This window comes from Rhizobium sp. BK060 (assembly GCF_014193145.1).
Lineage (GTDB): Bacteria > Pseudomonadota > Alphaproteobacteria > Rhizobiales > Rhizobiaceae > Rhizobium.
Window position 1 is genome coordinate 1 of record NZ_JACHYW010000005.1, and the last position, 113,670, is coordinate 113,670.

The following is a 113,670-nucleotide window of genomic DNA, read 5'->3' on the forward strand; positions in this document are numbered from 1 at the left end:
TCCATCCTATCGGGGAACAACCACCTGCTCTTCAAGAGCGTGACCACTTCTGGCCATCAGGGGCGACTCGCTCCCGCGATTACCCCATGTGTGAAATCTCTAGCGCGACCGTCTTGGTCGCGCAGTTCAGTGCGTTCTGACGGGATCGGCTCGAATTTGCTTTTCTCTTGGACTGGGAGGCGTCGGAGGCAGTCCTGAAGGGTTGTATGAGGGCTTTTGGACCTGAAGTCTGTGCTGTTGCCCCTCAAGCGGTTATAGCTCGTAAAAGCGCTTTTGCGCCGATCATATTGATCATCCGTTTGATGTTGTAGGCCAGCACGTGTAGCGCCATCTCCGTTCGGACGTTTTTCAGCCTGCGCATCTGGAAATGGGTCGAGCCCATCCACGCCTTGATGGTGCCGAACGGATGCTCGACCGTGCATCGTCGGGTACGCATGAGGTTCGGATTCTCTTCCATTCGGGAATACATGGCCTCGATCAGATGCTCATGTTCCCAACGGGTGACCCGACGCTCTTTGCCTGTTGTGCATTGGACGTTGAGATGGCATGACGGGCAATCGTTGCGCCAGTAGCGGCGCAACATCAGGCCCTTTTCCTCCGTTGTATACCTGTACGCTAGCGCCTTTCCGGCGGGGCAGATGTACGTATCGGCGCTGGCGTCGTAAACGAAGTCAGCCTTTACGAACATGCCCTTCTTGCGGTTGTTGGAAGTCTCCGGTCTTGGCACGGTCGCAGTGATCCCTGCCTCATGGCAGCGCAGCAGTTCAGCTCCGTTGAAGTAACCGCGATCGGCTATTGCATCTAACTTATCGGCTTCCAGAACCTCCTTGGCGGCGCTGGCCATCGGAGCCAGTTGAGATCGATCATTCCCGACATTGGTGACCTCGTGTGTAACGATCAGGTGGGTATCGACGTCAACGGCCGTCTGTACGTTGTAGCCCACCAGGCCCGTGCCTTTGCCATATGTCGCCATGGATCGCGCGTCTGGATCGGTCACGGAAATCTGGCCGTCGGGTACATCCTCCAGCGCTTCTGCTATTCCTTCCAGTCTTTGGACTTCCTGTCGAACACGAGCAAGCTTCTCCGTCAGCCGTGTGACCTTGCGCAGCTTTGCCTCCGATTGCTCCAGGGCATCGGCTCTGCTCATCTCCTCCAGATATCGCGATGCGCTTACTTCGAGATGCTTTATCCGCAGCTCGACCTTGCCGGGCGTGAAGTTGCGATCCCTGTTGTTGACGGCTTTGAACTTGCTCCCATCGATCGCGACACTGCCGCCACTCAACACGCCGATCTGGCGGCACAGCTCGACGAATCTGGCGCAGGTCTTGCGGATTGGCTGGCCATTGTCTTTCCGGAAATCAGCTATGGTTTTGTGATCCGGAACCAGCCGCCCGGTCAGCCACATCGCTTCAACATTGCGCCCGGCCTCACGTTCTAGCCGTCGACTAGAGGGGATGCGGTTCAAGTACCCGTAAATGAAGAGCTTCAGCAACACCGAGGGGTGGTAACAGGGGCGACCAGTTTGGGCGGGCGACATGCGACCAAAGCCAGCGCCCACCAAATCCAATGCGTCAACGAATGCGTCGATCACTCGAACGGGATGATCTTCATCGATCCAATCGTCAAGTCGATCTGGAAATAGCGTAACCTGATCACGACTGGTCCCCTCGATATAGCCTGACATTGCCACCTCCGATCGACGAAGATGATTCTATATCAGAATCAAGTTTTTACACAGCCTCGGCCCAATGCGGACTCCCTCGTCGCTGAGGTGAGATCATCGGCTGTGGTGATGCCCGCGCAAAGAGGTCACGTCAAATAAGGCATTATATCCACCCCGTCCCCCGGAAAAACGGTGATGTGCGGGTGGTCTTCGAACAGTCGTGCAGCGGCATCAGCGCTCTCCGCTTCGACCACCAAGTAGCCGCAGAACGAATTCACCGCGTTGACGACGCCCTCCTTGGTCATGCGTGTCGTCTTGTCCACCATTCCGCCAGGATCAAGGATGGACGAAGCATTTCTTTCTTCCCACGCCGACCACTCTTTTATGCCGACGGCGTCGACTGCATCCTGCTCGGCTTTGGGCAGGTTTCGAAAGGCCGCCAGGTCCTCGGGCTTCATGGTGTAAACGGCAAGAAAGCGGGGCATCAGCACATCCTCCATTCATCTTAAAGGTTGCCAATTTATACGTCACGCTTCGGAAGTCACCCGCCGGCAAATAGGCGCGGGACGTGGAACGGCGGCTTTTGGGCGCATAGTTTGTTGCTGGTCCAAGACTTGCCGTCTAGGTGCGAGCGAAACATGGCTCAGTCGACCTTTTTAGCGAGCGCGACGGGAAGTGTCTCATGGTTGCATATATGCTAATCTAAATAGCCGTTGAGGGCTTGACGGGTGGTGGGGCGACAATGAAGCAAAGGCTTTCTGTCATCATGGCCTCTGACGTGGTCGGCTACAGTCGACTGATGGGGATCGACGAGAAGGGCACACTTTCGGCTCTAAAGTTGCACCGACACGAACTTTGGGACGTGAAAATCGCATCGTATCAGGGCCGTACAATCAAGCTTGTTGGCGATGGGATGCTGACCGAGTTTCAGACTGCTGAAGAGGCGGTTCTATGCGCGTTCGAGATACAATTGGAGATGCGAAAACGCAATGCGCAGGTCCCCGCTGATCGAAGGATAGAATTTCGGATCGGGATAAACATCGGCGACCTCCTCTTTGAGGACGACGATGTCTATGGCGATGGCGTCAATGTGGCAGCACGCATCGAAAACATCGCGAGACCGGGGGGCATAGCGATATCCGCATCGGTGCGTGACACTTTGGGCAAGCGCCTGGGCATTCGCTTCGAAGATGCAGGCGAGCACGCGCTGAAGAACATTGGGCGGCCAATTCGCATCTTCAACATTATTGTCGACGAGAGTGGAGAAGCGTCGAGTCCCGAGCGCACGTCGACATTTGAGCCGAGAGTGCAGTCAGTCGGAACATACCGTGGGCGGGAGTTTTCGCCGAATAGAACACTGCTGTACGTTTCGAACTTCTCCAATTTGAGTGGCGATCCGGACCAGGAATATTTCGCGGCTGGAATAACAGAAGATGTCGTTGCCGGTTTGGCACGGTTCTCCAGGTTGACTGTCGTCGTTCAACGACCGCCCTTAGAACCGGCGCACGCCGAGCCGATGCCGTACTACATGCTGGACGGCAGTGTGAGATGGCTTGGTAATCGTGTCAGAGTGAACGCCAACTTGACCAATGTTGCCGGAGAACAAATCTGGGCGGAGAAATACGACTTCGACCTTGTCGACATCTTTCACATCCAAGACGAGTTATCCTGTTCCATACCGGCTGCTCTGAGCGTCAAGATCGAAGAGGCAGAGCGGCAGCGTGTCTTGAGCAAGCCCGTGACGTCGCTGAAGGCGTATGATCTTTACCTGCGAGGCAGGCATCTTCATCAGGGCTCGAACCCGGACGAGGTCCGACTTGCGAAGGCGATGTATCTTGCCGCAATCGAAGATGATCCGGAGTACTCACGGCCATATATTGGGTTGGCCTGGATCGAGCTAAGAAAGCTGAAATGGAACGAAATCGTCGAGATCGACACCGCCCTTGCGACCGCGTCGGCCCTGCTAAGCAAGGCCCTGAAGCTTAATCCAATCGATGCGGATACCCATTGGGCTCTTGGCGTTGTCCATCTTTGGAGGGGGGAAGCTGAACGAGCCGTAGCCTGCTATGAGCGTGCTCGAGAACTAGCACCCAACAACTGTGACCTCCTCGCAGAATATTGTGATGCTCTTGGTTACCTTGGACGCTTGGAAGATGCCATCAGGATCGGGGAACTCGCCGTTCGGCTCAATCCGAGCCGCCCCGACTGGTACCTTTGGGATATCGCCGCAGCCAAATTTCTTTCGGGGAAATATTCCGAGGCGCTATCCCTTCTGGAGAAAATGGCCGAGCCTGGACCTGCCTACCGCCTGCTTGCAGCGACCTATGCCCAACTGGGGAGGCTGGAGGAAGCGCGCCATGCCGCCAGCGAACTCCTGAAGGTCAATCCTGACTTCTCGATAAAACGGTACAGCTCCCGTGCTCCCTATCTCGATAAGACACTCATGGCCAAATACATCGAAGGTCTGCGACTCGCGGGTCTGCCGGAGTAGATGGACGAGTTGCCGAGCCCCTACCGCAGGCGCTTCTGGCAGCTTCAGCGAGAAGTCGAAATTTGGAAAGCGCAAGGAACGCGGGCAATATCAAATGATCGCTCCCGTCAAACCCGGACCCACGGGTACCAATGTCAACGACTTCCGGGCAATCCTCGTTCGTTAAATCTCACTGCAGATGAGTTGCTTCTTTGATGCTTTGCCTGTGGCAAACGGTCGCGCGAACCGATCGCGCTGGACAGGCATATGACGAGATGCTTGCATGCCCTCGCCTGAGGGGCGATGTGGGGACATCATCATGGACATCAGAAATCTCCTTGCGAGTTGGCGAGGGGCGTACGAAGGTGTTGACGCTGATCGCAAGCGACCAATCCAGCCTGTTCAGTTCCCTCTTCATCTCAACCTGCCCGCGGCACCAGTATCGATGACCGGAAAACCCGCCACCGAAAGGAATGCATGGATGACGCAAGGAAGCTTTGGCTTTCCGCCTGCGGATCTTCGAGGACGCGCTTTGGGTGAGATTCATGCCCGGCCCTATGCGCTTGTTCAGGCGCCACGCGTCATATTCCAGCTCGCTTTTTTGACGGAAAGCGCCGGGGATAACGACCATGAGATGCTCGCCGACCTATCCCGCTCCAGCGGCGTTGCACCGCCTGCCCGCGAAACCAGCCATCATGCGATAAGTTGGGGGCAGGGAACGCTGCGCTGGGAGCGGCACACCGAGTTCTCAACATACTTTTGGGACTGTCCATCGCCCGAGAGGTTTGGCGCGCCGATAGCCGTTCATCCCTTCGGAGACAGTTTTTCGCCGCCGGGGCCCTTCATATCAGGGATCCGTCTGGAGATCCGGCCCGATACATCGGATACAGCGCAGGAGATTGCCGTCTTCGATCCGACCAGCCTGTGCCGAAGCGAGCTGAGAAACGGCCAGGCGACGATCCTGACCGATTTCCGCCAAGACGGTGACGGATTGACGAAGTTTTTGGTGATCGATCGCGGCATGTCCGACAGTGCGCGCGGCGCGCTGGTCCAGCGCCTTCTCGATATCGAGACCTATCGGACGCTCGCAATGATGGGCCTGCCGCTTGCGCAGTCGCTCTCGCCCGAAATACGTCAGATCGAATCCGGCCTGACCGCGATTACACAGCGGATGAAGTTGCACGCCCGCGACGAGGCGGATCAGATGCTGTCCGAGATTACGCGCCTTGCAGCGGAGCTCGAGGCGAATGCGGCGCTCAGCCTCTACCGGTTCGGAGCCAGCCGTGCCTACTACGAGATCGTCCAGGAGCGCATTCGCGCGCTCGCCGAAACCGCGATACCTGGCAGCGAGACGCTCGGTTCTTTCCTGGAACGGCGACTGGCACCGGCCATGCGCACCTGTCAGTCGGTCGAGGAGCGTCAGGCGAATCTTTCGCGCAAGCTGGCCCGGGCCACCGCGCTGTTACGAAGCTGGATCGACGTCGAACTCGAGCGTATCAATACGACGGTGCTGAACTCGATGGATCGCCGGGCACAGCTGCAGCTGCGCCTGCAGCAGACGGTCGAAGGCCTGTCGGTGGCGGCAATCTCCTACTATGTCGTCGGGCTCTTCGGTTACCTGGCAAAAGGCGCGCACAATGTCGGCCTCGAAGTGTCGCCCGAGACGCTGACCGGCCTGTCTGTTCCGATCGTCGTTGCTGGTATGTGGCTCGTCGTGCGAAGCATCAGGCGTAGACATGCGGAAGAGGACAAGCATTGAATTTCGGCGTCGTGCAGATGCCGCAACGTCTACCAAGGCATAACCGGGGCTGCGGCAAGGCAAACGCATTCGCTGATTGCGAGGGCGGCGATGTCGTGCCAACGGGCCTCAGGGCGACCAATCCGGCTTCAGATCTCAGCTGTCGAGCACTCGTAGAAAACCGCGCCGGTTTCAGCATCGACGCCCCTCAGGCTTACGTCGTAGCCCCAGAGGCGGCGAATGTGGCTCAGCGTGGCATCGCGTGTGCCTTCTTCCAGTAGGATGCCGTTCTTTACATTGTGCTGCAGCCGAAGCTGCCGATCACCAAGCAGGTCGACATCGATAACTTGGATATCGGGCTGTCTGGCGCCGACGTCGTAACTGTGGGCAAGCGCCGAGCGGACCTTGGAATAGCCGCGCTCGTTATGGATTGCAGATACTTCGCAATAGTTGTCGGTGGAGCGATCGGAGAGCAGAAACAGGCGGAACTTACGGATCATTGCCGGGCTGAGATATTGCAGCATGAAGGACTCGTCCCGGTGGTTTGCCCAGGCGTCGAGCAGCGTCCCCTGCCAATCGCCATTGCCGGCAAACGACGGAAACCAGTCGCGATCTTCCTGCGTCGGTTCCATGCACATGCGCTCGATGTCCTGCATCATCGCGAACCCCAAGGCGTAGGGGTTTATGCCAGGAAAGCGCGGGTCATCGAAAGCGGGCTGAAATACGACGTTGGAGTGGCTTTTCAGCAATTCCAGCATCGCCCCCTCGCTGATCCGGCCCTGATCGAAGAGGCGGTTGATGATCGTGTAGTGCACGAAGGTCGCACAGCCCTCGTTCATCACCTTGGTTTGGCGCTGCGGATAGAAATATTGCGCAATGACGCGAACGATCCGGAGAAGCTCGCGCTGCCAGGGATCGAGGATGAGGCTATGCTTTTCCAGGAAATAGAGCAGGTTCTCTTCTGGAAGATTGAGAACCTTCTTGCGTTCGGATGCGTCGCGTTCGGCATCTTCCGGGTCGCGGCTTTCGGTTGCCAGCGGCAGCGTACGCCACAAATCGCTGTAGGTCTGCTCTTCGTATTCCAGTCGCTCCCGGGCGCGCTCTCTGACCTTTTCGGAAGAAAGGCGGGGCGGGCGACGGTAGCGGAATACGCCCTGATCCATCAAGGCGTGCGCTGAATCGAGGATCGCCTCCACTGCGCTCAACCCGTGCCGTTCTTCGCACTTGGCAATGTATTTCTTCGCGAAGTCCATGTAGCTCAGAATGGCGCCAGCGTCGGTCCATTGGCGGAAAAGATAGTTATTCTTGAAAAAATGGTTGTGGCCGAAGGCGGCATGCGCGGTCACGAGCGCCTGCATTGCCATGGTATTTTCTTCCATGAGATAGGTGATGCAGGGATTGGAGTTAATGACCAGCTCGTAGGCGAGGCCGCGCTGTCCCTTGCGATAGAGGTGATCTTCGAAAATGAAGCGCTTGCCGAAGGACCAGTGCTGGTACATCAGGGGCATGCCCACCGAGGAGTAGGCATCCAGCATCTGCTCGGAGGAAATGATCTCCAGCTGGTTGGGATAGACGTCCAATCCCATCTCATCGAGCGCAATCGTCTCGATGGCATCGTAGGCGCGCGAAAGAGTCGCAAAATTCCAATCGGAACCATCAAACAGCAGGCCTGAACTTGAGCGTCTCGCCATTTGGTCGTCCTTACTTGCGCGTACGCATGGCAGGCTGTCGGGTAAAGAGCTTGCGGAACACGGGATAGATATCTGCGGGTCGGGAGATCCGCGTCATCTGGAAATTGGGCACTTCCCCGTCGACCGTGCGATAGGCGCGCCACAGCGATGTGCCGTTGTCGGTCGTTCCAAAGATTTCCGTTTCGCGCTCGTCGATGATCTCGACATAGGCATAATACTGGCAAAGACGCATCAAATGGTCGCGAAGCAGTGCCGCACAGCGTTCGGAATCGCCGCTGATGTTATCGCCATCGGAGGCCTGCGCGGCGTAAATGTTCCACAAATGTGCCGGATAGCGCTCCTCGATCACACGAAGCATTTCCTCAAGTGCGGTGGAAACGACCGTCCCGCCGCTCTGTTTGCTGTAGAAGAACGTCTCCTCATCGACCTCGCGCGCTTCGTCGGTATGGCGAATGAAGACGATATCGATCCGCTCGTAACGGCGGGTCAGGAAGAGGTGCAGCAGGACGAAGAAGCGTTTTGCAAGATCCTTTTCCCGCTCGCCCATGGATGCCGACACATCCATCAGGCAGAACATCACGGCGCTGGCATTGGGAAGCGGCTGGCGCTCGAAGCGGTTGAAGCGAATGTCGACCGGATCGACATAGGAAATGCGCCGACGTCTGCGCTCCATCTGCTCCAGTTCCTCGCGCAGCGCCTGTAGGCGCCGTCGGTTTGCAGTGGATAACGCCTTCTCGGCTTCCAGGGCGGCGATCTCGTCCGCAAGCGCTTTCACCGCGGCTTCGCTCGGCCGCTGCAAGGCCATGCGGCGGCCGAAGCTGTTGCGCATGGTGCGCCCGACATTGATGTTGGTGGGTGTTCCGGCTGTGCTGAAGCCGACGCGGTGTGGCTTGTAGGTCACCGTTTCCTTGAGATTCAGCTTGACCATATCAGGCAGCTCAAGGTCCTCGAAGAAAAGATCGAGAACCTCGTCGCGGGATAGAATGAACTGAAAGTCATCCTCACTCTCGCCACGGCCAGCGCCGCGGCCGCTGCCGCCACCACCGCTTTGCGGTCGCGACAGCTTGTCACCCGCCATGTATTCCTTGTTGCCGGGCAGAATATACTCGCGCTCACCGCTGTCGGAGGCGGGCTGAAAGGTCGGCTCGCCTGCGCCACGCTTCGGCATCGGGACGCCATGGGCGGCGTCCACGTCGGCAATCTTGTCGGACTTGACCTGTTCCTTGATGGCCCGCTTGAGTTCCTCGCGGGCACGCTTCAGGAAACGCTGCCGGTTGCCGAGGCTCTTGTCCTTCGGGTTGAGCCGGCGGTCGATGAAATTCGGCATCTGCCAATCTCCCGGTTCGGCATCGTCAACCGGCTTTGTTGACCCTCATGTACCAATCGACGAGCCGCCGGACCTGGCGAACCGTGTAGCCACGCTGCGTCATGCGCTGGACGAATTCGGCGTGCTGTTTCTCTGTCGAGCTGTCCTTCTTGGAGCCGAAACTAATGACCGGCAGGAGATCTTCGACCTGACCGAACATGCGCTTCTCGATGACTTCGCGAAGTTTTTCATAGCTCGTCCAGGAGGGATTGCGCCCATGGTTCTTGGCGCGCGCGCGCAACGTGAATTTCACGACCTCGTTGCGGAAGTCCTTGGGATTGGCAATGCCCGCCGGCTTCTCGATCTGCGACAGCTCGCTATCGAGTATCTCCCTGTTGAGGATTTGTCCGGTATCGTAGTCCTTGAAGTCCTGGTCTTCCAGCCATGCATCGGCGTAGGCGATATAGCGGTCGAACAGGTTCTGCCCATATTCGCTATAGGATTCCAGGTAGGCTTTCTGGATTTCATGGCCGATGAATTCGGCGTAACGCGCAGCAAGCTCGGACTTGATGAAATCAAGGTAGCGCGCCTCGGTTTCCTTCGGAAACTGTTCGCGTCGGATCGCCTGCTCCATGATATACATCAGGTGTACGGGGTCGGCTGCCACCTCCTTGGTGTCGTAATTGAAGGTTTCAGAGAGAACCTTGAAGGCAAAGCGCGTACTGATACCGGTCATGCCTTCGTCAACACCGGCGGCGTCACGATACTCCTGTACGGACTTGGCCTTGGGATCGGTGTCTTTCAGGTTCTCGCCGTCATAAACGCGCATCTTGGTGTAAAGCGGTGAGTTCTCATGGACGTGGAGCCGTGTTGCAACCGTGAAGCGGCTGAGATTTTCGAGCACCTCGGGGGCACATGGGCTCTTTGCCAATTCGCTCTCGCGCAGCAGCTTCTCGTAGATTTGCCGCTCCTCGGTGACCCGCAGGCAATAGGGCACTTTGACCACGAGGATGCGGTCGAGGAACGCCTCGTTGTTTTTGTTGTTCTTGAAGTGCAGCCACTCGGACTCGTTGGAGTGAGCAACGACGATGCCCTGGAAGGGGAAGGCGCCAAAGTTCTCGGTGCCGTTATAGCTGCCTTCCTGCGTCGCAGTCAGCAGCGGGTGCAGCACCTTGATAGGCGCCTTGAACATTTCGACGAACTCGAGAAGTCCTTGCGTGGTTCTGTTCAGTCCGCCGCTATAGGAGTAGGCGTCCGGATCGGCCTGGCTGAAGTTTTCCAGCTGGCGGATATCGACCTTGCCGACGAGCGCAGACACATCCTGGTTGTTCTCATCACCCGGTTCGGTCTTGGCGATTGCGATCTGCCGCAGGCGGGAAGGCGTCAGCTTGACGACACTGAACTTCGAGATGTCGCCGCCGATCTCGTCGAGCCGTTTCGTTGCCCAGGGCGAGATCAGGCCCGTGAGCCTGCGTCGTGCAATCCCGTACTTGTCTTCCAACAGCCCTGCCATCCGTTCAGGATGGAAGAGGCCGAGAGGAGACTCGAAGATGGGACTGATTTTGCCGTTAACGGCCAAGGTGTAGATCGGGCGCTGCTCCATCAGCCTCTTGAGGCGCTCGGCAAGCGATGATTTGCCGCCGCCGACCGGCCCAAGCAGATAGAGGATTTGCTTTCGTTCCTCGAGCCCCTGAGCGGCATATCTGAAGTAGCCGACGATCCGCTCGATCGTATCTTCCATTCCGTAGAAATCAGCGAAGGATGGGTAGATCTTGACAGTGCGGTTGGCGAAAATCCTGCCAAGCCGCTCATCTACGCTGGTATCGATCAGGGTCGGCTCGCCGATTGCTTCGACCATTCGCTCCTGTGCTGTCGCATACAGGCTTTTATCATCGCGGCAGGCCAGCAGATATTCCTGTAGGCTCAATTCTTCTTGCGCGGCGCTTGTGTAAATTTCCGAGAAAAGATCGAAGACGTCGCTTTCACCTTTTTGCATGATGCTCTCCCGCGGCCGGCTGGTTGAAACGGGATGGCTGCCCTGTCGGCGCGCCCACTGAGAAAACGGCAGAACCTAGTATTCGTTCCTTCAAATACTTAGAGGAATTCGAAATTGGCTTGGGAAGGCCATAGAGCATCTTTATCGTCTCCATTCTTGCGCTCGATCGCGACTCAAATGTTGAGCAGTGCTGATTGCTAATATGGCACGAAAGACGTGCAATAACCATGGCTAAGGTAATCACGCTATTGGTAGGAATGGCGTAATTTCGGTTGATACAACGCTACGCCGGCGAACAAAGTTACACCTTTGGCTGGTCGCATTGTATTGGACGGTGGCCTTAGAACCCCTGCCGTTCCTACCAAAGAAGAGTGTGGGGACCGTGCGGTCCGCGTCAGCCCCCGGGCATTCAACTGATGCCGCCGAGGCAGACGTATTTAATCTCCATAAATTCTTCGATGCCGTATTTTGAGCCCTCTCGCCCCAGGCCGGAGAGCTTGACGCCGCCAAATGGCGCTTCTGCCGTCGAGATCAGCCCGGTGTTGACGCCGACCATGCCGTATTCGAGGGCCTCGGCCACCCGGAAGACGCGGGCAAGATCCTTGGCATAAAAGTAGGAGGCCAGGCCAAACTCGGTGTCGTTGGCCTGCGCGATCACGTCGGCCTCATCCTTGAAGCGGAAGAGCGGCGCCACCGGGCCGAAGGTCTCCTCGCGGGCAACGACCATCTCTTTCGTGACGTTGGCGAGCACCGTCGCCTCATAGAAAGTGCCGCCGAGGGCATGGCGCTTTCCTCCCTGAACGACGCTCGCCCCCTTGGCAAGTGCATCGGCAACGTGCTCCTCGACTTTTTCCAGAGCCGGCTGATCGATCAGCGGCCCGAGAATGACACCCTCGTCGAAGCCGTTGCCGGTCTTCAGCCTGCCGACGGCGGTCGCAAGCTTCTCGGCAAAGGCATCGTAGACGCCGTCCTGCACGTAGAGCCGGTTGGCGCACACGCAGGTCTGGCCGTTGTTGCGGAACTTGGCGATCAGCGCGCCCTCGACCGCCGCATCGAGATCGGCGTCGTCGAAGACGATGAAGGGGGCATTGCCACCGAGTTCCAGCCCAAGCTTCTTGATCGTCGCAGCGCTCTGCTTGTAAAGCTCGGCGCCTATCTCGGTGGAACCGGTGAAGGTCAACTTGCGGACGGTCGGGTTGGCGGTCATCTCGGCGCCAATCTCGCGTGCCGAACCGGTGATGACAGAAAACAGCCCTTTCGGCAGCCCGGCGCGTTCGGCGAGCACGGCAATCGCAATGGCCGAGAACGGCGTCTGGCTGGCCGGCTTTAGCACCATGGCGCAGCCGGCGGCAAAGGCCGGCCCCGCCTTGCGGGTAATCATCGCATTCGGGAAATTCCAGGGGGTGATCGCCGTGACTACCCCGATCGGCTGTTTCATCACCATGATGCGCTTATCGGGCTGGTGACCGGGAACCAGATCGCCATAGACGCGCCGGCCTTCCTCTGCGAACCATTCAATGAAGCTTGCACCATAGACGATCTCACCGGTCGCTTCGGCAAGCGGCTTGCCCTGTTCGAGCGTCAGGATGCGGCCGAGGTCATCCTTGTTCTCGATCATCAGCTCGAACCATTTGCGAAGAATGCCCGAACGCTCCTTGGCGGTGCGCGCTGCCCAGCCCTTTTGGGCAATGCGTGCGGCCTCGATCGCGGCTTTCGTTTCGGCTGCTCCAAGTTTCGGTACGCGGCCGATGATTTCGCCTGTTGCGGGGTTGTTGACTTCGATCGCATTCGACGGATCGGCCTCGATCCATTTGTCGCCAATGAGGGCTGCCTGACGAAAGAGTGTCGAGTCCTTGAGGTCCATCTTATCCATCCCATCCAGAAACTGCGTTGGTCCCGCTTTCTGCGGCCGCGTCGGTAAAGCCTTTACGGCAATGTCGGCATCTTTTCTGTCGTGTCAAACTCATCCACTTAAAAATGGTCGCAGCATGCAGATGCGCGGCTGGGCCCACGGCAATGTCAACGCCTTTGACAGCCTAAATGCAGGCGCATGATTTTCGGGAACCTTTCCGATCGAGCGCCATCTATAACCATCGCAAGGAGATGACCATGTCGCACATTCGAACCGATCGGGCAGAAGCACTCGATACGCTCGCCGATGTCGAGCTGGCGCGTCGCGCGGTTGCACGTGATCGCCACGCATTTCGTGCAATCATGACGTCTCACAATCAGCGGCTTTTTAGGCTCGCAAGAAGCATCGTTCGCAACGACAGCGAAGCCGAAGATGTTGTTCAGGAAGCCTATGTGCTGGGATTTGCACACCTCGATCGCTTCCGGGGAGAGTCGTCGCTGGCGACCTGGCTATCACGCATTGTGATCAACGAGGCACTCGGGCGTCTGCGAAAAAAACGGCGGACGACGGGCTTGGTGAGTTCGATGGAGCAAAGCGGTGGAGCGACGATCGTCCAGTTTCCTGTCGACAACCCCAGTGGCGATCCGGAGCGGACGATGGCGCAGCGACAAATCTTGCAGCTGGTCGAGCAGGCAACCGATGCGCTTCCCGATATCTATCGAACCGTCTTTGTCGCCCGAGTCATCGAGGGGCTGAGCATGGAGGAGACGGCTGCGCTGCTTGGCCTACGGACCGAGACCGTCAAGACCCGGTTGCATCGCGCCAGACGCCTGGTGCGGGAGCGCCTCGACGAGCAGATCGGTCCCGTGCTCCTTTCCGCATTTCCCTTTGCCGGTCGCCGTTGCGAGCGTCTGACGGCCGCCGTGATGAGCCGTCTCGGCTTTCCCGATTAATCGCGGGAACCTAATCGTTAGGCCGGCATCCAATGTTCGTTCCAGAAAACAACGCCCAGCCTCGCCGGCTCGGGCCAAGGAGGTTCCATGCATACCCGACAGATGACAACCTTGACCGCGCTTTGCCTGCTCGCAATTGCGCCATCGGCATGGGCCGCGGACAAACCGACGGACCCGCAGATCGCTCACATCGCCTATACAGCCGGTGTCATCGACGTAGAGGCAGCAAAACTTGCGATCTCGAAATCCAAGAACAAGGACGTTGTTGCCTTCGCTGAGGACATGGTGCGAGACCATGAGGCCGTGAATACGCAGGCTCTCGCATTGGTCAAGAAGCTCAAGGTTACGCCTGAGGACAACGCTACGAGCAAGGCGCTGGCCAAGGCTGCGACCGATGAGCGGGCGAAACTCGCCAAGCTCAACGGCGCGGGCTTCGACAAGGCCTACGTCGCCAACGAAGTCGCCTACCATAAGCAGGTCAACGGCGCGCTCGAGACGCTGTTGATCCCCTCGGCGAGCAATGTCGAGCTCAAGGAACTGCTCGAAACCGGTCTGAAAATCTTCCAGGGCCACCAGCAGCACGCCGAGCACGTTGCTGCCAACCTCAAATAGGAGATTTCGACATGCTGCGACGGCATCTGTGGATCGCTGCGGTATCTGCGTTGACAACAGGTGTCGTTCCGGCGCGGGCAGAAACGGTCACGGTGACAATCGAAAAGATGAAGTTTTTGCCCGCCGAGATTAGCGCAAGGCCAGGCGACACCATTGAATGGATCAACAAGGACATTCTAGCCCATACGGCGACCATGAAGGGAGACTGGGAGGTGGTCATTCCTCCCGGCAAATCGGGACGAGTGGTGCTGAAGGCAACCGCCCCGGTCGACTACTACTGTCGCTTTCATCCGAACATGAAGGGTCGGATCTCGATGCCGGCACAATAGTGGGGTAAGGGCAGCGCTGCGTCCACGGAGAGACTCTCCACTGTCATGTCCGCCGCCGCCCGATAAACCGTCTTCGCTCGGCGCTCGCGCTGCCCTATACAGCTGTCATGTATTCGCTGGAACGAACCACATCCTTTGAGCAGATCGTGAAAAAGAGCCGGTTTCTGGCGATCGGCGTACCGATCGCCAGTGAGCTCGAAGCGAAGGAGGCGCTTGCAGCGCACTCCCAGGCCGATGCAAACCACAACTGCTGGGCTTGGCGTGTTGGTCATACGTACCGCTTCAGCGATGACGGCGAGCCAAGTGGAACAGCCGGAAAACCCATACTGCAGGCGATTGACGGTCAATCGCTGGACAAGGTCATGGTTATCGTGACGCGCTGGTTTGGCGGCGTTCTTCTTGGCACCGGCGGATTGATCCGCGCCTATGGCGGCACGGCCGCCGCCTGCCTCCGGGCCGGCGAGCTCGTCGAGCTCGTTCCAACGTTGCAAGGAACGATCCGCGCCGGGTTCTCCGACCTTGCCATCCTCAAGGCAAGGCTCACCGCCTTCGAGGGCGTGCAGGTCCTGAGCGAGGCATTCTCTGGCGCGGGTGCGGAGATCACTGCCAGCTTTCCCGAAGCAAAGTCAGAGGAAATTGCCCGGCTGATCGCCGATACGACAAGCGGACGCAGCGCGCTCGCCCTAAAGCAATAGACGGGCGCGAGAGTTAACGCCAGCCGAGGGCAGGGGCTACGTGCTTCAGGATCGCTTCGATCACATGGGCGTTGTAGTCGACGCCAAGCTGATTGGGGACGGTCAGCAGCAGGGTATCGGCTTCGGCAATCGCTTGGTCTTCGGCGAGCTGTTTGACCAGCGCTTCCGGTTCGGCCGCGTAGGAGCGGCCAAAGATGGCCTTGGTGTTTTCGTCGATATAGCCGATCGAATCCTGTTCCTTGCCGCCGCGACCGAAATAGGCGCGGTCGCGATCGTCGACGAGCGCGAAGATGCTGCGGCTGACCGATACGCGTGGCGTGCGACTATGGCCGGCTTCTTTCCATGCCTCGCGGTACGCACGGATCTGCGCCGCCTGCTGGACGTGGAAGGGTTCGCCCGTTTCGTCATCCTTCAACGTCGAACTTTGCAGATTCATGCCGAGCTTGGCTGCCCAGACGGCGGTTGCGTTGGATCCGGCACCCCACCAGATGCGGTCGCGCAATCCTTCCGAATAGGGCTCAAGGCGCAGCAGGCCGGGTGGGTTTGGGAACATCGGACGCGGGTTCGGTTGGGCAAAGCCTTCACCTTTCAGCGCTTCCAGGAACACTTCGGCATGGCCACGGCCCATATCGGCATCTGTCGAGCCGTCCTGCGGTTGGTAGCCGAAATAGCGCCAGCCATCGATGACCTGCTCGGGCGAACCGCGGCTGATGCCGAGTTGCAGACGCCCGCCTGCGATCAGATCCGCGGCTCCGGCGTCCTCAGCCATATAAAGCGGGTTTTCGTAGCGCATGTCGATGACCGCGGTACCGATTTCGATGGTCTTCGTCTTGGCACCGACTGCCGCCAGCAAGGGGAAGGGGGAGGCAAGCTGCCGAGCAAAATGGTGGACGCGGAAATAGGCACCATCCGCTCCAAGTTCTTCGGCGGCAACGGCGAGGTCGATCGATTGGAGCAGCGCGTCGCCTGCGGAGCGGGTCTGCGACTGGGGCGAAGGCGTCCAGTGGCCGAAGGAGAGAAAACCGATTTTCTTCATGATTTTGCCCGTTGGATATCACGGTTTGCCGTGGGATTTGCGATTGGTTTAACATGGGAAGCGGCATCTGCCATGAAAAGACGACTGAACGCTCTGTTCACTCTTTGAGGTTGGCATCGCCAAATGAAGGGCCTTCCCGCAATTTCATTGTGGCGGAGCGACCGGTCTTGCGAATGGCAGAAAGAGCAGTGCGCAGCCTGTCAGTACGGCGACGATCAGCCAAGCCTCGTTGATCGCCTGGACGCTTGCTGCCGTCTGCACCAGCGGATCCAGCGCGGCGACGGTGTCGGGACTGAAGGTGCCTGCACTGCCGGTGATCGTGCCGGTTGGAGCCCCGACAAACGCTGCCGTGGCTGCGTCGCCGGCTCGCAGTTGATCCCATAGCCTCTGCCCAAGCGGCTCCGACCTCGTGTAGATGATCGTATCGATCATTGCGATGCCGATCGCCCCGCCAAGATTGCGCATCAGATTGAAGAGCCCGCTTGCATCAGGCACCTGCGCCGGCGGCAAGGTTCCGAGCGCGAGGCGGGTCGGTGGCAGCAGACAGAACATGATCGCTGCGCCGCGCACGACCTGGGGCCAGAACATGGCGTCGTAGTCGGAGCGTGGATCCTGAAATGCGCTCATCCCCAATCCGATTGCGAACAATACGAAGCCTGCGGCCGAAAGCAGGCGCGGATCCGTTCGCTTTTCCAGCGCAACGGCGATCGGCGCGACGATCAGCTGCGTGATACCCGTAACCAGCATCGTCGTCCCGATTTCCAGGGCGTTGTGCCCCCTGATGAAGGCAAGGAAAACCGGCATGAGATAGACCGAGCCGAAGAGCCCGATCCCCAGCACGAAACTGAGGGCCGAACCGATCAGGAAATTCCGGTCGTGGAAATGACGCAGGTCGACGATCGGGCGTGTCCTGCGCAGCGACCGCGATGCAAACGCGGCCCCACAGACCAGGCTTACCACCAGCAGGCTCAGAACATAAGGCGAGATCCAGCCGCTCGTCGGCGCTTCCTTCAGTCCCAACTCGAGGCTCGTCAGTGCCAACGCCATCATCATAAGCGACAGACTATCGAGATTTCGAAGTTCGGAGGTGTCGCCCTTTTGCGGCGGCAAGAACCGCCACGCCACGAGCGCCGAGACGATCCCGGGGATGATATTGATGAGGAACAGCCAGTGCCACGAGTAGGTCGACGTCAGCCAGCCGCCGATGATCGGGCCGACAGTTGGGGCCAGAACCGCCAGTACGCCCGCAATTGTTGTGGCGATTGCCTGCCGCTCGTTTGGAAAGAGGATGAAAACAGCCGAAAACACCGCGGGAATCAACGTGCCGCCGGAGAAGCCCTGAAGCGCCCGCCAGGCAACCAACTCGCTGAAGTCGCTGCTTGCCGCACAGCCGGCAGAAGCGACGACAAACAGGCCGATGGAGGCGACGAATAACCATCGCATCGTCAAGACGCGCGTCAGCAAGCCGGTCAACGGTATCGCGACCACCTCCGCGATGAGGTAGATGGTCTGGATCCAGCTCATCTGGTCTGGATCGATATTGATGGCCTGCTGGATCGTTGGCAGGGATGTGGCGACGACCTGCACGTCCAGGATCGCCATGAACATACCGACGCACATCGCAATAAAGCCGACCCAAATCACCGCTGAAGGCGAACGAGAGGAGGCCGGCTCAAGGTGTTGCGACATGCGGTTGCCTTGCGATCAGGGGTATTTGAGGCGACCCGCGGGCCTTCATTCAGGGTGGTGGAAAAAGGCTTCCAAGCGATAGCCATCCGGATCGATGACGAATGCTGCATAATAGAAGGACGCGTACTCGGGACGTATGCCGGGTTCGCCATTATCCGTCCCGCCATTGGCTATACCTTTTGCGTGAAAGCCTCTGACACCTTCCTCGCTGTCGGCAACAAAACAGAAGTGCAATCCCGACTCCATATCGGGGGCAACCGGGCGCTCCGCGAGCTTTATCCAAAGCTGGGGTTGTTCGCCGCCATATCCCAGCCACTTGTCACTCGTTGAAAGCCTCGCATAGCCCAAAGGCTCAAGTGCTGCATCGTAGAATTTGCGGGCGCGCTCAAGATCGGACACGCCGATAGAAACATGATGGAACATCATTCCTCCTTCTAGGCGCGGCAGTCATTCTCATTCGAGCCGCTGCCGATGGCTGCTCGCAGACTGTACAGCGTGATATCTGTAAAGCAAATGACTGCTCCCGATTGTCGGTCCTGGCACCGACTTGATCTATCGAGGACGCGGCCAAGGGTGTTGAACTGGGCTAGCCAGGGCGCAACGACCGAGGCCCACCGCTTCGCGTCATCTGCAAAGCGGCGGGCCTCGGGCCGGTTGAAGGGATGTTGGCATTTCCGCGTTTGCCCCCAGCTGCGATACGCGGAACGGTACTCGGTACTAGTTTGCCGCAACCCTTCGAGCGAGAGCCATTACGTAGTCATCGGCGATATCGGCCAAGGTCAGGGCAACCTCCGATTCCTTCCAACCGGCAGCAACGGCTCGCTGCACGAAAGCCCGAAAGGCCTGTGCAAGGACTTCCTCGCGCTCGACGACGCGGTAAGGATCATTCGCAGGATATCGAGGATTGCTGATCTGGATCGTAGGATTGGTCGGTTCCATGACATGCCCCTGAATGTTGCTTCATTGACGAAGGGGAGCGCATTTGCTGTGCGTTCCGTCTGACTGACTGCACTGCGATTATGCTTCTTTATTAAGGGCTTACGGGACGCCTGTCGTTAGCTGCGCATCCAGAAACTTGCAGCAGCGTCCATTTCTGCTGCCTTTGGTCGTGCCCCAGCCGCTTTCGCCATGATTGATTTTGGCACACGGATGGGCGTGACGCGGGCGATCAGAGTGGTCGAACGGGTGGGGGCTATCAGCCGTCGGCATCCTGCCGACGGCCGCTTTAACGCGACCGGAATGGCAGCACTCAGGCGCGGCGGGTGTGCCCGAGTGTTTTCAGCCACGTGTCGAAGGATTGGGCGCTCTCGGCCTCGGACTCGGGCTCGACCGAGTGCCCGAGATAAGAGGGCATGGCCACGTGCCTCGCCTCGCGCGGGCTGTAGCCGAATTCCTTGCTGAAGGCGCGGCTGAAATGCGCGGCCGAGGAAAAACCTGCTGCAAAGGCGATATCGACGATCTGTTGCCGGTTGGAGGTATCACTCAAAGCGGCGTGTGCGGACAAAAGCCGGCGTCGCTGAATATAGTGATGCACGCCGCCGTCCGGTTCGAAAGCCTGATAGAGCCGCGTGCGCGAGACGCCCAATTCCCGGCACAAACGGTCGGTTGTCAGGTCGGACGACATCAAATTGTGCTGGACGAAGTGGTAGACGCGCTCCTTCAGCGGCAGATTGTTGTGCGGCTCTGGCGATGAGGGGTGTGCTGACGACGACGAAACCCAGGTCAGGATCATGTCACGGATGGTCTGGACGACATGCGGAAGATCAACCTCCGCCAGCTGCGCGAGCTTCGCCTCCACGCCGTCCAGATAGTCGATCAGGAGCTTGGCACGCGTTCCGGAAAGCGCGATGTTGTTCTTGATCTCGGTGGAGGCGGGATGGAGCAGTTCCCGAGGCAGATACAGGGACAGGGTTTGGGTGTCCGTCGATCGACCGCGAAAGGGATGCCCCAAACTGCGCAACTCGACCTTTCCAGGTTCGCCCTCGGAAACGTGTCCACCGACTTCCGTCCATGTCCGGCCGCTGCGCAATACCGAAATATGCCAGTGATCGATAGGGCTTGACCTCACCTTGGCTTCCGAACGCATGTAGCTATGGGCGGGGGTGTTTTGCTGCACGATGAGCATGCCGCCGAGGTTCCAGGCCGCGTGGTCGGCCGCAAAGCCCATGGGAGAACCATCCGGGCGCCTGATATCGACAAGCGGCGCGACGTAAGACTGCCAGCCGGCAAATTGCTGTTGCAGTTCGAGGTCGCGCGTGGAAAACCGCAACGGCTTCAATGCTGGTGGCGGTGCGGGCTGCTCTTCTTGTGGTTTTGTCTCGCGAGGAAAGCGACGACGTTCCATCTGCACAGCCCTGCCGTCGTCACCGACGCCGGCATCGGATGGTGCGGGGGAGGAGCGAGATCGTTCATCTGGCAATTCGGCCTCCATTATCGATCAGGCGAGCGCTGCCCTTTCTTTTCACTCAGTGGTACGCCGTCAGGTCATCCTTAGATCCACGCCCGGGTGGAGTTTCTTGAGGTTGGGCAGCGACTTCGTCTGCCACGAAATCTGTGATGACCCCAGCACGGTCAAATGAATATCCGGGCGGTTGCGCGCTTCGATCGTCAGTTTGGCGAGCAGGTTTATGCCGGAGGAATTGAGGAACTCCAGGCCCGTCAGGTCCAAAGTGGTTTTGCCGCCCCCATTTTCGAGCGCCTTCATCGCGAGTGCTTGGACAGGCGCATACGCGTCAGGTCCCGACAGACGCATTGTCCCATCAAAATAGATGGTGCTGCCTTCGGACCAGACGCGGTAGGCTTCTTCTCTAATTTCCATGGCGCACCTCCTGCCGTTTCATGCCGGAATTGCCATCGCGGCATATGTTTCAAGCCTTGTTCGTTCGCGAGGGTTGTCCTCCTCGAAGAGCCAGGCAAACTGCACCTCGTAGTCGCTCATCAAGGTCAGCAGACCCAAGCCGGACGCATCGCCGGTCGCGGTCGTGGCATTTGACTCGATCTGCCTGATAAGCAGATCGCCGGGATCGCCGCTCGTTACCTTCCCGAGCAGTTGCTTGAATCTGTCGGCCGTCTCGCTGTCGACAAAATTGGACACCCTGAGTCGAAAATAATCCGGTTGTGCACGTGCTTCTACCACGACTTCTCCACGAACGCGAAACCTAATGGCGTTCTCGATCAGTTCGTTTGCGAGGTAACCGATGTCCTGCTTGAGCTGATTGTAGATCCGCTTCGATGGACGAAACCTTGGCGCCATCATCTCGGCGATGAAGTCGGACGTCATGCCGGAATGCTTCCAGGCGAGATCAAGCGGACCGTCAAACAACCGAAGCCGGAACGCGTGAGTAGTATCGGGGGAGGTGAGGTGTTTCTGTCCAAAGAGCGTGACGGTCATGTCATCACCTATGCCGCATCACAACCAGCGTGATGTCATCATGTATTTTCTGCGTTCCGATATAGGCCATCAGCCCTTCGATGATACCGTCCTTTACCTCTTCGGCGGTTTGGCCGTGCAGGCGCCGTGCGCTCTGACAAAGCCGATCGATGCCGAACAGCTCGCCCCGTGTATTTTCGGCTTCCGTGATACCGTCCGTATGAAGCACGATCAGGTCGCCTTTCTCGAAGGATATCTCGCGAGTATCAACAAAAGGCGAGATATCGGATTCAAGTCCAACCGGCAGGCCGAGGTCACCGGTATCTATGCGCTCGACCTCGCCTGTCTGGCGAATGACAATGAGGTCCTCATGTTGTCCAGAGATCGTGAGGCGCTCACCATCGTAGTCAAGAAAAGACAAGCTGAGATGCTTATTGGTCCTCGTCCGCTCGATATTCTTGAAGATCGCTCGGTTCAGGTGTGCAAGGAATTTCGATGGGTCGGTTTCTCCCGCCTCGAGCAAGGCGCGGGCGACCGATTGCACCATCAGCATCAGAACGCCGCTCTCCAGGCCATGACCTGTAACATCGCCAATACCGATCTTCAGGAGCCTGCCGTTCTGCAAGACGTCATAGTAGTCGCCACCAACCTCGTCGGCGGGACGCATATAAGCGGCAATTTCCAAATGCTCTACCGCGCCGAGCTCCGTTGCGCGTGGCAACACCATCATCTGGATGTGTCGGGCCACATCGAGCTCGGCGCCGAGGCGTAGGTTTTCGCTCTTCAGCTGCGTATTCAATGCCGAGATTTCTTCCTTTGCCTCCTCGATCTCTTTCGTGCGTTCCTCGACCAGATTTTCGAGGTTCTCGGTGTGGAAGCTGATCTGCTCGGCCATGCGATTGAAGGCAAGCCCCGCCTGCGCGACCTCATCCTTGCTGGTAATCGCCACCCGCACGGAATAGTCCTTCGCTTCAATGCGCTTTGCCGCGGCCGCCAGGGCACGGATCCCGCTGGTGATGCGCTTCGACGCCGCAAATACTGCGGCTGCGACGATGAGCAGTGACACGAGAACCGCGAGGATCTGATAGAGCAGGATACGGTTGGTTGCCCGCGCTATCTGCTCCCTGGCAGCGATGAGCGAGGCATAAATCTCCCGCTCTGGCACGACAATACCAAGCGACATGACTTCGCGCTGAACGGGGCCCTTGACCCAAAGATTGGAAGGGCGGAGCTGCTTGGTGACCACCAGATAGGGCACGTCCTCGCCATTTTCGCTCAGTGAAATGTGCTGAATGACGCCATCCGCATCGAGTGGAAGAGAGGCAATGGCTTTCTGCGAACTGTTTCGCAGCGAGCGGTCAACTCCTGTCACGCCTTGGTTGGTCGCATCGCTTGCCGCGCGCAAGCCGATGACCTTCTCCCCGGTTCGGTTGATTGCAACAACATTGCCGTTTGACATTGCGAGGAAGCCGAAACCGCTTTCGGCGACCTTCACGTGTTCGACGATTTCGGCAAGCTGATCGAGCGTGATGTCGGCGCCGGCCGTCCCGGCTACGTCGCGGCGATCAGCCGTCCAGAGAGGATGGAAGAAGCTGACGATCAGCTTTCCTGTTATGGCGTCGGTGTAGGGGGCGGTCTGGGTGATGTTTTCAGGAACGGGGCGGGAGGCTGGATTTTGCGCCCACTGCTGCCAAGATTCGTAAATGCCGGGGAAGAAGAAGTCCCAGAAGTTCGCCTCATTGTGGCCGGGATAGAGCTTGTCGAATGTCTGCGCCTGATCGGTATAGGGAGCAGTTCTGAAGATCGGCCGCTCTTTCGGGCCGATGTAGTACATTTGAAGTTTGGAGGCTCCGTTTTGCAGGAGGTTCGGGGCAACGAGATCAATAACGGCACTGGTTTCGATATCGGCCTGCACTTGCGGCAGCGGACGATGATCCTTGTCGAGGAGGTAGCCCCAGACACTGACGACGGATTGTGAGCCGGGAGCGTTCTGCGCCCAGCCGCCGATACTGTTGAAGCTTAGGGTCACAGCATCAGGGTCAGCTGTGGCCATTGCGTCGCCAACCTCGTTGTTTCTGATCGGTCGATCGATCTGCGCCTGTAGCACGCCAGCCAGGGCTTTAACGTCGGAATGCACCTGGTCGAGAAGCAGCCCGACCTGCGCGACCGTGGAATCGGTGGAGGAGCGGATATAATCCTGGCTCGCTCTTTCAAGGCCCTCGCCGACCTGAGTGGTCGCATCGCGCGACAGACGTTGCACATTCCAGAGCGCAAGGCCGCCGCTGACAAGAAGATCGAAAAGCACGGCGCCGCCGACGACGATGATGAATTTCGTCCGAAACGAGCGCAATCCGAGGCTTGGTTTCTTTGAAGCGCCGGTCATAGCGGCTTTTGCCCCGACGCTGCCCAGATAGGCCAGCCGGCATAGCCTCTCGGGTGAAGCGCGGCAAAGATATGATCTCTAAAGCCCTGCCTGAACCGCGCGATGAATTCGGGCGCGTCTCCTCGTCTGACGGACATTTCCCCGGCATAAACATCTTCCCAGGCTTCAATGACGTCGGCGAATTCCTGCGGATTGCCGTCGAGGTTGGTAACCATGAAACTTTCGATCCTCACATCCTCGAAACCAGTATCCAGCAGCAGGCGAGAACCCTTTGGCCCCATTTCGACGTCCATGTCGAAATGGCGAAAGAGCTTGGCAACCTCGTTATAGGTCCACTGGATGCTGTCGGCGCGGGGCTCACCCAGGCAGTGGGAGTTCTTTTCGTTGGTGATGTAGACCCTGCCGCCCGGCTTGCAGATGCGATAAAGCTCCCTCAACAGGAGTTCGGGTCGGTTGAAGATCTGCAGCGAGTGCCGGCACGTCACAAAATCGAACTGGTCGTTTTCGAACAGCATCTGCGATGCATCACCATAAGTGTACTCGATATCGCGAACGCAGAAGTCTTCCGCAACGGAGCGCGCATAGTCGAGGCTTGCCATGGAATGGTCGAGCGCGACTATCCTGGCGGGGCCGAATTCCTTCCTGACAAGCATTGCGAAATCACCGATGCCGCAGCAAATGTCGGCGATCGTCATGCCGCTGCGAAGTCCGTGCCGTGGCAGGATCTCCCGCTCGTGACGCCAGGTCATTTTCGTCTGTGTCCGGAGGATAGGGATGAAGCTCTCGTTCTCGACAAATGTCTGACCGGGATAAAAGGCAGAATCATATATCTCAATGGAGATGTTAGGCGAGAGTTCGCTCAGGTGCCGAAACACCTGCGTTGCCCATGTGACAACACTCGACGTCAGAACGACAATCCTGAGCTCCGGCCGCGAGCGGGAGGCGTCGACCAGGACCCGCGCCAGGGCACGGAATGCCGTGCTGTTCATGTGGGTAACGCGTTTCAGATTGACGTAGAAGATCCCTTGGACCGTTTCAATCTTGTCGCGCAGCAGTAAGAGATCATCCGCGATGTCGGTGATCGAACGGGGTCGGAGAACGCCGGTTGCTACAAACTCCTGATTGCCGGTGTCGAATTGCGTCGTAAAGACAGGTGAAGAACCGTTCGGGGTCAATGGAGGAGCCTCTCGAGCGGCAGGTCGACAACGAAGGTGAGCGCGTCGGCGCTCGAGGCGCGTAGCTCTATGTCCGCGTCATAGTTGACCGCCAATCCCAATAGGACTGCTTGCTCCAGGGGAGCCGTCTCGTCGGCGATGACCTCTACGTAGTTTGCCAGTTTTCCGCTGTGTTTCAGACCCTGGACGAGTTCAGAGTAAAAGCGACGCTGTTGCGACGGGCACGGAAAGCTCAACTCGATCCGTTCTATCTGTTCATGACGATAGAAGGCGCATATCAGCTCACCCTCTTGCGCGTTCGAGCGAAACGATATCTCGAGGAGTTCGTTGAGGGCCGAAGAAAGAAGATTGGAGTGGCGCAGCGGATCACGGCGGTCATGGCTGACCATTCGGGCGACATAGTTCGAGAGTTGATCGCAATGCAGCCAGTCGGCCGTGAACGTTGCCATCTCCATTTCCAGATTGAGAAGTTGCTCGAAAGCCGTGTCTGCTGTCGTCGCCGCCTCCTGCCTTTTCAACCTGCACCTCCTTGGCCAAGCGCCATCCCGGCTCCCTCCGGACCCGTCATGGTCCTCGTTGCGCCGCCGTTTCCCCGCCGCGCTTTCCGGTGGCCGATGAATTGGCCAATGTGGTCCACATGCATCGGTGGGCTCAGGAAGTGGCCCTGCAGCCTGTCGCAGCCCTCTTCCAGCAACCACGCGGCCTGTTCGGCTGTCTCCACGCCTTCGGCAGTGACACGCATGCCAAGCCCGTGCGACAGCGCAATGACGGACCGCACGATCGTCTGGCTCTTTTCGTCGTCCAGGAGGTCGTTGATGAAGTATTTGTCGATCTTGATGTTATCGAAGGGAAAATTCTTCAGGTAACTCAAGGATGAGTACTCAGTCCCGAAGTCGTCGAGGGAGATCTGGATGCCAAGCACGTTGAGGATGTTCAAAGTATCGAGGTTATTGATCGTGCGCTCCAGAAGGACGGTTTCCGTAATCTCGAGTTCCAGGCGTTCGGCGGGAAAACCGATAAGGTCGAGAGTTTGCGACACGCGATCAGTGAAGCCTGTTGTCAGGAATTCCGCCGGGGATAAGTTGATGGCAACGGTGTAATGGTCCGGCCAACTCAAGGCTTCCCGACAGGCTTCGTCCAGCACCCATTGGCCGATTTCGCTCATCAGCCCATCTGCCTCTGCCATCGAGATAAAGGCGATCGGAGGGATCACGCCGAGCCTGGGATGGCGCCAGCGCAGGAGAGCCTCGAAGCCGGTTACGGTGCGCGAGTTGTCGACAAGAGGCTGATATTCGAGGAAGAACTCTCTATGCTGAAGCGCGACTCTAAGGCTGCGCCTCAGCACCTCCCGTTGCTCCAGCACCACCAACATGCTGGGATCAAAGGTTCGCGCGCGGCGGCGTCCTTCCTTTTTTGCAGCATAGAGGGCGACGTCGGCTGCTTTCATTAACTGCTCGCCCTCATCGCCATCGCGGGGCGCAATCGCAATGCCGATGCTGGCTCCGACAAAGACAGTGATGCCGTCTACCACGAATGGCTTCTTGAATTCGCCAACCAGCGCGTCAGCCAGTCGCTCGGCCTCACGTGGCTGCTCTTGAGCAGTCTGGATGACCGCGAATTCGTCACCGGCAAGGCGGAAGGCTGTCTCGTCCATGCCAAGCACGCTTCGGATCCTGCCGGCGGCAAGCTTCAGAACAATGTCTCCAGCGCCGTGCCCTAACGTATCGTTGACTGGTTTAAAGTCGTCCAGGTCGATCTGCATCAGCGCAAGACCGCGCTTGTCGTCGGTAGGAAGAAGCCGCCCCAACTCGTCGCTGAACTGCCGGCGGTTGGGCAATCCCGTCAGGACGTCATGGGTTGCCTGGTGCAGGAGCAGCGCTCGCTCCTGCTCGTGCGCAGTTGTCGTCTCATTGCGATCGGCAGCGCCGATTTCGACGATCGCCAACCCCTCCCTGGCCGGCAGCAGCAGCAGGTCGTACCGGTCGTGCGTTGATACACCTAACCGGATGGATTGTGGCCGGCCGGTATTAATGACGAGTTGTACGAGGTCTGCGGACGGAGGGGTTGCCAGCGCCGGGTAAATATCAGCCAACTTCGTGTGGGCCTGCTCGTTAAAGCCCGAGCGCTCGGCGAGTTTTTCGGACCAATCGACCAGAACGAGGTCGAGATCCCAGAGCGAGAAAACTGCCTCGGCGCGGTTGAAGAATTCGGATCCTTGTGGAACCAGCTTAGGCCAATTCGCACGATTTTCCGGCATATGGGTTGAGCCTCCTCGTTGCGCGGCGCCTAGATTCGTTGATGTATCCACCAGGATTGAATCAGCTCGTTGTATAACAGCTAGCGCATGCCGTGTTGTAGTCAATCAAAAACGCTACCATAGGGCCCCATTGTGCATATTCATGTGAATGGCAGATATGGGATGTACGCAGACAGTGCCCTTGTCGGATCAGGAGAACGACACATGACAGCAATGGCCACGCCGCCAACAGTATTCGCGCTAAAGCTAGCCTCAGAATTCGCGCAGACACTTCATAACTTCCCGCAGACCTTTGGTGAGGTGCTTGTCCCGGCGCAAAACAATGCCGAGCTGACGGACCAGGCGCGGCCTGACGGGCGACGTTATGAGAAATCCTGCACGGTCTTGCTTCAACGCGAGTGCAGGCAGCAGCGACCAGCCCAATCCTGCGGCGACCAGCTCCTTGATCGCTTCAACGCTTCCGAACTCCATCGCAGGCTGTATCCGGACGCCCGCGTCGGCGAACCACCCGTCCGTGGCAGCGCGCGTGTTGCCGCCCTCGTAGAGCATGAGAACCTTGTCTTTGAGAAACGCGGCGTCGGGTCCTCCTTCGGGTATTTCGCTGTCTTTGGGAGCCACTGCCAGCAACTCGTCCTCGTAGAAAGGCTCGATCTCCAGCGACCGGCCAGAGGCGGGAAGGGTGACGACGGCGAGGTCGAGTGCGTTTGCCTCAAGATCACGCAAGACCTCTTCGGTGTTGCCGATCCGGACGGTAATCTCAAGTCCCGGCATTCGCGTTCTCGCGGACGCGATTGCGCGAGGAAGCAGGTGTATTGACGCCGTCCCGCCGCTGCCGATTCTGACTCGACCGGCCGAGCCCTCTCGATGTGGCGTCATTGCATCGGCCGCCGCACCACACTCTTCCAGGATGCGCCTTGCGTGAACGAGGAGATCCGAGCCGGCTGGCGATGGCAGTGCGCGTCGCCCCACGCGCTCGATCAGCCGAACCCCAAGCCGCTGCTCGAGCAGTTTGACCTGCAGACTGACGGCCGGTTGGGTAAGGCCAACCTTGTCGGCCGCCGCCGTGAAACTCCCTAGATCGATGACGGTTACAAAGGCCAAGAGTTGATCAAGGTTGGGTATCATAAAAAATCCTAATGCTTTGTATAAGTGCAATAACCTTCCTTCGATGTATTCGCCAGCCTTATCCTATGGGCGTTCTCGTGATCGCATTGTGGATCGCTGATGACAGGAGAGTGCAATGTCGACCGACGTCGGGAAGGAACTGGATTTGAAAAGCGACGCTGCCCCACTGCGAAGCGCTCTGAGACGCGCACTGGCGTTTCTGTCCTGGCGCTTGGAGAAACGTCGCAGCCGGCGGGCAATCGCGGAGCTGACGAGGGATCAGCTTCAGGACATCGGGGTCACGCAGGAGGAGGCTTCGGCTGAGATCGGCAAGTCCTGGTTCTGGAATTTATAGCTGCAGGTGTCTCCACTCGTCCGCTGTGTGTCATCTTCGAGTGGGTTGCGAACGCCTCGAGCGAGACGCTGCGTTAGCGCATTCGTAAAGCGCCTTGACCGACCGGCATTCAATACGCACGTGAGAATGTGCTGATAGACCGCCTGTATCAATTCGGAATAGGATGCGATACGACAGGAACGCTTAAGTCAAGTCTGCAGGAGCCAGGGAGGGGAGAATGCAGTCGCTGGTAACGCCGGTGCACAAGCCGGTGGCCGTAGAGGTTCTGCAGGAGGAAATCCGGAAAGTTTGCGGTGCGTTCGATGTCGAACCCATGGCCCGCACCAATGTGATGGCCGGCGATGTGGCAACGCGTCGTATGGGGCTTTTCGATACTGCGATCGTCGCACTTGATGCCCGCCACGTGCAGCGTGGGATGAAATCAATCCGGCAGGACCCCGGTGAGCATCTGTTCTTGCTGATCCAGGACGAGGGACACTGTCGCGTGGAGCAGGGCGAGCGTTCAGCCCGGCTGGCCCCGGGAGACATGTTCCTTGTCGATTCCGTTCGGCCGTCGTCGTTCGTTTATGACGGTGAGCGCTCCAGCCAGTTGTCAGTCCATATGCCACGCGCCGAGATGCTTCATCGGTTTGGCAAGCCCTGTACTGATGGCGTCGCCATCAGTCGGGACGATCCCCTTTGGCTGGCAATGCGGGCCGTGATTACCAAGATGCTCACAGAGCCTGGAGCGTCGGCGCAGCTCGGTGAGGCGATGTTGTCGCTTTTGGGCGCCTACCTTCACAGTACCAAGACAGCCGAAGCTGCGGGACCCAGCGAAACCCTGCTGTCGCGAGCGCTCGCCATGATTGATCGGCACCGTGCCGATCCGACGTTCGGGCCCGGCGAGTTGGCAAGGCGGCTCAATGTTTCGGAGCGCATGTTGCAGCGGCATTTCCGCCTGCTTGGCGAGACGCCAGGCCATCGGCTGCTCAGCCGTCGCCTGGAACTTGCGCATGCAACGCTGACGCAGCCGCGTACCACCAAGCCTGCCGACGGGATTGCCGCAGTCGCCTACGACGCCGGTTTCAACGACCTTTCCTATTTCTATCGCGAGTTCCGAAAGAAATACGGCTGTGCACCGGGCGTTGTTGCGCGCCGCCACTGACGGATTTGTCCATAGATGCAGACGGCTCAGTCCAAGTCCTGATGCCTGTAATCGCCTAGTCTCCGCTTCCAGTCCTGCCCGATGGTCGGACCTCATTCGGAGGAGGTGAGAATGACGATCCATAGCGCCACGATCGACGGAAAGCCGATGACCGGCGAGCACAGTTTCAGCGTGCTCAACCCGGCCACGGGAGGCGAAGTTGGCCGTGCGCCAAACATGGGCGCTGCCGAGCTCAACGCTGCCGTTGCTGCCGCCAAGGCAGCTTTTCCCGCATGGTCGGCCAAAAGCGAGCAGGAATTGCAAGCCGCCTGTGCGGCCGCTACCGCCCACATTGAAGCACACGCCGACGAACTCGCGCGGCTGATCACGCTCGAGCAGGGCAAGCCACTGAACGGGCTCGGCTCGCGCTGGGAGCTGGGAGGTGCTGTTGCCTGGGCAGGCTATACGACCGCGTTGTCGCTGCCGCCGAAAATCCTCCAGGACAACAACGAAGGGCGTATCGAACTTCATCGCAAGCCGCTCGGCGTCGTCGGCTCGATCACCCCTTGGAACTTCCCGGTCATGATCGCCATCTGGCACGTCATGCCGGCTCTGCGCACCGGCAACACCGTCGTCATCAAGCCGTCGCCGCTGACGCCGCTTGCGACGCTTCGCCTGGTCGAAATCATGAACGAGGTGCTGCCGCCCGGCGTACTGAATGTCGTGACTGGCGACGACGGCGAGTTCAACATCGGCGCGGCAATGTCGGCCCATCCCGACATCAGCAAGATCGTGTTTACGGGCTCGTGTGCGACAGGCCAGAAAGTCATGCGCTCTGCCGCAGAGACGATGAAGCGCCTGACGCTCGAACTCGGCGGCAACGATGCCGGGATCGTCCTGCCCGATGCCGATCCGCAGGCAATTGCCGAGGGCCTGTTCTGGGGCGCCTTTATCAACAACGGCCAGACCTGCGCGGCGATGAAGCGCCTCTATGTCCATGAGTCGATTCACGATGCCGTCTGCGATGCCCTTGTCGCCTATGCACGCAACATTCCTATCGGTGACGGCATGGACGAGGGCAGCGTTCTCGGCCCCGTGCAGAACCGCATGCAGTTCGAAAAGCTCTCGCGTCTCGTCATGGATGCCAAAGAGCGAGGAGCGGTGTTGCTGGGCGGTGAGCCGGGCGAGGGGCTTTTCTTTCCGCCGACCATCATTGCTGGTTTGAAGAACGGCGATCCGCTTGTCGACGAGGAACAGTTCGGTCCTGCGCTTCCTGTCATCAAGTACAGCAGCGTCGACGAGGCAATTGCACTTGCAAACGACAGCGCCAATGGCCTTGGAGGTTCCGTCTGGTCGTGCGACATCTCAGCCGCGAAGGTGGTTGCCAGCCGCATGGAGTGCGGTTCGGTCTGGATCAACAAGCATGGCGCCATTCAGCCGAACGCACCGTTCGGCGGCGTGAAGGCTTCCGGGTTCGGCGTCGAATTCGCCGAGGAAGGGCTGCAGGAATACACGAATATCCAGGTGGTATTCGCTTGATTAGTGAAGGCATGCAATAGGGAGGATGCAATGAACATAAAGCGATATCTGGCTTCGGCCGGCTTGCTTCTGGCGCTGGGCGCGCCAGCTGCTATCGCTCATCCGTTGGATGGGCTGACGGCAGAGGAATATCAGAAGATCAACAAGATCCTGCGCGACCAGAAAGTGGTCGACGACAATACGCTTTATCCGCTGATCGAGCTCAAGGAGCCCAGCAAGGAGGAGGTTCTCTCCTTTAAGGAAGGCGACGACCAGATCGACCGCGAGGCGAAGGTCCAGTTGACGAGCCCCCAGGGGTTCAAGGAGACAGTCGTCAACATCACCAAGGGCACGGTTGAGAGCACGACGCCCATCAAAGGGCAGCCGATGGTGCTGTTCACCGAGTTCATGGACGCTCTTCAGGGTGCGCTTGCCAATCCGGACATGATCGCCGGCCTGAAGAAGCGTGGCCTGACGCCGGAACAGGCTTTCTGCTTGCCGTTGACTGCTGGTAACTTCTTCACCGATGAATACGAGAACTCGCGTCTGATGAAGGTGCCTTGCTACAAGGTGCCCGAGGGATCGAACTTCTACGCAAAGCCCATCGAGGGCCTGTTTGCCGTTTACGATATCGGTAAGAGGCAAGTCCTTCGCGTCATCGACACCGGTGTGATCGACGGCCCAAAGGACAATTGGGGTTACACCGAGAAGGAAGTTGCCGAGCGCGAGCCGCTGCGCCCTGAGATGAACCCTGCGAAGCTGTCCCAGCCCGGCGGCCCGAACTACAAGATCACAGGCAGCCACCTCGAATGGGATATGTGGCGGATGAACTTCCGCGTTGACAAGCGCCCCGGCCTCGTCGTCTCCAACCTCGACGTGAAGGATGGGGGCACGTGGCGTTCGGTGATCTACCAGTCGCATCTGTCCGAGGTGTTCGTACCTTACATGGATCCGACAGAAGGCTGGTATTGGCGTACCTATATGGACAGCGGGGAGTATGGCTTCGGCTTGTTCTTAAGCCCGCTGCGCTCTGGCGTCGATTGCCCCGACTATGCGACCTTCCTGCCCGCAACGATTGCCGACGACAAGGGCAATCCGCTGACCATTCCGAATGCAATCTGCGTCTTCGAGCGCAGCATCGGCGATCCGGCATGGCGCCATTTCGAAGTCTTCGCACAGACTCCCGAAAAGCCGATCCCGGCCGAAGGCCGTCCGGCGAGCGAGCTCGTCGTCCGCACTGCCTCCGAAGTCGGAAACTATGACTACCTGATCGACTATCGCCTGCAGCAGGACGGTCAGATCAGGATCATGATCGGGGCAACGGGTCTGGACGCAGTAAAGGGCGTTGCATCGACCTCGATGAGCGATCCGACAGCCGCGCAAGACACTGCGCATGGAACGCTGATCGCACCGAACCTGGTGGCGGCAAACCATGACCATTACTTCAACTTCCGCATCGACTTCGACGTCGACCAGCCGGACAACCATTTCGGGACGATGGATATCGTTCCGGCCAAGGTCGACGCGAAGAACCCGCGGCGCTCGATGTGGACGGTGCAGCACACGATGCCGAAGACCGAGATGGAGGCGCGCTATCAACTGTCGGCGATGAAGCCGCGCTACTTCATGATTTCCGATCCCTCCCGCGAAGGCTATCTCGGCCAAGAGCCGGGCTGGATGATCCATCATGGCGACGTTGCCTACGGCCCGTTCGACTTTGCCAAGGACCCGCCGATGAAGCGCAACGCCTATATCGAGTATTCGGTCTGGAACACCGTCTACAACATCGATCAGCAGTATGCGGGCGGCAAGTATGCGATGCAGAGCGATGGCTCGGATACGCTGCCGCAATGGGTCAAGGCCAACAAGCCGCTGATGGGCAAGGATATCGTGACCTGGTTCACGGCCGGCTTCCACCATATCCCGCGCATGGAGGATTGGCCCGTGATGTCGACCGAATGGAAAACGATCCATATCGAGCCGCACAATTTCTTTGCGCATAATCCGGCGCTGACGATCCGCAACGCCAGATGATAGCAAAGGGGCGCCTCACGGTGCCCCATTCCTTTGCGCGGCCGCCGGCGCTATGCCGGCCAGCCTTCGAGGGTTTCGACGAAACGCGTCAGCCAGGCGTTTGTCTGATGAGCGTCCAGCGCGCGATGATCGATCGTCAAGGACACATAGGTCATTGGTCGGATTTGGATAGTATCGACGCCATCGACCTCTCGCACGACGACACGCTTTTCCATTTTTCCTACGCCAAGGATCGCCGATTGCGGCTGATTGATGATGATGGGTGCAGCGATCAGGGAGCCTGACACCCCGTGGTTTGAGATCGTGAAGGTACCGCCGCGCATATCGGCGTTGGTGAGGCCGCCGGCCCGCCCACGGATGGTCAGGTCCTGAAGTCTGGCGGCAATCGCAGCCAGCGAGAGATCCTGGACTTGCCGAACGACCGGAACGACCAAGCCCTTGTCGCCAAGCGCCATGCCGACGCCGATGTTGATATCGTCGAAGACCTCCAAATGATCGTCATGCCAACGGCTGTTGATCTCAGGCACAGCCCGCATCGCCGCGACGCAGGCGGCGATGATATAGGCCGTAAAGGAAAGATTGATGCCGTCGGCGGCAAATGCCGCCTTGCTCTTGTCGCGATGCTTGATGATCGCGCTGAAATCGGCCTCGAAGATCGCCGTGACATGTGGGGCAGTCGTAACCGATTCCAGCATGTGCCGGGCGATGGAAAGCCGCATGGGAGTATGAGCAGCCATGTGCGAGCGGTGAGTGATCTGATCGCGGGTGATCGGGGTCCTGATGGAAGATGGCATCTCATCGCGCTCGATCTTCTGTTTCAGCGCGAACGCCGCATCCATATCAATGCGCGTAACACGTCCATCCCTGCCGGTGCCGACGACCTCAGCCGGGTCGATGCCGTATTGCTCGCCAGCACTGCGAACTGCCGGCGAGAAGCGGTCGCCGCTCTCATTGCCAGTCTCGCCAGATGGCAAAGGTGGAAGCTCCGGCGCATGGTCATCTCCGGCAGTGCTTGCCCTCAGACGAATGCGGCACAGAACCGCGCCGGGCGCTGCATCCGTGCCTGATGCCATGACGATCTCGTCGAGGATTCCTGCTGCGGGTGCGGAAATCTCCTGCGTGACCTTGTCCGTTTCGAGCTCGACGAGCGGGTCGTCCACGGCGACGATCTCGCCTGGCTGCTTCAGCCAGTTGCGGACAACTGCCTTCGTTCCCTCCTGTTCGACGGGGACGAGGACTTCGGAAAAATCGGCCATGTCTTAGTACTCCACGAGCGTCGTGATCTTCTGCCTGATGCGGTCGACCGACGGCACCGCCCAGTCGAGCAAGGCCGGGTTGTGTGGGCTTGGGATATCCGGCATCGTCAATCGCGACACTGGTGCGTCGAGATCCATGAAGGCCTCGTCGGCAACGATGGCGGCAATTTCCGCGCCGAAGCCACCGGTCCCAAGATCCTCATGGACGATGAGACACCGTCGCGTGCGACGGACGGAGGAAACGATGCTTGCGCGGTCGAAGGGCATCAACGTGCGAAGATCGATGACATCAGCAGAGATGCCTTCCGCCGCCTCCTCGCAGCGGGGAACCATGGCACCCCAGGTGACGATCGTGATCGCATTGCCCTTGCGCGTAAAGCGTGCCTTGCCAAAGGGCAGGGCGTAGTTGTCACCCGGGTAAGGGCGGCGTGCCCACGGATGATCGAGCATGGCGCGATGCTCGAAGAAGATGACAGGATCGTTGCCGCGCAAGGCGGTGCGCAGGAGCCCGACGGCATCTTCCGCATTCGAGGGTACGGCGACCTTCCAGCCCGGCTGGTGGACAAAGGCGACCTCGTTCGTCTGGCTGTGCCAGGGATCGCCACATTTGAAAAAGCCGCCCGGCATGCGCAGGACAACAGGTGCGGCGAACCGGTTGTTGGTGCGCCAGCGGATCGTGCCGCAATCATTGATCTGTTCGGTCGCGGGTTCGGCATATTTGCGGAACTGAATTTCAGGAACGGGAACGAGACCCGCAAGCGCCATCCCGACGGCGCGGCCGACGATGCCTTCCTCCGAGAGCGATGTGTCAAAGACCCGTTCCTTGCCGAACTTGTCCTGCAGTCCCAGCGTGACGGCATGAACGCCGCCCTTCGGGCCAATGTCCTCGCCGAACAGCACCACGCGCTCGTTGATCGTCAATTCGTGATCGAGCGTACGCCTGATCGCCGTGACCATATTGATACGCTGGCCGTCCGGTGCCGCCTCGTCGCTGCATTCCGGGGCACGATAGCCGTCGCAATGCTGACCACCCATCGCCTGCATTTCGCCGTCGAAGAAGACATGGCGGGTGACCGTTTCGGGAGCGGCAACAACCCGGCCTTCGGCCTCGGCGCGCGCTTTTTCTGCCACGCCCTCCGCCTCAAGCCGGCAGGCTTCCCACTCGTTAGAGCTCATCACTGCGGGAACCAGGTAGTCTCGCAGGCGTGGTAGCGGATCGCGAGCCCATTCAGCCTTGACCAGCGCTTCACTCTTATACGACTGGGTGTCTTGGAAGCTGTGCCCCTCCAATCGGGGAACAGTAAGCCGCAAAAGAGCAGGCATTCTACGCTCGCGGACGAAGCCGACTGCCTGCTGCGTCAATCGCGCGACCGCTGCGGGATCGCACCCATCGCCTTCAAAGATCGTCAGGCCGCGCCAGCTCGCGAGATTGGCCGCGATGTTTCCGCCAGGCGTCTGCACGTCGGAAGGGACCGAGATTCCGAAGCCGTTATCCTCGACGTAAAACAACATCGGCAGCGACTGCGTCGTGGCAATCGTCAGCGCAGACCAGAAACCGTTCGATGCGACCGAACCGTCGCCGCCAAGCACGACGGCGATCGCATCACGATAGTCATGCTCGTGAAGCACGGTTGCGTAATATTGCAGCGCCTGGGCCCAGCCCGCCGTCGGGGTGTATTGAGCTCCGACACCGCCGCACATCGGCAGAGCCGAAGCGCCGTTGCGGTTCGGATAGTTGAAGACCACGCCGATATCGCGGCCATCCGAATAGCCGCCGGCGCGGCCCATGGCGGAACCGAGCGCATCGGCCGGGTCGACGCCGAGCGAAAGAAGCAGCGGGCGCGACCGATAATAGCCGCAGGTGGCGTCGTGGTGGTTCGTCAGCTGCAAGCCGAGCATGATCTGCGCCATGTCATGGCCACGGGCGGAGAATTGATAGAGGACCTTCTTCTCCGGGACGAGCCGCGTCTCCTCCATCTCGTCAAGAATTCGCGAGAGGTGCACAAGGTAGGTAACGCGTTGCCAGTCGATTCCCTCATCGGGTGCGTTCCTGCCGCGCAATAGAACCGCTGTTGCCTGCGCCATCGTCGATCCTCCCAAATCTCTGATCTCTGAAGAGTTTAGTGCGATTTATCGGGGACTGCGTTTCAGTTTTGAGAGAAAAATGCGGCAAGGTGAAACGTTCATTTCGCCGGAGCGCGAAACTGCGATGAATCAATTCGAAATCTTTGTTCTGGTTTGCTGATTGGTTCGCTGTCCGACGGGTGCTGAGTCGGGCGGTGAGGGTGACGGCAAATCGGGCGTGAGGCGCGCCAAGTGCCTTGCCCCCGTGCTTCTCCTCAACCTGCATGTCGAGATTGCAATTTCGAGATGCCTCTTATGCGGTTTTCGAAGTGCTCATTGAGGAAGCAATGAGCTATATAATTGTGCAACGCACAAGGAGATATGACATGAAAATCGGCAACAGGATCGGAGAGTTCCTTCAGCTCCGTAAGGCATACCGGGATCTTTCCAGACTCGACGACGCAGCACTGAAGGACATTGGCGTCACCCGTGGCGATATCAAGCGCCTGGTTTACGGTCGCTAAGACCTCCGGAAGACCAAGAGATCAAGGCCCGCTCGAGCGGGCCTTTGCTATTTTGGGGTGCCGCGTCAGCTCCAGCGAATACGCTTGTTGCGGATCTCACCCGATGCGCCATTTCAGCCCGATCCTTCGCGGCAGGGGGCAAGCTTGAGCCTCTCGAGGCGAGTTTCGTCTCGCTTGTTCACGCGAAGCGTTTCGACCTGGCATCTAACCCAAAGATATGGCTGCCTGATACGATGTGTCGAGCGCTAATCAGACGCTCAGTTGCGAGTTTTGGGAGTGTGCGAACTGAGATTTGTTAACGATCCGGGCATCGGAAATTAACCATTTGTTAACCAAATCAGACGTAGAAATGTTCAACGATTTCTTAACCTAGATGACCAAAGTGCTAACAGACGCTCGCTCGATCCGCATCAAGGGCCGCTCTTTCCTGGCGGTCATGCTTTCGCCAGATCTTCCCTTCGATGACTGGCTCGTAAGACTAGACGATCTTGCCGCGCGCTCCGCCGGCTTCTTCCTGGGGCGACCGGTCGTCCTTGATGTCAGCGACCTGGAGATTGACCGGGCGCAGCTCAAGGGTTTGATCGCTGAGCTGGCGCAGCGCAACGTCAGTATCATGGGCATCGAGGGGTGCCGGCCTTCGCTGATCGGGCCTGGGATGCCGCCGGCTCTCAAGGGCGGGCGCCCGGTCTCGGACTTCGAGGTTCCGCAACAGGAACCGGTCATCGATGTTCGCACGCAGTCAGCGGCCGTCGAGACACGGCCGGCGCTGCAGTCGATCGTCATTCGCGAGCCGATTCGCTCGGGTCAGTCGCTGATCTTTCCGGAAGGCGACGTCACGGTCATCGGCTCCGTCGCATCCGGTTCGGAAATTATCGCCGGGGGCTCGGTCCATGTCTACGGCACGCTCAGGGGGCGCGCGATGGCGGGATCGGTCGGGAATACTTCGGCGCGCATCTTCTGCCGCAAGCTTGAAGCCGAACTGGTCGCGATCGACGGTATCTACAAGATGGCGGAAGACATAGCGCCGAACCTTCGCGGACAGGCCGTCCAGCTTTGGCTGGAAGGCGACTCGATCAAGGCAGAGAAACTTATCTAGGCCCGAAGCTGGCTATCACACAGGAGAGAAAGATGGGGAAAGTCATCGTCGTCACTTCGGGCAAGGGCGGGGTGGGCAAGACCACATCCACTGCAGCCCTCGGAGCGGCCTTAGCACAGAGGAACGAGAAGGTGGCCGTGGTCGACTTCGATGTCGGCCTGCGCAATCTCGATCTCGTCATGGGCGCTGAGCGCAGAGTCGTTTACGACCTTGTCAATGTCATCCAGGGCGACGCCAAGCTTTCTCAGGCGCTGATCCGCGACAAGCGGCTGGAGACACTCTTCCTGTTGCCGGCTTCGCAAACGCGGGACAAGGACAACCTCACGGCCGAGGGTGTCGAGCGCGTGATCAACGATCTGAAGCGTCATTTCGACTGGATCATCTGCGATAGCCCCGCCGGGATCGAACGCGGCGCAACGCTTGCCATGCGCCACGCCGACGTCGCCGTGGTCGTCACCAATCCCGAAGTCTCTTCAGTCCGTGATTCCGATCGCATCATCGGGCTGCTCGACTCGAAGACTGCGAAGGCCGAACGCGGAGAACGGATGGAAAAACATCTGCTCTTGACGCGTTACGACCCCAACCGCGCTGAACGCGGTGATATGCTGAAAGTCGATGACGTGCTGGAGATCCTCTCCATTCCACTCCTCGGCATCATTCCTGAAAGCACGGATGTGCTGCGTGCGTCCAATATCGGTGCCCCAGTCACCCTGGCTGACAGCCGCAGCGCACCCGCCATGGCTTATTTCGATGCTGCGCGCAGACTGGCCGGCGAAGAGCTGCCGGTCACCATCCCGGGAGAGAAGCGGGGCATCTTCGGCAAGATCTTCGGACGGAGGGCCGCTGCATGAGCATCTTCAACTTCTTTGGCAAACAGAGGACCGCGCCGGCGGCCCGCGAACGCCTGCAGGTGCTGCTCGCGCATGAGCGCGTCTCGGCGGGATCCGATCTCGTATCCTTGCTGCGCGAGGAAATCCTCGCCGTTATCGCCAAGCACGTACAAGTCGATAGCGAAAGGGTTCGAGTGACGATGGATCGCGACGAGCATATGTCCATCCTCGAAATCGATGTGGAAATTCCGTTGGGCGCGAGCGTTCGGGCGGCCTAAAAGACGAGAGCGGCGCCACGAGCGCCGCTTCTTTTTTGCCTCGAGAGAGCACATATGCAATCCGGCGGTGCCACGTCGTCTCACGGAGAGTGAGGCGACTATTTTTGTGTCCGCAACCCGTCCATCAGCAAGCCGATAAGCCGGTTCGAGCGGTCCCGCCAATCTGGCGACGCCGGTAGCGAGTAGATGCTCGAAAGGGCATGCAGAAGGTCGGTCGTATCGATATCGCTTCGAACGAGGCCTTGCTCAGCGGCTGCCTTGAGGAGCCCGTCGACGGCACCTCGCAAAAGGCCGCTGCCTTCAGCAAACAGAGAGGCATTGGAGTTCATCAGGATCTTCAGGCTGGTCGCCATCCCGCGCTTGGCGGCGATATAACCGACAAAGCGGCGCATCCATTCTTCGAGTGCAGCATCAGGCGCATGGCTTTCAGCCAGTTCCCTTGCTGCAGCCGCTAGGCTTTCCAACTCACGGCGGTAAACCACCTCAACCAGATGCTCACGCGTCGGAAAATGCCGGTAGAGCGTACCGATGCCGACGCCGGCCCTGCGGGCAATGTCTTCCAGCGAAGTTTCGACGCCTGCCTCCGCAAAGGCGGCTGCTGCGACGTCGACGAGTTTCTCGCGATTGCGGCGTGCATCCGCGCGCATTGGCGGCAGTGTGGACGGTTCCGTCTTCGGCGGGGCCGAGGCCAAAATAAGCTCCAAGCACATTCTGGACTTGACGCTCGGCGGCAAGTCACTAGATTAAACGGAGGCGCCTCCGTTTATGTGGAGTGCCTTTTACCTCTTAATCCAGAACGGGGCGGGATGTCATGCCCAAAGGTGCCCAGGCTTGCTTCCCATGAGCTTAGCTAGCGCGCTGATCCTGAGCGGCCACCCCTTTTTTGGATTTCGACCTCCAATCTCGTGACGATAGCAGGAGCTTATCATGACACGAACGGTTCATCTCTCCTTGGACATCAATGCGCGGCTGCATGAGCTCGATGTCGATGCGCGCACGACGCTACTCGACGCGTTGCGTGAGCAACTCTGTCTTACCGGAACAAAGAAGGGCTGCGACCAGGGACAATGCGGTGCCTGCACCGTCCATGTCGACGGCAAGCGCGTGCTTGCCTGTCTGACGCTTGCCGCACAGGTTGAAGGGCGCAACATCACGACGATTGAAGGGCTTGCGGCCGAAAGCGGCGACCTGCATCCGGTCCAGGCGGCCTTCCTGGAGCATGACGCGTTCCAATGCGGCTATTGCACACCTGGCCAGATCATGTCGGCCGTTGCCTGCATCCGTGAGGGGCGGGTCGGCTCGGACGAAGAGATCCGAGAATACATGGCCGGCAATCTCTGTCGGTGCGGTGCCTATAATCACATCGTGGCGGCAGTGCGCGAAGCGGCGGAGATGGCGTGATGAGAGACTTCAGCTACTTCCGAGCTGGCTCGCTCGACGACGCCCGCCAGTTCGCTATGCAATCAGGCGCAATGTTGCTCGCCGGTGGTACGACGCTTCTCGATCTTGCCAAATGCGGTGTTGCCGAACCCGATTCCGTTGTCGACATCACTCACCTTTCCGGCCTGTCGCAGATTTCGGCCGATGCCGATGGCATTACGATCGGCGCGCTTGCGAAAATGGAAGATGTGGCCGGTAGCCCGGGGATCCGGGCAAATTATCCCGCCATTTCGCAGTCGCTTTTGCTGGCAGCATCTCCGCAGTTGCGCAACATGGCGACGATCGGCGGTAATCTTCTGCAGCGGACGCGCTGTCCCTACTTCCGCGATCCCGGAACGTTTTCCGCGTGTAACAAGCGTAATCCCGGCTCCGGTTGCTCTGCGATCGGTGGTGTGACCCGCAATCACGCGGTGCTTGGCACCAGCGGGGCCTGCATTGCCTCCTATCCGGGTGATCTTGCCGTTGCACTGGTTGCCCTGGAGGCAACGATCGATCTCAGTGACCGCAAAGTCACTGCGGAAGACTTCTTCGTGCTTCCCGGCGACACACCAGAACGTGAGACGATCCTTGAGCGTGGCGAGATGGTGATGGCCATCAACATTCCTGCGTCGCCGGTCGCCAGAACCTCGACCTACCTCAAGGTTCGCGATCGGCAGTCCTATGAGTTCGCTGCCGCAAGCGCAGCCGTCGGGCTGGAGTTGGAGGCGGACGACAAGACGATCTGCGACATCCGCGTTGCATTGGGTGGCGTTGCCACCAAGCCGTGGCGCGCACGGTCGGTCGAGAAGGCGCTGATCGGTAAGGTCCTCGATGCCGGCACAGTCGAGAAAGCAAGCCGACTGGCCATGGAAGGCGCCGTCGCTAACGGCGGCAATCGTTACAAGATCGAACTTGCGCCGCGTGTCGTTGCGCGCGCCATTCTGAATATGGGAGGTCTCGCATGACCATCATGGAACCCCGCAAACGCGGCGACGCCTCTGACGGTACGATCGGCAGTCGCCTCTCGCGCTTCGATGGAAGGCTGAAAATAACCGGCGGAGCGACCTATGCTTTGGAACAACCGGTCGAGGGTCTGGTCTACGCGGTCCTCGTGCAGAGCCGGATCGCCGCCGGTCGGGTTGTGAAGGTTGACGCCACAAAGGCGCAAGCGGCGCCCGGTACGCTGTTGGTGCTGACACCCGATGTCGAACTCGGCTTGAAGATGGCTTCCGACTGGTACGGAAACCGGCCCGACAACCAGCCTTACTCTCCTCTGTCCAACGATATCACCTTCAACGGCCAGGCCGTCGCTGCCGTGATCTGTGAAACGCTGGAGCAGGCTGCCGAAGCTGCCCGGCTGGTCGACGTCACCTATGAGGAGGTGTCGGCGATCGTTGACTTCGATGATCCCAAGGCGAGTGAGGAAAGGCCGCTCGATGCGCTTACGGTGACTTGGGGCGACGCAGAGACCGCGCTTGCCACTTCGCCGGTCCGCATCGAGGCTGAGTACCGAACGCCGCGCGAATATCATGTGGCGATCGAGCCGCATGGCCTCGTTGCGAGGTGGGAAGGCGACCAACTGACCATCTGGGAACCCAGCCAGTGGACGCACGGGATGGCGCGCACCTATGCCGAGTGGTACGGGCTCCCATATGAGAATGTTCGTATTGTCTCGCCGTTTATCGGTGGGGGCTTCGGTTCCAAGGCCACAGCCTACGCCTATGGCGCTATCGCAACGGCTGCAGCCCGCAAGCTTGGCCGGCCGGTGAAGCTCGCTGTAACGCGCCCGCAGACGTTCACGGCTTATGGCGGCCGCGCCGCGACAAGACAAACGATCGCGCTCGGCGCCAATGCCGATGGCGTGCTGCAATCGATCGTACATGAGGGTGCCAGCGAGACCGCCACCTATGCGGATTTTCCCGAGCAGACAAGCGCGGCGACCCCATTGATGTATGCCGTGGAAAATTTCAGCGCGAAACACAGCCTCGTGCGGGTGAACACGGTCATGCCTGGAGCCCTGCGCGCGCCCGGCAAGAACCCCAGTGCCTTTGGCCTGGAAAGCGCCATGGATGAGCTTGCCTATGCGGTCGGGATCGATCCGGTTGAGATTAGGCTTCGCAATTACGCGGAGCGTGATCCGCAATCAGGCAAGCCGTGGTCGACCCGCCGGTTGCGCGAGGCGCTTTCCAAGGGCGGCGAGGCGTTCGGTTGGTCACACCGCAGCTTTGCCCCGCGCTCGATGCGGGATGGCAGGCAACTGATCGGCTGGGGCGTTGCGTGCGGCACATTCCCCGTCCTGCGCGCATCCAGCGAGGCACTGATCCGGATCCTCGCCGATGGTTCCGTGGAAGTCGTCAGCGGCGCGATCGACATGGGGCAGGGTACCTATACGATACTCGCGCAGACCGCCGCCGAGGTGCTCGGCGTCCCGGCCGAGAGCATCAATGTCCGACTTGGCGATTCATCGCTTCCCGGCGCCACGGTCGCTGGCGGCTCGATGCTTGCCGGCGCCATCACCGGAGCCGTTCACAAGGCGGCATCGGCTGCTCGCGACGAACTGATCGAACTTGCTCTCAACGACGGCGCCTCTCCCTTCCGCGATACGGGCGCCAATACGCTGATGGTCGCGGATGGCCGGATCTTTGTGCCCCGCGATGGGGGACTGTCCGTCTCCATTTCGGAACTCATGACGGCCCTTGGTCGCGACAGCATCGACACACGGCGAAACACCCTTCCAGAAGGAGAGCAGGGGCCCGAGGGTCACAAGAAGGCCTGGACGACCATGGGAAGCATCCAAGGGCCGACCGCGGGTGAATTCTCCATGCACAGTTGGTGCGCGCATTTCGTCGAGGTCAAGGTGGACGAAGACTTCGGCACGATCCGCGTGTCGCGAATGGTCTCGGCATTCGATTGCGGCAGGATCTACAACCCCAAGCTTGCCGAAAGCCAGTGGCGCGGCGGCATCATCATGGGGATCGGTCAGGCGTTGCTCGAAGAAGGTTTGGTCGATTCGCGCAACGGACGAGTCATCAACAACAATCTCGGTGACTACCTCGTTGCGACGAATGCCGACATCCCGCCGATCCAGGTGATCTCGGTTGGTATCCCCGACCTCAATGCCTCGGTTCTGGGAGGCAAAGGCGTTGGCGAGGTCGGAATCGTCGGTGTCGCGCCGGCAATCGCCAATGCCGTCTTTCACGCAACCGGAAAACGCGTCCGCGACCTGCCGATAACACTCGAAAAGCTGCTGTGACTTGAACGTTTCATCGGTTGCGTTGATACTCGGGCGATGGAGCGTGCAGCATAAAGTCGTACGCAATAGCGAGTTCTCGCGCGCCATGATTGGAGCGCGCGGGAGCAAAATTTAATACGGAATAAAGGAACGGGTAAGTCAGCGCCTTTGCTTGCCGACCGTCGGGCGACCCGACCCCAAGGGATCACAAGAGCCGGTGCTTTCAGCCTCTCAGAGGCCCTCTACAAGCTGTAGTATCTGGGGAGAATCGACGGCGCTCGGCATCTGCGATCTGCAAGATGCCCCTCAGCTGGGATCGACAGGGTGGGCATCTTCAGCGAGCTTGAGTTCATGCCGGGCATCGTGCCGATGATGGAAATCGGCGCGCGCTATCACAACGAACAGAGCGCGTCACTCCAGCGTGCCAAGAGCCTCATCGCGTTGAACGGTAACCGCAGCCGCAGTGCGGGGCTGCCGAATATCCCACTTATTGCCCTTTCTCCGGACATGAATGCGTCGCGCGGCCTGTCCGAAAGTCCCGCTTCAAGTCAGCTGCGGTGACTGAAGGTCAAGCGTGAGTTGCTGGCCTCGGACTGTCGGTCGCGGGCGGCTGACATCGAGTTTACCGAAGACCCGCTTTCGCCTTTCGGCATCTCGCTCCCGCTCGGACCGGATGTTGGCAACCACAGCCAGGGCCTTCGCAATGACTTGTTCCGTATGGGTCATGAGAACCTCCGTCTGAATGTTCTCAGTTTGTTCTTATCTTGGCACGTCGTCAAACGTGATGTTGCGCAACGGCACTGGACGAAACGAATCGCTTTTCCATTTACTGGATTCTGTGATGTCAAGGGGTTTAGGAGATGGCCAGCGAGATTCCCGTTTTTATCAACCCGATGGAGGTTGGATTTGAAGGCAATACCGGCCGCTATCGGCATGCTGATACAGTCGAGGACCTCGCCGCCATTCTCCTAAGCAGCAAATGGGATTGGTCCAATGTCCCATCCTTCCATCACGCACTCATGTCGGTTCTGGAAGCCTTGGAATTCTATACGGACGCGGCAAGCGCTCGAGCGGCCTTCGTTGTAGCCGCCCACGAGGCAGGTCTTAAGGTCTTGCCGGATGACGCAGCAAAGGTGCGGAAGGCCGGCTGAAAAAGAGAGCCCTGCAGAGGGCAGGGCTAAAGAATGATGAGCAGTGCCCTAGAGCGGGCAACAAACGGACGATACGCCTCGCATTCGAGGCCTTCAAGGTAAGCAGTTCTCATCTTTGTTTCGTGACAAGCATCAATGATCAAATGTTCGCTGCTCAGCCAAGGGCATGGCTGCCGGCAGAGCGCGATGAGTAGGCGCCTTTCTCAGCCAAGAAAATGCAACGGCATGTCGGCTCCCGACCGCTGCAGTGGTTTCAAGATGACACTGCGTTTCGGGCTGTCTGATGAAGGCTCTGATCTCGTCGAGGCTCGTGGAAAAGAGAGGGGTTGGTCGAGCAACCTTGGGGACGTCCTGAAAAATAGAGCTTGTTTTGAGCCTTCGCCAAGGCCTCGCGGTCGTTCCACTACCAGCGCGCCTCCTCGGTGCCCGTTGTGCAAAGCGAAAGAGGGAAATTGCACTCAGCCGTGTTTGATGGATGGCTGCACTTTAGTGCCGTCTTAAATAAAATCGTTGCGTTATGCATGATATCGCGTCACGTTTGCTGGTGCCGCAAAGGATTTGACAACTAGTCGGCGCGCACGGGCGTCCTATTTTGAGGGAATGCGATGTCAATTGAAGGTCGGCGCGCAATTATCGCTAGGGCATTCAACCGTGCCAAAGAGGTTGGGCTGCCCTGGAGGGATCCGCGCAATTCGAAAGTTGGTTGGAGGAGTGGACAAAAGGCGCCATTGACATCCCGATCCTTCGACGCAGGTACGTCGAACTGCCGCGAGCGCGGGACATTGCATGGCGAAACAGACACGTCTTGGTGGAGTAGACGTATTTGAAAGGTCGTCTGAGGAGGGGACATTAATGAGTGATCGCGCGATTGGCTACTTGGTGGCGGCAGAAGTGTGTGCGCTGTTCTGGATTGCCATTGGAATGTTGGTGCTTGGGAGTATTTAGCCGTCTTCCAACGCGAGCGATGGCCGGAGCGGTTTGCAGGAACACTGGGCTGATACCCCAGCGCAGGAAGACTGCGCGCAGAACGGTGGATACAACTGATCCCATCAGAATTCCGATCTTGACGTGATCCTGCACGCTTGGATCGCTGAACGCCAGCAGGCCGATGAAAAGGGACATTGTGAGGCCGATACCACACAGCAGAGCAACTCCGGTCATCTGACCCCAACTGGCCTTTGCAGGAAGATCGGCCCGGCCAAGCTCTACCAGGACTGCCACCGTTCCCGGAACGCCGACCAGCGTCGAGGAACTGACGGAGAGTGGTCGAATGCGGCCCTTGGAACATGTCGAAGACATGGGGTCGCGCTCCTTGTGAGAGGTTGATCGAAGTCTCCGTCGATTTCGGGGGAACCCGCAGCACACGCTATCAACTTGACCCTAGGGTAACTGCTACTCGATTTCCAGAGAATTAGACCCCCTCAAGACCCAAAATGATTAGGGTGCGGTACTGCCTGACCGCGTGCGCTTGGGATCTTGCCAAACGGGACTTTCGTCATGACGCATCATTCGATCACAAACGAGATCGGCAAGTTTTTCGAAGCATCGGATGTGCGCAGGAAAATCTCTAGCCGCTGACACGCGGCACGCAAAGGCGCGCATCGTTTGGGGGCGATCGCCTGCCCCGACCGCCAAATGCTCCAAGGCCCGAGGCCGTCTCTGCTTACTCGAGAATCTTGGGGACCAGGAAGAAGTTGCGCTCACTGAGCGGTGCATTCGCCACGATCTCTTCGGCATTATTGCCTTCGGTCACGACGTCCTGGCGCATTTTCATGGTTGTCGGCACAACCGAGGTCATCGGAGGGATACCTTGGACATCAACCTCCAAAAGTTGCTCGACAAAGGTCAGAATTTCGTTCAGCTCGCCGCACATTTTTTCAGCCTCGTCTTCGCTGAGTGCGAGGCGGGCAAGGCGGGCAATACGTCTAACGGTCGCGATATCTATCGACATAGTCTGCGTCCGATTTGATGGCTGACCCCGATCAGCTTGCCGTCAAGCGTCATCAGCGCTCCGCCTGAATTGCCGGGATTGATCGAGGCATCGGTTTGGATGAAGTCTTCATAGCCTTCGATATTGAGCCCGCTGCGTCCGAGCGCACTGACAATGCCCGAGGTGACCGTCTGGCCGAGTCCGAATGGGTTGCCCATGGCGACGACATAATCACCGACCTTGAGAGCATCGGAACCTCCGATCTGGATCGCGGTGAGGTTCTTCGCGTCGATCTGCAGCAGCGCAATGTCGGTCTCCTTGTCGCTGCCGATCAGTTTTGCGAGCAGCTGCCGGCCATCGGCGGTCTCCTGGAGCGCAAGTTCGCTGTCATTTATGCCCGGCAGATCGAGCCTTAGCTTCGCACCACGGTTGAGGGCGCGGCAGCGCGCGGCTGCCGTAACAGCTAGCGCGAACTTGTTTGGCAGGATCCTCCGGCAATCGAAGCCGACATGTGGGTCCATGGGCGCACCTCACGCGGCTTTTCGACCGACCATACTATCGTCCCGCCTGTTCGCGGTTTCTCGGTCGAGCGCGAGCAGCGCCTCCTCGATCTCATGAAGGCGCGAGGACCGGTTGTTCTCCGGCGTGCCTTCGTTCATCGCGTGACTGGCTAGATATTCTGTCCAGGCCCAGTTCATCAGGATCGAACGCTTCGCTTCAAGGGACAGCGTTAGATCGCGGGCGACGCCTATCAGAAGTGACCACATCGACGGGCCGCAGGCATCGTCCTGGTTCGCCTTCCCATCCAGTGCCCGCCTATAGTTTTGCTGAAGCGCGGCAAGGCCAAGCCCCTCCAGTGTCGCATCAGCGAAGGCATCAGACGGTTGGTGCGACCGCTGGCCGATGCCTTGCTTTATCTGTGCAGCCGCTTTGCTTGGCTGGCGTTGCACCACGTAGGTAAGTCCCTGCCGCTCGGCATAGTGGATGGCGGATTCGAGCGTGAGGAATTTCAGCTTCACCTGGGTAAGCGTGTCGGCACTTCCCGTGTAGCCCATCAAAGGTTCGATGAATGGCGCGCTGCGGCGGTCGAAAACAAGCCGCCAGCCCTTCGTCCGCGCGGTCCCTGATGTTGTCACCGAGCGCGACGGTTTGAAGATCCGGGCAACGGCATTGTCGGGAAAACGTGAGTGCCCGAAACAAGGATGGCTCCACCGGTTGTCGTTCGAGACGCGCAAACCGGAAGCCGTTGCTATTCTCTCGTTATGTGTGTGTCTGACAGTCTCCATCATTTGTCCTCCCCATGTTGGCGAAGGATGCGCGGCCGCCGCCAGGTGGCCGGCGCCGCGCATTCGTCTCGATCAGCTCTTGATGGCGATGCGCTTGACCTGCGACTGCGCCTTCTCGGTCTTCGGCAAGGTGACAGTCAGCACGCCGTTCCTGAAGGTGGCGTCGACTTGGTCTTCCTTGACCTCGACACCGAGCGGAATGCGGCGCTCGAAGCGGCCGTAGTAGCGCTCGGAGAACTGCCGATCCTTATCCTCGCTCTCGGAGCGCTTTTCGCCCTTCAGCGTCAGCACGCCATCATTGAGCAGGACCTCGATGTCCTTCTCTTCAAGGCCGGGGACTTCGGCGGTCACCTTGATCTCCTTGTCGGCGTCGGAGATCTCGACACTCGGCCAGCCGCCCCTGAACGTGGCGCTGTTGCCGAAGGAAGGCAGGCCGGAGCCAAAGCCGCGGAAGACATCATCGAACAGACGGTTCACCTCGCGATGAAGCGACAGGAAGGGATCACGGTCGTCATCGCGCAAGAGACTTGGAACCTGGTTGCCATTGTTGCGGCCCCAGGGAATCAGATCACGAACACTCATGTTTCTTCTCCTTTCTGTTGGGTCGGTTGGCGAAGCTTTCCTCCCGGCTCCGGACCATGTCCGGTGCCTTGTTTGCGCTCTGCTGGGGAAGGCTTAAGCCGCCTGCTGCTTGGCCTCGATCTGCTTGGTCTCGGCCTTCGGCATTATCTGGCCCGTTCGGATCTCGATCTGGCGCGGCTTCATCTCTTCGGGGATTTCGCGCTTGAGATCGATGGTCAGCAAACCGTTGACGAGACCCGCACTCACGACCCTGACATGGTCGGCTAGTTCGAAGCGACGCTGGAACGAACCGCTGGCGATGCCGCGATGCAGATATTGGAGGTCATCGCCGCTTGCCTTCTGTCCCGAGACGATGAGCATGTTCTGCTCTTGGGTCATCGCCAGTTCGTCCTTTGAGAAGCCCGCCACTGCCATGACAATGCGGTAATCATTCTCGCCAGCTTTGACGATATCGTAAGGCGGCCAACTGTCGCTCGTCTCGGCGCGGCTTGCAGCCTCGAGCGCGTTCAACATCCGGTCGAAGCCGATGCTCGACCGGAATAGGGGGGAGAAATCGAGGTTTGTCCTCATAGCCATATCCTCCTTATAAGCAACATGGATACAAGGAGACGCCAAGAGCGACCGGCGTCTCCTGGACCTTATGTCGATCCCCATTGGGCAATCGACTAATATTGATATAATTCAGGGAGTTAATGTTTCAAGGGGAGTGGATTTTCTCGGTGGAAAAATTGAATTTTTCCGAGGCGCCACCATATTTGAGCCGAGGTATAGAAAGGGAGCAGTGGCTATGCCCATGACTTCAGACCACGTCATTGCCGTCCTTGGGCCTGCCGACGAAACGCTGGTGGCCGAGGTCATCGCGACAGGTGCTACGCAGGCTGAGCTTGCCGAGGCATTTGCGTGGGCCAGCAACGACGAAGCCTTGTTGGGTGAAGGCCGGCATCTGCCGACAGGCAAGGTTGCCGCGCTCGTTGATCTGCTGTCTGCCGACCAGGAAGAGCAGGACAAATAGCATGGTTGGGACTTGACCGCCGGAGCGGTCGATCCAACCGGTCATGCCGTCGTGAGTACGCGGATATCGCCCTTGCGATCGATCACGTCCACCACGACATTGCGACCGGAGCGTCGAATGGCAATATCGGCCGAACCATTGCCGATCAGCAGGTGCCGCAACGTGACCTCGTCGAGGAAGCTCGGAAGCCGCGGTTCGTTCAAACTGATCTGCAAGGCGTTCGGATCGAACTCGAGACCGAGGCACGATCGCAACAACGACAAAGGCGTTGCCGCCGCCCATGCCTGCGGCGAGCAGGCGACCGGATAGAAGGTCGGTCCCTGCGGGCGCCTGCGCGGCAGGCCGCAGAAGAGTTCGGGAAGCCGCCGCAAGTCGATATAGGTCGAAGCGGCAAATAGTCCCTCGAAGATCCGCGCGGCTTCAGCCCGATAGCCATAGCGAGCAAGACCGCTGGCGATCAGAGCATTGTCATGCGGCCAGATCGAGCCGTTGTGGTAGCTCATGGGATTGTAGCGCGCCTCTGTGGAGGCAATAGTGCGGATGCCCCAGCCACAGAACGATGAGGCACTCATCAAAGTAAGGGTGAGCTGTGCGGCCCGTTCGGGATAGGCGATGCCGGTGTACAGGGCATGGCCGGCATTGGAGGAGCGGACCCTGCAGGGTCGCTTGTCCCCGTCGAGCGCCAGCACGTATGTGCCAAGTTCCTCGTCGAAGAAGCTCGTATCGAAGGCGCGACGCAGGCCCTCCGCCCGCGCTAAGAAGCCGGCGGCCCGTTCCGGCCGGCCGAGGACGAGAAAGATCTCGGCCGCCGCATGCCAGGCGCCATAGACATAGGCCTGAACTTCGGCGATCGCGATCGGACCCTTGGCCAGCGTACCGTCCGCGTGGAAAATGGAGTCGTGGCTGTCCTTCCATGCCTGGTTAACCAACCCTTCTTCCGTCTGCCGCCCATATTCAATGAAGCCGTCGCCGTCGCGATCGCCATGGTCGTCAATCCATGTCAGTGCGGCTTCGATATGCGGCTGGAGACGGTCGATGGTTAAAAGATCACCAGTTCGTCTGAGATATTCGCCGGCCAGCATCACGAACAAAGGCGTCGAATCGATGCTGCCATAGTAGCGGCGAAAAGGAACCTCGCCGAGCTCGGCCATTTCGCCACAGCGCACCTCGTGCAGGATCTTGCCGGGTTCCGCATCCGCGACTGGATCGATCTCCGCTGCCTGGTTGGCTGCCAAGTGGCCAAGAACTCCGCGGGCGACCTCCGGGTCCAGCCAGAGCGTCTCCAGCGCCGTAATCAGAGCATCGCGCCCGAAGACCGTGCTGAACCAGGGAATGCCGGCATAGGGATAGGGGCCTTCCGGCTTGTCGGTCATCAGCATGTAGAGGTCGGAGATGCTGCGTCGGGCGACTTCGTTGAAGATTTCGTTCGACGTTGCGATCGAGGCGGCGCGCGACGAAGAAGCGCGCAGGGCTCTGCGTGAATCCCGCAGGGCATGGAAAAACGAACGGTGGCCGGGTTTTCGAGGTTCCCTCTGGTCACAGCCGATTTCTATGAACAAAGAGCGGCTCTCATGCGGGGCCAAATGGAGATCATAAATGACATGGTCGGTGCCAAGTTCGTCCGGCTGCGGATCGAAGGAAAGCCGCGTCGATCGACCTCGGTTGTCGAGGCCGATATAGCAGAGAGAGACACAATCCTGCCCGATGACAGGGGAAAGATGGCGCCCTCCTTTCGCCCTGACCGTTCCGCGAACTTCGAACAGATCGGCGAAATCTGCTCCGAAAGCAATCTCGATACGAATAAGCTGCGGCCGGTCGTCAAAATTCCTTATCGATAGTCGCTCGTAGCAGTGAGCATTCCAGAGGAAGCGAGACCTGCGCAGGTGGATGAGGTCGTGGCCGAGGACAAGCCGTTCCTTGTCGTCGAAGAGGTCGGGATTGGTGAGATCGCAGGTGAGCGTCGCGTTGTCGTCGCGCAGTGCCGACGACAACAGCATCGGCCGCTTGCCGTTGATCGTCAGGGAGAGATGCGAGAGATATCGGGTATCGCAATGAAACAGGCCTTCCGGGCTGCCTGACCCGGAAACTGCGTCGCCATTGTGATCAAAGACGGCGAAGGTATCGCCGTGCTTGAGAGTGCGCGGCCGGCGCTCTTGCAGCGATGTGGTAGCCGGAATGAAAAATTGCGCGACCGGTGCCGCCGGGCCGGCCGATGCGGGCGCTGGACTGTTGCCTGCGGAAGCGATCGACATTGCTCCTCCTGAAGTCTCAGGCGACCACCTGCAGGTCGAGTGGCTGCCCATTCGACCGGCGAAGTGGAGCGGCTTTGGTACGGACGCCGGGTAGGTTGCGGTAGAGGTCGAGGTAGTCGCGCGCCATCCGTTCCGCGGTGAAGCGCTTCTCGAATGTGGCCCGCACTCTGCGGCGATCAATCCGAAGCGCCCATTCGACGTTCTCGGCCGCCTCGGTGACGCTGTCGACCATAAGGCCGGACACGCCGTTGTCGATCACCTCCGGAACCGAGCCGCAGCCGAAGGCGATGACCGGGGTGCCGCAAGCCATTGCCTCGATCATCACCAGTCCGAACGGCTCCGGCCAATCGATCGGAAAAAGCAAGGCTCCAGCATTTCCAAGGAACGCTGCTTTCTGATGCTCATTGATCTCGCCGAGGAACTCGACATTGGAATGACGTTTCACCATCGGCTCGACGACCGTTTCCCAGTAGGCCCGGTCGGCATTGTCGATCTTGGCGGCGATCTTCAGCTGCATGCCGACTTTTGCCGCGATCTCTATGGCGCGATCGGGTCGCTTTTCTGGCGAAATGCGCCCGAGAAACGCGAGGTAATTGCCCTTTGGTTTTTCCGTGAAGGGCAGCAGATCGGCGGGTAGACCGTGGTAAACCGTCCCCGCCCAGTTGACCGGTGGCATAGGCCGGCGCTGGTCATTGGAGATCGATACGAGCGGAATATCTGCGAAGGCCTGGTAGAAGGGCTTGAGATCCGGCAGATCGAGACGGCCGTGCAAGGTCGTCAACGTGCGGTCGGCAAAATCCCGGATCAGCGGGAAATGCAATAGATCGATGTGGAAATGCAGCACGTCGAACTCATGGGCGCGGCGGCGAATTTCCTCAAGCATCACGACCTGATGCGGCAGGTGGTCCTTGATCGCCGGGTTGAGCCGCAGCGCAAGGTCGCAGCAGGGCACCAGTCTTGCATCTGTGACGGAGTCGCCACTGGCAAAGAGCGTGACGTCATGGCCCTGTGCAACAAGCTCTTCGGTGAGATAGAAGACAATCCGCTCCGTTCCTCCATAGAGTTTGGGCGGAACGCTTTCGGCGAGCGGTGCGATCTGAGCGATCTTCATCGGCAAAACCTCCTCAAGTGAGCAAAGAATCGTCGGTAAAAATCTTCTCCGCGTCCGAAACAGGCACGCGGCGGTCAGAGGGAATGGCTAGATCTCGAATGGTTGCTTGCGACGCCCTCCTTTCCAGTAGCTGCACAGGCCGAAGCCGCCGCCAGATCGGTGCGACAGGGGTCTGCGGCGGCGGCTTTTGCTGTCATTAAAGAAAACCATAGGCTTCTGCGTCGACGTGCTTTGATCGTCATCATCGAGGGCCTTCAAGGCCGCAAGAACCTCATCATAGGCGACGATCCGTTGCGTACCCGGATAACTTCGCCAGGCCGGCATGGATTCGATTGCACATATATCGGACGCCCATGAGGCCAGAATGGCCCGCTTCTCGTCCTTGCTGATATTGCCCGCCATCAGCACGTCGCGGGGATGATCGAAATGCATTTCCGGGTGCAACAGATGAGCGGCGCTGGTCGCGGCTACGGCATCGTGCTGGGATTTAATATTGTTGCTGTCCTTTCTCATCTCCTGGCTCCATGGATAAATAGATGGCACCTGGATTCCTTTTTTCGCGGCTCAGTAAGATGCGCCGCGATCATCATGAGTTCTCGGTATCTCGGCTACTCTTATCGCCTCTGACAAAAGTGTGTCGCGGTCTCGCACGCCCTTATTGTATAATCTGGCGACCGTTATCGTCAGCGTTCCGATAGCGGTTGGATTGTCCGCTATGCCCGTCATCCGGACAATCTCCCTAAGGACACCTGCGCATAGACGTGCATCTTCTTTTGACGGCAAGCTCATGTTTTACTCCGCAGGTGGCTCGCCCCCTCGAACAGGGGCGAGCCAGAATGATCGTTTAGAAATCCATGCCGGCGCCGGCGGGGATCGCCGGAGCGGCTTCCTTCTTGGGCTTTTCGGCGATCATGGCCTCCGTCGTTACCAGCAGGCCGGCAACGGAGGCTGCATCCTGAAGCGCGGTGCGCACGACCTTGGCCGGATCGATAACGCCCTGCGCATAGAGATCGCCATACTCTCCGGTCTGGGCATTCCAGCCGTAGGAGAAGTCGGACTTTTCGCGCAGCTTGCCGACGATGATCGAACCTTCGGCGCCGGAATTCTCGGCGATCTGACGGACAGGTGCCTCGATTGCGCGACGGACGATCTCGACGCCGACCCGCTGATCCCGGTTGGCCGTGTTGAGATTGTCGAGCGCTTTGACGGCCCGCAGCAGCGCGACGCCGCCACCCGGTAGAATGCCTTCCTCGACGGCCGCACGGGTGGCATGCAGCGCATCGTCGACGCGGTCCTTCTTTTCCTTCACTTCGACTTCCGTCGAACCGCCGACGCGGATGACGGCAACGCCGCCGGCGAGCTTGGCGAGGCGTTCCTGCAGTTTCTCGCGGTCATAATCGGAGGTGGTTTCCTCGATCTGCGCGCGGATCTGGGCAACGCGGCCGTCGATCTCGGCCTTGGAGCCGACGCCATCGATGATCGTGGTGTTTTCCTTCTCGATCGCGATCTTCTTGGCACGGCCAAGCATGTTCAGCGTCACGTTCTCCAGCTTGACACCGAGGTCTTCGGAAATGACAGTGCCGCCTGTCAAAATAGCGATGTCTTCCAGCATGGCCTTGCGGCGGTCACCGAAGCCCGGAGCCTTGACGGCAGCGATCTTCAGGCCGCCACGCAGCTTGTTGACGACGAGCGTGGCGAGAGCCTCGCCTTCGACGTCTTCGGCAATGATAAGGAGCGGCTTGCCGGACTGCACGACGGCTTCGAGAACCGGTAGCATCGATTGCAGGTTCGAAAGCTTCTTCTCGTGGATGAGGATATAAGGATCCTCGAACTCGACGCGCATCTTCTCGGCATTGGTGACGAAGTAAGGGCTGAGGTAGCCGCGGTCGAACTGCATGCCTTCGACGACTTGGAGTTCGGTTTCGGCCGTCTTGGCTTCCTCGACGGTGATGACGCCCTCGTTGCCAACCTTTTCCATTGCCTCGGCAAGGTAACGGCCGATCTCTTCGTCGCCATTGGCCGAAATCGTGCCGACCTGGGCGATCTCCGAATTGTGGGAGATCTTGCGCGCGTTGGTCTTCAGTTCGTTGACCACGGCGTCGACGGCAAGGTCGATGCCGCGCTTCAGGTCCATCGGGTTCATGCCGGACGCCACCGCCTTGGCGCCTTCCTTGACGATCGCCTGGGCGAGAACGGTCGCGGTGGTCGTGCCGTCGCCGGCGCGATCATTGGTCTTGGAGGCGACTTCGCGCAGCATCTGGGCGCCCATGTTCTCGAACTTGTCTTCCAGTTCGATTTCCTTGGCGACCGAAACGCCGTCCTTGGTTATGCGCGGTGCGCCGAAGGACTTGTCGATAACGACGTTGCGGCCTTTCGGGCCAAGCGTCACCTTCACAGCATTGGCAAGCACATCGACCCCACGCAGCATGCGTTCACGGGCATCGGTGTGGAACTTGACTTCTTTCGCAGCCATTTCTTTAACTCCTCAATAGGCAGCTAATTTAACTGATCGGTCGGCCTTCAGGCGGCCTGCTTCTGCTCTGCCGGGGCTTCGATGATGCCCATGACATCGCTTTCTTTCATGATCAGCAGGTCTTCGCCGTTGATCTTGATCTCGGTGCCGGACCATTTGCCGAACAGGATGCGATCGCCAGCCTTGACGTCGAGCGGCTGGACCTGGCCGGCATCGTTACGCGCGCCGGGTCCGACGGCGATGACCTCGCCTTCCTGCGGTTTTTCCTTAGCGGTATCGGGAATGATGATTCCGCCCTTGGTTTTCTCTTCGGACTCAACCCGGCGGACAAGAATGCGATCATGAAGCGGTCGGAACGACATGTTTTCCTCCGATGGACAAACAATGATGACGTTGTTCCCCTGGCCGGACCGGATGACCAGTCCGGGTGGGTGCAAAACCTCAGTCGAGCGTTTTGCGCAAAATGATCTGGTTTGGCGGTTTTTTGATTTCAAGAGGTCAAAACAAAAAAATCAGCACTCCTCGGAGGCGGCTGCTAACTTTCTGGAAAGAAACAAGAACCTGGCCTCGAGCGTCTAAAAATTCGTTGATGGCCGCAAAAAATTACGCCACGTTCAGGCTGTCACGAAACGGAGATGAAGCATGCGATTTTCATCGGATCTGGAGCGTCAGCTCAACGGTTATGGCCTTACCACCGCGCATATCCTCTACCGCATTCCCGATTTCGAATCCGTCCTTCAGACTTATGTCTGGCAGGATTACGATCTGGCTCCCGATTTCCCTGAGATGCAGAAGTTCCTCAATTACTGGCAGGCCAACCTCGACGGGCCGCTGCATTCCGTCCGCTATACGCATCAGCGCCTGATCGGACCGAACGAATGGTGCCGCGTCGAAGGCGAGTTCAAGCTGCACTGAGACTTGAATCCGGATTTTTCGTTTCCTGGTTCTTTTTCCGACCGAGGCTTGATGAGCTCGGCAGCACGTCATCCCGGTCTCCGTTTGACGATGTCAAAAGCGAGTCGGGATCGCGCAAGCCAGTTGCTCCCAGCGCTGCAAAATAGAATTGAGTGGCAAAGCCTCGAAGCATCGGAGCACCAGAGATGGCCTGAAGACGAGATCGCTGATTGTGCCGTTGAAGGGTAAGCGTTGTTTTTCTGCGCAGCCCACGTTTGATTGCCGGCTTTGAATTCCGCAGTTGGACCGACGGCGGCAATCTGCGCCCGCCTGTTGTGAAAGCCTGCGCGATATACAGAATATAGCTGCAGGTTAGGAGCTCGATCGAGTGGTTCGCTAGGACTGAAGACACCCAAATTTTTCTCAGGCGCAGCCCTTGAATCCGAAATTCTCAAAAACCAAATCGATAGCTGCCAGCCGCTGAGGATAGGGCTGGCCTTGCTGGAAGCGCCATCTTTCGGCGCTCCGTACCCATGTTGCTTCAAGGAGGATATGGCTATGGCAACATCCTACGACTATGCACCGCTGTTCCGATCCAGCGTCGGTTTCGATCGGGTCTTCAATCTCCTCGAAAATGCTCAGCGCGCCCGCTCGATCAGCGACTGGCCGCCCTATGACATTGTCAAGACCGGCGATGACAGCTATCGGATTTCGATAGCGGTGGCAGGTTTCGCTCAAGACGATCTCGACATCACATTCCAGTCCAACCTTCTGATCGTGGCCGGCAAGAAGCAGGAGGCGGCTGCCGAAGCCTACCTTCATCGCGGCATAGCCGGCCGGCCGTTCGAACACCGGTTCGAGCTCGCCGACCATGTTAGGGTGAACGGAGCGGATCTAAAGAACGGTCTCCTGTCCGTGGATCTCGTTCGTGAGGTTCCCGAGGAAATGAAGCCGCGGAAAATCGCCATCGAGACTGCGCCGACTGTTGAGCCGTCGGCTCCTTGCGCGCAGATCGACGCGCAGAAGGCCGCTTAAGCAGAACCCATCAAGGAGGGCGTCGCGGCGGCGGCGCCCGTCAACATCGCGGGTTGGGAAGGAGAGCGTAATGAAACCCGATATGTTCAAAGAGCCAGTTTCTATTCTTGTCGGCCTCGGCTTTCCGGCGGAGGTTCGCAGCGTGATGGACGCCTACCGGCATCTCGTCGAGTGGCCGGCGGCGCTCAGAGATAACGCGCACTCAGTTGCGCTTAAGGCGTGTGGAGCTGCGCTGCGCGGTGAAATCGAAGCGGAGACCGCCCGCGGCCTATTTGCCGCCTTTGCGGAGAAACACGAGCTGCTGGCTCCGGAAACCAACGTCAACGTTGCGTCTCGCCTGCGACGGGACAGGGATCCGCACGTACGCTGAGGTAAATCCGATGATGGACAACATGTTGGAGCAGGCTGCCAGCAATGCCATGACGATCGGGCAAACAGTTCTAGCGCCGCAAGGGCTGCTGTTTCGACGGCCAATCGATGTGGTAAGGGCGCCAGCACTTTCTGCCTGTCGACGATAAGCGAACGATCCTCGCGGCATGGGCTTCGGACTTTTATGCGATCGATTCGACCGATCGCCATGAAGAGTTTTAACCCGCCGCGAAACAGATCAAGCACGATCGCGCTCCCGGCACTCGTTAAGGCGGCCGCGCGTTTCGCCACGGTCGCGACGGTTCAACGGAGTGAGGATGTTCTTCGAGTTTATCGGTGCGAGTGCGCATTGGGGTAAATCTCCACTGTGCCGCCAGCCTAAGGCTTCCAGCGGCGATGGGCGTCGGTCGCGACATCGTGCTCGATCCACCGCGGGACGCGGATACAAGCGATCCGTTCCTCTCGATCGCGGTCGAGATACGGCCGCACGTGTTCAAACAGATGATCCGTCACGGGCTACCAGTCCTCCACCGGTAGCCGACGCTTCGGGCGTGCCGGATGTTCGGTGGGATCCGGTGCTTGTGGCCCCATGGCTTCGTACGGCTTTGCGGCCGGGGCAGCGTGCGCGTTGCGCACTGCGCACACGCAGCTGACGCTTTGTGGGTTTCGCGGCTGCCGCAATTGCCGTGATCTCACGCCGTATGACGTTTGTCGGTTTGAAATCACAAACTAAAAGCCACAGAGGTTGACAACGTCGAAGCCGGAGAGCCAGTCCTGCGCAGCAACGCTAGGGCCTCCAATGAATGGGTAGCCAAAACCGAGCAGGAACGAACCCGTCCCTGGTGGTTGACGCCTTCTATGGCGGAGAACGTCAAACCTTGCGACGATAAGACCGGACGAACGTACGTCATTTCTCACTTCGCACCTGCGGTAATTGTCATACGATTTAAAACGCTAAATAATGACAAAAATCAGTTGCTTGCTCGAATTTTCTCGACTACGTTTTTGCAGAAGAGTTCCGAAATATAGGTCCTTGCCGACGATACTCAGCCGTGGTTTGACCCCGCTTGAGGGAGGATGGTGACGTTGTTTGTCCGACTTCGTTTCTTCGCAATGGTGCAGCGAGCGCCTGATCTCGTCTTGATCCGATACCGACCTACGACGGCAATCTGACGCGTCGTAAATCCGTTATCCACTTTTCTAAGATGGTGCTCCCGTGTGGCGTGCCCGAGGTTTGTCATGCAAAAGCAAGCTGTCGTATTTAACGGTCAGGAAGTTGGGATCGCGGTTCCTGTCGAGAACCGCCTCAAGTTCATCGCTGTCCGGTTCAATGTCATCGGCCTGGACAACAGGCTCTTCGACACGGTTACCGAAATCCGGCGCGCGATTATAGAGCACCTGGCGTCTGATGAGCGACGTGCGATCACTTCGCACTGAATGCCGAAACGCTTTGCGCTATCAGCAGGGGACTTTGAGCTCCAATAGGCGGCCAATAACTCCTGTTTGCCAAACAGGCCCAACCAGGGAGAGATATAGTGGCACTTGACTTGTTTGATGCGCCGATTTTTGCGCAGCGTAAGCACTTTATCCAGGAAATCGCGGGCCTGGACGACGTGTTCGATTTTCTCGATGAATGGCCGACCAGCAAGCGAGATTTGACCTACGAAACGGTCGTGAAAGTTGTCCGGGAAGCCGCCTGCAGGGAACGCCCAATCGCCGTCGCGAAAGAGCGTTTCAGGCAATTTCTGAAGAGCCACGAGCAGTTTGTCAGCGTCGAAGATGTGCCTGCGCGTTTCCAGCAGTTGTCCGATGGCAATCTCGGGGGTACTTGAACTGACAGATCGCGGTCGTCGCCTCTGCTTACGTCCCCCCTTCTTTGTACGATATCGAACGGGACCGTAAGTGTAGTGCTCACGCAACGAACGTTTACAGCCCGAAGCTCCGGTTTGCGAGCCCATGCACGGGTGGGGTGCCCAGCCGCGCGATGCCTGCCGGCAAGAACCTGAAGCCTTGCAGACGGGGCGAGACCTAATTCATCTGACCTGCGCCGTTCTGGCCAGCCATTGCTGGCCGGACAAACTCCGCGGCTAGGCAAGGGATGGTGTTCAGCGAGCTCCAAAGGTCGCTCTGTAGATTGTTGGGTTCCGAGCAGGCGCGCCGTCGTTCGTGCCAATTTTCTACACTGCGCGAGCTTGTTAATTGGATATTCAGCATGTCTACAGGCGCGTTAAGCGCAGTCTCAGCGCTCGCTGTAAGTCCATGGTTGAGTGAGTCTTCAACCAATCTATCGGTCGTGAGCACGTGAACCCACCTTTTGATGAGACCGCCCTGGGAAGGGAGTTTGATCTTTTCGCAGCTGAATTGACCATGCTGCCAAGGTCACCGGAGATCACTGCGCTGGAACTCCGCTTTGCCCTGTTGCGAGAAGCTGTGGCAATGCGTCTTGCAGAACCGAGCCGAATAACCGTTGAGTTGCCTTCATCGCTATTTGACGCCTAGAATCCTTGTCGGATCACACTTTGGCGTATGGTGGTCCTGCCCCTTCGGTGGTCTTAACAATTCATTCGACGATGATGTTCATCGATTATCTAGAGACGGTGGAATGAGGAGTGGAAAGCAAGCTGCCTGAACCAGTCGATCTGGCTGCGGACTTGGAGTTCTTCAAGCTGTTGACCGATAGCTTTCACCGGCTCGTCGGCAAGGCGCTTGTTCAACCGGGGCAGGGCCCCGACTGGCTCTATCGTGAAGCGCCTTTTGTCGTTCTGGTCCACAATACGGATCCTGATCCGCGCTTCATTTATGCCAATATCGCCGCCCAGACGCGCTTCGAATATACGTGGGATGAGTTCACGAAGCTGCCGTCGCGCTTGTCTGCCGAGGCTCCGGATCGAAAAGAACGGCAATTGCTTCTCGATGCCGTCGAACGTCAAGGCTATGTCGCGGACTACCGGGGCTTGCGCGTCACCAAGTCTGGAAAACACTTCTGGATGGAGAATGGAATTGTCTGGCAGTTGCTTGATGAGCGCGGCAGGTCGCGAGGCCAAGCAGCAGCTTTTTCCAACTGGACCGATGTCTAATCGGCTTCACCGCGCCGCCATCGCGACAATGGCTTGCACAGCTGTGCAATTTATCGCTGAGATCGCCCCGCTGTCATGACTCTGTTACGCTTAAGGCGTAGCACGGCCTTCTACATCCGAGCCAATGGAGAGGGCTATGAACAGACGCGATTTCCTTGTCACCACCACCGCAGCCGCGGGCATGCTGATGCTGCCACGCCTTGCATCGGCCGCGACAACGACGATCGATCTCTACAGCGGATCGGACGCGAACATTATCGATTTCTGGAATAACATCGTTCGCCCGGCTTTCGAAAAGGCTCATCCGGATCTGGTCGTGAAGATCACCGACGCCGGTGACAACACTGGCTTGCGCGCGATTGCAGACCGCGCCCTTGCGGCGCTAAAGACGAAGACGGATCCGCAAGCCGATATCTTTGAGCATTTTGATCCTCGCCTTCCACCAGCTGGCGCGGAGGCCGGTCTATGGGTGGAGTTCTCCGCGCAGAACATCGAAGGGTTTGACCACGTCAACCCGTTGGCGGTCGACAGCAAGTATTCTCTCCCTTATCGCGGATCGCAGGTGCTGCTCGCCTATGACAAGACCAAGCTCGATCCGAAGGATGCTCCGAAGAGCTGGGAGCAACTGTCGGCGTGGATCAAGGCCAATCCGGGCCAGTTCATCTACAACCGCCCCGATAAGGGCGGTTCCGGCGGAAACTTCGTGCGCCGCGCAATTCATGAAGCCAACGGCAGTGACCCGAAGAAGTTCACGATCGACAACTTCACAGCCGACTACGCCAACCAGACGTTGACGCCAGCCTGGGCGCTTCTTAACGATCTGGCCCCGTCGCTTTACGAAAAGGGCGCCTATACGGCCGGAAACACGCAGTCGATCCAGCTTCTTGCGCAAGGCGTCGTAACAATGACGCCAGTCTGGTCCGACCAGGTGTTGCAAGCGATTTTTCAGGGCGTGCTGCCGGAAACGACTGGCCTCGTCCAGCTGGGTGACCTGGCGCTCTGCGGTGGCTTTTCTCGCATGACGATATTTTCGAATGGCGCCAACAAAGACGCAGCGATGAAGCTTGCGGCCTTCCTGCTGACCAAGGAGATGCAGGAAGCGATCATCACCGAAATCGGCGGCTTCCCCGGCGTCTCCTGGGATCACATTTCGGATGAGCTGCGCCAGAAGTATGCGGACGTCATTCCGGCGACGATCCCCACCTTCCCGGCTGGTGACTGGGAAACCACCATCAACGACGGCTGGTATCGCAACGTCGCGCCGGGCATCAGCCGCACCTGATGCGCAGGTCCATGACACTTCCGCCGCTGGCGCGGCTTTGTGCGCCGGCGAGTGGGCAGGGCTGGGTGGGGCTTCCGTTGGTTGCCCTGCCTGTGCTTCTTCTGGCTTGGTTGATCCTTTACCCGATCCTGTCGGCGGTGGCGAGCACGGTCTTCGTCGCCCAACCGGACGGAGCATCGGTGCTTTCGTTGGCCTCCTACCGCTTCTTCTTCAGCGACCAGTACAGTCGTGCCAATCTTTGGATCACGCTTTGGACGACGCTGGTTTGCGGCGTTCTGCTGCTGGCCATCGGTCTGCCGATCGCGCTCTACCTTCGCTTTTCTCGTGGGCCGCTCTGCGCCTATGTGCAAGGGCTCGCCATCTTCCCGATGTTCGTGCCGTCGATCATCCTGTCCTACGCGCTCATCCGCACCATTGGTCCAAACGGCGCCGTCGACGTGCTGCTGAATGCGGTCGGATTACCAAAGCTGCCATCCCCCTATCTGACGCCATGGGGACCGGTCATTGGGCTCGTCTGGGACAACCTGCCGCTCACGGTCCTGATGCTCACGGCGGGGTTGGGCAATATTCCGAAGAGCTCAATCGAGGCAGCGCGCGATGTCGGTGCTTCGCCACTACGCGTCTTCTTGTCGATCATCATGCCGCGAATGGGCAATTCGCTGCTCGTCACGACCTCTTTTGCGATCCTCGGTATCTTCTCTTCCTTCACGCTCCCTTATCTTCTCGGGCCGGCTTCACCAGAGATGATGGGTCCCTTCATGCAGCGGACGTTCTCGGACATGAACGACCCCGTCAACGCCCTGACGCAGGCGGTTATCGCTTTCGGCTTTTGCCTCGTATTCGGGATATTCTACGTGCGCTCTATCGCCCGAAACAGGGGAGGCGTGTGATGAAGCCTGTAAGGCTTGCCGTCGCGGAGGCGGATTGGATCGGCGCCTTGCTGGCATTGCTGTTGACGCTGTTTATCGCTTTGCCGCTCATTGTTGTCGGAACCTGGGCCTTCAGCGAAGTCTGGCGCTACCCCTTCGTGATCCCGCAACAATTCGGACTTCGCTACTGGTCGCTGACATTGTCGCGAACCGATGTCTGGGAGGCCCTTTTCCTCAGCCTGCGCTTGGCAACCACTGTGACAATTCTTTCCGCCGTCATTTGTCTTCCCGCCGCCTATGCCTTCGCGCGCATGAAGTTTCCGGGCAGGAATGTCCTTTTTCTGTCGTTCCTCGCCTCGCATGCATTTCCGAAATTCGGGCTCTTGGTCGCAATTGCTGGCATCTTTTTGCAAATCGGGCTGATCAGCACGTTCTGGGGCGTCGTCCTCATCCAGCTGGTAGGAACCTTGATGCTGATGATCTGGATTCCGGTCGCTGCCTTCCAAAACGTCGATCGCCGGATGGAGGAGGCCGCGCGCGATGCCGGGGCCGCCCCTTTGCGCGTCTTCTGGTCGATTACGCTGCCGCAAGCGGCGCCGACGATTGTAGCGGCCGTCTTGCTGACTTTTGTCGGGACGTTCTACGAAACAGAGGGGGCATGGCTGATCGGAGCGCCGGAAATCCGAACGATGCCGGTGCTGATGGTCACCTTCATCAACAATCAGATCGTCGTTCAATACGGCGCCGTGCTCTCAGTGATGCTGTGGGTTCCCTCTTTTGTCGCGCTCATGTTTGCTCGCAGGGTGGTCGGCACAGGAACCTTCGCAAAGGGGTTGGGGGCATGAGGCTCATTGCGGCGAATGAAGCCAGGAAGGGATTCACATGGCACGCTTGACCATAAAGGGCGTCTCGAAGAGCTTCGGCGCCTCCCATGCCGTTCGCGATGTCTCGCTCGATGTCGAAGACGGCGAACTGGTCTGCCTGCTTGGTCCTTCCGGCTCGGGCAAGTCGACGTTGTTGCGCATGATTGGCGGCTTCGAAGCGCCGACTGCGGGAAGCATCCTGATCGATGCAAAGGATGTTACGTCAATGCCGCCGGAAAAGCGGCCGACAGGGATGGTGTTCCAGAGCCATGCGCTGTGGACGCACATGGACGTCTTCAACAACATTGCGTTCGGTCTCAACCTTCGCCGCCTGCCGAGAGCAGAGATCCGGGAACGCGCCGAACAGGCGCTGGCGCTCGTCGGCCTTGCCGACTACGGCAAACGCATGACCACGCAGCTGTCTGGTGGTCAGCAGCAACGTGTAGCGCTTGCCCGCTCGCTTGTCCTCGAACCCAAGATCCTTCTGCTCGACGAACCCTTCGCAAGCCTCGACCAGCACTTGCGCGAGCGGTTGCGCGAGGAGGTGCGTGATATCCAGCAACGGCTTGGCATTACCACGCTCTTCGTCACGCACGGGCAGGACGAGGCGCTGGCGCTTGCTGACCGGATCGTCGTCATGCGTGATGGTCGCACCGAGCAGATCGGGCCGCCCGATCGTATCTATCGAGAACCAGAGACGGAATTCGTCGCCGGGTTCATCGGTTCGATGAACTTCATTCGCACGACTGTGAAGGGCGGTTTGAGCCAGCATGCAGCCTTTGCGCTCCCGGTTCCCGTTGCAGACGGCGAGGTCGTGCTTGCCGTTCGGCCCGAAGCCCTCTCGCTTGCCGTGACGAAGGGTGCAGCTAGCGGCATCGTTCATCGCAGCATCGATTTTGGCACCCATAAGGTCGTCGATGTCGATCTCGCCGACGGAACAAGGTTGAAGGTAATGACATCGAGCGACAGCGACTGGACAAAGGGCGCGCCGGTGGAGCCAGTGGCCGCGGCCTTCAGGGCGTTCCGCGACAATCGGCTTGTCTACGAATTCGCCCCCGTATCGGCTCGACAAAACGACAGGGTGTTTGGGCATGCTTGAAGGCCGCGGAATTGCAATTGAAAGAGCGGGGCATCGCACCTGGCTGAAGTGGCACCGCGGCCACCGTTTTGCCGGTGATATTTCCTTTACAGGCGAGCGCATCGTTGAAGGTATGGAACTCGGGGCAAGCGTCGAGATCGATCTTGTGCGCTTTGGCGGGGTTGGCTTCGCTGTTTTGCATGACGAGACCCTTGACGCGGCGACAACAGGGTCGGGTCCGGTTCGCGAGGCGTCCGAGGCCTATTTGCGTGGCCTTTATCTACGGGATCCTTTCGGGGCGCCAAGTGGGCACAAGGTCATGATGCTTGGCGATCTTGCGCAACTTCTGGCTCAGATCAACCGGGATCCTGGCGCTGTGTTGCAGCTTGACCTCAAGGAGAGTTCAAACACCATACGCGACGTTGACATTGCCGCGTTTACGGCAGCCATTTCGCCGGTCGCGGGGACCGTCATCCTCTCAGGCGGCGATTCGGTTGCCGTCGCGCGGCTATCAACGGCTGTGCCTGACATGGCAATCGGCTACGACCCATGTCACGGTGGCGCTATCGAAAGGTTGATGGAAACCCGCGATTTCGCAGGCTTCGTTGCTGACGCTCAACGCGCCGTGCCCCGCGCACGGATGATCTATCTCGATCGCCGCCTGGTATTCTTCGCCGATCAGGCCGGCTATGATCTGATCGGTGCTTTTCATGATGCTGGACGGGTCGTTGACGCCTACACGATCAACGCGGCCGTTCCATCCGCCCTGCCGGGCGTCAGGCGCCTTATCGAGCTGAAGGCTGACCAGATCACGACGGATGACCCGGTCGGCCTGGATCGGCTTCTGATGGAAGATCAGGCCTGAAAGCCTTCAACGAGCCAGGGGTGTAGAACCCGGTTGCCAGCAAGGATGTCTCCGTTTGAGGTGACGGGCCCACCATTGAAAGCGGAAACCACGCCACCCGCTTCGTGCACCAGCAAGGCGGAAGCGCCATAATCGTGCATTGAGAGACCATCCTCGAAGAAGCCGTCCAGGCGGCCACAGGCGACATAGGCGATCGATAATGCCGCTGAACCAAGCCTGCGCACGCCAGCGGTGGTTGCCATCAACCGCTTGAGCGCGTTGAAATAGACGTCCTCGGGCACGGCCTTGAGTTGACCCGGAATCGGCAAGCCAGCCCCGACGAGAACGTCTTCGATCCCCTTGGAACTCACGCACCGGATCCTCTCGCCGTTCAGGTACGATCCGCCGCCGAGCTCCGCACTGAAGAGCTCATCCAGCATTGCGTCATAGACGACGCCGGCGACGATCTCAGCGCCTTCGACGATCGAGATCGTCATGCCGAAATGCGGGATGCCCCAGGCGAAATTTGTCGTCCCGTCGATTGGATCGATGTAGATGACAGGCACGCCATCCTTTGCATTCCGGTTGCCAACCGCTTCCTCGCCTTTGATCGCGTAGGAGGGAAAGGACCTGTTCACTTCGTCGACGATGATCTGCTCGACGGCAATGTCGATCTCGGTCTGATAATCCCTTTGCGCTTTTGCCACCAACTCGCCATCCAAGCGACGGCGCAGCGATGAGCGCGCTTTAGCGCCTCCGATAAGAACAGCTTCGGCTAATGCCGCCAGGCGCGGAGAGGCAGTTGGTGAGATGCGGGAGGACGCAGGAGAGAATTCGGCGGGATTTGGATTCGACATCGTTGTCAGGTCATGGCAGGCTCGTATGAAACTTTGATGACGAAAACGCCGGCTCCAGCGTTGGCGCTCTCCTGCAGCGGTGGCATTGGCAAAGAGCGTCCAGACGCCAGACAGCCCTTGGCGATCGAGGCTCTATGTGCCCGACACGTGGGTTTGGCAGTATCACCGCTGGACGATCACACGGGTTCCCGGTCGGACCATATCGTAAAGCTCCTCGACATCTTCCCGGTACATGCGAAAACATCCGCTCGATGCGTTGGTGCCGATGGAAGATGGGTCGTTGGTACCGTGGATACGCAGCAAGCCGTCGGCAAGATAGATGGCGCGTGTACCGAGCGGATTGGAAGGCCCCGGCTTCACGACTACGGGCAGCCTCGGGTTCTTCCGGCGCATGCTCGCCGTCGGTCGCCACTCGGGATGTCTGCGCTTCGACGTGACATGTGTCGTACCGTACCATTGTTTTCCCTCGCGCCCGACAGCAATCGGATAGGCGAGCTGCTCGCCTCGAGGCGTCGTATAGACCAGCGTGTGCTCCCGCGTGGCAATGACAATTGTTCCCCCGCCGCTTCTCGTTCGGCGTTGGCGCTCCGGCATTGGCTCGCCATAGTCGGGTGGGGGGCCATATGGCCCATACGGGTCATAGTAGCCATAATCGCCGTAGTCGTCATACGGTCCGTAAATCTGGGCCTGAGCCTGAAAGGCAATAAGCAAAAGCGCTGTTGCAAATAGAGCCAGGAGTTTCATTTCAGCTATCCGCTTGTTTTACAAGCAAGATAGCCTCGAAATCTATGGCGGCATTGTGGCGACCGTTGTTCTGACTATGGGGGCAAAGCGCAAGATGATGTGACCGCCTCGCCGCCGGCCTATCTCTCTGATTTATCCTGCTAAAACAGCGAAAGGTCTTTCAGTGCTTCAGCGCGGCGATCATCGACGAACTGCAGGTCATTCTCTCCGAATGGAATCCCCAAAGCTGATTGGAGCCTATCTCTTCGGCAGCACGGTCAATGATGGGGGGCTCGTTTCAATCCGGAGGCCGGGGACCTCGACGTCATCGTCGTCCTGGATTGGGATAGGGTGCCTCCCGGCGCCCCTGATCTTCCCGAGAAAAACTCACGCAAGATAAAGTGGGTGCCGATGGCGATCGCAGCTCATGAGGTCGCAAACCGCGCGCTCGGCGGGGGTACTCGGTGACGTTGTTTCGCCCTTCCGATGCATGCCTCGAGCGCCGCTGAACGGAAAAGCTCAAGGCAGTCGCTGATAAGGCCGTTGAACTGCTACCCATATTTCCACGCACATTCTATTAGCCTTATTCGGTCCCTGATGTGCACCCCGAATTTGGGCCAGCGGGAGCTGGAATTTTCCGGGGTTAAGGCTCAGTTCGGCGGGGGTGCCGATGAGCCGTTCATGAGCGAAATCGGCACCTTGTTGCCGATCGCGTTGTGTGGCCGAAACTCGTTATAGATCCTATGCAAGCTCGCCGCGGAGCTTGACAATTCGTCTCGCTTTTCCACGGAGGATGATCATGAGCGCACACACGCGCGCCGGATCGAGACCTTCCAGTCTGCCTTGATCGTGTCGACATCCCTGATTTGCTATCAGGCCGAAAATGCTCAAATGGGGATTGTTAGCATCTTGTTGGCGATAGGCTCGACTACCCTATTGCGCGGATTAACGAAACATCATACTCCCGATATACTTGTTTTCTGAAATATCTCGCGCTATTGGGGAATTAAGTGCATCGTTCTCAGGGCCTACCGGCTCCGTTGTCATGGTTCTTCCAGTCGACATTTCGCTATTCGCCACTGATGGCTGAGCTCATGCTTTTAGCTATCGCGATCCGCTTGCTGGGCATTGTTCAACCATTTGTTTTTCAGGCAATAATTGATCGGGTCCTACCGTTCCAGCGCGAAGCCACTTTACTGCTGATCGTCGCGATTTTGGTCGCAACCACGATCTTTGTTGCTATATTGGACATCATCGTCGGCTACCTGAGCGCCTTTGTCGCCAACCAACTGACGGCCGAATTCGCGAGAAGAATCTTAAACCATGTCCTGAATCTCAGATTGTCGTTCTTGCAAAGGTGGCAGGTAGGCGAAACATTGGCGCGGATCGGCGAAATCGACGTTGTGCGCGCGTTCCTGACCACGACCGTCAGTGGCGTGGTGCTCGATGTCTTATTTGCACTCGTTTATGTTGGCGCCCTGCTGTCAATAAGTCCGTTGCTTACGCTTATCGTTGTCGTTGCGTTGCCTCTGCAGGCAGCAGGCTTTGCCATTTTCGGTCCCTTTATCCGAAAACGCATGCAGGACACGTTCCTAGCGGAGACTGTCTACCAATCGCGCCTCGTCGAAGTGATTGGAAATCTTGTGACCGTCAAGGCAATGTCGTCCGAGGCGGCCCACGAAGATGCGTTGCATGCTGCATTAAGCGACGGGTTAGCCCGGCGTTTTGATACGACCAAGCTAACCTTATTGAGTGACGCCCTACGTGAAGTACTCAGCAACGGAACAGTGATACTCATTATTTTCGTAGGCTCCACGCTTGTGCTGAATAGTACGATCACGCTGGGAGAGCTCATTGCCTTTCACCTACTGGCCGACAAGATATCAGGGCCCATTCTCTCGCTGTCGACTGTTTGGGAACATTGGCTGGGCTTGAAAGTTGCCCGATATCGCCTGGGGGATCTCCTTAATCATCCGGCCGAGAATGCGGACGAACGGCCGCTTCTCCGCTTGGAGGGGCGTCCAAGAATTCAATTGGAAGCCGTGTCCTTCGCCTACACACCTGAACAGCCGATTCTCAGTTCATACGATCTATGCATTACAGGCGACCGACCAACGCTTCTTGTGGGACCTTCAGGATGCGGCAAGTCAACACTCGGAAAGCTGATTTGCGGACTTTATCAAGCCGACGCCGGCACGGTACTGATTAATCGGCAGGAGCTCCACGACTTTGACCCTGCAAGCGTACGGCGGAAGGTGACCTATATGCCGCAGGAGCCAGCGCTGTTCACCGGTTCCATCCGCGAGAACCTGCTCATGGCGGATAGCAGCGCATCGGAAGAGGATCTGATATCGGCGATCAAAAGCAGTGGCTGTGAGCGTTTTGTCAGCAGCTTTCCCAACGGTTTGGAGCACCAGGTTGGAGAGGGAGGACGTTATTTGTCGGGAGGCCAGCGCCAGCGGCTCGCGTTGGCAAGGGCGTTGATTCCCAAGCCGGCGGTTCTGATTTTGGACGAACCGACGAGTGCACTCGATGAAGCTTCAGCGCAAATTATCGTAGAGACGTTGAATAACCTAAGGTCGATGATGACCCTTGTCATCATCACACACAGTCCGGATCTCCTCGGATCGGACGTCACCATTATCGATCTGGCAAACGCCGGACAGCCCCCCACAGAGCAGACATGACGACGTATACGGTAGCCGCACCGGTCTCACCAACCGTCAGGGCAACAGGATGGACATTGCTGACGATACTCACTCTCGTGATCATCGGAAGCATGGTTTTCCGGGTCGAGATTGTTGCGCGGGGCGAAGGCCGAATTATTCCCGTCTCTCGTGTGCAGTCGATCCAATCTGCCTACAAAGGCAAAATCACCAACATCCAGGTCGGCGAAGGTGATTTTGTAAAGGCAGGAACACCTTTAATTATGTTGGATTCCGCGGACGCGGAAAGCAATGTGCGGCGCGTCCGGGTCAATCTTGACAACGCGCTGCAAGAGCAGGCGGTCGCATCGGCTATCCTTGCCCCGCTAAGTGTGGGCGATACGTTTTCTTTGGAAGACGTGACAGAACCTGTTTCGTTCGTTGCGGGCCTGACAGACGCATCGCAGCAGTCTGCGGAAGCGCTGGCTGTCGCAACTCTGAACTCTATCAGGGACGAAGCCCGTCAGCTTGATTCCGATTGGCGCAAACTCGTGCTTTCGCGGAAAGTGGCCGAGGCACGATTGGCGAATGCCAAAGCCGACTCAAATATTGTTTCCGACAAATTCAGGTCTGTTGCGTCGCTGGAAAGACAAGGGGTCATCAGCCGGTCGGACTATCTCGACCGGCTGCGTCAGACTACTGCCGCACAGGGTGAGGTGACGGTGGCCGAACGCACGATCGAGGAATTGGCGGCGGCAGAGGAATCAAACCGACGGGAACGTCAGATGCTCGTGTCATCGAATTTGATGAAGTACAGAAAGCAGCTCAATGACTCGACCAACGCGATCGCAAGTCTGCAGGCCGAACTGAATGCCGCCGAGAACGTCCTTCGAAACATGACGCTTACCGCCCCAATTGACGGTGTGGTTGAGAACCTCACCACTTTTACGGTGGGTGGTTTCCTCGATGAGGGAACGGTCGTGATGCGTTTGGTCCCGGAAAGCTCTCCCTTGGAGATTGAAGCTTTCTTCGACAACCGCGATATCGGTTTTCTATCTCGCGGACAAAAAGCCTACGTAAAATTCGACGCATTTCCATCCGAGAGATTTGGGATTGTCAACGCGAACGTCAGTGCTGTGGGTGCCGATGCCCGCGAAGATCCCGTTGCAAGAAAATGGATTTATGCTGCCCGGCTTCGACTGGAGCGGGCGTACATTGTCGTGGGCCATGAGAAGCTCAAATTTACTTCCGGCATGACAGCCAAAGTCGATGTTATCACCGGCGACCGACGGATCATTAGCTATTTCTTTGATCCTATCGTTAAAGTTCTTCAGGACGCATTTGGGGAACGCTAATAGTCTTATTAGGAGTTGTATCCATTTTGCGCGAAAATCTAAAAAACTAAACTTATAAGGGCATTTTCCAATTGACAGATGAACAGAAATTGAAAGAATCGCTCTGGTTGCGCAGAACGAGGCTTATTCATGCTCCATTGGGATTAGCTACTTTAACATAATTCAACTTTTCCGAGTTGAAACATACCTACGAAGGAAGCCTCTCAATGAAACGTGTATCGTCCAAAATTGCCCTCTTGGTCCTGCTTGCAGCCGTCAATGTATCGCCCGTCTTCGCGGCCGACGCAGCCAAACCAAAAGGAGGGGCGCAGGAACAGACCGAAAGCATGAAAGATTTCATAAAGGCCAATCCGGACTGCCTGGAAATGAATGATCAATGCTCATTCTGCTCGGTCGTGGATGGAGAGGCTGAATGCTCCACGCCTCAAATCGCATGCGTAAAGCGAAAATATCAGTGCACGATGCGATCAAGCAAATAGAAGGGAATATCTATGAATCTGAATGGTCGCCGTCAGTCAACCAACGTTGAGTCCCGTACAGGTAACGGCACATATGACGGCAATGGCAACCGTATCCACGGTTACGGAGAAAGTGGTCAGCTGACCCGAAACGGTAAGACCTATAACTCCAACTACGACGCTCGCGGTAAGACGTATGGCGGCTCTAGCAGCAGCTCCAGTCGTGTGATTTGCACCCACTTCTTCAAGAAGGGCATGCTCGAGCGTGATGTCTGGAAGGCCGATCTTTCATTCACGTTCCAGAACCTCTCGGCACAAACAATCCGCGGCTATCACTTTTGGGCAATTCCCTATGTCCGCTTGATGCGGAAATCCCGCGTGGCGGAAGCCATCATGTATCCGATTGCCAAAGCACGCGCTGAGGAATTGGCATATCAGATGGGTATGCGAGCAGAGCCCAATTTTGCGGGCAAACTCGTACGTTTGATCGGCGAACCCATTTGCTTCGCTTTGGGCGCCATGGTTGGCGAACAGAATTGGCAGGGCCTTTGGGGTTCTACGGAGGCTCAAGACTAAAATTGAGAGGTGGGGCGTAACCGCCTCACCTTTCGCAGGCGGTAAATGCTCTTCGAAACGGCGTTGGTGTGCGGATCGATAGGCGCGATTCGGTCTTTGAGATGTTGGTTATTCAATGTCGCTGCCGTTGCGTTGCGCCGAACGGATTTCGGGCGATCCTGACCAGATTGGCGGGAACACGCGATGCTCCTCAGCCCCCTTTTGGTCTCGGTCTACCGAAACAGCTCCGCCGTGCAGTCGATCTCGACGGCCGCGCCGGCTGAGAGCTTGATTTTCTGCCGCGCATCGGCAAATCGGACAATCGTTTCGACATCGCGGGGCGCCGAGAGCTTCAGCTTCGTCGGTCGTCCGTCCTTCCAGTGGAGATCGAGCGTCATACCGCCCCGAACGCGCAGGCCGATCAATGATCCGACGGGCCATTCCCTTGGAAGGGCCGGAAGAAGGCGGAGCTCGTGCGGACGCGACTGCGCAAGCATCTCCAGGATACCGGCGGCGCCGCCGAAGTTTCCGTCGATCTGGAATGGCGGATGAGAGTCGAACAGATTGGTGTAGGTGCGCTGCGGACGAAGAAGGAGCTTGACCACATCGAGCGCGTGCTCGCCGTCACGAAGCCGCGCCCAAAGATTGATGCGCCAACCGATGCCCCATCCCGTTGCGGCGTCGCCGCGGATTTCCAGGGAGCGTCGGGCTGCCGCGGCGAGGTCGGGAGTCCTGTCCATATCGATCTGCCAGCTCGGATAGAGGCCGTAGAGATGGGAGACGTGCCGGTGATGGATTTCCGGCGCCTGCAGGTCCCAGTCCTCGAGCCATTCCTGCAATTGGCCCGCAGAACCGATCCTGTCGGGAGCAAGACGCGGAAGCACGTGGTCGATCTCTGAAACGAGTTTGTCCTCTCCACCCACCTCCACCGCCAAAGGCCGTAGAAGGCTAAGGAAGTCCCTGATGAGCTGGTTGTCCATGGCAGGGCCGGCGCAAATCGAGGCGCCATGGGGATGGACGTTCTCCGGAGAGAGGGAAGGATTCGTCACCAAGTAGTCAGAACCGGGCATTGGGATCAGGACGTCGAACAGGAACTCGGCCGCGCCCTTGGCCACTGGAAACAAGCGCCGGCGCATCTTGTCCGGATCGTCGAGATAGTCGCACAGATCGAGTAGTTGGGTCATCAGCCACACACCACCGGTCGGCCACAGCCCCCACTGTGCGCCATCGATCGGTCCCGTTGCACGCCACAGATCGGTGTTGTGGTGCAGCACCCAGCCACGGGCGCGGTAATGGACTTGTGCCGTCGTTCGCCCCGTTTCCGAAAGTTCCTCTACCATCTCGACGAGCGGAGCGATGCATTCAGGAAGATTGGCCGGTCCAGGCAGCCAGTAGTTCATCTGCAGATTGATATTGGCCGTGTACTTGCTGCCCCAGGGAGGATCGGTCTCTTCGTTCCATATTCCCTGCAGGTTAGCCGGCTGGGTTCCCGGCCGGGAGGAGGAGATCATGAGATAGCGGGCGAACTGGACGTAGAGCGCGGCGAGCGCGGGATCCTCCACTTGAGCGAATCCTTCGATGCGGCGATCGGTGGACAGGGAGGCCGCCGGCGTGGAGCCGAGATCAATCGAGAACCCGTGGAACAGCCTCCGATGTTCGGCGACATGGGCTTCGCGCAGCGCGTCGAAGCTGCGTTGGCCCGCACGTGCGAGCCGCCTGGCGACGTCGCCGTCCGGATCCCCCGTGACGTCGTCGTAACGCCTGAAGCTCGTCGCGGCGTCGAGGAGTATCAGCAAATCGGCCGCGCCCTCCACCAAGAGTGAGCCGTCGGCGGAAGCGATCGAGCCGCCGGTGCTGACGACCCTGATTCCGAAAGCGAAGCGGAGGGCTGAAGGAATTCCCATCTCGGCCTTGCCGGTCCCAGAGAACGTCAGTCCTTCAGCTCCATTCACCGCAGACCGCCCCTGCTGAGGGCTATTCAGGGATATTCGGCAGTTCACCGAGTTGGGCCGGTCGGCCCAAAGCCGAAGGGCAAGAATACCGTCCACAGGCGAAACAAATGCATCGCGGACAAACCTTGTTCCACCAGCCACGTAGGAGATGGTCGCTGTCGCCGTGTCGAGGTCGAGCGTCCGGCGATATTCGGTGACACCATCCGGATGCAGAAGGTCGATGCGAAGGTCACCGATCGGCTGGTAGGACATCTGTTTGATTGGCCGAGCCATCAGATGCTTCTCCGCCAACGCTTCCGCTTCCGCATAGCTACCGGCAAAGACGAGTTCGCGCACCTCTTGCAAATGGTCGAACGCTTCCGGATTTACCGGCTGGTATGGGCCGCCAGCCCAAAACGTGGACTCATTGATCTGCAGACGCTCGGACAGCGGATCGCCGAAAACCATCGCGCCAAGCCGGCCGTTGCCGAGCGGCAGAGCGTCGGTCCATAGCCGGGCAGGGGAGTCGTACCACAGGAGGTTGTCCGTCATGATCATTATGCTGGTATCGCATTGGCAGATTGGGCGTCGCGAACGCGGACTCCGTCAGCGTCGAAGAGCAGGGCTCGCCGAACCGGAAAGCCTGCGGTCACCGTCTCGCCCGGACGAAGCGTCCTTTCTGAACGATCTTCGACGATCACGGGCTGGCCCGATATTAGCGTGCCGTAGATGAAACGTGTTCCACCCAGGTTCTCGACGACGTCAACCTTGATGTCGATCGCGCCACCGGCGTCGTCCTGGCCGGTGAAATGCTCCGGTCGAATGCCGACCTTGACCGGGCTCTCGACACCGCCGCCAAGTAGGCCAGTTCCGAAAACCGCACCGCAATCGAGTTTCACTGTACCGTCTGCTTGAAGTCGGCCATCGAGAAAGTTCATGCGCGGCGAACCGATGAAGCCGGCGACGAAGAGATTGTCCGGATCACTGTAGAGCGTGTCAGGAGTGCCGGCCTGCTCGATCTTGCCGGCGCGCATGACGACGATCTTATCGGCGAGCGTCATCGCCTCCGTCTGGTCATGGGTGACGTAGATCATCGTCGCGCCGATGCGACGGTGCAGCTTGGCGATTTCGACGCGCATGGAAACCCTGAGTTCGGCGTCGAGGTTCGACAAGGGCTCGTCGAAAAGAAACACCGCGGGATTGCGGACGATCGCGCGACCTATTGCCACTCTCTGGCGCTGGCCGCCGGAAAGCTGCGCCGGCTTGCGTTTCAGGAGTTGCTCGATCTGCAGGGTGGCGGCCGCCGAAGCGACGTTCCTATTGATTTCCGCCTTGGCCATCCCCGCCATGCGGAGCGAGAAGCCGATGTTCTGCTCGACGGTCATATGCGGATAGAGCGCGTAGTTCTGAAATACCATAGCGACGCCGCGCTGGATCGGGTCGGCGTCGTTCATTCGCCGTCCGTCGACCCTCAGGTCCCCGGCGGATATTTCCTCCAGCCCGGCGATCATCCGCAGGAGCGTCGACTTTCCGCAGCCGGAGGGACCAACGAACACTGTGAACGAGCCGTCTTCGACGCTCAGGTTCAGGCCTTCGATCGCCTGAAAGCTTCCATAGGACTTGTCGATGTTCTGCAGTTCTACGCTGGCCAAGGCTTCCTCCCTTTAACCGGTTAGCGGGTCGAGCACGTCAGTTGATCCGTCGCGTCGAACCCCGCAGGATGATGTCGCACTCCAGCGCGACGTTGCGCGTCGTGCCCGTCGGCTCTTCGGTCAGACGCTCCACGAGAATATTCGTGATGGTCTCTGCGATGCGGGCGAGTGGCTGTGCGACGGCCGTGATACCTGCCTCGTAAAGCCGGAAAATCGGGACATCGTCAAAGCTCGCGAGCGAGACGTCGCCGGGGACATTCAGACCGTTCTCCTTGAGCCAGGTCAGCGCGCCGATTGCCATGCCATAGTTCGCGCAGAAGATAGCGGTCGGCGAGTTCTCCAGCGACATCAGACGCTTCGCCCCCTCGTAGCCGCCTTCGACCTTCCAGTTCGCGCGCATCGTCAGCGCGGGATCCGGCTCAATACCTCGGTCACGTAGGGCCTGCTGATAACCTGCAAGCCGCTCGATGCCCGAGGAATTCCGCGGATCGCCCGCCAGCATTCCGATGCGGGTGTGGCCTAGGTCGATCAGGTGGCTGATCATGCGGTGGCTTGCGCGGTGGTTCTCCACCATCACGCGGTCGGCGGCGAGGCCGCGGACATCGTTGTTGTAGAAGATGATCGGCACGTCGTGCTCGATCAGATCGTCGACGCGGTCGTAAACTTCCGCCGTGCCGTCCATGATGATCGCGTCGACCCGCTGAGCCGCGAAAAAGTCCAGCGCCTCGGCGACGACGCGCGGGTCACCGCTGTGGCAGTAGGTCAACAGCGCTCGCCCGGTCTGGCGCACGGAGTTGGCGAGATGTTCCAAAATTCGGGCATGGTATTCGTCGAAGGTCGGGACAAGGAAACCGATCATGTGCGTCAGGTCGGTGCGGATAGAGGCCGCTGCGGCGTTGCGCCGATATCCGAGGGCCTGGATCGCCTGCTCGATCTGCTCGCGGTTGGACCGACGGATCGGCTGGCCGTTGAGGTATCGCGACACCGTACCGATCGCGACGTCCGCCGCCTTGGCGACGTCGATGATCGTGGCTCCTCGTCTCCTTCCGGCAATCTGGTCCGTATCTCGCATTTCGTGCGGGCTCCTGCACTTGTTCGTGGGAATTGGCGCCCGGCCGGGCGCTTTCCGTCGTATAACCCAGCGCCCTGCCGCCCACCAGTATTGCAGGCAGCAAGAGCGGAGTTGGACGGTCCCGTCGCCTCGATCTGCATCAAGCGCCTTCAAATACGACCGCGCTGTGGATGCGCAGACGCGGCACCGTAATGCTGACAGCGCCGTCGCCCGTATCGTTCCACGCAACGTCCTCGCCTGTCATCGCATCGAAGACGCGCCTTGGCCGCGTCGGCAGGCGAACTGTGGCGGTGACAGGGCCGATCGCTGGGATGTCCTCGATCATCTCCATGACACGGCTCGAACCATCATCACCGCGGACCTCCTTGCCGCGAATCTGCGGCGGGCCGTACAGAAGATGGAGAACATGGCGATCATGCTCGACCTGGCGCGTTAGCGTCGCGCGACCGGATGAGGGAAGGTCGGTGACCATAGCGGGATTGGGAACAAGGCGATGGATCAGGCCACGAACAAGGTATTTGTAGAGGGGCTGTCCCATGGCCCGGTAGAGACGGAAGATCGGATAGGCGACATAAGCCGCTCCGTTGTGCTCCGTCGCCGCCGCACCCAGCATTGCGGAATCAGGATCGTCCGGCGCATGCTGGTGCGAGCAGAAATGCCTGTAGGAGCGATTGAAGTAGGACGGATAGATGCCCGCAAGGACGTTAGCTCCGGCTGCACGCACCGTTTCGGCCTCGTCATAGAAGACGAAGGCCGTTTCCGGCATCGACGGATCCAGGTCCTTTTTCGCCTTCACGTAACTCGGCTTGAAAGCAATCGGCGTCGGATCACGTTCTATGCCGAAGTCGATCGCAAAGCTTCCGTCCTCCCCGATGCCCGAATGCCAGGAGGCGAGGATCTTGCCACCGCCGGCGAGATAGGAATTCAGCCGTGCGGCGAGCGCGGCGTCGACAGGAATCTCGTCCGGGAGGATCAGCAGGCGGTAGTCTTCAAAGCGACCGGACAGGTCCAGCACGTCGAACGGACGCTTCAATTCCTGCAGCATCTGCGCGGCGCCGTCGTCGCTCGGATGATTGCGGGTGCCCCGCGGGTTCATATGTTCGGCCGAGAGGATGGCGATCTCGGAAATCTGCTTGGCGCCTTCGAGGAAGGGCTCAAGCTTCTCGACGCGACGGTAGGCTGGCGCGATCGAGGCGTAGGTGTCGGGGTTGATCGCCCCGTTGGGGTGAAGCTGGTCGCCCACCAGGCACTTGGAGCCGAGCGCGATCATCTGCGCGCACTCGTACTCAAGCGCGTCAGGGTGTTTGAAGCCACCGAATTCGCCCCATGAGGTGTGGAACTTGCCGGTATGGGCGAGGAAATCCATGCCAAGCGTCGCCGCATAGCGAGCGCTCGAAGGGAAGTGGTCGTAACCCCAGCCGCCGGTCGGCAAGCTTTCAAGTTCGAGATGGGAATATGTGACGAACCGTCCCGGACCCTGTTTGTGGATGTGGCCGCAGTTATAGAAGACGCGCAGGCCGGGGAACTCCTCGAAGAGCGCCTTGCTCGTTTCGCTACGGAACTGTTCGTTGACCGCTTCGTCGTTCTTGAGGCGGTCGTCCGGGTTCTCCGGATCGAGGCCTTCGCAAAGCATGCGCTCGACGCAGGCGGAGCAAACGCAGTCCGGCGTCAGAATGATATCGAAGAAGAGACCTTGCGTCGGATAGAGCCGGGCGACCTCGCGCGCCTGTTCGAGGATGTAGTGCCGCAGTCCCGCATGGTTGAGGCAGAGCGTATGCCACGCGGGGCTGAGTTGCTTGCCCGCCGAAGGATCTGTCGGGATTGCGTGCTGGTATCGGTTCGAAGCGTTCATCGCACGCCACTCGGGATGTTCTCGTGCAGTCAGCTCGTCCCACTGCACGGAGATGTAGATCGGGCTTTCGATGTCGGCTGCCGAGAGAGCCGTCACCATCTCCCCGAGGAGATCCGGGCGCGCGAGTTGCGGATGCGGCTTGCCGACCTTGGTCGGGTAGTAGGACCAACCATGGTGGCACTTGGCGAAAATCGTGATGGAATCGACGTGCGCGTCCTTCAGCGTCGAAACGAAGGCGTCCGGATCGAAATCGGCGCCGATGCCTGGGATGTGTTCCGACGTATGGAAGTCGAGATGGATCTGGCGGTAGCGCAATGGCTTGTTCGTATTCTTGGGCATGATCCTATTCCTTTGCTCCGGTGCGCGTCTGCGATCCGGCGGCGAACTGACGTTGGAAGACGAGGAAGACGAGGAGGGGAACGATGGTGGTGACGATGGCGGCCACCGATCGCTGGTCCCAGTTGATTTCGTAGCTTCCCGAGATGCGTGCGAGCAGAACGGGAAGGGGGACGTTGTTGCGAAGGAAAAGCATCGGCAGCAGCAAGGAGTTCCAGGTCCAGAGAAACTGCAGAATTCCGACGGCGAAGATCGGCGACAGACTGTTGGGCAGCACGACGTACCAGAACGTCGCCAGCGGGCCGCACCCGTCGATTTTTGCGGCCTCCACCAACTCGTGCGGGAAGTCTTCGAAGAAGTTCTTCACGAGGAATATCGACCACGCGAAGGACAACCCGACATAGGGGATGAGGATCGAGAAGATGTTGTCGATCAGGCCGAGGTCGCGCCAGAGCGTGAAGAGCGGAATGATCACCACCTGCTGGGGTAGCACAAACGCATTGATGATGATGATCAGCAGCAGGCGCCGCGACGGAAATTTCAGGAAGTGGAAGGCATAGGCCGCAGCCGGCGTGAGTAACATCGTCAGCACCGTGGAGATTCCCGCAAGCTTCACGGTGGTCCACATGGACTGCGCGAGCGGATACTTAACCCAAACCTGCCGCCACGCGTTCAGCGTGAAGTCGAAGTGTTCGAAGCGCCACCAGCCAAGCGACACGCCCTGCGGCGGCCGCAGCGAGGTGACGACGATGCCGACGATCGGAATGACCCAGATGAAGGCGACGATCCCCACCACGACGATGATCCAGCGCGGAGCCTTACCGATCATCTCGCACCTGCCGTTCGCTGAAGGATTGCGGGAGTGGAAATGATAAGGACGGCGAGGAGGAGAATAACCGTCGCCGCCGCCCCATAGCCGAGTTTGAATTGCGTCATGGACTCACGGTACATGAAATAACCGACCGTCTCGGTCGAGCGGACAGGCCCGCCGCCGGTTAGGATGTAGATGATGTCGAAGGCGCGTAGCGCGCCGAGCAAGTTTATAAAGACGGCGACGCGCACGCCTGGCATCGACAGCGGCATCATGATGTGGCGCATCGTCGAGACTGGCCTGGCACCGTCCATGTAGGCGGCCTCGAGGACTGACTTGGGGATCGCCTGGATGGCGGCAAAGATCAGCATTAACGGCAGCCCGACGCCACTCCACGACGCCGCAATGATCAATGCCCATAGGGCCGTGTTGGCGTCGCCGAGCCACGCGTGCGCAAATCCCGGAAATCCAAAGAGCTGTATGAGCGAATTCAGGAGGCCGCCGGCATCCGCTCGGTAAATTCCGATCCACATATAGCCGGAGACCGCCTCGGAGATTCCGAAGGCCGCGAAAATCATGACGCGGAATGGCAACGTCTGACGCGGTGCAAAGGCGCACATCATGGCGAGCACCCAACCGATCGCGACCGAGATCACCGTCGTACCAATCGTGAATATCAGGGTCGTCAGAAGGGTGTTTCGGAACGCTGGATCGGCAAAGAGCTTCGCGTAGTTCCCGAGACCCACGTATGCCGGCTTCCTCAGCCCTTGGATATCCCAGAAGCTCAGCCGGATTGTCTCCGCGAGCGGATAGACCACGGAGATCGCAAATAGCACGATTACCGGTGCGATGAGGATCAGTGCGGCGGGCGTTTCCCTGAGCCGACGGCGGCTTTTGACAGCGGTCGCCGGCGAAGAACCGTGAAACAGGCCCGCCGCTTCCCGCAGGTGGGAAACAGAGGTGCCGGCCATCAGTAGGATTCCTTCGCCTTCGCTTCGATGGCGGCGAGAACCGTGTCGGCATTGGTGTCGGACGGATCCTGCAAGAACTTCTGGAGCTGTACACGGTACTCGTCGACGAGATCACCAGGCAGCAAGTCGCCGAGGACGAACTGCAGCTTCGAACTTGCGACGGCCTGCGTCGCCGTCTTCTGGGCCTCGCCATAAAGCGACGCGTCAATGTTGCTGCTGGGAGAGGCGTAGCCCGCCTTGGCCAGGATGTTGGCGGCCTGCGCGCTGGTCCAGAAGTCGAGGAAGGCATCGGCCGCCTTGGGGTTGGGACCATTCGCGGTGACGAGAAGCTCCTTGGCGTCGATGCTCGAGGTGTCGTCATGCCCCATACCAAGGGTGGGAAATTGGAAGAAACCGTAGTCCTTGCCCTCGGCGAGCTTGTAATCGTTCTTGGCGCGGTTGTTCATCCACATGCCGATCAGCAGATAATTCTTTGCATTCGCCTGGAAGATCTGATCCGCTTCGCCGTCCCAGTCGTTGGCCAGCATCGAATTGGTCGCACCACAGCAATGCGCTTGGAGCATCTGTCCGTATTTTGAAAGAGCCGTCTTCACGGCCGGATCGGTCCAGGGAATCTCATGCGCCGCAAGCTTAGTCGCCGTCTCCACTCCCGCCGTCCTGAGCAGCAGGGTCTCGAACCACTCTGCATGTGCCCAATATTTTCCAGGAATGGCGACTGGCGCGGTGTAGCCGGCCTTTGTCAGCTTGTCGAAGCTCGCAATAAACTCGTCCCAAGTCTTCGGTGGCGCAGCGATGCCAGCCTTGGCGAGATGTTCTTTCATGTACCAGATACCGGAGCGGTCACCGAAAGTGTAGGTGAGGCCATAAGGGGCGCCGCCAATCGAACCAAGTTCCTTCCAGGCGGGGCTGATGACCTTGTCCCAGCCGTAGGACTTCCACTGATCGTCGATAGGGCGGAGCATTCCTGCGTCCGCGAGTTCCTTGCGGAAGGCCGGCCAGGTGTTGAAAAGGACGTCCACCACTTCTCCGCCCATTAATGCGGTGCGGATACCGCCGCGCATATCGCCCTGGCCGGTGATCGCGACCTCGCGGATCGTCACATTGGGATATTTCGCGAGAAACGCCTTCTGGATCTCGCGCATCATTTCAAGTTCGGAACCGCCGATCCAGTTGAGAACCACGAGTTCGCCGCTAACGGTCTCCTGCGCGCGAGCCAATCCGCCGGTCATGGCGAGCAGAGCGGCGCCACCAACCCCCGCAAGCAGGGTGCGGCGACGGATTTCTGGCATAAATTCGATGCTGCTGGTCATGTCACGTCCTCCCAAACGTTGACTAATGCCTGTCGGCTCTCAAATTACTTGAAACGTTATCATCTATCTTGGCGTTGACAAGTGTTTTTTGTCGATAAACATACGAATTTACCGATGAGTGCGTTTGTCGCGTGCAATTGGCGACCGTGGTTCAGTCACCGCCACTTTGGAGGCCGCCGGGGCATTGTGGCGACTGTTATTCTGACGCTGGGGCATAAATCGATGTTGGTTGGCGGATTCATACCCTAAGCAGAGTTCTCAGCCATCTGTCCGCGCCGCGGTCAGCAATTTTGACAGTCGAGGGCTTCGGGATGGAGCGCGATACTTAGTCCCATGCTGGTCAAACTCGTCCGATCGCTTGGTGCAGGCGTTTGTTGCTCGCCAATCAGCTGCATAACGCAGATCATTTGAACGGGATCGCGCTCGGCGAGACTTGCAGAGCCCTCGAAGCCGCCGCTCGAAACGCAAATCCAAGCGCAAATGCAACCGCAATTTTATTCAATTCCTGAGGTTCGCTTACAAGTACTGGTCGATTGGGCAGCAATCACGCGATTGCGCTTGGAAGAGGACAGTCGTTTAACGACGTGACTGGGATACGACTTAGCGCTTAACACCTCGTTTGGTGACTTAGCGCTCAGTGGAACAGAAACCGCCGTTTGCGGTCGTCATCCGGTCCCTTTTGGCTCAGTCTAGGCAAACGATCTCGATTTCGCGTGTCGCCGACGCTTCGGCCACGGTGCGTCTGCGCTATGACCCCAAGGAGCCCATTTGTCTGAAACCGGATCCCTTTCTCAGCCTCGATCTCTCTTTGGCCTCTTCTCGTCGTTGCGCTTAGGTGCTGTCGGACTTGGTGTGAGCAGTTGCCTTGTCAACGTCCTGGCGCTCACTGGTTCGTTCTTCATGCTACAGGTCTATGATCGCGTCATTCCCAGCCGCAGCCTGCCGACCCTCGTCGGTTTGGTGGTCATCGTTGTGGCCCTCTTCACGTTCCAGTGGCTGCTTGATCTCACGCGATCCCTGCTTTTAGGGCAGATCGGACGGGCGGTGGACGAGCACTTCTCAGGGCGTGCCTTTCTCTCAGTCGCCCTGTCAGCATCGCGCAAACCGTCGCCGGGAGATGGTCTGCAGACGATCCGCGATATCGATACGGTTCGTGGATTCCTGTCCGGCCCGGGTCCGGGATCGTTGTTCGATCTGCCCTGGATGCCATTCTATCTCGCGCTCTGCTTCCTGTTTCACCACTGGATTGGCGTCACAGCCGCGGCAGGCGCCGTGATCTTGACGGGTCTGGCGCTGCTGGCCGAGCTCAAGTCGCGCGAACCCGTAAGGGCGACGGCCAAGATCCTGGCTGAGCGAATGGAATTTGCTGAAACCGCGAGGCGCAACTCCGAAGCGGTCGTTGGAATGGGTTTTGCAGCTGCGCTTTCGGCGCGCTGGGCTGAGGTCAACCGGCGCCACCTCGACAGTCACTTGCGCACCGCCACCTTCGTCAACTCGCTTTCGACGCTGTCGCGGTCGGCGCGCATGTTGCTGCAGTCTGCCGTGCTGGCGGTGGGCGCCATACTGGTCATTCGCCAGGAAGCAACCGGCGGCATCATGATTGCAAGCTCGATTCTCGTCAGCCGTGCGCTCGCCCCGATCGAGCTTGCCATCGCACATTGGAGAGGATTTGCAACTGCGCGCCAAGCATGGTCTCGGCTCGACCGGGAGGTCCGGCTCACGGAGGAGACGCTGCACGACGTCGCGCTGCCGGCGCCGCGGCAATCGTTAATGGTGGACAACCTTCACCTCGCAGCTCCGGGCTCGAAAGTGCCAATCATTCGCGGCGTGTCTTTCGAGGTCAAAGCGGGTGAGGCAGTTGGCATTATCGGCCCGAGCGCTTCGGGCAAGTCTTCGCTGGCGCGCGGTGTCGTCGGGCTGTGGCCGGCCTTTGCCGGAGATATCAGGCTGGACGGAGCGTCGCTTTCACAATGGGCGCCCGAAGCGCTCGGCCACCACATCGGCTATCTGCCGCAAGACGTGTCCTTGTTCGAGGGGACTATTGCCGACAACATCGCCCGGTTTGACCCGGAAGCCTCTTCGGAGTTGATCATCGCTGCCGCCCGGGCCGCGGGCGTCTACGATATGATTGTGGGTTTTTCTGATGGCTTCGACACACGGATCGGTGCGCAGGGAACGGCGCTATCTGCGGGCCAGCGACAGCGCATCGGGTTGGCGAGGGCACTCTACGACGATCCATTCCTCGTTGTGCTCGATGAACCGAATTCCAATCTCGACATTCAGGGTGAGCTGGCACTCGCGCAGGCGATCGAGGGTATCCGCTCGCGGCAAGGGGTGGTGTTGATCATCGCCCACCGCTCGAGCGCGCTTTCTGTCGTCGACAAGGTGCTGGTTCTCGACGGCGGTCGTGCCAAAGCGTTCGGTCAAAAGAGCGATGTTCTCAAGACGGGACCAAAGCCCGTCTCCGCTACCGGTTCCTTTGTCAGACTGTTGCGCGCTGGCGAGGGGCTTTCGTCATGATCAGAGCAGCCGTTACATCGACAGAAGGGGCGATCCGCCGCCTCACTTTTCTCGCTCTGGCAACTGGCATCCTTCTTGTCGGCGTGCTTGGGGGGCTTGCCTCGGCGATCCGCATAAACGGCGCAGTGATCGCTCAGGGAGCACTTGTCGTCGACAGCTACGTCAAGCCGGTGCAGCACCAGAAAGGCGGCACCGTGGGGAAGGTCTTCGTCCGCAACGGTGATCGCGTCACGGCTGGCCAGATCCTCGTTCATCTCGACGACACGCAGACGAAGGCGAACCTTGCGATTATATCGCGACGGCTGAGAGAGCTTGCGGCGCGATCCGCCAGGCTTGCAGCAGAGCGCGACGGCCATGATGCCATCGCATTTCCGGCAGTCGTCAGCGGCACAGATGCTGCTCAGGCTGCCGCCCTTACGAGCGCCGAGCAGCGATTGTTCGATGACCGCCGCGCATCGCTTCGCGGACGCACGGCGCAACTGCGCGAGCGCGTGCGCCAGCTTGAGCAACAGGCCGAAGGTCTGACAGCGCAGCAGGACGGCAAGCGCCGTGCGATCGGCATCATCGACAAGGAACTCGCAAGCCTTGAGCCGCTGCTTCGACAGGGAGCCATTCCGGCAACACGGGTCTATGCCTTGCAACGTGATGCGGCCGATTTGACAGGAGAGGCCGGGAGCCTCGTTGCCTCGACAGCCGAAATCAACGGCAAGATCGCCGAAACAGAGCTGCAGATTATCCAGGTGGGCGACGACCATCGAAGCGAGGTGTCCGAGCAGCTCAGGCAGGCCGAGGGCGACAGCGGTGAATATGCCGAGCGCCGCATTGCGATAGAGGATGAGCTGCGACACGTCGACCTCAGGGCGCCGCAAGACGGCATCGTCCACCAGCTCGCCGTCCATGCGCCGGGGGCCGTGATTTCGCCCGGCGAGGCCATCATGCAGATCGTGCCCGATCATGATGTGCTCACGCCCGAACTGAAGCTGTCGCCACAGGATGTCGACCAGGTTGCTGTTGGCAAGGAAGTCGGCCTGCGGTTCTCTGCGTTCAGCTACAGCACCACGCCGGAACTGAGGGGACGCGTTGCGTCGATATCCGCTGACCTGACGACGGACACACATTCTGGTCAATCCTACTACACGCTTCGGGTCGCGGTGCCCGAGAGCGAATGGCAAAGGCTTGGCGCGCTGGCACCGGTTGCCGGAATGCCCGTCGAAGCCTTCATCGAGACGGGCGAGCGCACAGCACTCGGCTATCTTGCAAAGCCGTTCACGGACCAGCTGGCCCGTGCATTTCGGGAGGAATAGTTGCAGCCATGGGAGAAGCAAGACCCTTGAGACCTATCAAAACCCGAAGGAGTTGATAATGGCAAAGTCGATACAAAACGCCGTCGGCCAACCGCTGTTTTACAGTGGCGCCTCGACCGCATGGTTTTCCGCGACCGGCTCCGGCCCCGTGCTGAACGGAACGTCCGGTAACGATTCAATATGGGGTGACAGCTCCGTCAACGTGACCATGCACGGCGGAACCGGCGATGACATCTACTATCTCTATTCCAGCATAAATCGCGCGGTGGAGGCGCCTGGAGCAGGGATCGACACGATCAACACCTGGATGAGCTACACGCTGCCTGAGAATTTCGAGAACCTGACTGTGACCGGCAACGGGCGCTATGCTTTCGGCAACGCGCAGGACAATATCATCTCCGGAGCCTCGGGAAGCCAAACGATCGACGGCGGCGCCGGCAATGACGTGCTGATCGGGGGAGGCGGGGCCGATACATTCCTCTTCACTCGGGGCAACGGAAGCGACCTGATCGTCGATTTCAGCAGCGACGATACCGTGCGGCTGAACAGCTATGGGCTTTCGTCGTTCCAGCAGGTCCTGGCTCATACCGTTCAGGAGGGCGCCAATCTGCGGCTCGATCTCGGCGGCGGCGAGAGCCTCGTCTTCGCCAATACCGTGGCGTCGGATCTGCAGGCGAGCCAATTCCAATTGACGCTCGACCGTTCTCACCTGGCGCTGACCTTCGACGACGAGTTCAACAGCCTGTCTTTACGCAGCGGAGATCAAGGGACATGGGATGCGAAATTCTGGTGGGCGCCAGAACGCGGCAGTCCGCTGACGGGCAATGGTGAGCTTCAATGGTACATCAACCCGTCCTACGCGCCGACCGCAGCGGCAAATCCGTTCTCGGTGAGCTACGGCGTATTGACGATTTCAGCGGAACCGGCCTCGCAGGCGATCCAGTCGCAGATCAACGGCTACGACTACACATCCGGTCTTCTGAACACGCATTCATCCTTCGCCCAGACCTATGGCTACTTCGAAATCCGTGCCGATATGCCGACAGAGCAGGGCGTCTGGCCTGCCTTCTGGCTGCTTCCGGAGGACGGATCCTGGCCGCCAGAACTCGATGTCGTCGAGATGCGCGGGCAGGACCCGAACACTGTCAATGTCACGGTACACAGCGACCACAGCGGTGCGCATTCGATGACGTCCTTTCCTGTCAAAGTGGCAAGCACTCAAGGCTTCCACAACTATGGCGTCCTCTGGGACGAGGATCACATCACCTGGTACTTCGACGATGTCGCCGTTGCGCAGACGGATACACCCGAGGACATGCACGATCCCATGTACATGCTGGTCAATCTTGCTGTCGGCGGCCCCGCGGGAACGCCATCGAACGGTCTGGCAAATGGTTCGGAAATGCACATCGACTATATCAGGGCGTATGCTCTTGCGGATAGTCCAGTGCACGCAGCCACGGAAGCCAGTGCGGGCAACGATTGGCACATTTGATGGATGCAGACCGTATCGTAGGGTCATGATGACGCCAGTCGACCCGGACCGATTGAACGCCGTTATCCGTTAGGTCGCCTCGACAACGCCTTGATATCGCGTTCGCCGATCCCGCAGGCGGTCGCGATATCGTTCCTGGCTTGCCGAGAGATGAGCGCGCATGGCATCGCGCGCACCAGCAGCATCGCCTGCAGAAATTGCGTTCAGTATTGCGAGATGCTCTCTCTGCAATCCGGCCTGATAGTCATACGAGAGCACATCTTCGGTGGCATAGGGCGAATTGACGTCGCACGGGATGGTACGCTCGCCGAGCGCGTCGAGAACTTCGACATAGAATGGATTGTTGGTTGCCTCGGCAATGGAACGGTGGAAGGCGAAGTCAGCCTGGCCCGTCGGCTTGCCAAGTTGCAGAAGGCGATCGAATTCGAAAAAGCTCTCCTGGATCTGCGCTTCCTGCGACGCATTTCTGCGGGTTGCGGCCAGCGCCGCACTTTCGGCCTCGAGCGCGATGCGAACTTCAAGCACGTTCAGCGCGTGCGATATATTGCTTGATCTATCCTGCCTCAAGATCGGACTGGACGACTGATGGCCGATCACGAAGGTGCCGGCGCCCTGCCTCGTTTCCAGCAATCCATCGGCGACGAGGGCGGCGATTGCTTCGCGAATGACGGTTCTGCTGACATCGAAGGTTCCGGCGAGCTGGGTCTCTGTCGGCAACTTCTGGCCAAGGGAGACCTGGCCCGAAAGGAAATCCTGGCGAAGAGAACCGGCAATCCGTTCGGAGAGCTTCTGCCGTCGGGATGAATTGAGATCGACCGGAGGGGGCGCGGTGTTCAAGGGCGTCATCATGTCCGTGAAAGATGCTTGAGCATATCGCGAGCGGCTCGTTGAGACAACTATGCCAGAAGTCATCATACAAAAATTGCAGCAACGAGGATTTTGTCCGGCTAATAATCAAATTTAATAAGGAAAAGCAATAATTCAGTGCGGTATTTCCCGCGTCTGTTGCTGATGCAATTGAAGGGTGTGTGTTGCCACACTGTGATCAATATGTATGATGACTTGAAATAAGAGGTTCTGGGAGGGCATGATGGGCCACACCGATTTTACCAACCGCTTCGCGATCGACCCGAAGACGGCGGCAAGGTTCAACACGGCCGAGCTGCGCGAGAATTTCCTCTTGCCGCCGCTGTTTGCGCCCGGGCGCATTCAGCTGCACTACACCAACTACGACCGCATGATCGTCGGCGGCGCGATGCCGACGTCTGCCCCGCTGGCACTGGAAACGATCAAGCCTGCCGGAACCGACGCGCTACTTGCCCGGCGTGAGCTGATCGCGGTCAACATTGGTGGTGCGGGTATCGTTGTCGTCGACGGCGAGGAGTTTCAGGCCGGCGCCCGCGACATGGTCTATGCCGGGATGGGGAGTTTGGTAACGTTCCGTTCCGTTTCGGCCGAGCCGGCGAAGTTCTACCTTCTGAGTGCGCCGGCGCATGTCCGTCACGCCTCGAAACGCATCGGTATATCCGATGCCAAGCGTATCGACCTTGGCTCTCAGGCGACCAGCAATGAGCGCTCGATCTTCCAGTTCATCCATCCGCAGGGCGCCAGGACCTGCCAGCTCGTCGTCGGCATGACGACGCTTGCGGCGGGCTCGGTGTGGAACACCATGCCCTGCCACGTGCATGACCGGCGCATGGAGGCCTATCTCTACTTCGATCTGCCGGAAAAGGCCCGCGTCCTGCATCTGATGGGCGAGCCTGAGGAGACACGCCATCTCATCGTCAAGAACGAGGAGGCCATTCTGGCGCCCGGCTGGTCGATCCATTCCGGGGCCGGCACATCGAGCTATGCGTTCATCTGGGCAATGGCCGGCGACAATGTCGACTACACCGATGTCGATCTCATCGCCATCGAAGATCTGAAGTGAGGACGGACGATGACAGCGAGTGATCTTTTCGTATCGGCCGAGGGTGCCGAGTGGGTCAGCCCGGAGCCGGGCGTAAGCCGCCGTATCATGGCCTATCTGCCGGAGATGATGATGGTGGAGGTTGCCTTCGAGAAGGATGCCATCGGCGCGCAGCACTCGCATCCGCATATCCAGGCAAGCTACGTGGCGCAAGGCAGTTTCGAGGTGACGATCGATGGCCGCACCGAAACCCTCTATCAGGGTGGAAGCTTCATCGTGCCTCCCAACCTGGTGCATGGGGTCAAGGCGCTGGAAGAGGGTCGGCTGATCGATACCTTCACGCCGCATCGCGCCGAATTTCTGACGTGAGGCTGTCATGACCATGTTCGACCTTTCCGGCCAGGTGGCGGTGGTCACCGGTGCCAATACCGGCCTTGGCCAGGCGATCGCGGTCGCGCTGGCCACCGCCGGCGCTTCAATCGTTGCCGTCGGCCGCTCGGCGATGGACGAGACCGAAGCCGCGGTTCGCAAGACCGGCGCAGGCTTTCACGCCATCAAGGCCGATCTCGGTTTTATCGAGCCCGTCAAGGCAATCGTCGACGAAACGGTTGCGACCTTCGGCAAGCTCGACATCCTGGTCAACAATGCCGGCATCATCCGTCGGGCCGATGCCATCGACTTCACGGAAGCCGATTGGGATGCGGTCATGGACATCAACCTGAAGAGCGTCTTCTTCCTGTCGCAGGCTGCTGCCCGGCATATGCTGGAAAGAGGCAGCGGCAAGATCATCAACATCGCCTCGCTATTGTCCTTCCAGGGCGGCATCCGCATTCCCTCCTACACGGCCTCAAAGAGCGGACTTGCCGGATTGACGAGATTGCTGGCCTGCGAATGGGCCGGCAAGGGCATCAACGTCAATGCCATTGCGCCGGGCTATTTCGTGACCAACAACACCACTGCCCTGCGCGAGGATGCTGACCGCAGCGCCGCCATCCTTGCCCGCATCCCGGCTGGCCACTGGGGCGACCCCACACAACTCGGCGGCGCAGCGGTCTTCCTGGCATCACAGGCATCCGACTATGTCCACGGCATCGTCCTGCCAGTCGATGGCGGATGGCTGGCGCGGTAACGGTTCAGTGTCCGCTCCACCAACGAGCCGATGTTTACCCGTGTCGCCGATGGCGGTGTATTGCCGACGGGTCCCGGCGCCCACACTGCCAGCAACGGCCGGGGACGTTTCGTAGTCGTTGCCCACAAAGGATCGATTGCAATTGCTCAAGACCGTCGAGCAGGGTCTGTTGGCCGCTGTCACCTGCGCGCATTGAAGGGGCGTCCACCCCCTTTAATAGCTGGCGCCCCCGGTTCCGAAGACGTAAGCCAGAGACGCTTCCCTGGAGACGGTCAGCAGGTGCTGCATACCTGGACTTCTTCCTTCGCCCGCGACATCAGCGCTGTGTTCTCCTCCTGGCCCTGAGGAGAAGGTGAGATCGTAAGTAGGAGTGAGTGTCCAGAAAGGGTGGTTCTTTGCGTGGTCGTCTTGGTTTCGAGCATACACGTTGAAGACCATGCGCTGAAATATTTGAAGGACTTCGGAACTGTCGCGGGTCATCATGAGCGTCAGCTTGTGGAGTTGTTCGTAGTTCAGCGACGCTTCCCGATGGCTGGCGTGCATCAAGTACGCGCATGCGTTCCCCCAGAAAGTACGATGGTTCGGGACGAACGGTGACACCGCACGCGAAGCTCGCGCAGGCTCTCTCAGGCGCAGAAACTCCTGAGTGAAATGGGCGATGGTCGCAATGTTTGTGCCATTTCAACACCCCAGCAAGAACCTGAAGCACTTGATCGCCTCGGCGCTATTGTACGGTTTCTTCAGAAAACGGCACCGTTCGGGCAACGAGGACTGCCGCAAGCTCACGACGGCGGACGTAATGACAATGGCGAGTTCGGGCCATTGCCGGTGGATCCTCACGGCGAGATTTACACCGTCTACGTTGCCCGGCATGTTTATCGCCGTGAAGACCAAGTCGATGTCGTTCCGGCGATCCAGGATGCGCAAAGCTTCCTCGCCGCCGGCGGCATCCACGGCCGCCAGACCGGCCATTTCGATCGCCCGCCGCATCGCTGCTCGCAGTTCGGCGCTGGCCTCGACAACCAGAACCGTGGGGAGCGTTTTCGACTGGAGAGCTACTTGGGACATGGTCGATATCCTTGCTCAGATAACGAACTAAAGCACGAATGTTGCGATGCAGCAATACGTATGCGCAAGAACTTGCGCCGCCTGAATGGTATAAAATAAAATCTGAAGACCCGAGTCTGGTTCCTTTCGCATTGCGGCGTGTAATGCCATCCGCAGGAGAACGGCTGCGCCGTTTTCGACCGCGTGCGGCAACTTTGCCACGACCCACGGGCTCCATCCTGGCCGGCGACTTGATATCGACGCGGCGTGACATAAGTGATATAGAGGATTTATCACTAAACTCATGAGGCTCCCAATGCAGCCACTGTTCGACCATGCCATACTGATAGATGACCTGGCTTCACCGGCGATCGCCAGCAAGGATACAAGCGCTGTCCAGGCGAAACTATCGGCTGCGATTTTTGAGGCCCTCGGTTCTTTGCGGAAAGGCAAGACTTTGAGGGTCGGAGGAACTGAGCAAGAGCTACAGCGGTTCGCCAATGCGGTGGCCGAAATCGCATTCGGCGACTCCGTCATTCTGCGTCTCCACCGGAATTTATCCGGGGCCGGCAAGGAGTCGGTAAAAACTTTCGCTGACGCACTGGTCCGGGTAAGCGGGTCGGTCGAAGAGAATCGACTGGAAGCAGCAATAGGCAAACTAGCGGAAGTGCTTTTGCCGGACGAACTCGAAGATGCGCGCGGCGTGCTTGCGGCAGACAATCTTGCGTTACGTGATCGCTTTGTCCAGGAGTTGCCTCAACTAAATAGTATCGATGTTGGAAAGCAGTCTGGATCCAGCGCAAAGAACAGTTACGCAACAGCAGCGCGCTGGAAGAAGAATGGCGAAATCATTTCCGTTCAGCATCGAGGCTCTGAGTTTTTCCCGGCGTTTCAGTTCCAGGACGGCCGACCGCACCCAACCATAAAGCAGGTTCTGGCGGCGCTTCCTCAATCCATGACAGCCTGGCAGAAGGCGTTGTGGTTGGTGTCTTCGAACGGCTGGCTGGAAGATGCCGCACCTATCGATCTCCTCGACAATGCCGACGCCCTGGTGGCTGCAGCGAAGAAGGAACATGAGGAGGTTATTGGGTGAGGGGGAACAGTGTTCCTCCTCCACCGGCTGCATTCGCGACCGTCAATGTCGCGACGATCAGCGCTGGATCGGTACTTCATCGGACACACGCATCTGCGTTTCGTCCGGGTCAGTTCAATCCGTGCCTCGGGCAACCGACAAGATTTGCGCCATTCGCAGACGTGACTGGCACATGTGTTCCATCGCTTTATGCGGCGACCAGCCGGGAGGCTGCCGCGTTCGAGAGCATATTTCATGATATTGCTCCTACCGCGCGATTTAAAACCACTCGCTTAAGCACGGTCAAATCGCGGAGCGTCAGCAGAATCGTTCCAAATAAAGACCTCCCTGTCGTCAATCTTTATTCCCCGGACCTCAAAGCCTGGGGTATCGCCCGCACGAATTTGATAGAGACACCAAAGTCGACCTATCTGAAAACAGTCTTGTGGGCGCAGGCGCTTCACAGAGCGTATCCGGATATCAAAGGCATGATCTGGACGTCGCGCCAATGCGATCCGGAGAGCTGCCTGGTCTTTTTTGGAGATCGTGTCCGAGAGAGCGACTTTGATGTCTTGGATTGTATCGATGTTGCTACAAATCCCAACCTTCTTCTGGAGCTGAGAGGCTGGGGTAAGCGCGCAGGAATTACGATTATCTGACGGTCGTCTCTCAGCTGGCGGCCTTCAACCTTTTTCCGAAAGGCTGCGACTCCCGACAGAAGCGGAACTCTTTTATCCATCGGTCGACGTGATACGTGCAGCCGCCGGGTATCAGGCCTTGCCCTTGCGGACAACGTCGGCAATCGTCACCTTCTTGGGAATAAGCTTGAGTTTGAAAAAGGTGTCGGCGATGTCTTGCTGCTGCGCGACGACAGAGTCATCAAGGTTCTTGACCCCGTAGGATTGACGCTCGAGCGCCTTGACGAGGACAGGTTCAGGGATGCCAACCGATGGGGATAGCTCTGCAGCCGCAGCCGTCGTGTCGGACTTGGTCCATTCGTCAATCTCAGAAATGGCGTCGATCAAGACATCGATCGCCTGGGCGTGGCCGTCGACCAGCGTCCTGGTGCCGAGATAGAACTGGTGATTGGGAACGATACCCTCGCCGTTTCTGAGCTCTCGCGCTTCGATCGCCACTTCCGCAGCTGCCTGGAAGGGATCCCAGATGACCCATGCGTCCACCGCGCCCTTTTCGAAGGCTGCGCGACCGTCGGCCGGGGCGAGGAAGGATGACGTCACATCCTCATAGGACAAGCCAGCTTCTTCGAGCGCCTTGACGAGCAGGTAATGCACGTTCGAGCCCTTGTTGAAGGCGACCTTCTTGCCCTTCAGGTCCGCAACAGACTTTATGGGGCTATCCTTCGGGACAAGTATGGCCTCGCCGCGCGGGGCGGGCGGCTCGTGTGCGATGTAGACAAGCGGAGCGTTCGCGGCCTGGGCGAAGATCGGCGGCGTTTCGCCTGTCGATCCGAAATCGACAGCACCAGCATTCAGAGCCTCGAGGAGCTGGGGACCGCCCGGAAACTCGGTCCATTCAACCTTGTAGTCGATGGATTCAAGTTTCTTCTCCAGCGTCCCTTTGCCCTTGAGAAGCACCAGAGTCCCATATTTCTGGTAGCCGATACGTACGACCTTGTCAGCAGCGCCAGCCAGTCGAACATGCGTCAAAGGTGTCGCGATGGCACCTGCCACCACCGCAGTGAAAGCTCGTCTTGTGATTTTCATCATACCCTCCGGAATAAGACGACGCCAAATTAAAGTGTCTCTACATTTTTACTAGAATATACGTACTCCCGCGTCCGCTTTTCCGGGATTCACTTTTTGTTCTGTCCCGACAGCGAGCAAAAAGAACTCGCCTCATGCTGATCCGGATTTTGACGCAGGGGCCGCTTGACCATGGTGTCAAAGTCCAGGCCGTCACCGGCACTGGAAACGCGCCTTGATCACAGCATCCAAGAAGCTTTGCTTCACGGCGGCCATCCGAAATTAGTCCGTTGGTTCTTTGCTACAGGCGCAGAATGAGCAAAAGCCCTGCCAGGCCGGAAGCTGATCGATCGGCGCGCGGTTCTCGAGCCGTTCGCTCCCCACCCGATGATCTGTGCGATACCAGTCCCGGCAATACATTCCTCCAGCATCTATTTGGGTTCTATGAACCTCACGAGGCCGCTGGCCGACCGTCACGTGCTATCGCGCCAAAGGCGCCATTCGTGGCCTGCCGCCAGGACTGGATCGTCGCAGTCGGGCCCGACTTCAGCATCTTCGCTACGGCACCTCGGGCCTCGCCTCCCTAGAACTCGGCGACCTTACCCCAGGCAGATTTTCGGAAGCGGTCCGGATGGTAGGCGCGGGGGTCGACGATTGGCTCGTCACCAGTGACGATGTCGGCGATCAGGTGACCGGCGCCGGGACCAATGCCGAAGCCATGCCCGCTGAAGCCGGCGGCGAGGATGAACCCCGGTATGGCGGCGATTTCGCCAATGCCGGGCACACCATCCGGCGTGCTGTCGATATACCCCGCCCATGCGGCCGTGATGCTGGTGTTCTTCAGGTCGGGCAGGAGGTCGAGCGCGCGCGAATGGGTGAGGCGAATAGTGTCCTTATCGACGGCAGGATCAAGGATGCGCATGCGCTCCATTGGCGTCGGGGCATCGAGGCGCCAGTGAGTCAGGCTCTCGTGACCGGAGCGGAAGCCTTCGAGGCCACCGGGTGCAAGGCTGCGCCAGCGCCGAGCGAACATCGGCAGAAACTGCGGCGCGAAACGCAATTGCTGCGGCGTCGGATCGACACGGCCGCGGCCGCTGATGGCGAGCGTGTAGCCGCCGTCCCCGCGACGCGTCACCGAAACGGCGGCCGTATGCAGCGCATCCGGAAGGCTGATGGCGCCTGGCGAGACGGCAAGAATCGACGAGCGGACCGACGCCTGGGGAAAGCGGATGCCGAGCTGCCGGCAGAAGGAGGAGGCCCAGGCGCCGCCGGCAAGGATCGCCGTCTTCGTGCGGATGGTGCCATGCTCGGTGACAACACCGGAAAGGCGACCGCCTTCTGTCTGTATGCCGCGGGCGGCGCAGGACTGATGCACGGTGCCACCAAGCTTGAGGATCGCACGCGCGACCGCGGGTGCTGCACTTGCCGGATCGGCGGTGCCGTCGGTCGGCGAAAAGACGCCCCCCTTCCATGGCTTTCCGGTGGCGCCGCCGCGTTCGCTCGCCTCGGCACTGTCGAGCATATGCGTTGTGACGCCGAGTGTGCGGGCAAAGTCGCGCCACCGGGCCCAGCCGGCCAGTTCCTCTTCACTATTGCTGAGGTAGAACAACCCGCAGCGTCGGAAGCCGGTGTCCTCGCCGCTCTCGGCGGAAAAACGCTCCCAAAGATCGAGGCTCTTCGTCGCCATTGGCAATTCGCGGGCGTCACGGTTCTGCTGGCGGCACCACCCCCAGTTGCGGCTCGACTGCTCCGCGCCGATCCGGCCCTTCTCGACGACGGCTACCTTCAATCCGCGGCGGGCAAGATAGTAGGCCGCAAACACGCCGACAATGCCGCCGCCGATGACGACGGCATCGGCGGCTTCGGGCAACTGCGGCGTTGTGTCGATGAATTTCAGCGGTGCGGGCATGGCGTGACCTCCGTTACCAGCACAGTCTAGCGGCTATTACGCAATGGCGTTGCTGGACTGCGGCTGGCGCGCAGCAGAAGATTCCGTCTTGCGGGAGCAATGCCGCCCTTTCTGCTTTGACCCGTTGTGCCAAACGAATTCGACACGTCTCTCCAGTGTGTTAAGGTCATCATTGGGAAAGTCGCAGCACAATCTGCTGTCCCGTTGGCCACTTCAGCAAGGGGAAAGGGCGTCATGAAACTCGACCGCATCGATATCAAAATCCTGTACGAACTGCAGAAGAATGGCCGCATCACCAATGTCGAACTCGCCGAACTGGTCAACCTGTCGCCGAGCCCCTGCCTCATGCGGGTGAAGAAGCTGCAGTCGGAGGGCTATATTGAGGGTTATTCGGCACAAATCAACGTCGGCAAGTTGGGGCAGACCCTGACGGTCTTCACCGAGATCACATTGAAGAACCACCGGCAGATCGACTTTGCCCGCTTCCTTGCAGCGATCGAGAAGGTTGACCACGTGATCGAATGCCATCTGGTGTCCGGCGGCTACGATTATCTGCTGAAATTCGTCACGGCCGGGATCGGCGAATACCAGACGATCATGGAGCGCCTCACCGACATGGACGTCGGCATCGACAAGTATTTCAGTTTCGTCGTCTTGAAGTCGCCGATCGTCAAGGTGCACATGCCACTGACCAGCCTGTTTCGGATGTAGGATCTTCGGATCACTTTGCGCCGGGTTGCGCAGCCGGGGCTTGCGATTTGGCCCGCTCCTGCGGCGCCTCAGCGCCGGCAATAGGCTCGCACGAGCTCCGGATCCTGTTCGAGCCCATCGAGCCACGTGGGATCGAGCCTCGGCACCGACGAGAAGAGCAACTGCGAATAGGGATGCTCAGGTGTCTTGACCTTCGCCGGCGTGATTTCCTCTACCTTTCTACCGCCATACATCACGACGATCTCGTCGCAGATGGCCTCCACCACGGAGAGGTCATGGCTGATGAAGATGTAGGAAAGACCGAGCTCGCGCTGCAATTCCTTGAGGAGATCGATGACAGCGGCGGCGACCACCGTGTCCAATGCAGAGGTGATCTCGTCGCATAGGATCAGCTTCGGCTCGGCGGCGAGTGCGCGGGCGAAGTTGACGCGCTGCTTCTGGCCGCCCGAGAGCTCCCCTGGGCGGCGATGGCGCAGGTTGCGCGGCAGGCGCACCATCTCGAGCAGCTCGTCGATGCGTGCACTGCGCGCTTTGGCATTCATGCCGTGATAGAAGCTAAGCGGCCGGGCTAAGATGTCCTCGACGGATTTCGCCGGATTAAGCGCCGTATCGGCATATTGGAAGACGATCTGCATTTCGCGCAGTTCATCGCGCGAGCGCGCGCGGGCGCTGCGCCCGAGTTCCTTGCCGTCGAAGACGATCTTGCCGACAGCGGCCGGCAGTATGCCGGCGATGGTGCGCGCGAGCGTCGACTTGCCGCAACCCGACTCGCCGATGACACCGAGGTTGCGCCCCTTCTCCACCTTGAGACTGACATGCTCGACGGCGCGCACGAGAGGCAGGCCGTCGGCCTGGGCCTGACCGTAGCCCGCGACGAGATTTTCGATTTCGAGCAACGGGGCCGAACCACTCTGTGCCGCGCACAGAGCGCCACGGGGTTTGGGCTCAAAAGCGGCGAGCAGCTCCCGCGTGTAGGGGTGCTTCGCGCCGTCGAGGATCTCTTTGGTGGTGCCGATCTCCTTGGTCTCTCCACCCTTCAAGACGACGATGCGGTCGGCGATCTGGGCGACCACGGCGAGGTCGTGCGAGACATAAACGCCGGCGATGCCGCCCTTCTTCATGACTGACTTGAAGGCGCGCAGCACCTCGATCTGTGTCGTCACGTCGAGCGCCGTCGTCGGCTCGTCGAAGATGACGAGCTTCGGGTCGCCGATCAGCGCCATGGCGGCCGAAAGGCGCTGCAACTGGCCACCGGAAACCTGGTGCGGATAGCGGCTGCCGATCGTTTCCGGCTCAGGCAGTGACAACGCCATGAAAAGCTCGACAGCGCGGAGGCGCGCCTCGTCGGCCGACATGAGCCCATGAATTCGGGTGACCTCGATGACCTGGTCCATGATCGTGGCGGCCGGGTTGAATGCGGCGGCGGCTGATTGCGGAACATAGGTGACCTCGGTGCCGCGCACCCTGGCGCGCTGCTTTTCGCTCAGCGTCACCATATCCTTTCCGGCGACGGAGACGCTGCCGCCGGAGATGCGACAGCCGGGGCGGGCATGGCCCATCAGCGTGAGCGCGATCGTGGTCTTGCCGGAGCCGCTTTCGCCGATCAGTGCCACGATCTCGCCCTCGGCAATGTCGAAGCTGACGCCGTTGATAATCTCGACGCGCCGGCCGGAATCGGTGGTGGCTTCGACCTTCAGGTCGCGGATTTCTACGAGATTGACCATCATTCGCTCCGATCGCGGATCTTCTTTGGCAGGTTGTCGATCAACAGGTTGACGCTGATGGTGAGGCTGGCGATCGCAAAGGAGGGAGCCATCACCGCCGGTGCGCCAAAGGGCAGACCGCCGATATTCTCACGCACGAGAGCCCCCCAGTCGGCGTAAGGCGGCTGGACGCCAAGGCCGAGGAAGGAGAGGCCGGAGAGCAGGAGAACGATGAAGACGAAGCGGATGCCGAGGTCGGCAAGTACCGGCCCGACGATGTTCGGCAGGATTTCCGAGCGGATGAGATAGAGGGTGCTTTCGCCGCGGATGCGGGCGACAGTGATGAAATCCATCGCGTTGATATTGACGGCAAGCGCGCGGGCGAAACGGTACGCGCCGGGGATATAGATCACCGACAGCGTCAGGATCAGCACGGGAATGGAGGAGCCGACGGCAGCGACGACCACAAGGCCGAACAGCTTGCTCGGGATCGAGTTGAGGGCGTCGAGGAGGCGGCTCAGGACCGTGTCGAGCCAGCCGCCGGCGACCGCTGCGATCATGCCGAGCATCACGCCGCTGAAGCAGGCGATCGTAACTGCCGCAAGCGAGATGCCGACCGTGTAGCGGCCGCCCATCAGGATTCGCGAGAGCATGTCGCGGCCGAGATAGTCGGAGCCGAGCCAGAAGTCGCGGCTCATCGGGCCGAAGTAATCGAGGTCGACAATCTCGCCAACAGGGTAGGGGATGATCAGCGGCGCGAATATCGCGATCAACACCCAAAAAAGGATGACCGAGAGACCGACCATGCCGATGATGTTGAAGCGATAGCCGAGCCGGGTTCCGGAAATCCGGTCGGACTTGGTCTCAGAACTGGTCATTGTCATCGGAGCCTCGGATTGGAAAGGATGGCTATGATATCGGCGGCCGTGATCAGGAGCAGGTAGCCGAGGCAGAAGATCATCGCGCAGCTCTGGATCAGCGGCAGGTCGCGGGTGGCGACGGCATCGACCATCAGCTTGGCAATACCTGGATAGTTGAAGATCGTCTCGACAATGATGACGCCGCCCAGCAGGTATGAGAGCGAAAGCGCGACCGCGTTGACAATCGGGCCCAGAGCGTTCGGCAGCGCATGCCGAAATACAATGCGCGGCCGCGAGGCGCCCTTGAGCAACGCCATCTCCACGTAAGGCGTGTTGAGGGTCTCGATCACCGCTGCCCGGGTCATACGGATCATTTGCGCCGAGATGACGAACGTAAGGGTGATCACCGGCATGGCATAGATGCGCAGGAGGCCTGTCAGCGACGTGACTTCGTTGGCGAAGGAGAGCGCCGGCAGCCATTTCAGGTAGACGGCGAAGATCAACACCGCAGAGGTCGCTATCATGAACTCGGGCACGGAGATGACGCCGATCGTCAGCACGGTGACGGCGCGGTCGTACAGCGAGCCACGTAGCATCGCCGCGGTGATGCCGAGCGTCAGCGCGATCGGCACGGAAAAGAGCGCGGTGATGCCCGCGAGCTGCAGCGTGTTGATGAAACGCCCCCCGATCAGTTTGGCGACCGGCATCTCATTGGCATAGGAGGTGCCGAGGTCGCCCTGCAGCAAACCAACGATCCAGCGCAAGAAACGGAAGATCGCCGGGTCGTCGAGATGCATGGCCTTGCGCAGACCTTCGACTGCTTCCGGCGTGGCAGCCTGGCCAAGCAGGATCGTCGCTGTGTCTCCCGGCAAGAGCGTCGTGGCGAAGAACACGGCGAAGGAGACGATCACCAGCGTAATGAAGGCGATGAGCAATCTGCTCAACACGAGTGATAGGACATGGTTGTTCACGCGCGTTCCCTTTCGGTATTCGAGATTTCAAACCAAAAGGACCAGGGCTGCAGCGGTGCGGCTGCAACCCCGACCGTTCGCTTTCATCAGGCTTCGAGCCAGACATATTCCGCGAAGGCATAACCCATCTGGCCGCCAAGCGGGTTGGCTTCCAAGCCCTTGAGCTTGGCGGTGATCGCGTCGACATTGGAGATATAGGCCGGAATGATGGTGCCGGCTTCGTTTGCGACCATCACCTGCATCTCGTTATAGATCGCTTTGCGCTTCTCCTGGTCGAGTGAGCCGCGCGCCTCGATCAGCATCTTGTCGAATTTCTCCGATTTGTACTGGCTTTCGTTCCACGGCGCTTCCGAAGTATAGAGCAGCGAGAACAGGATGTCCGGTGTCGGACGCGGGTTGATGTTGCCAAAATGGACCGGCGCCTTGAGCCAATAATTGTCCCAATAGCCGTCGGCCGGAACGCGTTGAACGTCGAGCTTCAGTCCGATTTCGGCCGCGGATGCCTGGATGATCATTGCCATATCGATCGAGGAGTTTGCCGCCTCGGAAGCAATCACAGGGATCGACTGGCCAAGGACACCGGCCTTCTCGAAATGGAACTTCGCCTTCTCCGGATCGAACGCCCGCGGCTTCAGGTCCGCATTGTGGTAGAAGTTTGCCGGGGAAACCGGCTGGTCGTTGCCGATTTCGCCGAGGCCGCGGAGCGCCGATTTGACGATCTGCTCGCGGTTGACGAGGGACTTCATTCCCTCGACGAAGTCCCGCTTGCTGCCAGGCTCCAAGTCCATGCGTATGTTGAGATTGGTGTAGTTGCCGGAGGTCGTTTTCGAGAGCACGAAGCCGTCGCCTTGGGCCTCGACCAGGCGCATCGAGCGCGGGTTGATCGTAGCGGCGAGATGGATGTCGCCCGAGAGCAGTGCGTTGACGCGCGAGCTGTCGTCGCTGATTGCGAAGTACTCGAAGGAATCGACGTTCGGGCCGGACTTCCAATAGTTCTTGTTCTTGATGCCGATCGAGCGCACGCCGGGCTCAAAGACCTCTCTGACGAATGGGCCGGTGCCGTTGCCCTTGGAAAAATCCGTCGTGCCATCGGCGACGATCATGAAGTGGTGCATCGACAAGATGGTCGGCAGGTCGGCGTTCGGATTTGCGAGTGTGATCTCGACCGTCTGCTTGTCCACGGCCTTGAAGCCTGTCATCTGCGCGGCGATCTTCGCGACCTTCGAACCGACGGAGGGATCGAGATGGCGTTTCAACGAGAAGACCACGTCGTCGGCGGTCAACGGCTTGCCGTCGTGGAAGGTGACGCCGCTCCTCAGTTTGACCGTCCAGGTCTTCGCATCCTTGGACTCGATAGCCTCGGCGAGCTCCATCTGCGGGCTCCCGCTCTTATCGAGGAAGGTGAGACGGTTGTAGAAGGAGCAGCAGCGCACATAGTCGGTGGAGAGCGATGCCTTGGCCGGGTCGAGCGTGTCTGCGGTCGAGGACGACCAGCCGGCCGCTTTGAGTGCGCCGCCGGAGACCGGCGTTGAGGCAACCGCGTTGGAGGCGCGGCCGAGCACTAGACTGCCGGCAGAGAGGGCGGCGCCACCGGCGAGCATCATCTGCAGCAGTTCACGGCGCGTTGCTCCGCGGCGGATGGCGTTTTCGACCATGGCGTCGTCGGATCTGGTCCAATTGGTGATCTTGTCGTTCATGTCATTCCCCTTTTCGTCTGTTGGCGGGCTGCCCGTCTTCCGCGGGCTTAGACCCAATCCGGTGAACTGGTCAGCTACGTGCGACGGCCACGGCATCGGCAAGGCCGGCCATGGAGGTGAAGTGGTAGTCGGGTTCGGTGAACTCGGCCGGCTCTATAGTGCCGCCGTAACCTTTCTGCGCGTGGCGCCGCTCGATCCAGCAGTTGGTCAGCCCAAGCTTCCGCGAAATGCCGATGTCGTGGTACTGGCTCTGAGCGACATGCAGGACGTCGTCCTTCGAATTGCCTTGCGAGCCGATGAAGTCGAAGACCTTGTCAAAGAAGGCGGGGTCAGGTTTTTCGGTACCGGTATCGTCGGCGGTGAATGCGGCGTAGAAGGGATCGCCCAGTTCCTTGGCGAAGAAATCGAACGCCCAGCGGCGCGCATTGGTCATAGCGACAAGCCGGTAATTCTTCGCAAGGCGCGCCAGCGCTTCGGCGCTGTCTCCGAAGGCCCTCCAGTTCGCGGCGGAGTCCCTGAGACGCTCGCCATATTTCCGCTCAGTCGGAAGGCCGAGCTTCGGCGCGATGTCAAGATAGACACGCACCAGATCGTCCGGAAAGAGGTCGGCGCCCTTGGAGTAGCGCGCCGCGCGGTAGAGGCTGAGCGCCTCCTCGCCATCGATGGCGACACTGGCCTCGGCGGCGATGCCGGCGAGGCAATCCTTGAGGCCGCCCTCGAAGTCGATCAGCGTGCCGACGACGTCGAAGGTCATGTATTTGAATTCGGGAAGGCTCTTATGCACATCGATTCCCCAGTTTTTTCGCGTTCCAGGCCGGAACGCCGACTTCAAGAAGAATATTCTGTTCCCGTCGGCGGGATGTTTTCCCCGCTCTTGCTGGAAAGGCCGCATATACCGGGATCCGGCCGCTTCCTTGATTTGAGTTTGGCAGTTGTGCCGCGCCGGAGTCTCCGAAAAGGCACCGTGGCGCGGCACAAAATTTCGAATATGGCGGTTCCGCGCTATATAGCGTCAGTCGTCCATCAGGCCCTCAAAGCCTGGCGAACATCCGGGTCTTTCAAGGTCTCGTCCAATGTCTGGCGGGTGCGCTCGACAATCGCGTCGATCTCCGTCGCAGTGCAGCACAGCGGCGGCGCATAGCCGAGCACGCCATTGGCGAAGGCGCGGATGACGAGACCGTTTTCCCAGGCACGGTCGAAGATGCGGCGCGCCGGCTCCGCGGCCGCCGGCAAAGGGGTCTTCCTCGACTTGTCGACGACGAGCTCGACGGCGGCCAGCATGCCGCGGCCGCGCACATCGCCAACAAGGGGATGGTCCCTCAGGCTTTCGAGACCTTCCATCAGCCGCGCACCGGCCGTGACGCCGTTTTCCAAGAGGCCGTTCTCGTAGAGCTTCAGCACCTCGAGACCGACAGCGGCGCTGACCGGATGCGCGGAATAGGTATAGCCGTGGCCGACGGCGGAAGCGCCGGCGCCGTCGGCAATCGTCTGATAAACGTGATCGGACATAAAGACCGCGCCCATCGGGACGTAACCAGACGTCAGCCCCTTCGCGACAGTCATGAAGTCCGGCACGATCTCGTCCTCGGTTGACGCAAAGAGCGGTCCGGTGCGGCCGAAGCCGGTGATCACCTCGTCTGCAACGAAGAGGATGCCGAGCTCGCGGCAGAGTTCGCGCATCGCCTTCATCCAGCCCTTGGGTGGCACCAGCACGCCGCCCGAGCCCTGGATAGGCTCCGCATAGAAGGCGGCGACACGCTCGGGGCCGATCTCCTCGACCTTGCGCCGCAGGGCGGCTAGCGAGGCCTCGATGATCGCCGAAGGGCTCTCTCCCACCGGATTGCGATAGGCATAGTGAGACGGAATTTTGTGCTGCCAGTCGAAGGGAATGCCGAAGCCAGCATGAAAGGCCGGCAGCGCGGTCAGGCCGGCGCCGACCGTCGATGAGCCGTGATAGCCTTGCTCCATCGAAATGAACTGATCGCGTTGCGGCTCGCCCCGGGCAATCCAATAATAGCGGATGAAGCGGATCGTGCTGTCGACGGCGTCGGAGCCGCCGAGCGTAAAATAGACGTGGTTGAGATCGCCCGGCGCGCGCTCGGCGAGTTCGGTGGCGAGGCGGATCGCGGGCTCGGAGCCGAACCCGAAATAGGCGGTCGCATAGGGAAGCTCGCGCATCTGGCGGGCGGCCGCTTCGACGATCGCTTCGTGGCCATAGCCGGCATTGACGCACCAAAGGCCGGCAAAGCCGTCGATCAGTTGCTTGCCCGAAGCATCGGTGACCGTCGCGCCTTTCGCCGAGGCGAGCACGCGCACGCCGAGTTTTTCATGGCCGCGATAGGAGGCGACCGGATGGATGAGGTGGGCGCGATCGAGTTCGATGAGGGAATTGCTGTACATGACGATCTCCGGATCAGCCGAGCGCCTGATTGACGAGGGCGAAGGTGGTAGCGGCCGGGTCGGCGGCGCGGTGGATCGGGGGCTTCATCATGGCGATACCCCCGCTGACATGGGCTAGACCCTGGCCGGCAAGCCAGAGAGAAAGGCCCGCCTCGGCAGTGGTATCGAGCCTGATGAACAGGCCGGTTCGCGTGGAAATGAAGTGGGCCACGAGCGCCTTGGCGTCTTCGAGACCTTCGGCGACGACGGGCCCGATGGCTTCGCCGCGGCCGAAGGGGCGGATGGCGCCGAACCCGCAAACGCGCCCGTCCCGGCGGATCACTGCAAAGTTGCCGACCTTCCCGAGATAGGCGATCATCCCTTCACGGTCGGCGCCGAAAGCGAGGCGGTCGAGCGCGACGATCGCTTCGATGTCGCCAGCGGCCGCCTGTTCGGTATGCCCAGGCTCGGCGATTGCTCCGACGATGCCTTGATGCTGCAAAACGCGACCCGTCTCGCGGAAGCCGAGCCTTTCGTATAGCGGCAGGCCCTCAGTCGTTGCCACGAGTCTGAGCGGACGATCGGCCGCTAGCCGCAACGCGGCGTCCATCAGCTTGCGACCGAGGCCGCGGCCGCGCATCGCCTCGTCGACGATAACCATGTTGATCGTCGCACAGTCCGACTTGTAAGGGGTGACGAGTACAGTGCCGACGACCCGGTCGCCCTCAATCGCGACGACGCCTTTGCTCAGGGTCAGCGCCATCTGCCAATCTTCAAGGCGATGCGGCCAGCCGGCCTGCCGGGAGAGCTTGACGGCGGCTTCCAGATGCTCAGGCCCGAAGGCGGCAATATCGATCTGACTTGTCTGCATGGCATTTCCTTCATTGTCTGCCCGCAAGTCTGAAGGAGTGCCGGCCGGCAGATCGTCTGAAGGCATTGGCTCGCGCGGTATCTTATAGCTTTGCACCTACCGGTCGCCGCATCTTATGCTGGCAGGCAAGAGCGCTGGGGGGGCGCCGGGGCGGAAGACACCATTGACGACCAGCAGGCCGCACAACCTTCTGCCAAAGCCGGCTCCCGATACGATAGATTCTGCTTCGAACGCGGCCAAATCAGGCGAAGCGATGGGAGGCGCAGAGTCTATGATCCTTACAGAATACCTGGTCCCGTTCTTTCAAGGATACGCACATGACGACATTCCGTCCGAAATACATCACCTTCGACTGCTACGGCACGCTTACGAACTTCCAGATGGCGGAAGCGGCCCGCGACCTCTATCGGGAGCAGCTCGACGAGGCGCGCATGGCTGAATTCATCAAGAATTTCGCGGCCTACCGCCTGGACGAGATTCTGGGCGCCTGGAAGCCCTATGCCGAGGTGGTGCACAATTCGCTGGAACGGACCTGCAAGCGCAACGGCATTCAGTTCCGCGATGAAGCAGCGAAGGTGGTCTACGAGCGCGTGCCGACATGGGGGCCGCATGCGGACGTGCCGGCGGGGCTTGCCAAGGTCGCCAAGGAGATCCCACTGGTGATCCTGTCGAATGCAATGAATTCGCAGATCATGTCGAATGTCGAAAAGCTTGGCGCACCCTTCCATGCGGTCTACACCGCCGAACAGGCGCAGGCCTACAAGCCTCGCTTCAAGGCTTTCGAATACATGCTCGACATGCTGGCCTGCGGCCCCGAGGACATCCTCCACTGCTCGTCCTCCTTCCGCTACGACCTGATGTCGGCGCACGACCTCGGCATCAAGAACAAAGTCTGGGTCAATCGCGGTCACGAGCCCGCCAATCCCTATTACGGCTATGTCGAGATCGCCGACATCTCCGGCCTGCCGGGCGTCGTCGGTCTTTAGAAAAGGCGGTGCGCCATGAAGTTCCTGTCCTACTGGCATGATACGGCCCCGGCCTTTGCCGGAGCTGCGCAAGGCCCGGTCGATGGCCATTACGACGTCGCCGTGATCGGCGGCGGCTTCACTGGCCTCAGTGCGGCCCGGCAGCTCGCCAGGGCGGGGGCGAAGGTCGTCGTTCTGGAGGCGGAGAAGGTCGGCTGGGGCGCCTCCGGCCGCAATGGCGGACACTTGAATAACGGGCTCGCCCATAGCTATCTCGCGGCCAAGGCGGAACTCGGCAGGGAGCGGGCGATTGCGCTCTACAAGGCGTTCGACGATTCAGTCGACACGATCGAGGCACTGATCACCGAAGAAGGTATCGACTGCAACTTCCGCCGCGCCGGTAAAGTGAAGCTTGCCTCGAAGCCTCAGCATTTCGAGGCGATCGCCCGCAACTTCGAGGCGGTCAACGCGGAGGTCGATCCCGATACGGCGCTTCTCAGCGCCGAGGATCTGAAGCAGGAGGTCGGCTCGCCCTTCTTCGGGGCAATGCTCTCGAAGAAGAGCGCGATGATGCATATGGGGCGGTATGTCGTCGGCCTCGCCGAAGCGGCCACGCGCCATGGCGCCATGGTTTTCGAGAGCGCGGCGGTCACCGAGCATCGGCAGGCGGGCGGCCGACATACATTGAAGACCTGCCGCGGCAGCGTCACCGCTGAAGCGGTTCTTGTCGCCACCGGCGCCTACACGCCTTCGCTCTTTGGCTATTTCCGCCGTCGCATCATCGCCGTCGGCAGCTTCATCATCGCCACCCGATCGCTGACAGGCGCGGAAATCGCGGCGACAATGCCGGGTAGTCGCACCTGCGTCACGTCGATGAACATCGGTAACTATTTCAGGCTCTCGCCCGACAACCGTCTGATCTTCGGCGGCCGCGCGCGCTTCTCGGCGACGTCCGACCAGCGCTCGGACGCAAAAAGCGGCGCGATCCTCAAGGCGAGCCTTACCGCGATCTTTCCGCAACTCGCCAATGTCGAGATCGACTACTGCTGGGGCGGCCTCGTCGACATGACCAAGGACCGATTCCCCCGCGCCGGCTATCAAGACGGCGTTTGGTACGCCATGGGCTATTCCGGCCACGGGGCGCAGCTTTCGACGCATCTCGGCATGATTATGGCGGACGCAATTCTCGACCGGCCGGACCGCAACCCGCTGAAGGGTCTCGAATGGCCGGCCGTGCCGGGACATTTCGGCAAGCCCTGGTTCCTGCCGCTCGTCGGCATGTATTACAAGATGCTGGACACGATCCAGTAGACGACACGGGGGTAGGAAGAGGGGCGCGGGACCGGACAGGGGCGCGCCCTTCTTTGTTTGGATGATCTAGCCCGGCGTGCCGCGTCAAGTGTGCAGCGGTCTTGCCAAAGAGCTGAAGCGCCTCGCGCGTTTGAGAGCGGGATGAAGAAACACGCCGGCTTTTCGCGCGCATCCCGCTCTACTCCTGGAACCGATCACGTCTTAGGCTTCGATTAGACCCAAGATCGTCGTGACCAACCTACAGCGCGTCGCGTTCAATCGAATCACGCGCCGTGGATCCCTTGTTTGTGCATGTCGTTGTCCCAAAAGCCGCGGCACAATTTTGGGCAACATGCATTAATCCAGTCCGCCGATGTGGAAGCTCTTCATCTCGAGATATTCCTCAATACCGACCTGGGCGCCCTCCCGGCCCAGGCCGGATTGCTTGACGCCGCCGAAGGGGGCGACTTCGGTGGAGATGGCGCCGGTGTTGAGGCCGACCATACCGAATTCCAGCGCTTCCGCCACACGCCACGAACGTTTCAGGCTCTCAGTGTAGAAATAGGCGGCCAAGCCGAAGGGCGTGCCGTTGGCGATGGCGATTGCCTCCTCCTCCGTCTCGAAGCGGAAGAGCGGTGCGACGGGGCCGAAGGTCTCTTCGCTGGCAAGCAGCATCTCGGTGGTGGCGCCCGTGAGCACGATCGGGGGCCTATATTGTCTCCCCTCCGGCACCGACCTGCCGCGCGCCGCAAGCTTCGCACCCTTGGCAAGCGCGTCCTCGACATGGCGGTCGATCTTGTCGATCGCCGCCTCATTGATCATCGGTCCGATCGCGATGCCGGGTTCCGTCCCGGGGCCAACCTTCATTGCGTTAACGCGTGCGCCGAGCTTCTCTGCAAAGGCGTCATAGACGCCGGCCTGCACCAGGATGCGGTTCGCACAGACGCAGGTCTGGCCACCATTGCGGAACTTGGACGCGATCGCGCCCTCGACCGCCAGTTCAAGGTCGGCATCGTCGAAGACGATGAAGGGGGCATTCCCGCCGAGCTCGAGCGAGAGGCGCTTGATGCTGTCGGCCGCGCCTCTCATCAAGAGAGAGCCGACACGCGTCGAGCCCGTAAAGGAGATCTTGCGCACTGTTTCGTTCGCCATGAACTCGTTGCCGATTGCGGTCGGCATGCCGGTGACGATGTTGATCACACCTGCGGGAATGCCGGCGCGCTCTGCCAGAACACCGAGGGCGAGCGCTGAAAAGGGCGTGAACTCCGAGGGCTTGATCACCACCGTGCAGCCGGCCGCCAAGGCAGGTGCCACTTTGCGGGTAATCATTGCGTTCGGGAAGTTCCACGGCGTCACGATCGCGCAGACGCCGACCGCCTCTTTCAGAACGACGATGCGCCGATCGGCCGTCGGAGAAGGAATGGTGTGGCCGCCGATGCGACGCGCCTCCTCGGCGAACCATTTGACAAACGAAGCGCCGTAACGGATCTCGATGCGCGCCTCGTCGAGCGGCTTGCCTTGTTCCATTGTCAAGAGCAGAGCCAAATCCTCGAGGCTTTCGATCATCAGCGCATACCAGCGCTCAAGTAATGCGGCCCGTTCGGCATGCGTCTTCTTCTTCCACGGTCCGAAGGCGGCATTGGCGGCTTCGATGGCGGCGCGCGTTTCCTCTTCGCCCATGTCGGGAACCGTGCCGAAACGCATCCGACTGGCAGGGTCGAAAACGTCGACGGTCTTACCCGAGGCTGCGCCCAGCCAGGCTCCGTCGATGAAGCCCTCTTGCCGGAAAAGTTCCTTGTCGTTCAACATCATATTCTGCTCCTCTAAAGATCAGCCGAGCGCGGCAAGGATCGCCGCGGTGATAGTTTCTGTCTTGTCCTTACCGGGCACGGTGCCGATGCCCCGGGCAGTGGTCCTTTCGAGCGCGCTCATGACGGTTCGAGCGGCTTCCTTTTCTTCGAGATGCTCCAGCATCATCGCGCCGGACCATATGGCGGCGACGGGGTTGGCGATGCCGAGATGGGCGATGTCGGGTGCGGAGCCGTGTACCGGCTCGAACATCGACGGTGCGCTTCGATCAGGGTTGATGTTGGCGGAAGCCGCAAACCCGAGCCCGCCCTGGATCGCGGCACCGAGATCAGTCAGGATGTCGCCGAAGAGGTTCGAGGCGACGACGACGTCGAGGCTGTCTGGCGCCATCACCATGCGGGCGGCCATGGCGTCGATGTGGTAGCTCGTCGCCTCGACATCCGCGTATTCGGCGGCGAGCTCTCGCGTAATCTCGTCCCAGAACACCATGGAGTATTTCTGGGCGTTGGATTTTGTCACCGAAGCGAGCTTGCCGCGGCGTTGTCGCGCCTGCTCGAAGCCGAAGCGCAGGATCCGTTCGACGCCCGTGCGGGTGAAGATCGAGGTCTCGACCGCGACCTCATCGACCGTTTCCTGATGCACGCGGCCGCCGGCGCCGGAATATTCGCCTTCGGTATTCTCGCGGATGCAGAGGATGTCGAAATTTTCCGCCTTCAACGGACCCTGGACACCCGGCAGCAGCCGGTGCGGGCGGATATTGGCATATTGCACGAAAGCCTTGCGGATCGGCAGGAGCAAGCCGTGGAGTGAGACGGAATCTGGCACTTCCGCGGGCCAGCCGACGGCGCCGAGTAGGATTGCATCGAAGCGGCGCAAGATTTCTATGCCGTCCGTCGGCATCATCGCGCCCGTTTCCTTGTAAAAGGCGCAGGACCAGCGAAAGGGCGTGCCGGTGAGCGAGAAGCCGGAATGCCTGGCGACGGTCGAAAGAACCTGCCAGGCAGCATCCATTACGTCCTGGCCAATGCCGTCGCCGGGAATGAGTGCGATCGAATAGGATTTCATGGAGGCTCCTAGAGGTTGATGAGAACGCTCTTGCACTTGCGGTTGGCCTGGTAGGCCTCGCGTCCGAGGTCCTTGCCGACGCCAGAGCGCTTGTAGCCGCCGGTCGGCAGGATGTGGTCGCGCGAGCGGCTATAGCGGTTGACCCAAATCGTGCCGGCCTGCAGCAGTCGCGTCAGCCGCAGCGCGCGCGACAGGTCGCGGGTGAAGAGGCCCGCAGCCAGGCCGTAGGTCGGGTGGTCGGCGAGAGCCAGCGCCTCCTCTTCGTCGGCGAAGGTCTGCATGGTCAGGACCGGACCGAAGATTTCTTCGGTAATCGCTGGCGAGGAACTGTCGCGCACGGCCATCAACGTCGGCTGATAGAAATAGCCCGACGCATCCATTGGGGCGCCCCCGAACAGGCATTCGCCGCCGGCTGCAACGGCAGCCTCGACGATGCCGTGGATACGGTTCAACTGGCGCTTCGAGATGATCGGCGAGTATTCGCTTGCCTCATCCCAGGTCGGACCCGGATTCGCCGCCTTCATGCGCGTGATGATCGCCTCGGCGAGCGGCGCAGCAACGCTTTCCTCCACGATCAGGCGGGAGCCGGCGATGCAGGCTTGGCCAGCGTTAGACATCATGCTCTGGGCGATTGCCGCCGCCGCCTTGTCGAGATCGGCATCGGCGAAGACCAGTTGCGGGCTCTTCCCGCCGAGTTCAAGCGTCATGGGCTTGACCCCGGTGCGGGCGATATTGGCCATGATGGCAGAACCGGCGCTGGTCGAGCCGGTGAAGCTTACCTTGGCGATGTCCGGATGGCCGGTGAGGGCAGTGCCGGTCACCGGACCGTCGCCCAGCACGATATTAATGAGACCGGCCGGCAGGCCGGCGCGGACCCCGAGCTCGGCAAGGTAGACGGTCGAAAATGGCGTCATTTCGGAGGGTTTCAAGACGACGGCATTGCCGGCGGCAAGGGCGGGACCGAGCTTCCAAGCGGCCATCGAAACGGGGAAATTCCACGGCGTGATGGCGCCGACGACGCCATAGGGCTCGGTCATGATCATGCCGAGATTGTTGTCATCAGTCGGCACGAGGTCGCTGCCTTCCTTGTCGGCGAATTCTGCGAAAAAGCGGATCTGTTCGGCGCTTACGGCTATGTCGCCGGCGATCAGGTGCCCGACCGGGCGTGTCGAGGAAAGCGCCTCGAGCTTAGCGAGGGTTTCCGCCTCCCTTTCGATCAGGTCGGCCCAACGCTGCAGCACGACTGTGCGCTCGCGCGGACGCACGCCGCCCCAGTTGCTCGCCTTCAGCGCATTCTTGGCGGTTTCGACGGCGCGATCGACGAGAGCTTCGTCTGCGAGTGGACAGTCCGCATAGGCCTTGCCGTCGGACGGACGATGCATGTCGATATCGCCCTCGGCAGGGATCAGCCGATCGCCGATGAAGTGCCCGAGGGGCAGGGGAAGAGTGTCGGGGTCAAAGCTGAGAGTCATAGTGGGTCCTCGGATAAGCTCATGCGAGCCTACCGGGAGAACGCGAGCAGCATGCATCGAGTGGCGATGCGCCGACGGCGGAAAATTACGTTTTTAGTGACGAGACAGCGAAATCTTCGGTGGCTGAGATGGGCCGTCGGTGACGTGTCGGCGATGCGCCGGAGCAATCCGACAGGGGCACGAGAAAGCGATTGCCAGGCTGGAGCAGCGACGACACGCCAGAAAGCCGCGAGCGTGTCGGAGGGCGAGGATGCCGGTTGCCGGCAAGTTTCCGCCGAAACCAGTTCGCGCGCAATCCGTGGGAGATAGGCCTGTATCAAGGGCCTCGATCGGATCGCGCGGCCGGGCACTACATGACCGTTACGTAGATCTTACGTACGGTCTCGATCGTCTTCCAGACACCGACAAACCCCGGCTTCATGACGAAGCTGTCACCGGCTTTGTAGACGACCGGCCTGCCGCCTTCCGGCGTGAGCTCGACGACACCGGAGAGGATATGGCAGAACTCGAAAGTCTCGCCCTTAATCGAGCGCGTCTCTCCGGGGGTTGCCTCCCAGACGCCTGTATGGATCATCTCTCCCCGTGCGACGTCTTGAGCCCAGGTCTTGAAGGAGGGACTGCCCGAGATCAGGCGTTCGGGAAGCGGACCGGACTCGCGCGGCGGGAAAGAGGGATTGGTGTCGATGTTCTTCAAAAGGGACATGGGTTTCCTTTCCTAGGATTGAGAGCTTAATAGCCGCGGCCGCGATCGATGAGCCCGATGGGATCAAGTCCGCCTCGATGACGCTTGATGTTCTCGATCACGGCCTCGGCGGCTGTTTCCGGTTGGGTGACACTTGCTATGTGCGGCGTCAGCAGGATTTTCGGGTGGCTCCAAAAGGGATGACCCGTTGGCAGCGGTTCGGGATCAGTGACGTCGATGACAGCACCGGAGAGATGGCCGCTATCGAGCGCCCCGATCAGTGCTTCATGATCGAGCTGCGGCCCGCGGCCGACATGAACAAGTGCCGCGCCTGCCGGGAGCTTGGCGAAAAGGACGGAATCGAGGAAACCGCGTGTCTCGTCAGTCAGGGGCAGGAGACAGATCACAATGTCCGTGGAGCCG

At 59.5% G+C, this 113,670-nt stretch carries 103 protein-coding genes and 3 pseudogenes (1 of these 106 only partly in view); 46 read left to right on the forward strand and 60 right to left on the reverse strand.

Translation table 11 applies throughout. The features are described from left to right. Window positions 1-244 precede the first annotated feature (244 nt). Both FHT71_RS06935 and FHT71_RS06940 read right to left on the reverse strand, forming a co-directional pair. A complete protein-coding gene (locus FHT71_RS06935) occupies window positions 245-1,684 on the reverse strand; it encodes an IS1182 family transposase (RefSeq protein WP_132588878.1) in 1,440 nt (479 codons plus the stop codon). A gap of 125 nt (window positions 1,685-1,809) precedes the next feature. Beyond that, window positions 1,810-2,148 (reverse strand): hypothetical protein, encoded by a 339-nt coding sequence (locus FHT71_RS06940; RefSeq protein WP_165933052.1) that lies wholly within the window; start codon window positions 2,146-2,148, stop codon window positions 1,810-1,812. Window positions 2,149-2,405: 257 nt separating this feature from the next. Between FHT71_RS06940 and FHT71_RS06945 the strand changes: the two genes are divergently transcribed. Further along, entirely contained in the window at window positions 2,406-4,154 is a 1,749-nt protein-coding gene (locus tag FHT71_RS06945) for an adenylate/guanylate cyclase domain-containing protein (RefSeq protein ID WP_132588879.1), read from the forward strand. 460 nt (window positions 4,155-4,614) lie between these two features. Then, window positions 4,615-5,892 (forward strand): DUF3422 family protein, encoded by a 1,278-nt coding sequence (locus FHT71_RS06950; protein ID WP_132588880.1) that lies wholly within the window; start codon window positions 4,615-4,617, stop codon window positions 5,890-5,892. Window positions 5,893-6,020: 128 nt separating this feature from the next. On the opposite strand, the gene FHT71_RS06955 is transcribed toward FHT71_RS06950, so the two are convergent. From FHT71_RS06955 to gabD, 4 genes are all read right to left on the reverse strand, one after another. Continuing rightward, the gene (locus tag FHT71_RS06955; RefSeq protein WP_132588881.1) at window positions 6,021-7,562 is read right to left on the reverse strand and encodes a SpoVR family protein; all 1,542 of its coding nucleotides are present in this window, start codon (window positions 7,560-7,562) and stop codon (window positions 6,021-6,023) included. 10 nt (window positions 7,563-7,572) lie between these two features. Continuing rightward, window positions 7,573-8,889: a YeaH/YhbH family protein gene (locus tag FHT71_RS06960; RefSeq protein ID WP_132588882.1), complete on the reverse strand. Its 1,317-nt coding sequence runs from the start codon at window positions 8,887-8,889 to the stop codon at window positions 7,573-7,575. Between the two features lie 25 nt (window positions 8,890-8,914). Beyond that, window positions 8,915-10,864: a PrkA family serine protein kinase gene (locus FHT71_RS06965; protein ID WP_132588883.1), complete on the reverse strand. Its 1,950-nt coding sequence runs from the start codon at window positions 10,862-10,864 to the stop codon at window positions 8,915-8,917. Window positions 10,865-11,273: 409 nt separating this feature from the next. Then, entirely contained in the window at window positions 11,274-12,728 is a 1,455-nt protein-coding gene (gene gabD, locus FHT71_RS06970; RefSeq protein WP_132588884.1) for an NADP-dependent succinate-semialdehyde dehydrogenase, read from the reverse strand. A 245-nt stretch (window positions 12,729-12,973) separates the two neighbouring features. Here gabD and FHT71_RS06975 point away from each other — a divergent pair, with 245 nt between their 5' ends. From FHT71_RS06975 to FHT71_RS06990, 4 genes are all read left to right on the forward strand, one after another. Then, window positions 12,974-13,669 (forward strand): RNA polymerase sigma factor, encoded by a 696-nt coding sequence (locus FHT71_RS06975; RefSeq protein ID WP_132588885.1) that lies wholly within the window; start codon window positions 12,974-12,976, stop codon window positions 13,667-13,669. Window positions 13,670-13,756: 87 nt separating this feature from the next. Continuing rightward, the gene (locus FHT71_RS06980; protein ID WP_132588886.1) at window positions 13,757-14,281 is read left to right on the forward strand and encodes a DUF4142 domain-containing protein; all 525 of its coding nucleotides are present in this window, start codon (window positions 13,757-13,759) and stop codon (window positions 14,279-14,281) included. Window positions 14,282-14,292: 11 nt separating this feature from the next. After that, window positions 14,293-14,610 (forward strand): cupredoxin domain-containing protein, encoded by a 318-nt coding sequence (locus FHT71_RS06985; protein WP_132588887.1) that lies wholly within the window; start codon window positions 14,293-14,295, stop codon window positions 14,608-14,610. Between the two features lie 107 nt (window positions 14,611-14,717). Further along, window positions 14,718-15,305 carry a YigZ family protein gene (locus FHT71_RS06990; RefSeq protein WP_132588888.1) on the forward strand — a complete coding sequence of 196 codons (588 nt, stop codon included), beginning with the start codon at window positions 14,718-14,720 and terminating at the stop codon, window positions 15,303-15,305. Window positions 15,306-15,318: 13 nt separating this feature from the next. Here the strand turns inward: FHT71_RS06990 and FHT71_RS06995 are convergent, their stop codons facing one another. The 12 genes from FHT71_RS06995 to FHT71_RS07050 form a co-directional block, all read right to left on the reverse strand. Beyond that, window positions 15,319-16,341, reverse strand: a complete 1,023-nt coding sequence (locus FHT71_RS06995; RefSeq protein ID WP_007797066.1) for an LLM class flavin-dependent oxidoreductase — start codon at window positions 16,339-16,341, stop codon at window positions 15,319-15,321. A gap of 144 nt (window positions 16,342-16,485) precedes the next feature. Further along, the gene (locus FHT71_RS07000; RefSeq protein WP_132588889.1) at window positions 16,486-18,030 is read right to left on the reverse strand and encodes a DHA2 family efflux MFS transporter permease subunit; all 1,545 of its coding nucleotides are present in this window, start codon (window positions 18,028-18,030) and stop codon (window positions 16,486-16,488) included. Between the two features lie 45 nt (window positions 18,031-18,075). After that, window positions 18,076-18,453, reverse strand: a complete 378-nt coding sequence (locus tag FHT71_RS07005) for a VOC family protein (RefSeq protein ID WP_132589067.1) — start codon at window positions 18,451-18,453, stop codon at window positions 18,076-18,078. Between the two features lie 294 nt (window positions 18,454-18,747). Beyond that, window positions 18,748-18,969 carry a hypothetical protein gene (locus FHT71_RS07010; RefSeq protein WP_132588890.1) on the reverse strand — a complete coding sequence of 74 codons (222 nt, stop codon included), beginning with the start codon at window positions 18,967-18,969 and terminating at the stop codon, window positions 18,748-18,750. Between the two features lie 310 nt (window positions 18,970-19,279). Continuing rightward, window positions 19,280-20,374: a helix-turn-helix domain-containing protein gene (locus tag FHT71_RS07015; protein ID WP_132589068.1), complete on the reverse strand. Its 1,095-nt coding sequence runs from the start codon at window positions 20,372-20,374 to the stop codon at window positions 19,280-19,282. A 135-nt stretch (window positions 20,375-20,509) separates the two neighbouring features. Continuing rightward, window positions 20,510-20,848, reverse strand: coding sequence for a hypothetical protein (locus tag FHT71_RS07020; RefSeq protein ID WP_132588891.1), 339 nt, complete (start codon window positions 20,846-20,848; stop codon window positions 20,510-20,512). 18 nt (window positions 20,849-20,866) lie between these two features. After that, a complete protein-coding gene (locus FHT71_RS07025; RefSeq protein ID WP_132588892.1) occupies window positions 20,867-21,421 on the reverse strand; it encodes an ATP-binding protein in 555 nt (184 codons plus the stop codon). Window positions 21,422-21,425: 4 nt separating this feature from the next. Continuing rightward, window positions 21,426-23,783 carry a SpoIIE family protein phosphatase gene (locus FHT71_RS07030; RefSeq protein ID WP_132588893.1) on the reverse strand — a complete coding sequence of 786 codons (2,358 nt, stop codon included), beginning with the start codon at window positions 23,781-23,783 and terminating at the stop codon, window positions 21,426-21,428. Next, the gene (locus FHT71_RS07035; RefSeq protein WP_132588894.1) at window positions 23,780-24,958 is read right to left on the reverse strand and encodes a class I SAM-dependent methyltransferase; all 1,179 of its coding nucleotides are present in this window, start codon (window positions 24,956-24,958) and stop codon (window positions 23,780-23,782) included. The genes FHT71_RS07030 and FHT71_RS07035 overlap by 4 nt, the downstream gene beginning before the upstream one ends. Next, the gene (locus tag FHT71_RS07040) at window positions 24,955-25,413 is read right to left on the reverse strand and encodes a ubiquinone biosynthesis methyltransferase UbiE (RefSeq protein ID WP_165933063.1); all 459 of its coding nucleotides are present in this window, start codon (window positions 25,411-25,413) and stop codon (window positions 24,955-24,957) included. Before FHT71_RS07040 ends, FHT71_RS07035 begins: the two co-directional genes overlap by 4 nt. Before the next feature lie 59 nt (window positions 25,414-25,472). Beyond that, window positions 25,473-27,215, reverse strand: a complete 1,743-nt coding sequence (locus tag FHT71_RS07045) for an EAL domain-containing protein (protein WP_132588896.1) — start codon at window positions 27,213-27,215, stop codon at window positions 25,473-25,475. A gap of 252 nt (window positions 27,216-27,467) precedes the next feature. Continuing rightward, entirely contained in the window at window positions 27,468-28,340 is an 873-nt protein-coding gene (locus FHT71_RS07050) for a LysR family transcriptional regulator (protein ID WP_132588897.1), read from the reverse strand. 115 nt (window positions 28,341-28,455) lie between these two features. Between FHT71_RS07050 and FHT71_RS07055 the strand changes: the two genes are divergently transcribed. The 4 genes from FHT71_RS07055 to FHT71_RS07070 all read left to right on the forward strand — a co-directional run bounded on the left by FHT71_RS07055 (window position 28,456) and on the right by FHT71_RS07070 (window position 33,349). Then, entirely contained in the window at window positions 28,456-28,674 is a 219-nt protein-coding gene (locus tag FHT71_RS07055; RefSeq protein ID WP_132588898.1) for a hypothetical protein, read from the forward strand. A 217-nt stretch (window positions 28,675-28,891) separates the two neighbouring features. Continuing rightward, window positions 28,892-29,818: a helix-turn-helix domain-containing protein gene (locus FHT71_RS07060; protein WP_132588899.1), complete on the forward strand. Its 927-nt coding sequence runs from the start codon at window positions 28,892-28,894 to the stop codon at window positions 29,816-29,818. A 111-nt stretch (window positions 29,819-29,929) separates the two neighbouring features. Further along, complete coding sequence (locus FHT71_RS07065; RefSeq protein ID WP_132588900.1) at window positions 29,930-31,336, forward strand: aldehyde dehydrogenase family protein; 1,407 nt, start codon at window positions 29,930-29,932, stop codon at window positions 31,334-31,336. 30 nt (window positions 31,337-31,366) lie between these two features. Then, complete coding sequence (locus tag FHT71_RS07070; RefSeq protein WP_183719347.1) at window positions 31,367-33,349, forward strand: tyramine oxidase; 1,983 nt, start codon at window positions 31,367-31,369, stop codon at window positions 33,347-33,349. A gap of 50 nt (window positions 33,350-33,399) precedes the next feature. Here FHT71_RS07070 and FHT71_RS07075 read toward each other — a convergent pair whose 3' ends face one another. Together FHT71_RS07075 and FHT71_RS07080 are read right to left on the reverse strand one after the other, a co-directional pair. Then, the gene (locus FHT71_RS07075) at window positions 33,400-34,605 is read right to left on the reverse strand and encodes a 2-oxo acid dehydrogenase subunit E2 (RefSeq protein ID WP_132588901.1); all 1,206 of its coding nucleotides are present in this window, start codon (window positions 34,603-34,605) and stop codon (window positions 33,400-33,402) included. Between the two features lie 3 nt (window positions 34,606-34,608). Beyond that, window positions 34,609-36,690, reverse strand: coding sequence for a transketolase C-terminal domain-containing protein (locus tag FHT71_RS07080; RefSeq protein ID WP_132588902.1), 2,082 nt, complete (start codon window positions 36,688-36,690; stop codon window positions 34,609-34,611). A gap of 365 nt (window positions 36,691-37,055) precedes the next feature. Here FHT71_RS07080 and FHT71_RS07085 point away from each other — a divergent pair, with 365 nt between their 5' ends. The 4 genes from FHT71_RS07085 to minE all read left to right on the forward strand — a co-directional run bounded on the left by FHT71_RS07085 (window position 37,056) and on the right by minE (window position 39,397). Further along, a complete protein-coding gene (locus FHT71_RS07085) occupies window positions 37,056-37,193 on the forward strand; it encodes a DUF1127 domain-containing protein (RefSeq protein WP_007797120.1) in 138 nt (45 codons plus the stop codon). Window positions 37,194-37,566: 373 nt separating this feature from the next. Beyond that, the gene (gene minC / locus FHT71_RS07090) at window positions 37,567-38,289 is read left to right on the forward strand and encodes a septum site-determining protein MinC (RefSeq protein ID WP_132588903.1); all 723 of its coding nucleotides are present in this window, start codon (window positions 37,567-37,569) and stop codon (window positions 38,287-38,289) included. Window positions 38,290-38,321: 32 nt separating this feature from the next. After that, window positions 38,322-39,140, forward strand: a complete 819-nt coding sequence (gene minD, locus FHT71_RS07095; RefSeq protein WP_007797127.1) for a septum site-determining protein MinD — start codon at window positions 38,322-38,324, stop codon at window positions 39,138-39,140. Further along, a complete protein-coding gene (gene minE / locus FHT71_RS07100; protein WP_132588904.1) occupies window positions 39,137-39,397 on the forward strand; it encodes a cell division topological specificity factor MinE in 261 nt (86 codons plus the stop codon). The genes minD and minE overlap by 4 nt, the downstream gene beginning before the upstream one ends. A 98-nt stretch (window positions 39,398-39,495) precedes the next feature. Here the strand turns inward: minE and FHT71_RS07105 are convergent, their stop codons facing one another. Beyond that, window positions 39,496-40,089, reverse strand: a complete 594-nt coding sequence (locus tag FHT71_RS07105; RefSeq protein WP_132588905.1) for a TetR/AcrR family transcriptional regulator — start codon at window positions 40,087-40,089, stop codon at window positions 39,496-39,498. A gap of 235 nt (window positions 40,090-40,324) precedes the next feature. Between FHT71_RS07105 and FHT71_RS07110 the strand changes: the two genes are divergently transcribed. From FHT71_RS07110 to FHT71_RS07125, 4 genes are all read left to right on the forward strand, one after another. Next, window positions 40,325-40,798 carry a (2Fe-2S)-binding protein gene (locus FHT71_RS07110; protein WP_132588906.1) on the forward strand — a complete coding sequence of 158 codons (474 nt, stop codon included), beginning with the start codon at window positions 40,325-40,327 and terminating at the stop codon, window positions 40,796-40,798. Continuing rightward, on the forward strand, window positions 40,798-41,781 hold the full coding sequence (locus tag FHT71_RS07115; RefSeq protein ID WP_132588907.1) for a xanthine dehydrogenase family protein subunit M: 984 nt from the start codon (window positions 40,798-40,800) through the stop codon (window positions 41,779-41,781). The genes FHT71_RS07110 and FHT71_RS07115 overlap by 1 nt, the downstream gene beginning before the upstream one ends. Continuing rightward, window positions 41,778-44,069, forward strand: coding sequence for a xanthine dehydrogenase family protein molybdopterin-binding subunit (locus FHT71_RS07120; protein ID WP_132588908.1), 2,292 nt, complete (start codon window positions 41,778-41,780; stop codon window positions 44,067-44,069). Before FHT71_RS07115 ends, FHT71_RS07120 begins: the two co-directional genes overlap by 4 nt. 303 nt (window positions 44,070-44,372) lie before the next feature. Continuing rightward, complete coding sequence (locus FHT71_RS07125) at window positions 44,373-44,609, forward strand: hypothetical protein (protein ID WP_183719349.1); 237 nt, start codon at window positions 44,373-44,375, stop codon at window positions 44,607-44,609. Here FHT71_RS07125 and FHT71_RS07130 read toward each other — a convergent pair. Further along, window positions 44,592-44,774, reverse strand: coding sequence for a hypothetical protein (locus tag FHT71_RS07130; protein WP_132588909.1), 183 nt, complete (start codon window positions 44,772-44,774; stop codon window positions 44,592-44,594). The genes FHT71_RS07125 and FHT71_RS07130 overlap by 18 nt on opposite strands. 134 nt (window positions 44,775-44,908) lie before the next feature. Here FHT71_RS07130 and FHT71_RS07135 point away from each other — a divergent pair, with 134 nt between their 5' ends. Further along, complete coding sequence (locus tag FHT71_RS07135) at window positions 44,909-45,199, forward strand: DUF982 domain-containing protein (RefSeq protein WP_132588910.1); 291 nt, start codon at window positions 44,909-44,911, stop codon at window positions 45,197-45,199. A gap of 1,017 nt (window positions 45,200-46,216) precedes the next feature. Here the strand turns inward: FHT71_RS07135 and FHT71_RS31440 are convergent. The 6 genes and pseudogenes from FHT71_RS31440 to FHT71_RS07165 all read right to left on the reverse strand — a co-directional run. Next, window positions 46,217-46,441 (reverse strand): annotated as a pseudogene (locus tag FHT71_RS31440) (Na+/H+ antiporter NhaA); the annotation flags it as partial. 421 nt (window positions 46,442-46,862) lie between these two features. After that, on the reverse strand, window positions 46,863-47,150 hold the full coding sequence (gene gatC, locus FHT71_RS07145; protein WP_132588911.1) for an Asp-tRNA(Asn)/Glu-tRNA(Gln) amidotransferase subunit GatC: 288 nt from the start codon (window positions 47,148-47,150) through the stop codon (window positions 46,863-46,865). 20 nt (window positions 47,151-47,170) lie between these two features. Next, window positions 47,171-47,488: pseudogene (locus FHT71_RS31205) on the reverse strand (trypsin-like peptidase domain-containing protein); the annotation flags it as partial. Between the two features lie 171 nt (window positions 47,489-47,659). Continuing rightward, window positions 47,660-48,415: an ETC complex I subunit gene (locus FHT71_RS07155; protein WP_165933064.1), complete on the reverse strand. Its 756-nt coding sequence runs from the start codon at window positions 48,413-48,415 to the stop codon at window positions 47,660-47,662. 72 nt (window positions 48,416-48,487) lie between these two features. Further along, the gene (locus tag FHT71_RS07160) at window positions 48,488-48,997 is read right to left on the reverse strand and encodes an Hsp20/alpha crystallin family protein (RefSeq protein WP_132588914.1); all 510 of its coding nucleotides are present in this window, start codon (window positions 48,995-48,997) and stop codon (window positions 48,488-48,490) included. A 93-nt stretch (window positions 48,998-49,090) separates the two neighbouring features. Next, the gene (locus tag FHT71_RS07165) at window positions 49,091-49,567 is read right to left on the reverse strand and encodes an Hsp20 family protein (RefSeq protein ID WP_132588915.1); all 477 of its coding nucleotides are present in this window, start codon (window positions 49,565-49,567) and stop codon (window positions 49,091-49,093) included. Window positions 49,568-49,784: 217 nt separating this feature from the next. Between FHT71_RS07165 and FHT71_RS07170 the strand changes: the two genes are divergently transcribed. Then, a complete protein-coding gene (locus FHT71_RS07170) occupies window positions 49,785-50,009 on the forward strand; it encodes a hypothetical protein (protein WP_132588916.1) in 225 nt (74 codons plus the stop codon). A gap of 41 nt (window positions 50,010-50,050) precedes the next feature. Here the strand turns inward: FHT71_RS07170 and FHT71_RS07175 are convergent, their stop codons facing one another. From FHT71_RS07175 to groES, 5 genes are all read right to left on the reverse strand, one after another. Further along, window positions 50,051-52,261, reverse strand: a complete 2,211-nt coding sequence (locus FHT71_RS07175; RefSeq protein ID WP_183719351.1) for an amylo-alpha-1,6-glucosidase — start codon at window positions 52,259-52,261, stop codon at window positions 50,051-50,053. 16 nt (window positions 52,262-52,277) lie between these two features. Beyond that, on the reverse strand, window positions 52,278-53,372 hold the full coding sequence (locus FHT71_RS07180; RefSeq protein WP_183719353.1) for a glycosyltransferase family 4 protein: 1,095 nt from the start codon (window positions 53,370-53,372) through the stop codon (window positions 52,278-52,280). 87 nt (window positions 53,373-53,459) lie between these two features. Further along, on the reverse strand, window positions 53,460-53,885 hold the full coding sequence (locus tag FHT71_RS07185) for a hypothetical protein (protein WP_183719355.1): 426 nt from the start codon (window positions 53,883-53,885) through the stop codon (window positions 53,460-53,462). Window positions 53,886-54,216: 331 nt separating this feature from the next. After that, window positions 54,217-55,845 (reverse strand): chaperonin GroEL, encoded by a 1,629-nt coding sequence (gene groL, locus FHT71_RS07190; protein ID WP_132588921.1) that lies wholly within the window; start codon window positions 55,843-55,845, stop codon window positions 54,217-54,219. Window positions 55,846-55,892: 47 nt separating this feature from the next. After that, the gene (gene groES, locus FHT71_RS07195) at window positions 55,893-56,207 is read right to left on the reverse strand and encodes a co-chaperone GroES (RefSeq protein ID WP_132588922.1); all 315 of its coding nucleotides are present in this window, start codon (window positions 56,205-56,207) and stop codon (window positions 55,893-55,895) included. 280 nt (window positions 56,208-56,487) lie between these two features. On the opposite strand from groES, the gene FHT71_RS07200 reads away from it, so the two are divergent. From FHT71_RS07200 to FHT71_RS07210, 3 genes are all read left to right on the forward strand, one after another. Continuing rightward, window positions 56,488-56,760: an usg protein gene (locus FHT71_RS07200; RefSeq protein WP_132588924.1), complete on the forward strand. Its 273-nt coding sequence runs from the start codon at window positions 56,488-56,490 to the stop codon at window positions 56,758-56,760. A 537-nt stretch (window positions 56,761-57,297) separates the two neighbouring features. Beyond that, window positions 57,298-57,774 (forward strand): Hsp20 family protein, encoded by a 477-nt coding sequence (locus tag FHT71_RS07205; RefSeq protein ID WP_132588925.1) that lies wholly within the window; start codon window positions 57,298-57,300, stop codon window positions 57,772-57,774. A 70-nt stretch (window positions 57,775-57,844) separates the two neighbouring features. Continuing rightward, complete coding sequence (locus FHT71_RS07210; protein ID WP_132588926.1) at window positions 57,845-58,144, forward strand: DUF982 domain-containing protein; 300 nt, start codon at window positions 57,845-57,847, stop codon at window positions 58,142-58,144. A 389-nt stretch (window positions 58,145-58,533) separates the two neighbouring features. Here the strand turns inward: FHT71_RS07210 and FHT71_RS31450 are convergent. Continuing rightward, window positions 58,534-58,656 (reverse strand): annotated as a pseudogene (locus tag FHT71_RS31450) (NTP-binding protein); the annotation flags it as partial. Between the two features lie 726 nt (window positions 58,657-59,382). On the opposite strand from FHT71_RS31450, the gene FHT71_RS07215 reads away from it, so the two are divergent. The 8 genes from FHT71_RS07215 (at window position 59,383) to FHT71_RS07250 (ending at window position 66,177) form a co-directional block, all read left to right on the forward strand. Next, the gene (locus tag FHT71_RS07215; protein ID WP_165933053.1) at window positions 59,383-59,580 is read left to right on the forward strand and encodes a hypothetical protein; all 198 of its coding nucleotides are present in this window, start codon (window positions 59,383-59,385) and stop codon (window positions 59,578-59,580) included. Window positions 59,581-59,678: 98 nt separating this feature from the next. Next, on the forward strand, window positions 59,679-59,975 hold the full coding sequence (locus tag FHT71_RS07220) for a DUF982 domain-containing protein (protein ID WP_132588928.1): 297 nt from the start codon (window positions 59,679-59,681) through the stop codon (window positions 59,973-59,975). Window positions 59,976-60,752: 777 nt separating this feature from the next. After that, window positions 60,753-61,220, forward strand: a complete 468-nt coding sequence (locus FHT71_RS07225) for an MEKHLA domain-containing protein (protein ID WP_132588929.1) — start codon at window positions 60,753-60,755, stop codon at window positions 61,218-61,220. Between the two features lie 136 nt (window positions 61,221-61,356). Next, window positions 61,357-62,502 (forward strand): extracellular solute-binding protein, encoded by a 1,146-nt coding sequence (locus FHT71_RS07230; RefSeq protein WP_132588930.1) that lies wholly within the window; start codon window positions 61,357-61,359, stop codon window positions 62,500-62,502. 11 nt (window positions 62,503-62,513) lie between these two features. Continuing rightward, complete coding sequence (locus FHT71_RS07235; protein ID WP_245505420.1) at window positions 62,514-63,392, forward strand: ABC transporter permease subunit; 879 nt, start codon at window positions 62,514-62,516, stop codon at window positions 63,390-63,392. Then, window positions 63,392-64,216 (forward strand): ABC transporter permease subunit, encoded by an 825-nt coding sequence (locus FHT71_RS07240; RefSeq protein ID WP_132588932.1) that lies wholly within the window; start codon window positions 63,392-63,394, stop codon window positions 64,214-64,216. Before FHT71_RS07235 ends, FHT71_RS07240 begins: the two co-directional genes overlap by 1 nt. Before the next feature lie 37 nt (window positions 64,217-64,253). Then, on the forward strand, window positions 64,254-65,333 hold the full coding sequence (locus FHT71_RS07245) for an ABC transporter ATP-binding protein (RefSeq protein WP_132588933.1): 1,080 nt from the start codon (window positions 64,254-64,256) through the stop codon (window positions 65,331-65,333). Next, on the forward strand, window positions 65,326-66,177 hold the full coding sequence (locus FHT71_RS07250; protein WP_132588934.1) for a glycerophosphodiester phosphodiesterase: 852 nt from the start codon (window positions 65,326-65,328) through the stop codon (window positions 66,175-66,177). The genes FHT71_RS07245 and FHT71_RS07250 overlap by 8 nt, the downstream gene beginning before the upstream one ends. Here FHT71_RS07250 and FHT71_RS07255 read toward each other — a convergent pair. Further along, window positions 66,168-67,013, reverse strand: a complete 846-nt coding sequence (locus tag FHT71_RS07255) for an inositol monophosphatase family protein (protein ID WP_132588935.1) — start codon at window positions 67,011-67,013, stop codon at window positions 66,168-66,170. The genes FHT71_RS07250 and FHT71_RS07255 overlap by 10 nt on opposite strands. Window positions 67,014-67,175: 162 nt before the next feature. Next, entirely contained in the window at window positions 67,176-67,757 is a 582-nt protein-coding gene (locus FHT71_RS07260; RefSeq protein ID WP_132588936.1) for a L,D-transpeptidase, read from the reverse strand. 1,073 nt (window positions 67,758-68,830) lie between these two features. Here FHT71_RS07260 and FHT71_RS07265 point away from each other — a divergent pair. From FHT71_RS07265 to FHT71_RS07280, 4 genes are all read left to right on the forward strand, one after another. After that, window positions 68,831-70,423 carry a peptidase domain-containing ABC transporter gene (locus tag FHT71_RS07265; protein ID WP_246717971.1) on the forward strand — a complete coding sequence of 531 codons (1,593 nt, stop codon included), beginning with the start codon at window positions 68,831-68,833 and terminating at the stop codon, window positions 70,421-70,423. Further along, window positions 70,420-71,736 (forward strand): HlyD family type I secretion periplasmic adaptor subunit, encoded by a 1,317-nt coding sequence (locus tag FHT71_RS07270; protein ID WP_132588937.1) that lies wholly within the window; start codon window positions 70,420-70,422, stop codon window positions 71,734-71,736. Before FHT71_RS07265 ends, FHT71_RS07270 begins: the two co-directional genes overlap by 4 nt. A 206-nt stretch (window positions 71,737-71,942) precedes the next feature. Then, window positions 71,943-72,215 (forward strand): hypothetical protein, encoded by a 273-nt coding sequence (locus FHT71_RS07275; RefSeq protein WP_132588938.1) that lies wholly within the window; start codon window positions 71,943-71,945, stop codon window positions 72,213-72,215. Between the two features lie 12 nt (window positions 72,216-72,227). Next, window positions 72,228-72,770 carry a hypothetical protein gene (locus FHT71_RS07280; RefSeq protein WP_132588939.1) on the forward strand — a complete coding sequence of 181 codons (543 nt, stop codon included), beginning with the start codon at window positions 72,228-72,230 and terminating at the stop codon, window positions 72,768-72,770. A gap of 212 nt (window positions 72,771-72,982) precedes the next feature. Here FHT71_RS07280 and FHT71_RS07285 read toward each other — a convergent pair whose 3' ends face one another. The 7 genes from FHT71_RS07285 to FHT71_RS07315 all read right to left on the reverse strand — a co-directional run bounded on the left by FHT71_RS07285 (window position 72,983) and on the right by FHT71_RS07315 (window position 82,684). After that, complete coding sequence (locus FHT71_RS07285; RefSeq protein ID WP_183719357.1) at window positions 72,983-75,232, reverse strand: glycoside hydrolase family 95 protein; 2,250 nt, start codon at window positions 75,230-75,232, stop codon at window positions 72,983-72,985. Window positions 75,233-75,237: 5 nt separating this feature from the next. After that, entirely contained in the window at window positions 75,238-76,332 is a 1,095-nt protein-coding gene (gene ugpC / locus FHT71_RS07290; protein WP_132588941.1) for a sn-glycerol-3-phosphate ABC transporter ATP-binding protein UgpC, read from the reverse strand. Between the two features lie 37 nt (window positions 76,333-76,369). Beyond that, entirely contained in the window at window positions 76,370-77,404 is a 1,035-nt protein-coding gene (locus FHT71_RS07295) for a LacI family DNA-binding transcriptional regulator (protein ID WP_132588942.1), read from the reverse strand. Between the two features lie 139 nt (window positions 77,405-77,543). After that, complete coding sequence (locus tag FHT71_RS07300) at window positions 77,544-79,595, reverse strand: alpha-L-fucosidase (RefSeq protein WP_132588943.1); 2,052 nt, start codon at window positions 79,593-79,595, stop codon at window positions 77,544-77,546. A gap of 4 nt (window positions 79,596-79,599) precedes the next feature. Next, a complete protein-coding gene (locus FHT71_RS07305) occupies window positions 79,600-80,421 on the reverse strand; it encodes a carbohydrate ABC transporter permease (RefSeq protein ID WP_132588944.1) in 822 nt (273 codons plus the stop codon). Next, the gene (locus FHT71_RS07310; RefSeq protein WP_132588945.1) at window positions 80,418-81,374 is read right to left on the reverse strand and encodes a sugar ABC transporter permease; all 957 of its coding nucleotides are present in this window, start codon (window positions 81,372-81,374) and stop codon (window positions 80,418-80,420) included. Before FHT71_RS07310 ends, FHT71_RS07305 begins: the two co-directional genes overlap by 4 nt. Next, the gene (locus FHT71_RS07315) at window positions 81,374-82,684 is read right to left on the reverse strand and encodes an extracellular solute-binding protein (RefSeq protein ID WP_132588946.1); all 1,311 of its coding nucleotides are present in this window, start codon (window positions 82,682-82,684) and stop codon (window positions 81,374-81,376) included. The genes FHT71_RS07310 and FHT71_RS07315 overlap by 1 nt, the downstream gene beginning before the upstream one ends. A 768-nt stretch (window positions 82,685-83,452) precedes the next feature. Here FHT71_RS07315 and FHT71_RS07320 point away from each other — a divergent pair. Genes FHT71_RS07320 through FHT71_RS07330 form a run of 3 tightly spaced genes read left to right on the forward strand, consistent with a single transcriptional unit; the run spans window position 83,453 to window position 88,003 of the window. Next, window positions 83,453-85,204, forward strand: a complete 1,752-nt coding sequence (locus tag FHT71_RS07320; protein ID WP_132588947.1) for a type I secretion system permease/ATPase — start codon at window positions 83,453-83,455, stop codon at window positions 85,202-85,204. Further along, window positions 85,201-86,508: an HlyD family type I secretion periplasmic adaptor subunit gene (locus FHT71_RS07325; protein ID WP_132588948.1), complete on the forward strand. Its 1,308-nt coding sequence runs from the start codon at window positions 85,201-85,203 to the stop codon at window positions 86,506-86,508. The genes FHT71_RS07320 and FHT71_RS07325 overlap by 4 nt, the downstream gene beginning before the upstream one ends. A 58-nt stretch (window positions 86,509-86,566) precedes the next feature. Continuing rightward, window positions 86,567-88,003 (forward strand): family 16 glycosylhydrolase, encoded by a 1,437-nt coding sequence (locus tag FHT71_RS07330; protein ID WP_183719359.1) that lies wholly within the window; start codon window positions 86,567-86,569, stop codon window positions 88,001-88,003. A gap of 69 nt (window positions 88,004-88,072) precedes the next feature. On the opposite strand, the gene FHT71_RS07335 is transcribed toward FHT71_RS07330, so the two are convergent. Then, on the reverse strand, window positions 88,073-88,852 hold the full coding sequence (locus tag FHT71_RS07335) for a FadR/GntR family transcriptional regulator (RefSeq protein WP_132588950.1): 780 nt from the start codon (window positions 88,850-88,852) through the stop codon (window positions 88,073-88,075). A gap of 241 nt (window positions 88,853-89,093) precedes the next feature. Here FHT71_RS07335 and kduI point away from each other — a divergent pair, with 241 nt between their 5' ends. Genes kduI through kduD form a run of 3 tightly spaced genes read left to right on the forward strand, consistent with a single transcriptional unit; the run spans window position 89,094 to window position 91,041 of the window. Continuing rightward, the gene (gene kduI, locus FHT71_RS07340) at window positions 89,094-89,933 is read left to right on the forward strand and encodes a 5-dehydro-4-deoxy-D-glucuronate isomerase (RefSeq protein ID WP_132588951.1); all 840 of its coding nucleotides are present in this window, start codon (window positions 89,094-89,096) and stop codon (window positions 89,931-89,933) included. A 9-nt stretch (window positions 89,934-89,942) separates the two neighbouring features. Next, window positions 89,943-90,281 (forward strand): cupin domain-containing protein, encoded by a 339-nt coding sequence (locus FHT71_RS07345; protein WP_007797212.1) that lies wholly within the window; start codon window positions 89,943-89,945, stop codon window positions 90,279-90,281. 7 nt (window positions 90,282-90,288) lie between these two features. Further along, window positions 90,289-91,041, forward strand: coding sequence for a 2-dehydro-3-deoxy-D-gluconate 5-dehydrogenase KduD (gene kduD / locus FHT71_RS07350; RefSeq protein ID WP_132588952.1), 753 nt, complete (start codon window positions 90,289-90,291; stop codon window positions 91,039-91,041). A gap of 213 nt (window positions 91,042-91,254) precedes the next feature. Here the strand turns inward: kduD and FHT71_RS07355 are convergent, their stop codons facing one another. Both FHT71_RS07355 and FHT71_RS07360 read right to left on the reverse strand, forming a co-directional pair. Further along, window positions 91,255-91,641, reverse strand: coding sequence for a HipA domain-containing protein (locus FHT71_RS07355; protein ID WP_281040949.1), 387 nt, complete (start codon window positions 91,639-91,641; stop codon window positions 91,255-91,257). A gap of 81 nt (window positions 91,642-91,722) precedes the next feature. Beyond that, the gene (locus FHT71_RS07360; protein ID WP_007797221.1) at window positions 91,723-92,109 is read right to left on the reverse strand and encodes a response regulator; all 387 of its coding nucleotides are present in this window, start codon (window positions 92,107-92,109) and stop codon (window positions 91,723-91,725) included. 295 nt (window positions 92,110-92,404) lie between these two features. Here FHT71_RS07360 and FHT71_RS07365 point away from each other — a divergent pair, with 295 nt between their 5' ends. Continuing rightward, window positions 92,405-93,181: a hypothetical protein gene (locus FHT71_RS07365; RefSeq protein ID WP_132588953.1), complete on the forward strand. Its 777-nt coding sequence runs from the start codon at window positions 92,405-92,407 to the stop codon at window positions 93,179-93,181. Next, entirely contained in the window at window positions 93,178-93,819 is a 642-nt protein-coding gene (locus FHT71_RS07370; RefSeq protein ID WP_132588954.1) for an RES family NAD+ phosphorylase, read from the forward strand. Before FHT71_RS07365 ends, FHT71_RS07370 begins: the two co-directional genes overlap by 4 nt. Window positions 93,820-93,930: 111 nt before the next feature. Here the strand turns inward: FHT71_RS07370 and FHT71_RS07375 are convergent, their stop codons facing one another. Both FHT71_RS07375 and FHT71_RS07380 read right to left on the reverse strand, forming a co-directional pair. Next, window positions 93,931-94,884: a sulfonate ABC transporter substrate-binding protein gene (locus FHT71_RS07375; RefSeq protein WP_007797228.1), complete on the reverse strand. Its 954-nt coding sequence runs from the start codon at window positions 94,882-94,884 to the stop codon at window positions 93,931-93,933. A gap of 562 nt (window positions 94,885-95,446) precedes the next feature. Beyond that, complete coding sequence (locus FHT71_RS07380) at window positions 95,447-96,772, reverse strand: FAD-binding oxidoreductase (protein ID WP_132588956.1); 1,326 nt, start codon at window positions 96,770-96,772, stop codon at window positions 95,447-95,449. A gap of 234 nt (window positions 96,773-97,006) precedes the next feature. Here FHT71_RS07380 and FHT71_RS07385 point away from each other — a divergent pair, with 234 nt between their 5' ends. Continuing rightward, the gene (locus tag FHT71_RS07385; protein WP_007797235.1) at window positions 97,007-97,483 is read left to right on the forward strand and encodes an Lrp/AsnC family transcriptional regulator; all 477 of its coding nucleotides are present in this window, start codon (window positions 97,007-97,009) and stop codon (window positions 97,481-97,483) included. 68 nt (window positions 97,484-97,551) lie between these two features. Here FHT71_RS07385 and FHT71_RS07390 read toward each other — a convergent pair whose 3' ends face one another. From FHT71_RS07390 to FHT71_RS07420, 7 genes are all read right to left on the reverse strand, one after another. Next, entirely contained in the window at window positions 97,552-99,207 is a 1,656-nt protein-coding gene (locus FHT71_RS07390; RefSeq protein WP_132588957.1) for an ABC transporter ATP-binding protein, read from the reverse strand. Continuing rightward, a complete protein-coding gene (locus FHT71_RS07395; protein ID WP_007797239.1) occupies window positions 99,207-100,070 on the reverse strand; it encodes an ABC transporter permease in 864 nt (287 codons plus the stop codon). Before FHT71_RS07395 ends, FHT71_RS07390 begins: the two co-directional genes overlap by 1 nt. Further along, window positions 100,067-101,017: an ABC transporter permease gene (locus FHT71_RS07400; protein WP_132588958.1), complete on the reverse strand. Its 951-nt coding sequence runs from the start codon at window positions 101,015-101,017 to the stop codon at window positions 100,067-100,069. The genes FHT71_RS07395 and FHT71_RS07400 overlap by 4 nt, the downstream gene beginning before the upstream one ends. Window positions 101,018-101,103: 86 nt before the next feature. Further along, entirely contained in the window at window positions 101,104-102,714 is a 1,611-nt protein-coding gene (locus FHT71_RS07405) for an ABC transporter substrate-binding protein (protein WP_132588959.1), read from the reverse strand. Between the two features lie 70 nt (window positions 102,715-102,784). Then, entirely contained in the window at window positions 102,785-103,498 is a 714-nt protein-coding gene (locus FHT71_RS07410) for an HAD-IA family hydrolase (protein WP_132588960.1), read from the reverse strand. A 239-nt stretch (window positions 103,499-103,737) separates the two neighbouring features. Further along, window positions 103,738-105,114, reverse strand: a complete 1,377-nt coding sequence (locus FHT71_RS07415) for an aspartate aminotransferase family protein (protein ID WP_132588961.1) — start codon at window positions 105,112-105,114, stop codon at window positions 103,738-103,740. A gap of 13 nt (window positions 105,115-105,127) precedes the next feature. Further along, on the reverse strand, window positions 105,128-105,964 hold the full coding sequence (locus tag FHT71_RS07420) for a GNAT family N-acetyltransferase (RefSeq protein WP_132588962.1): 837 nt from the start codon (window positions 105,962-105,964) through the stop codon (window positions 105,128-105,130). Between the two features lie 317 nt (window positions 105,965-106,281). Here FHT71_RS07420 and FHT71_RS07425 point away from each other — a divergent pair, with 317 nt between their 5' ends. Together FHT71_RS07425 and FHT71_RS07430 are read left to right on the forward strand one after the other, a co-directional pair. Further along, complete coding sequence (locus FHT71_RS07425; protein ID WP_132588963.1) at window positions 106,282-106,950, forward strand: haloacid dehalogenase type II; 669 nt, start codon at window positions 106,282-106,284, stop codon at window positions 106,948-106,950. Between the two features lie 15 nt (window positions 106,951-106,965). Next, window positions 106,966-108,240, forward strand: coding sequence for an FAD-binding oxidoreductase (locus tag FHT71_RS07430; protein WP_132588964.1), 1,275 nt, complete (start codon window positions 106,966-106,968; stop codon window positions 108,238-108,240). Window positions 108,241-108,576: 336 nt separating this feature from the next. On the opposite strand, the gene FHT71_RS07435 is transcribed toward FHT71_RS07430, so the two are convergent. The 5 genes from FHT71_RS07435 to FHT71_RS07455 all read right to left on the reverse strand — a co-directional run. Then, complete coding sequence (locus FHT71_RS07435) at window positions 108,577-110,031, reverse strand: NAD-dependent succinate-semialdehyde dehydrogenase (RefSeq protein WP_183719361.1); 1,455 nt, start codon at window positions 110,029-110,031, stop codon at window positions 108,577-108,579. Between the two features lie 18 nt (window positions 110,032-110,049). Continuing rightward, on the reverse strand, window positions 110,050-111,093 hold the full coding sequence (locus tag FHT71_RS07440) for a tartrate dehydrogenase (protein WP_132588966.1): 1,044 nt from the start codon (window positions 111,091-111,093) through the stop codon (window positions 110,050-110,052). Window positions 111,094-111,101: 8 nt separating this feature from the next. Next, entirely contained in the window at window positions 111,102-112,565 is a 1,464-nt protein-coding gene (locus tag FHT71_RS07445) for an aldehyde dehydrogenase family protein (protein WP_132588967.1), read from the reverse strand. A 349-nt stretch (window positions 112,566-112,914) separates the two neighbouring features. After that, the gene (locus FHT71_RS07450) at window positions 112,915-113,268 is read right to left on the reverse strand and encodes a cupin domain-containing protein (protein ID WP_057249992.1); all 354 of its coding nucleotides are present in this window, start codon (window positions 113,266-113,268) and stop codon (window positions 112,915-112,917) included. A gap of 26 nt (window positions 113,269-113,294) precedes the next feature. Then, a protein-coding gene (locus FHT71_RS07455; RefSeq protein ID WP_132588968.1) for a glyoxylate/hydroxypyruvate reductase A crosses the window boundary here: on the reverse strand, window positions 113,295-113,670 show its 3' portion. The gene runs 548 nt beyond the window's last position; the window shows 376 of its 924 coding nt (coding positions 549-924); its start codon lies off the right edge, out of view; the stop codon is at window positions 113,295-113,297.

What these genes read in the sequence shown, in the direction of transcription:
- FHT71_RS06950 (WP_132588880.1), top strand. Translation starts at nt 4,615, where the DNA reads ATGACGCAAGGAAGCTTTGGCTTTCCGCCTGCGGATCTTCGAGGACGC.
- FHT71_RS07200 (WP_132588924.1), top strand. Translation starts at nt 56,488, where the DNA reads ATGCGATTTTCATCGGATCTGGAGCGTCAGCTCAACGGTTATGGCCTT.
- FHT71_RS07005 (WP_132589067.1), bottom strand. Translation starts at nt 18,453, where the DNA reads ATGTTCCATCATGTTTCTATCGGCGTGTCCGATCTTGAGCGCGCCCGC.
- FHT71_RS07445 (WP_132588967.1), bottom strand. Translation starts at nt 112,565, where the DNA reads ATGACTCTCAGCTTTGACCCCGACACTCTTCCCCTGCCCCTCGGGCAC.
- FHT71_RS07270 (WP_132588937.1), top strand. Translation starts at nt 70,420, where the DNA reads ATGACGACGTATACGGTAGCCGCACCGGTCTCACCAACCGTCAGGGCA.
- FHT71_RS07020 (WP_132588891.1), bottom strand. Translation starts at nt 20,848, where the DNA reads ATGGAAATTAGAGAAGAAGCCTACCGCGTCTGGTCCGAAGGCAGCACC.
- FHT71_RS07280 (WP_132588939.1), top strand. Translation starts at nt 72,228, where the DNA reads ATGAATCTGAATGGTCGCCGTCAGTCAACCAACGTTGAGTCCCGTACA.
- FHT71_RS07025 (WP_132588892.1), bottom strand. Translation starts at nt 21,421, where the DNA reads ATGACCGTCACGCTCTTTGGACAGAAACACCTCACCTCCCCCGATACT.
- FHT71_RS07330 (WP_183719359.1), top strand. Translation starts at nt 86,567, where the DNA reads ATGGCAAAGTCGATACAAAACGCCGTCGGCCAACCGCTGTTTTACAGT.
- FHT71_RS07120 (WP_132588908.1), top strand. Translation starts at nt 41,778, where the DNA reads ATGACCATCATGGAACCCCGCAAACGCGGCGACGCCTCTGACGGTACG.
- FHT71_RS07295 (WP_132588942.1), bottom strand. Translation starts at nt 77,404, where the DNA reads ATGCGAGATACGGACCAGATTGCCGGAAGGAGACGAGGAGCCACGATC.
- FHT71_RS07255 (WP_132588935.1), bottom strand. Translation starts at nt 67,013, where the DNA reads ATGTCGAATCCAAATCCCGCCGAATTCTCTCCTGCGTCCTCCCGCATC.
- FHT71_RS07015 (WP_132589068.1), bottom strand. Translation starts at nt 20,374, where the DNA reads ATGGAACGTCGTCGCTTTCCTCGCGAGACAAAACCACAAGAAGAGCAG.
- groL (WP_132588921.1), bottom strand. Translation starts at nt 55,845, where the DNA reads ATGGCTGCGAAAGAAGTCAAGTTCCACACCGATGCCCGTGAACGCATG.
- FHT71_RS07315 (WP_132588946.1), bottom strand. Translation starts at nt 82,684, where the DNA reads ATGACCAGCAGCATCGAATTTATGCCAGAAATCCGTCGCCGCACCCTG.
- groES (WP_132588922.1), bottom strand. Translation starts at nt 56,207, where the DNA reads ATGTCGTTCCGACCGCTTCATGATCGCATTCTTGTCCGCCGGGTTGAG.
- FHT71_RS07010 (WP_132588890.1), bottom strand. Translation starts at nt 18,969, where the DNA reads ATGGAACCGACCAATCCTACGATCCAGATCAGCAATCCTCGATATCCT.
- FHT71_RS07030 (WP_132588893.1), bottom strand. Translation starts at nt 23,783, where the DNA reads ATGACCGGCGCTTCAAAGAAACCAAGCCTCGGATTGCGCTCGTTTCGG.
- FHT71_RS06965 (WP_132588883.1), bottom strand. Translation starts at nt 10,864, where the DNA reads ATGCAAAAAGGTGAAAGCGACGTCTTCGATCTTTTCTCGGAAATTTAC.
- FHT71_RS07300 (WP_132588943.1), bottom strand. Translation starts at nt 79,595, where the DNA reads ATGCCCAAGAATACGAACAAGCCATTGCGCTACCGCCAGATCCATCTC.
- FHT71_RS06935 (WP_132588878.1), bottom strand. Translation starts at nt 1,684, where the DNA reads ATGTCAGGCTATATCGAGGGGACCAGTCGTGATCAGGTTACGCTATTT.
- FHT71_RS07360 (WP_007797221.1), bottom strand. Translation starts at nt 92,109, where the DNA reads ATGTCCCAAGTAGCTCTCCAGTCGAAAACGCTCCCCACGGTTCTGGTT.
- FHT71_RS07160 (WP_132588914.1), bottom strand. Translation starts at nt 48,997, where the DNA reads ATGAGTGTTCGTGATCTGATTCCCTGGGGCCGCAACAATGGCAACCAG.
- FHT71_RS07155 (WP_165933064.1), bottom strand. Translation starts at nt 48,415, where the DNA reads ATGGAGACTGTCAGACACACACATAACGAGAGAATAGCAACGGCTTCC.
- minC (WP_132588903.1), top strand. Translation starts at nt 37,567, where the DNA reads ATGACCAAAGTGCTAACAGACGCTCGCTCGATCCGCATCAAGGGCCGC.
- FHT71_RS07040 (WP_165933063.1), bottom strand. Translation starts at nt 25,413, where the DNA reads ATGGAGATGGCAACGTTCACGGCCGACTGGCTGCATTGCGATCAACTC.
- FHT71_RS07430 (WP_132588964.1), top strand. Translation starts at nt 106,966, where the DNA reads ATGAAGTTCCTGTCCTACTGGCATGATACGGCCCCGGCCTTTGCCGGA.
- FHT71_RS07170 (WP_132588916.1), top strand. Translation starts at nt 49,785, where the DNA reads ATGCCCATGACTTCAGACCACGTCATTGCCGTCCTTGGGCCTGCCGAC.
- FHT71_RS07210 (WP_132588926.1), top strand. Translation starts at nt 57,845, where the DNA reads ATGAAACCCGATATGTTCAAAGAGCCAGTTTCTATTCTTGTCGGCCTC.
- gatC (WP_132588911.1), bottom strand. Translation starts at nt 47,150, where the DNA reads ATGTCGATAGATATCGCGACCGTTAGACGTATTGCCCGCCTTGCCCGC.
- FHT71_RS07345 (WP_007797212.1), top strand. Translation starts at nt 89,943, where the DNA reads ATGACAGCGAGTGATCTTTTCGTATCGGCCGAGGGTGCCGAGTGGGTC.
- FHT71_RS07420 (WP_132588962.1), bottom strand. Translation starts at nt 105,964, where the DNA reads ATGCAGACAAGTCAGATCGATATTGCCGCCTTCGGGCCTGAGCATCTG.
- FHT71_RS07245 (WP_132588933.1), top strand. Translation starts at nt 64,254, where the DNA reads ATGGCACGCTTGACCATAAAGGGCGTCTCGAAGAGCTTCGGCGCCTCC.
- FHT71_RS07115 (WP_132588907.1), top strand. Translation starts at nt 40,798, where the DNA reads ATGAGAGACTTCAGCTACTTCCGAGCTGGCTCGCTCGACGACGCCCGC.
- FHT71_RS07070 (WP_183719347.1), top strand. Translation starts at nt 31,367, where the DNA reads ATGAACATAAAGCGATATCTGGCTTCGGCCGGCTTGCTTCTGGCGCTG.
- FHT71_RS07240 (WP_132588932.1), top strand. Translation starts at nt 63,392, where the DNA reads ATGAAGCCTGTAAGGCTTGCCGTCGCGGAGGCGGATTGGATCGGCGCC.
- FHT71_RS07080 (WP_132588902.1), bottom strand. Translation starts at nt 36,690, where the DNA reads ATGGCGCAGGCAACAGCGGTTCTATTGCGCGGCAGGAACGCACCCGAT.
- FHT71_RS07265 (WP_246717971.1), top strand. Translation starts at nt 68,831, where the DNA reads ATGCTTTTAGCTATCGCGATCCGCTTGCTGGGCATTGTTCAACCATTT.
- kduD (WP_132588952.1), top strand. Translation starts at nt 90,289, where the DNA reads ATGACCATGTTCGACCTTTCCGGCCAGGTGGCGGTGGTCACCGGTGCC.
- FHT71_RS07060 (WP_132588899.1), top strand. Translation starts at nt 28,892, where the DNA reads ATGCAGTCGCTGGTAACGCCGGTGCACAAGCCGGTGGCCGTAGAGGTT.
- FHT71_RS07045 (WP_132588896.1), bottom strand. Translation starts at nt 27,215, where the DNA reads ATGCCGGAAAATCGTGCGAATTGGCCTAAGCTGGTTCCACAAGGATCC.
- FHT71_RS07215 (WP_165933053.1), top strand. Translation starts at nt 59,383, where the DNA reads ATGCAAAAGCAAGCTGTCGTATTTAACGGTCAGGAAGTTGGGATCGCG.
- kduI (WP_132588951.1), top strand. Translation starts at nt 89,094, where the DNA reads ATGGGCCACACCGATTTTACCAACCGCTTCGCGATCGACCCGAAGACG.
- FHT71_RS07085 (WP_007797120.1), top strand. Translation starts at nt 37,056, where the DNA reads ATGAAAATCGGCAACAGGATCGGAGAGTTCCTTCAGCTCCGTAAGGCA.
- FHT71_RS06960 (WP_132588882.1), bottom strand. Translation starts at nt 8,889, where the DNA reads ATGCCGAATTTCATCGACCGCCGGCTCAACCCGAAGGACAAGAGCCTC.
- FHT71_RS07450 (WP_057249992.1), bottom strand. Translation starts at nt 113,268, where the DNA reads ATGTCCCTTTTGAAGAACATCGACACCAATCCCTCTTTCCCGCCGCGC.
- FHT71_RS06945 (WP_132588879.1), top strand. Translation starts at nt 2,406, where the DNA reads ATGAAGCAAAGGCTTTCTGTCATCATGGCCTCTGACGTGGTCGGCTAC.
- FHT71_RS07065 (WP_132588900.1), top strand. Translation starts at nt 29,930, where the DNA reads ATGACGATCCATAGCGCCACGATCGACGGAAAGCCGATGACCGGCGAG.
- FHT71_RS07395 (WP_007797239.1), bottom strand. Translation starts at nt 100,070, where the DNA reads ATGACAATGACCAGTTCTGAGACCAAGTCCGACCGGATTTCCGGAACC.
- FHT71_RS07205 (WP_132588925.1), top strand. Translation starts at nt 57,298, where the DNA reads ATGGCAACATCCTACGACTATGCACCGCTGTTCCGATCCAGCGTCGGT.
- FHT71_RS07435 (WP_183719361.1), bottom strand. Translation starts at nt 110,031, where the DNA reads ATGATGTTGAACGACAAGGAACTTTTCCGGCAAGAGGGCTTCATCGAC.
- FHT71_RS07380 (WP_132588956.1), bottom strand. Translation starts at nt 96,772, where the DNA reads ATGCCCGCACCGCTGAAATTCATCGACACAACGCCGCAGTTGCCCGAA.
- FHT71_RS06975 (WP_132588885.1), top strand. Translation starts at nt 12,974, where the DNA reads ATGTCGCACATTCGAACCGATCGGGCAGAAGCACTCGATACGCTCGCC.
- FHT71_RS07275 (WP_132588938.1), top strand. Translation starts at nt 71,943, where the DNA reads ATGAAACGTGTATCGTCCAAAATTGCCCTCTTGGTCCTGCTTGCAGCC.
- FHT71_RS07175 (WP_183719351.1), bottom strand. Translation starts at nt 52,261, where the DNA reads ATGTCGATCGCTTCCGCAGGCAACAGTCCAGCGCCCGCATCGGCCGGC.
- FHT71_RS07130 (WP_132588909.1), bottom strand. Translation starts at nt 44,774, where the DNA reads ATGACCCATACGGAACAAGTCATTGCGAAGGCCCTGGCTGTGGTTGCC.
- FHT71_RS07075 (WP_132588901.1), bottom strand. Translation starts at nt 34,605, where the DNA reads ATGGCCGATTTTTCCGAAGTCCTCGTCCCCGTCGAACAGGAGGGAACG.
- FHT71_RS07390 (WP_132588957.1), bottom strand. Translation starts at nt 99,207, where the DNA reads ATGGTCAATCTCGTAGAAATCCGCGACCTGAAGGTCGAAGCCACCACC.
- FHT71_RS07165 (WP_132588915.1), bottom strand. Translation starts at nt 49,567, where the DNA reads ATGAGGACAAACCTCGATTTCTCCCCCCTATTCCGGTCGAGCATCGGC.
- FHT71_RS07185 (WP_183719355.1), bottom strand. Translation starts at nt 53,885, where the DNA reads ATGAGAAAGGACAGCAACAATATTAAATCCCAGCACGATGCCGTAGCC.
- FHT71_RS07415 (WP_132588961.1), bottom strand. Translation starts at nt 105,114, where the DNA reads ATGTACAGCAATTCCCTCATCGAACTCGATCGCGCCCACCTCATCCAT.
- FHT71_RS07050 (WP_132588897.1), bottom strand. Translation starts at nt 28,340, where the DNA reads ATGATACCCAACCTTGATCAACTCTTGGCCTTTGTAACCGTCATCGAT.
- FHT71_RS07260 (WP_132588936.1), bottom strand. Translation starts at nt 67,757, where the DNA reads ATGAAACTCCTGGCTCTATTTGCAACAGCGCTTTTGCTTATTGCCTTT.
- FHT71_RS07180 (WP_183719353.1), bottom strand. Translation starts at nt 53,372, where the DNA reads ATGAAGATCGCTCAGATCGCACCGCTCGCCGAAAGCGTTCCGCCCAAA.
- FHT71_RS06985 (WP_132588887.1), top strand. Translation starts at nt 14,293, where the DNA reads ATGCTGCGACGGCATCTGTGGATCGCTGCGGTATCTGCGTTGACAACA.
- FHT71_RS06940 (WP_165933052.1), bottom strand. Translation starts at nt 2,148, where the DNA reads ATGCCCCGCTTTCTTGCCGTTTACACCATGAAGCCCGAGGACCTGGCG.
- FHT71_RS07310 (WP_132588945.1), bottom strand. Translation starts at nt 81,374, where the DNA reads ATGGCCGGCACCTCTGTTTCCCACCTGCGGGAAGCGGCGGGCCTGTTT.
- minE (WP_132588904.1), top strand. Translation starts at nt 39,137, where the DNA reads ATGAGCATCTTCAACTTCTTTGGCAAACAGAGGACCGCGCCGGCGGCC.
- FHT71_RS07135 (WP_132588910.1), top strand. Translation starts at nt 44,909, where the DNA reads ATGGCCAGCGAGATTCCCGTTTTTATCAACCCGATGGAGGTTGGATTT.
- FHT71_RS06995 (WP_007797066.1), bottom strand. Translation starts at nt 16,341, where the DNA reads ATGAAGAAAATCGGTTTTCTCTCCTTCGGCCACTGGACGCCTTCGCCC.
- minD (WP_007797127.1), top strand. Translation starts at nt 38,322, where the DNA reads ATGGGGAAAGTCATCGTCGTCACTTCGGGCAAGGGCGGGGTGGGCAAG.
- gabD (WP_132588884.1), bottom strand. Translation starts at nt 12,728, where the DNA reads ATGGACCTCAAGGACTCGACACTCTTTCGTCAGGCAGCCCTCATTGGC.
- FHT71_RS07285 (WP_183719357.1), bottom strand. Translation starts at nt 75,232, where the DNA reads ATGACGGACAACCTCCTGTGGTACGACTCCCCTGCCCGGCTATGGACC.
- FHT71_RS07305 (WP_132588944.1), bottom strand. Translation starts at nt 80,421, where the DNA reads ATGATCGGTAAGGCTCCGCGCTGGATCATCGTCGTGGTGGGGATCGTC.
- FHT71_RS06955 (WP_132588881.1), bottom strand. Translation starts at nt 7,562, where the DNA reads ATGGCGAGACGCTCAAGTTCAGGCCTGCTGTTTGATGGTTCCGATTGG.
- FHT71_RS07230 (WP_132588930.1), top strand. Translation starts at nt 61,357, where the DNA reads ATGAACAGACGCGATTTCCTTGTCACCACCACCGCAGCCGCGGGCATG.
- FHT71_RS07055 (WP_132588898.1), top strand. Translation starts at nt 28,456, where the DNA reads ATGTCGACCGACGTCGGGAAGGAACTGGATTTGAAAAGCGACGCTGCC.
- FHT71_RS07325 (WP_132588948.1), top strand. Translation starts at nt 85,201, where the DNA reads ATGATCAGAGCAGCCGTTACATCGACAGAAGGGGCGATCCGCCGCCTC.
- FHT71_RS07385 (WP_007797235.1), top strand. Translation starts at nt 97,007, where the DNA reads ATGAAACTCGACCGCATCGATATCAAAATCCTGTACGAACTGCAGAAG.
- FHT71_RS07365 (WP_132588953.1), top strand. Translation starts at nt 92,405, where the DNA reads ATGCAGCCACTGTTCGACCATGCCATACTGATAGATGACCTGGCTTCA.
- FHT71_RS07110 (WP_132588906.1), top strand. Translation starts at nt 40,325, where the DNA reads ATGACACGAACGGTTCATCTCTCCTTGGACATCAATGCGCGGCTGCAT.
- FHT71_RS07440 (WP_132588966.1), bottom strand. Translation starts at nt 111,093, where the DNA reads ATGAAATCCTATTCGATCGCACTCATTCCCGGCGACGGCATTGGCCAG.
- FHT71_RS06990 (WP_132588888.1), top strand. Translation starts at nt 14,718, where the DNA reads ATGTATTCGCTGGAACGAACCACATCCTTTGAGCAGATCGTGAAAAAG.
- FHT71_RS07000 (WP_132588889.1), bottom strand. Translation starts at nt 18,030, where the DNA reads ATGTCGCAACACCTTGAGCCGGCCTCCTCTCGTTCGCCTTCAGCGGTG.
- FHT71_RS07235 (WP_245505420.1), top strand. Translation starts at nt 62,514, where the DNA reads ATGACACTTCCGCCGCTGGCGCGGCTTTGTGCGCCGGCGAGTGGGCAG.
- FHT71_RS07425 (WP_132588963.1), top strand. Translation starts at nt 106,282, where the DNA reads ATGACGACATTCCGTCCGAAATACATCACCTTCGACTGCTACGGCACG.
- FHT71_RS06980 (WP_132588886.1), top strand. Translation starts at nt 13,757, where the DNA reads ATGCATACCCGACAGATGACAACCTTGACCGCGCTTTGCCTGCTCGCA.
- FHT71_RS07250 (WP_132588934.1), top strand. Translation starts at nt 65,326, where the DNA reads ATGCTTGAAGGCCGCGGAATTGCAATTGAAAGAGCGGGGCATCGCACC.
- FHT71_RS07405 (WP_132588959.1), bottom strand. Translation starts at nt 102,714, where the DNA reads ATGAACGACAAGATCACCAATTGGACCAGATCCGACGACGCCATGGTC.
- FHT71_RS07375 (WP_007797228.1), bottom strand. Translation starts at nt 94,884, where the DNA reads ATGAAAATCACAAGACGAGCTTTCACTGCGGTGGTGGCAGGTGCCATC.
- FHT71_RS07335 (WP_132588950.1), bottom strand. Translation starts at nt 88,852, where the DNA reads ATGATGACGCCCTTGAACACCGCGCCCCCTCCGGTCGATCTCAATTCA.